General features: G+C 40.5%; 93 protein-coding genes, 3 tRNA genes, 3 rRNA genes and 2 pseudogenes (1 of these 101 running past the window's edge). 45 read left to right on the forward strand and 56 right to left on the reverse strand.

Annotation, left to right across the window (positions count from 1 at the left end):
• The 4 genes from dnaA to gyrB are packed head-to-tail and all read left to right on the forward strand — an operon-like array spanning position 1 to position 6,042.
• On the forward strand, positions 1–1,395 hold the full coding sequence (gene dnaA, locus MNY66_RS00005) for a chromosomal replication initiator protein DnaA (protein ID WP_047254779.1): 1,395 nt from the start codon (positions 1–3) through the stop codon (positions 1,393–1,395).
• A 5-nt stretch (positions 1,396–1,400) separates the two neighbouring features.
• A complete protein-coding gene (dnaN, locus tag MNY66_RS00010) occupies positions 1,401–2,501 on the forward strand; it encodes a DNA polymerase III subunit beta (RefSeq protein WP_053907264.1) in 1,101 nt (366 codons plus the stop codon).
• A gap of 12 nt (positions 2,502–2,513) precedes the next feature.
• The gene (gene recF / locus MNY66_RS00015) at positions 2,514–3,608 is read left to right on the forward strand and encodes a DNA replication/repair protein RecF (RefSeq protein ID WP_047254781.1); all 1,095 of its coding nucleotides are present in this window, start codon (positions 2,514–2,516) and stop codon (positions 3,606–3,608) included.
• Between the two features lie 19 nt (positions 3,609–3,627).
• Entirely contained in the window at positions 3,628–6,042 is a 2,415-nt protein-coding gene (gyrB, locus tag MNY66_RS00020) for a DNA topoisomerase (ATP-hydrolyzing) subunit B (RefSeq protein WP_047254782.1), read from the forward strand.
• Between the two features lie 110 nt (positions 6,043–6,152).
• Here gyrB and MNY66_RS00025 read toward each other — a convergent pair whose 3' ends face one another.
• From MNY66_RS00025 to ykgO, 5 genes are all read right to left on the reverse strand, one after another.
• On the reverse strand, positions 6,153–7,409 hold the full coding sequence (locus tag MNY66_RS00025) for an MFS transporter (RefSeq protein ID WP_241501190.1): 1,257 nt from the start codon (positions 7,407–7,409) through the stop codon (positions 6,153–6,155).
• A gap of 22 nt (positions 7,410–7,431) precedes the next feature.
• Complete coding sequence (locus MNY66_RS00030; protein WP_241501191.1) at positions 7,432–10,566, reverse strand: beta-galactosidase; 3,135 nt, start codon at positions 10,564–10,566, stop codon at positions 7,432–7,434.
• 174 nt (positions 10,567–10,740) lie between these two features.
• Positions 10,741–11,844, reverse strand: a complete 1,104-nt coding sequence (locus MNY66_RS00035; protein WP_047254785.1) for a LacI family DNA-binding transcriptional regulator — start codon at positions 11,842–11,844, stop codon at positions 10,741–10,743.
• 150 nt (positions 11,845–11,994) lie between these two features.
• A complete protein-coding gene (asd, locus tag MNY66_RS00040) occupies positions 11,995–13,101 on the reverse strand; it encodes an aspartate-semialdehyde dehydrogenase (RefSeq protein WP_241501192.1) in 1,107 nt (368 codons plus the stop codon).
• Between the two features lie 476 nt (positions 13,102–13,577).
• Positions 13,578–13,718 carry a type B 50S ribosomal protein L36 gene (gene ykgO, locus MNY66_RS00045; protein ID WP_047254787.1) on the reverse strand — a complete coding sequence of 47 codons (141 nt, stop codon included), beginning with the start codon at positions 13,716–13,718 and terminating at the stop codon, positions 13,578–13,580.
• 582 nt (positions 13,719–14,300) lie between these two features.
• Here ykgO and nagK point away from each other — a divergent pair.
• The 5 genes from nagK to MNY66_RS00070 all read left to right on the forward strand — a co-directional run bounded on the left by nagK (position 14,301) and on the right by MNY66_RS00070 (position 24,170).
• On the forward strand, positions 14,301–15,212 hold the full coding sequence (gene nagK / locus MNY66_RS00050; RefSeq protein WP_047254788.1) for an N-acetylglucosamine kinase: 912 nt from the start codon (positions 14,301–14,303) through the stop codon (positions 15,210–15,212).
• 336 nt (positions 15,213–15,548) lie between these two features.
• On the forward strand, positions 15,549–16,199 hold the full coding sequence (locus MNY66_RS00055) for an OB-fold-containig protein (protein ID WP_047254855.1): 651 nt from the start codon (positions 15,549–15,551) through the stop codon (positions 16,197–16,199).
• A gap of 127 nt (positions 16,200–16,326) precedes the next feature.
• Positions 16,327–18,531 carry a hypothetical protein gene (locus MNY66_RS00060; RefSeq protein ID WP_241501193.1) on the forward strand — a complete coding sequence of 735 codons (2,205 nt, stop codon included), beginning with the start codon at positions 16,327–16,329 and terminating at the stop codon, positions 18,529–18,531.
• A 97-nt stretch (positions 18,532–18,628) separates the two neighbouring features.
• Positions 18,629–23,569, forward strand: a complete 4,941-nt coding sequence (locus tag MNY66_RS00065; protein ID WP_241501194.1) for a DNA repair ATPase — start codon at positions 18,629–18,631, stop codon at positions 23,567–23,569.
• A 10-nt stretch (positions 23,570–23,579) separates the two neighbouring features.
• A complete protein-coding gene (locus MNY66_RS00070; RefSeq protein WP_241501195.1) occupies positions 23,580–24,170 on the forward strand; it encodes a rhomboid family intramembrane serine protease in 591 nt (196 codons plus the stop codon).
• Between the two features lie 114 nt (positions 24,171–24,284).
• On the opposite strand, the gene MNY66_RS00075 is transcribed toward MNY66_RS00070, so the two are convergent.
• The 19 genes from MNY66_RS00075 to asnC form a co-directional block, all read right to left on the reverse strand.
• On the reverse strand, positions 24,285–24,941 hold the full coding sequence (locus tag MNY66_RS00075) for a DUF799 domain-containing protein (RefSeq protein ID WP_047254858.1): 657 nt from the start codon (positions 24,939–24,941) through the stop codon (positions 24,285–24,287).
• The gene (locus MNY66_RS00080; RefSeq protein WP_047254872.1) at positions 24,938–25,297 is read right to left on the reverse strand and encodes a DUF4810 domain-containing protein; all 360 of its coding nucleotides are present in this window, start codon (positions 25,295–25,297) and stop codon (positions 24,938–24,940) included. Before MNY66_RS00080 ends, MNY66_RS00075 begins: the two co-directional genes overlap by 4 nt.
• A gap of 14 nt (positions 25,298–25,311) precedes the next feature.
• Complete coding sequence (locus tag MNY66_RS00085; protein ID WP_047254859.1) at positions 25,312–25,980, reverse strand: CsgG/HfaB family protein; 669 nt, start codon at positions 25,978–25,980, stop codon at positions 25,312–25,314.
• Positions 25,981–26,561: 581 nt separating this feature from the next.
• Positions 26,562–26,825 carry a YjbD family protein gene (locus MNY66_RS00090; protein ID WP_047254860.1) on the reverse strand — a complete coding sequence of 88 codons (264 nt, stop codon included), beginning with the start codon at positions 26,823–26,825 and terminating at the stop codon, positions 26,562–26,564.
• A gap of 390 nt (positions 26,826–27,215) precedes the next feature.
• Positions 27,216–29,048 (reverse strand): glutamine--fructose-6-phosphate transaminase (isomerizing), encoded by a 1,833-nt coding sequence (gene glmS / locus MNY66_RS00095; protein ID WP_047254861.1) that lies wholly within the window; start codon positions 29,046–29,048, stop codon positions 27,216–27,218.
• 171 nt (positions 29,049–29,219) lie between these two features.
• Complete coding sequence (glmU, locus tag MNY66_RS00100; protein WP_047254862.1) at positions 29,220–30,593, reverse strand: bifunctional UDP-N-acetylglucosamine diphosphorylase/glucosamine-1-phosphate N-acetyltransferase GlmU; 1,374 nt, start codon at positions 30,591–30,593, stop codon at positions 29,220–29,222.
• Between the two features lie 127 nt (positions 30,594–30,720).
• Positions 30,721–31,146 (reverse strand): F0F1 ATP synthase subunit epsilon, encoded by a 426-nt coding sequence (locus tag MNY66_RS00105; RefSeq protein ID WP_047254863.1) that lies wholly within the window; start codon positions 31,144–31,146, stop codon positions 30,721–30,723.
• Positions 31,147–31,167: 21 nt separating this feature from the next.
• The gene (atpD, locus tag MNY66_RS00110; RefSeq protein WP_047254864.1) at positions 31,168–32,550 is read right to left on the reverse strand and encodes a F0F1 ATP synthase subunit beta; all 1,383 of its coding nucleotides are present in this window, start codon (positions 32,548–32,550) and stop codon (positions 31,168–31,170) included.
• Positions 32,551–32,584: 34 nt separating this feature from the next.
• Positions 32,585–33,448 (reverse strand): F0F1 ATP synthase subunit gamma, encoded by an 864-nt coding sequence (atpG, locus tag MNY66_RS00115; protein WP_047254865.1) that lies wholly within the window; start codon positions 33,446–33,448, stop codon positions 32,585–32,587.
• 55 nt (positions 33,449–33,503) lie between these two features.
• Positions 33,504–35,045, reverse strand: coding sequence for a F0F1 ATP synthase subunit alpha (gene atpA, locus MNY66_RS00120; RefSeq protein WP_047254866.1), 1,542 nt, complete (start codon positions 35,043–35,045; stop codon positions 33,504–33,506).
• Positions 35,046–35,059: 14 nt separating this feature from the next.
• Positions 35,060–35,593, reverse strand: a complete 534-nt coding sequence (gene atpH / locus MNY66_RS00125) for a F0F1 ATP synthase subunit delta (RefSeq protein ID WP_047254867.1) — start codon at positions 35,591–35,593, stop codon at positions 35,060–35,062.
• Between the two features lie 12 nt (positions 35,594–35,605).
• Positions 35,606–36,076: a F0F1 ATP synthase subunit B gene (gene atpF, locus MNY66_RS00130; RefSeq protein ID WP_047254868.1), complete on the reverse strand. Its 471-nt coding sequence runs from the start codon at positions 36,074–36,076 to the stop codon at positions 35,606–35,608.
• Between the two features lie 58 nt (positions 36,077–36,134).
• The gene (gene atpE / locus MNY66_RS00135) at positions 36,135–36,374 is read right to left on the reverse strand and encodes a F0F1 ATP synthase subunit C (RefSeq protein ID WP_004093904.1); all 240 of its coding nucleotides are present in this window, start codon (positions 36,372–36,374) and stop codon (positions 36,135–36,137) included.
• Positions 36,375–36,431: 57 nt separating this feature from the next.
• On the reverse strand, positions 36,432–37,256 hold the full coding sequence (gene atpB, locus MNY66_RS00140; RefSeq protein WP_047254869.1) for a F0F1 ATP synthase subunit A: 825 nt from the start codon (positions 37,254–37,256) through the stop codon (positions 36,432–36,434).
• A gap of 33 nt (positions 37,257–37,289) precedes the next feature.
• Entirely contained in the window at positions 37,290–37,667 is a 378-nt protein-coding gene (gene atpI, locus MNY66_RS00145; protein ID WP_047254870.1) for a F0F1 ATP synthase subunit I, read from the reverse strand.
• 602 nt (positions 37,668–38,269) lie between these two features.
• Positions 38,270–38,893: a 16S rRNA (guanine(527)-N(7))-methyltransferase RsmG gene (rsmG, locus tag MNY66_RS00150; protein ID WP_241501196.1), complete on the reverse strand. Its 624-nt coding sequence runs from the start codon at positions 38,891–38,893 to the stop codon at positions 38,270–38,272.
• Position 38,894: 1 nt separating this feature from the next.
• On the reverse strand, positions 38,895–40,784 hold the full coding sequence (mnmG, locus tag MNY66_RS00155; RefSeq protein ID WP_241501197.1) for a tRNA uridine-5-carboxymethylaminomethyl(34) synthesis enzyme MnmG: 1,890 nt from the start codon (positions 40,782–40,784) through the stop codon (positions 38,895–38,897).
• 377 nt (positions 40,785–41,161) lie between these two features.
• Positions 41,162–41,602, reverse strand: a complete 441-nt coding sequence (gene mioC / locus MNY66_RS00160; protein WP_241501198.1) for an FMN-binding protein MioC — start codon at positions 41,600–41,602, stop codon at positions 41,162–41,164.
• A 95-nt stretch (positions 41,603–41,697) separates the two neighbouring features.
• Positions 41,698–42,159 (reverse strand): transcriptional regulator AsnC, encoded by a 462-nt coding sequence (gene asnC / locus MNY66_RS00165; protein WP_047255512.1) that lies wholly within the window; start codon positions 42,157–42,159, stop codon positions 41,698–41,700.
• A gap of 161 nt (positions 42,160–42,320) precedes the next feature.
• Here asnC and asnA point away from each other — a divergent pair, with 161 nt between their 5' ends.
• On the forward strand, positions 42,321–43,313 hold the full coding sequence (gene asnA, locus MNY66_RS00170; protein WP_241501199.1) for an aspartate--ammonia ligase: 993 nt from the start codon (positions 42,321–42,323) through the stop codon (positions 43,311–43,313).
• On the opposite strand, the gene viaA is transcribed toward asnA, so the two are convergent.
• Together viaA and ravA are read right to left on the reverse strand one after the other, a co-directional pair.
• On the reverse strand, positions 43,314–44,771 hold the full coding sequence (viaA, locus tag MNY66_RS00175) for an ATPase RavA stimulator ViaA (RefSeq protein ID WP_241501200.1): 1,458 nt from the start codon (positions 44,769–44,771) through the stop codon (positions 43,314–43,316).
• Positions 44,772–44,773: 2 nt separating this feature from the next.
• On the reverse strand, positions 44,774–46,276 hold the full coding sequence (gene ravA / locus MNY66_RS00180; RefSeq protein ID WP_241501201.1) for an ATPase RavA: 1,503 nt from the start codon (positions 46,274–46,276) through the stop codon (positions 44,774–44,776).
• 418 nt (positions 46,277–46,694) lie between these two features.
• On the opposite strand from ravA, the gene rbsD reads away from it, so the two are divergent.
• Genes rbsD through rbsR form a run of 6 tightly spaced genes read left to right on the forward strand, consistent with a single transcriptional unit; the run spans position 46,695 to position 52,507 of the window.
• Positions 46,695–47,114, forward strand: coding sequence for a D-ribose pyranase (gene rbsD, locus MNY66_RS00185; protein WP_047255508.1), 420 nt, complete (start codon positions 46,695–46,697; stop codon positions 47,112–47,114).
• Positions 47,115–47,121: 7 nt separating this feature from the next.
• Positions 47,122–48,636: a ribose ABC transporter ATP-binding protein RbsA gene (rbsA, locus tag MNY66_RS00190; RefSeq protein ID WP_241501202.1), complete on the forward strand. Its 1,515-nt coding sequence runs from the start codon at positions 47,122–47,124 to the stop codon at positions 48,634–48,636.
• Entirely contained in the window at positions 48,633–49,598 is a 966-nt protein-coding gene (gene rbsC, locus MNY66_RS00195) for a ribose ABC transporter permease (RefSeq protein ID WP_047255506.1), read from the forward strand. The genes rbsA and rbsC overlap by 4 nt, the downstream gene beginning before the upstream one ends.
• Positions 49,599–49,623: 25 nt before the next feature.
• A complete protein-coding gene (gene rbsB, locus MNY66_RS00200) occupies positions 49,624–50,511 on the forward strand; it encodes a ribose ABC transporter substrate-binding protein RbsB (RefSeq protein WP_047255505.1) in 888 nt (295 codons plus the stop codon).
• 58 nt (positions 50,512–50,569) lie between these two features.
• Positions 50,570–51,499, forward strand: a complete 930-nt coding sequence (gene rbsK, locus MNY66_RS00205; protein WP_047255504.1) for a ribokinase — start codon at positions 50,570–50,572, stop codon at positions 51,497–51,499.
• 3 nt (positions 51,500–51,502) lie between these two features.
• Entirely contained in the window at positions 51,503–52,507 is a 1,005-nt protein-coding gene (gene rbsR / locus MNY66_RS00210; protein ID WP_241501203.1) for a ribose operon transcriptional repressor RbsR, read from the forward strand.
• Positions 52,508–52,514: 7 nt separating this feature from the next.
• Here the strand turns inward: rbsR and mdtD are convergent, their stop codons facing one another.
• Both mdtD and MNY66_RS00220 read right to left on the reverse strand, forming a co-directional pair.
• The gene (mdtD, locus tag MNY66_RS00215) at positions 52,515–53,921 is read right to left on the reverse strand and encodes a multidrug transporter subunit MdtD (RefSeq protein WP_047255503.1); all 1,407 of its coding nucleotides are present in this window, start codon (positions 53,919–53,921) and stop codon (positions 52,515–52,517) included.
• A 64-nt stretch (positions 53,922–53,985) separates the two neighbouring features.
• Complete coding sequence (locus MNY66_RS00220; RefSeq protein ID WP_047255502.1) at positions 53,986–54,678, reverse strand: FadR/GntR family transcriptional regulator; 693 nt, start codon at positions 54,676–54,678, stop codon at positions 53,986–53,988.
• Positions 54,679–55,234: 556 nt separating this feature from the next.
• Between MNY66_RS00220 and MNY66_RS00225 the strand changes: the two genes are divergently transcribed.
• The 5 genes from MNY66_RS00225 (at position 55,235) to rrf (ending at position 60,526) form a co-directional block, all read left to right on the forward strand.
• Positions 55,235–56,777: ribosomal RNA gene (locus MNY66_RS00225) — 16S ribosomal RNA — on the forward strand.
• 72 nt (positions 56,778–56,849) lie between these two features.
• Positions 56,850–56,926 (forward strand) — tRNA-Ile (locus MNY66_RS00230).
• Between the two features lie 127 nt (positions 56,927–57,053).
• Positions 57,054–57,129, forward strand: a tRNA-Ala gene (locus tag MNY66_RS00235).
• A 199-nt stretch (positions 57,130–57,328) separates the two neighbouring features.
• Positions 57,329–60,236, forward strand: a 23S ribosomal RNA gene (locus MNY66_RS00240).
• A gap of 174 nt (positions 60,237–60,410) precedes the next feature.
• A 5S ribosomal RNA gene (gene rrf, locus MNY66_RS00245) occupies positions 60,411–60,526 on the forward strand.
• Together the 16S, 23S and 5S rRNA genes with 2 tRNA genes alongside form the textbook arrangement of a ribosomal RNA operon.
• Before the next feature lie 540 nt (positions 60,527–61,066).
• Here rrf and MNY66_RS17980 read toward each other — a convergent pair.
• The 5 genes and pseudogenes from MNY66_RS17980 to acs form a co-directional block, all read right to left on the reverse strand.
• Positions 61,067–61,875 (reverse strand): annotated as a pseudogene (locus MNY66_RS17980) (IS982 family transposase); the annotation flags it as partial.
• Positions 61,876–61,883: 8 nt separating this feature from the next.
• Positions 61,884–63,524 (reverse strand): phosphoethanolamine transferase, encoded by a 1,641-nt coding sequence (locus MNY66_RS00250; protein WP_241501204.1) that lies wholly within the window; start codon positions 63,522–63,524, stop codon positions 61,884–61,886.
• Between the two features lie 248 nt (positions 63,525–63,772).
• Positions 63,773–65,422, reverse strand: a complete 1,650-nt coding sequence (locus tag MNY66_RS00255; protein ID WP_047257379.1) for a cation acetate symporter — start codon at positions 65,420–65,422, stop codon at positions 63,773–63,775.
• Positions 65,419–65,730, reverse strand: coding sequence for a DUF485 domain-containing protein (locus tag MNY66_RS00260; RefSeq protein WP_047257380.1), 312 nt, complete (start codon positions 65,728–65,730; stop codon positions 65,419–65,421). The genes MNY66_RS00255 and MNY66_RS00260 overlap by 4 nt, the downstream gene beginning before the upstream one ends.
• Positions 65,731–65,853: 123 nt before the next feature.
• A complete protein-coding gene (gene acs, locus MNY66_RS00265) occupies positions 65,854–67,809 on the reverse strand; it encodes an acetate--CoA ligase (RefSeq protein ID WP_047257381.1) in 1,956 nt (651 codons plus the stop codon).
• 436 nt (positions 67,810–68,245) lie between these two features.
• Here acs and sodA point away from each other — a divergent pair, with 436 nt between their 5' ends.
• Both sodA and yiiM read left to right on the forward strand, forming a co-directional pair.
• The gene (sodA, locus tag MNY66_RS00270) at positions 68,246–68,866 is read left to right on the forward strand and encodes a superoxide dismutase [Mn] (protein WP_047257382.1); all 621 of its coding nucleotides are present in this window, start codon (positions 68,246–68,248) and stop codon (positions 68,864–68,866) included.
• Between the two features lie 202 nt (positions 68,867–69,068).
• On the forward strand, positions 69,069–69,746 hold the full coding sequence (yiiM, locus tag MNY66_RS00275) for a 6-hydroxyaminopurine reductase (protein WP_047257383.1): 678 nt from the start codon (positions 69,069–69,071) through the stop codon (positions 69,744–69,746).
• Positions 69,747–70,080: 334 nt separating this feature from the next.
• Here the strand turns inward: yiiM and trpS are convergent, their stop codons facing one another.
• The 11 genes from trpS to pilM form a co-directional block, all read right to left on the reverse strand.
• Complete coding sequence (trpS, locus tag MNY66_RS00280) at positions 70,081–71,109, reverse strand: tryptophan--tRNA ligase (protein WP_047257384.1); 1,029 nt, start codon at positions 71,107–71,109, stop codon at positions 70,081–70,083.
• An 11-nt stretch (positions 71,110–71,120) separates the two neighbouring features.
• Positions 71,121–71,816: a phosphoglycolate phosphatase gene (locus MNY66_RS00285; protein ID WP_047257385.1), complete on the reverse strand. Its 696-nt coding sequence runs from the start codon at positions 71,814–71,816 to the stop codon at positions 71,121–71,123.
• Complete coding sequence (rpe, locus tag MNY66_RS00290; RefSeq protein WP_047257386.1) at positions 71,813–72,487, reverse strand: ribulose-phosphate 3-epimerase; 675 nt, start codon at positions 72,485–72,487, stop codon at positions 71,813–71,815. Before rpe ends, MNY66_RS00285 begins: the two co-directional genes overlap by 4 nt.
• Positions 72,488–72,548: 61 nt before the next feature.
• The gene (gene dam, locus MNY66_RS00295; RefSeq protein ID WP_047257387.1) at positions 72,549–73,403 is read right to left on the reverse strand and encodes an adenine-specific DNA-methyltransferase; all 855 of its coding nucleotides are present in this window, start codon (positions 73,401–73,403) and stop codon (positions 72,549–72,551) included.
• 84 nt (positions 73,404–73,487) lie between these two features.
• Positions 73,488–74,390 (reverse strand): SPOR domain-containing protein, encoded by a 903-nt coding sequence (locus MNY66_RS00300; RefSeq protein WP_241501205.1) that lies wholly within the window; start codon positions 74,388–74,390, stop codon positions 73,488–73,490.
• Between the two features lie 363 nt (positions 74,391–74,753).
• Positions 74,754–75,842: a 3-dehydroquinate synthase gene (aroB, locus tag MNY66_RS00305; RefSeq protein ID WP_241501206.1), complete on the reverse strand. Its 1,089-nt coding sequence runs from the start codon at positions 75,840–75,842 to the stop codon at positions 74,754–74,756.
• A 49-nt stretch (positions 75,843–75,891) separates the two neighbouring features.
• A complete protein-coding gene (aroK, locus tag MNY66_RS00310; protein WP_047257389.1) occupies positions 75,892–76,413 on the reverse strand; it encodes a shikimate kinase AroK in 522 nt (173 codons plus the stop codon).
• Positions 76,414–76,927: 514 nt separating this feature from the next.
• Positions 76,928–77,983, reverse strand: coding sequence for a hypothetical protein (locus MNY66_RS00315; RefSeq protein WP_047257390.1), 1,056 nt, complete (start codon positions 77,981–77,983; stop codon positions 76,928–76,930).
• Entirely contained in the window at positions 77,967–78,362 is a 396-nt protein-coding gene (locus tag MNY66_RS00320) for a hypothetical protein (protein WP_156171083.1), read from the reverse strand. Before MNY66_RS00320 ends, MNY66_RS00315 begins: the two co-directional genes overlap by 17 nt.
• 133 nt (positions 78,363–78,495) lie before the next feature.
• Positions 78,496–79,047 carry a PilN domain-containing protein gene (locus MNY66_RS00325; protein WP_047257392.1) on the reverse strand — a complete coding sequence of 184 codons (552 nt, stop codon included), beginning with the start codon at positions 79,045–79,047 and terminating at the stop codon, positions 78,496–78,498.
• Complete coding sequence (gene pilM, locus MNY66_RS00330; RefSeq protein ID WP_241501207.1) at positions 79,047–79,880, reverse strand: pilus assembly protein PilM; 834 nt, start codon at positions 79,878–79,880, stop codon at positions 79,047–79,049. Before pilM ends, MNY66_RS00325 begins: the two co-directional genes overlap by 1 nt.
• 117 nt (positions 79,881–79,997) lie before the next feature.
• Between pilM and mrcA the strand changes: the two genes are divergently transcribed.
• Positions 79,998–82,547, forward strand: a complete 2,550-nt coding sequence (mrcA, locus tag MNY66_RS00335) for a peptidoglycan glycosyltransferase/peptidoglycan DD-transpeptidase MrcA (protein ID WP_241501208.1) — start codon at positions 79,998–80,000, stop codon at positions 82,545–82,547.
• Between the two features lie 58 nt (positions 82,548–82,605).
• Here the strand turns inward: mrcA and nudE are convergent, their stop codons facing one another.
• Positions 82,606–83,157, reverse strand: coding sequence for an ADP compounds hydrolase NudE (gene nudE, locus MNY66_RS00340; RefSeq protein ID WP_047257395.1), 552 nt, complete (start codon positions 83,155–83,157; stop codon positions 82,606–82,608).
• Positions 83,158–83,470: 313 nt separating this feature from the next.
• On the opposite strand from nudE, the gene MNY66_RS00345 reads away from it, so the two are divergent.
• The 4 genes from MNY66_RS00345 (at position 83,471) to pckA (ending at position 88,795) form a co-directional block, all read left to right on the forward strand.
• Entirely contained in the window at positions 83,471–85,597 is a 2,127-nt protein-coding gene (locus tag MNY66_RS00345; protein WP_047257396.1) for an IgaA/UmoB family intracellular growth attenuator, read from the forward strand.
• Between the two features lie 60 nt (positions 85,598–85,657).
• Positions 85,658–86,071 carry a ribosome-associated heat shock protein Hsp15 gene (hslR, locus tag MNY66_RS00350; RefSeq protein WP_047257397.1) on the forward strand — a complete coding sequence of 138 codons (414 nt, stop codon included), beginning with the start codon at positions 85,658–85,660 and terminating at the stop codon, positions 86,069–86,071.
• A gap of 27 nt (positions 86,072–86,098) precedes the next feature.
• A complete protein-coding gene (gene hslO, locus MNY66_RS00355; protein WP_047257398.1) occupies positions 86,099–86,971 on the forward strand; it encodes an Hsp33 family molecular chaperone HslO in 873 nt (290 codons plus the stop codon).
• A 204-nt stretch (positions 86,972–87,175) separates the two neighbouring features.
• Complete coding sequence (pckA, locus tag MNY66_RS00360) at positions 87,176–88,795, forward strand: phosphoenolpyruvate carboxykinase (ATP) (protein WP_241501209.1); 1,620 nt, start codon at positions 87,176–87,178, stop codon at positions 88,793–88,795.
• A 79-nt stretch (positions 88,796–88,874) separates the two neighbouring features.
• On the opposite strand, the gene MNY66_RS00365 is transcribed toward pckA, so the two are convergent.
• Both MNY66_RS00365 and MNY66_RS00370 read right to left on the reverse strand, forming a co-directional pair.
• The gene (locus MNY66_RS00365) at positions 88,875–89,573 is read right to left on the reverse strand and encodes a pirin family protein (RefSeq protein ID WP_047257400.1); all 699 of its coding nucleotides are present in this window, start codon (positions 89,571–89,573) and stop codon (positions 88,875–88,877) included.
• Positions 89,574–90,047: 474 nt separating this feature from the next.
• On the reverse strand, positions 90,048–91,259 hold the full coding sequence (locus MNY66_RS00370; protein WP_241501210.1) for a BaiN/RdsA family NAD(P)/FAD-dependent oxidoreductase: 1,212 nt from the start codon (positions 91,257–91,259) through the stop codon (positions 90,048–90,050).
• A gap of 292 nt (positions 91,260–91,551) precedes the next feature.
• Here MNY66_RS00370 and pitA point away from each other — a divergent pair, with 292 nt between their 5' ends.
• On the forward strand, positions 91,552–93,039 hold the full coding sequence (pitA, locus tag MNY66_RS00375) for an inorganic phosphate transporter PitA (RefSeq protein ID WP_047257402.1): 1,488 nt from the start codon (positions 91,552–91,554) through the stop codon (positions 93,037–93,039).
• 106 nt (positions 93,040–93,145) lie between these two features.
• Here pitA and uspB read toward each other — a convergent pair whose 3' ends face one another.
• Entirely contained in the window at positions 93,146–93,481 is a 336-nt protein-coding gene (gene uspB, locus MNY66_RS00380) for a universal stress protein UspB (protein ID WP_241501211.1), read from the reverse strand.
• A 526-nt stretch (positions 93,482–94,007) separates the two neighbouring features.
• On the opposite strand from uspB, the gene uspA reads away from it, so the two are divergent.
• Together uspA and gdhA are read left to right on the forward strand one after the other, a co-directional pair.
• On the forward strand, positions 94,008–94,442 hold the full coding sequence (gene uspA / locus MNY66_RS00385; protein ID WP_047257404.1) for a universal stress protein UspA: 435 nt from the start codon (positions 94,008–94,010) through the stop codon (positions 94,440–94,442).
• Positions 94,443–94,706: 264 nt separating this feature from the next.
• Positions 94,707–96,047 (forward strand): NADP-specific glutamate dehydrogenase, encoded by a 1,341-nt coding sequence (gene gdhA, locus MNY66_RS00390; protein ID WP_047257405.1) that lies wholly within the window; start codon positions 94,707–94,709, stop codon positions 96,045–96,047.
• Between the two features lie 119 nt (positions 96,048–96,166).
• On the opposite strand, the gene rsmJ is transcribed toward gdhA, so the two are convergent.
• Both rsmJ and prlC read right to left on the reverse strand, forming a co-directional pair.
• A complete protein-coding gene (rsmJ, locus tag MNY66_RS00395) occupies positions 96,167–96,928 on the reverse strand; it encodes a 16S rRNA (guanine(1516)-N(2))-methyltransferase RsmJ (protein ID WP_241501212.1) in 762 nt (253 codons plus the stop codon).
• Entirely contained in the window at positions 96,921–98,963 is a 2,043-nt protein-coding gene (prlC, locus tag MNY66_RS00400) for an oligopeptidase A (RefSeq protein WP_241501213.1), read from the reverse strand. Before prlC ends, rsmJ begins: the two co-directional genes overlap by 8 nt.
• Before the next feature lie 311 nt (positions 98,964–99,274).
• On the opposite strand from prlC, the gene MNY66_RS00405 reads away from it, so the two are divergent.
• The 8 genes and pseudogenes from MNY66_RS00405 to MNY66_RS00440 all read left to right on the forward strand — a co-directional run bounded on the left by MNY66_RS00405 (position 99,275) and on the right by MNY66_RS00440 (position 103,895).
• A tRNA-Sec gene (locus tag MNY66_RS00405) sits at positions 99,275–99,369 on the forward strand.
• 367 nt (positions 99,370–99,736) lie between these two features.
• A pseudogene (locus MNY66_RS00410) lies at positions 99,737–99,940 on the forward strand (hypothetical protein); the annotation flags it as partial.
• 115 nt (positions 99,941–100,055) lie between these two features.
• Entirely contained in the window at positions 100,056–100,379 is a 324-nt protein-coding gene (locus tag MNY66_RS00415) for a PAAR domain-containing protein (RefSeq protein ID WP_241501214.1), read from the forward strand.
• A 6-nt stretch (positions 100,380–100,385) separates the two neighbouring features.
• Positions 100,386–100,886, forward strand: coding sequence for a DUF4123 domain-containing protein (locus tag MNY66_RS00420; protein WP_241501215.1), 501 nt, complete (start codon positions 100,386–100,388; stop codon positions 100,884–100,886).
• Entirely contained in the window at positions 100,876–101,214 is a 339-nt protein-coding gene (locus MNY66_RS00425; RefSeq protein ID WP_241501216.1) for a hypothetical protein, read from the forward strand. The genes MNY66_RS00420 and MNY66_RS00425 overlap by 11 nt, the downstream gene beginning before the upstream one ends.
• Position 101,215: 1 nt before the next feature.
• Positions 101,216–101,974, forward strand: a complete 759-nt coding sequence (locus MNY66_RS00430; RefSeq protein ID WP_241501217.1) for a Tox-REase-5 domain-containing protein — start codon at positions 101,216–101,218, stop codon at positions 101,972–101,974.
• A gap of 14 nt (positions 101,975–101,988) precedes the next feature.
• A complete protein-coding gene (locus MNY66_RS00435) occupies positions 101,989–102,663 on the forward strand; it encodes an Imm52 family immunity protein (protein ID WP_241501218.1) in 675 nt (224 codons plus the stop codon).
• A 335-nt stretch (positions 102,664–102,998) separates the two neighbouring features.
• Entirely contained in the window at positions 102,999–103,895 is an 897-nt protein-coding gene (locus MNY66_RS00440; RefSeq protein ID WP_241501219.1) for a LysR family transcriptional regulator, read from the forward strand.
• 51 nt (positions 103,896–103,946) lie between these two features.
• On the opposite strand, the gene MNY66_RS00445 is transcribed toward MNY66_RS00440, so the two are convergent.
• The 5 genes from MNY66_RS00445 to yajD all read right to left on the reverse strand — a co-directional run bounded on the left by MNY66_RS00445 (position 103,947) and on the right by yajD (position 108,684).
• The gene (locus tag MNY66_RS00445) at positions 103,947–104,936 is read right to left on the reverse strand and encodes an aldo/keto reductase (RefSeq protein ID WP_241501220.1); all 990 of its coding nucleotides are present in this window, start codon (positions 104,934–104,936) and stop codon (positions 103,947–103,949) included.
• A 38-nt stretch (positions 104,937–104,974) separates the two neighbouring features.
• Positions 104,975–105,826, reverse strand: coding sequence for an aldo/keto reductase (locus MNY66_RS00450; protein WP_241501221.1), 852 nt, complete (start codon positions 105,824–105,826; stop codon positions 104,975–104,977).
• Between the two features lie 489 nt (positions 105,827–106,315).
• Positions 106,316–107,476, reverse strand: a complete 1,161-nt coding sequence (locus MNY66_RS00455) for an IS30 family transposase (protein WP_241501222.1) — start codon at positions 107,474–107,476, stop codon at positions 106,316–106,318.
• Positions 107,477–107,650: 174 nt separating this feature from the next.
• Positions 107,651–108,013, reverse strand: coding sequence for a YibL family ribosome-associated protein (locus tag MNY66_RS00460; protein ID WP_241501223.1), 363 nt, complete (start codon positions 108,011–108,013; stop codon positions 107,651–107,653).
• A 323-nt stretch (positions 108,014–108,336) separates the two neighbouring features.
• Positions 108,337–108,684: an HNH nuclease YajD gene (gene yajD / locus MNY66_RS00465; protein ID WP_053907327.1), complete on the reverse strand. Its 348-nt coding sequence runs from the start codon at positions 108,682–108,684 to the stop codon at positions 108,337–108,339.
• Positions 108,685–109,226: 542 nt separating this feature from the next.
• Between yajD and MNY66_RS00470 the strand changes: the two genes are divergently transcribed.
• Together MNY66_RS00470 and MNY66_RS00475 are read left to right on the forward strand one after the other, a co-directional pair.
• Positions 109,227–109,715 (forward strand): cold-shock protein, encoded by a 489-nt coding sequence (locus tag MNY66_RS00470; protein ID WP_047257419.1) that lies wholly within the window; start codon positions 109,227–109,229, stop codon positions 109,713–109,715.
• A gap of 331 nt (positions 109,716–110,046) precedes the next feature.
• Entirely contained in the window at positions 110,047–110,586 is a 540-nt protein-coding gene (locus tag MNY66_RS00475) for a DUF2058 domain-containing protein (RefSeq protein WP_047257420.1), read from the forward strand.
• A gap of 24 nt (positions 110,587–110,610) precedes the next feature.
• Here MNY66_RS00475 and MNY66_RS00480 read toward each other — a convergent pair whose 3' ends face one another.
• A complete protein-coding gene (locus MNY66_RS00480; protein WP_047257421.1) occupies positions 110,611–111,309 on the reverse strand; it encodes an RluA family pseudouridine synthase in 699 nt (232 codons plus the stop codon).
• A 1,540-nt stretch (positions 111,310–112,849) separates the two neighbouring features.
• Here MNY66_RS00480 and MNY66_RS00485 point away from each other — a divergent pair.
• The 4 genes from MNY66_RS00485 to MNY66_RS00500 all read left to right on the forward strand — a co-directional run.
• The gene (locus MNY66_RS00485; RefSeq protein WP_047257422.1) at positions 112,850–113,116 is read left to right on the forward strand and encodes a helix-turn-helix domain-containing protein; all 267 of its coding nucleotides are present in this window, start codon (positions 112,850–112,852) and stop codon (positions 113,114–113,116) included.
• 66 nt (positions 113,117–113,182) lie between these two features.
• A complete protein-coding gene (locus tag MNY66_RS00490; protein ID WP_052956435.1) occupies positions 113,183–113,749 on the forward strand; it encodes a fimbrial protein in 567 nt (188 codons plus the stop codon).
• 87 nt (positions 113,750–113,836) lie between these two features.
• The gene (locus MNY66_RS00495; RefSeq protein WP_241501224.1) at positions 113,837–114,520 is read left to right on the forward strand and encodes a fimbrial biogenesis chaperone; all 684 of its coding nucleotides are present in this window, start codon (positions 113,837–113,839) and stop codon (positions 114,518–114,520) included.
• Between the two features lie 21 nt (positions 114,521–114,541).
• Positions 114,542–115,343, forward strand: partial view of a fimbria/pilus outer membrane usher protein gene (locus MNY66_RS00500; RefSeq protein WP_241501225.1) — the start only. Its footprint extends 1,676 nt past the window's final position; the window shows 802 of its 2,478 coding nt (coding positions 1–802); its start codon is at positions 114,542–114,544; its stop codon lies off the right edge, out of view.

Genomic DNA, 115,343 nt, shown 5'->3' on the forward strand with positions numbered 1-115,343 from the left:
GTGTCACTTTCGCTTTGGCAGCAATGTCTTGCCCGATTGCAGGATGAATTACCTGCCACAGAATTTAGTATGTGGATACGCCCCCTTCAGGCTGAACTGAACGACAACACGTTGGCGTTATATGCGCCTAACCGTTTTGTTCTTGACTGGGTAAGAGATAAATACATTAACAATATCAATGAATTGTTGAATGATTTTTGTGGTTCAGATGCACCGGTCTTACATTTTGAAGTCGGCAATAAGCCGATGCAAAGAGTCGCGACGAGCAATAGCGTTCGTGGCACCAGTGTACCATCATATACGACCTCGTCTCCTACCCCGCCGGTCAGACCCAGCTGGGATAATTCAACCAAAGTGCAGCCCGATGTCTCTTATCGTTCTAATGTGAACCCTAAGCATACATTTGATAACTTTGTTGAAGGTAAATCCAACCAACTTGCCCGTGCCGCGGCAAGACAAGTGGCAGAGAATCCTGGTGGCGCCTATAACCCACTGTTTTTATACGGTGGTACAGGGCTAGGTAAAACGCATCTTTTGCATGCTGTCGGTAATAGCATCATGCAACATAAAGAGAATGCGCGCGTTGTTTATATGCACTCTGAACGATTTGTTCAAGATATGGTCAAGGCATTGCAAAATAATGCGATAGAAGAATTCAAACGCTACTATCGTTCTGTTGATGCACTGCTGATTGATGATATCCAATTTTTTGCCAATAAAGAGCGTTCACAAGAAGAATTTTTCCATACTTTTAATGCGCTTCTGGAAGGCAATCAACAAATTATTTTAACCTCAGATCGCTACCCAAAAGAAATTAATGGCGTAGAAGATAGACTAAAATCTCGTTTTGGTTGGGGATTAACGGTCGCGATTGAGCCACCTGAGCTTGAAACGCGTGTCGCTATCCTAATGAAAAAGGCTGATGAAAATAAAATTCAGCTACCGGGCGAAGTGGCCTTCTTTATTGCTAAACGTCTGCGTTCCAATGTACGAGAGCTAGAAGGTGCATTAAACCGCGTGATCGCTAATGCAAATTTTACCGGGCGAGCAATTACAATTGATTTTGTTCGTGAGGCATTGCGTGACCTTTTAGCGTTGCAGGAAAAATTAGTTACTATTGATAATATTCAGAAAACTGTCGCTGAATACTACAAAATTAAAGTGGCGGATCTCCTTTCTAAACGTCGTTCCCGTTCTGTCGCACGACCAAGACAAATGGCAATGGCTCTAGCAAAAGAGCTGACTAACCACAGTTTACCCGAGATCGGAGATGCCTTTGGTGGCCGTGACCATACCACGGTATTACATGCCTGTCGTAAAATTGAACAATTACGCGAAGAAAGCCATGACATCAAAGAAGATTTTTCTAACTTAATCAGAACATTATCATCTTAAGTATTATGAAATTTATCATCGAACGTGAGCAGTTATTAAAACCGTTACAGCAAGTCAGCGGCCCTTTAGGGGGACGTCCTACGCTGCCTATTTTGGGCAATCTGCTGTTACAGGTAAACCAAGGTTCTCTGTTATTAACCGGAACCGATCTCGAAATGGAGATGATGGCACGAGTGCCTTTAACTCAAGAACACCAACAGGGCGCAACCACCGTACCTGCTCGTAAATTCTTTGATATTTGGCGCGGATTGCCTGATGGCGCTGAAATTAGCGTAGAACTTGACGAAGATCGCCTGCTTGTGCGTTCTGGTCGTAGCCGATTTTCACTGTCGACACTTCCTGCCGCTGATTTTCCCAATTTAGATGACTGGCAAAGTGAAGTAGAATTCTCACTGCCTCAATCTACGTTGAAACGACTGATTGAAGCCACGCAATTTTCTATGGCGCATCAAGATGTACGTTATTATCTCAACGGTATGTTGTTTGAAACCGAAGGACAAATTTTACGTACAGTATCAACAGATGGGCATCGTCTAGCCGTTTGTTCGATGGAAGTCGGCCAAGAATTGCCAGCACATTCAGTGATCGTTCCTCGTAAAGGCGTGATTGAGTTAATGCGTTTGCTCGACGGCGGTGATACCCCACTGCAATTGCAAATTGGCAGCAATAATATTCGGGCACATGTTGGTGATTTTATTTTCACCTCTAAACTGGTCGATGGTCGTTTTCCGGATTACCGCCGTGTGCTACCTAAAAATCCAGATAAAACATTAGAAGCACGCTGCGATATACTGAAACAAGCTTTTTCGCGAGCGGCTATTTTATCTAATGAAAAATTCCGCGGCGTTAGACTGTATTTCAGTGAAAATCAGCTGAAAATTACTGCTAACAATCCGGAGCAAGAAGAAGCTGAAGAAATAGTCGATGTTCACTATCAAGGTGGAGAAATGGAGATTGGCTTCAATGTCAGCTATATCTTGGATGTTCTCAATACCTTAAAATGTGAGGAAGTTACGTTATTCCTGACAGACGCCGTATCCAGTGTGCAAATCGAAGATTCAGCCAGTCGTTCGGCTGTTTATGTCGTTATGCCAATGCGTCTGTAATACTGACAATTTATGATCCTTTCGCGTCTACTTATCCGCGATTTTCGTAATATAGAAAATGCGGATCTCTCACTGGCCAGTGGTTTCAATTTTCTAATTGGGCCCAATGGCAGTGGGAAAACCAGTATTTTGGAAGCCATTTATACCTTAGGCCACGGACGGGCGTTTCGTAGTATTCAGGCAGGCCGAGTGATTCGCCATGAGCAGCAGCAATTTATTCTGCATGGGCGTCTTAGCCATATGACCGACGAACGCGGTGAACTCGCATTAGGTCTGAGTAAAGACCGCAATGGTGACAATAAAGTCAGAATTGACGGTACTGACGGGCATAAGATAGCAGAACTGGCAAAATTATTGCCGATGCAACTTATTACTCCCGAAGGCTTTACATTATTAAATGGCGGTCCAAAATATCGCCGAGCCTTTATTGATTGGGGATGTTTTCATAATAATTCCCTGTTTTTTTCTGTCTGGTCGGATTTAAAACGACTTCTTAGACAGCGTAATGCCGCATTGCGGCAAGTTAGCCATTATGGGCAAATGCGGCATTGGGATAAAGAAATCGCCCCTTTAGCGCATCAAATTAGTCAATGGCGCACAGACTATACCGCAGGAATTGCGGAAGATATTGAAAATACGTGTAAACAATTTTTGCCTGAATTTTCACTCTCTGTCTCGTTCCAGCGAGGATGGGACAAAGAAACCGATTATTCAGAGTTGTTAGAGCGCCAGTTTGAGCGTGATAAAGCGCTAACCTATACAGCCACAGGACCCCATAAGGCAGATCTACGTATCCGTGCGAACGGAACTCCTGTCGAAGATATGTTATCCCGTGGTCAGTTAAAATTGCTGATGTGTGCATTACGGTTAGCGCAGGGTGAATATTTCACCCGACAGAGCGGACAACGATGTCTGTATCTGCTGGATGATTTTGCCTCGGAACTTGATGCAGGCCGCCGCCAGTTATTGGCAGCTCGCCTCAAAGCTACGCAAGCTCAGGTGTTTGTCAGTGCGATAACCCCCGAGCAAGTTAAAGACATGATTGATGGAAACAGCAAGATGTTTAGCGTAGAACATGGCAAAATAGAGGTTCAACCACAGGATTAGAAATGAGCGGGAAACGTTGATGTCGAATACATATGACTCCTCAAGTATCAAGGTATTAAAAGGGCTGGATGCGGTGCGTAAGCGCCCGGGCATGTATATCGGTGATACAGACGATGGTACAGGCTTACACCACATGGTCTTCGAGGTTGTTGACAACGCTATCGACGAAGCCCTCGCAGGTCATTGTGATGATATTATCGTCACAATCCATGCAGATAACTCAGTCTCAGTTCAGGATGATGGACGTGGTATTCCTACCGGAATACATGAAGAAGAAGGGGTTTCGGCGGCGCAAGTTATCATGACCGTCCTGCATGCGGGAGGCAAATTCGATGATAACTCCTATAAAGTCTCCGGCGGTTTGCACGGTGTAGGGGTATCTGTTGTTAACGCCTTGTCTGAAAAACTGGAACTGGTTATCCGTCGTGATGGTAAAGTCCATGAACAAACTTATCGTCATGGTGAGCCACAAAGTCCATTAGCCGTCGTCGGTGAAACTGATTTGACCGGGACCATGGTTCGTTTCTGGCCAAGCCATGAAACCTTCAAAGGCATTACCGAATACCAATATGATATTCTCGCTAAACGACTGCGTGAACTGTCATTCCTGAATTCAGGCGTATCCATTCGATTAATCGATGAACGTGATAATCGCCAAGATCATTTCCATTATGAAGGTGGTATTAAGGCCTTCGTCGAATATTTAAGTCGCCATAAAACGCCTATCCATCCAAATGTTTTCTATTTTTCTACAGAAAAAGACGGCATTGGCGTTGAAGTCGCTATGCAGTGGAACGACGGTTTCCAAGAAAACGTCTATTGTTTCACCAATAATATTCCACAACGCGATGGCGGAACCCACTTAGCGGGTTTCCGTGCTTCAATGACCCGTACCATGAATGCTTACATGGAAAAAGAGGGTTATCAGAAAAAATCCAAAGTCAGTGCAACCGGTGATGATGCCCGTGAAGGTCTGATTGCGGTTATTTCTGTTAAAGTACCCGATCCTAAATTCTCCTCACAAACCAAAGAAAAACTGGTGTCATCTGAGGTTAAGACCGCGGTCGAAACCCAAATGAATGAGAGATTAGTTGAGTATCTATTGGAAAATCCATCAGATGCTAAAATTGTCGTCGGAAAAATTATCGACGCAGCTCGTGCGCGTGAAGCCGCACGTAAAGCGCGTGAAATGACCCGCCGTAAAGGGGCTTTAGATTTAGCGGGTCTGCCAGGCAAATTAGCTGATTGCCAAGAACGTGACCCTGCATTCTCTGAGCTGTATTTAGTGGAAGGGGACTCTGCGGGCGGCTCGGCAAAACAAGGCCGTAACCGTAAAAATCAGGCTATTTTACCGCTGAAAGGTAAAATTCTGAATGTCGAAAAAGCGCGTTTCGACAAAATGCTGTCATCTCAAGAAGTCGCAACACTAATTACCGCATTAGGTTGTGGTATTGGCCGCGATGAATATAATCCAGATAAACTGCGTTATCACAGCATAATTATCATGACGGATGCTGATGTCGATGGTTCACATATTCGTACCTTGCTGCTGACATTCTTCTATCGTCAAATGCCAGAAATCGTCGAACGTGGCCATGTCTATATCGCTCAACCGCCTCTTTATAAAGTGAAAAAAGGCAAGCAAGAGCAATATATTAAAGATGATGATGCCATGGACGCTTATCTAATTTCTATCGCCTTAGATGGCGCAGCTCTGCATTTAAGTGCCGATGCTCCACCAATGAAAGGTGAAGAATTAGAAAAACTGGTAGTTGAATATAACGCGGCACAGAAAATTATTCGTCGCTTAGAACGCATCTATCCTAAAGCCCTGCTGCATAGCCTAGTTTATCAAACTACGCTGGTGGAAGATGATCTGAAATCACCAGAAAAAGTCGAGCAATGGGCGCAATCTCTCGTTAAACGTTTAAGCGATAACGAAGAGTTTAGCAGTACCTATAGCTATACCATTAATGAAAACCGTGAACGTCAAATGTTTGAACCGACGATCCGCATTCGTACTCATGGTATTGATACTGACTATAATCTGGACTTTAACTTCGTGCATGGCAGTGAATACCGTCGGATTACGCATCTAGGTGATTTAATCGCCGATCTAATTGAAGATGGCGCTTATATTGAACGTGGTGAACGTCGTCAAAACGTCAGTAATTTTGAAGATGCTCTAGCCTGGTTAAGCAAAGAATCACGTCGTGGTTTAGCGGTACAGCGCTATAAAGGGTTGGGTGAAATGAACCCGGATCAACTGTGGGAAACCACAATGAACCCAGAGACTCGCCGAATGATGCAAGTCACGGTTAAAGATGCTATCGCTACCGATCAGCTATTTACGACATTAATGGGTGACGCGGTTGAACCTCGTCGTGCATTTATCGAAGAGAATGCGCTGAAAGCGGCGAATATCGATATCTAATCTGTTGCTAATCGCCGTAAATATAATAACCCCGTCAGTTTTACTGGCGGGGTTATTTTTTATAGCAACTGTATGGTGAGATGATTGTATGGCGAGATGATAGCCGTAATTTAAGTCGTTTTACCTGATGCTTGCCCACGAAGTTCCGCTGCTTTAGCCGGAGAAACCAACGTAAAATAAGAGATCACAGTAAAAGCTAACACAATACAGCCAAGGATCAGGTAAGTGCCTTGAAAACCAACTTTTTCATATAATTGGCCGGTAAAAATAGACATAAACATAATCGCCAATTGTTTAAAAAAGCAGAAGCACACTAAATAGATAGTGGCAGAAAATCTAACTTCAAATACGGTAGTTATATATTTAAAGCAACCCACAATTAAAAATGGTACTTCAAACATATGCAGGGTTTTCAAAATCACCACTTCAACGGCCGAGGTAGCAAATGAAGAGCCTAAAATACGAACGGCCATAATCATACCAGCAATTAATAGCCCGTTCTTCGCACCAATACGATTGATAATTACCGGTGCAAAAAACATAATCGTGGCATTTAATAGCTCGCCTAATGTGGTCACATAACCGAAGACCCGTATTCCTTGATGCGGCGAATCAAAAAAACCGACAAAGAAATTAGCAAATTGCTGATCAAATACATCGTAGGTACAAGAAACCCCAACCACGAATAAACTTAAAAACCACAGGTTACGATCTTTAAATAACAAGAAAATCGTTTTTAAGGTAAAAGGTTTCTTATTTGCCCCCAGCTCGTTAGCCACTAATGAGCTATTATCAGCCTCAGGCTTCGCAAAGAATAACAATATTGCCAGTAAAATTGCGCATACCGAGCCCATCCAAAAAACAAACTGGTCATTGATAGTCATCATAATGCCAGCAATAGAGGCACAAATCGCCCAGCCAATGCAGCCAAATAAACGCGCACGACCAAATTCAAAATGGCTTCTACGGCTAACTTTCTCAATATACGCCTCAATGACTGGCGCACCGCCGTTATGGATAAAACCGAGGTAAATTCCGCCAACTATCGAAGCTAAATAAATATTAAATTGCAGTAATGGCCCAAACACAAAAATAAAGAATGGGCCAAACAACACCAACATCACTGTAATAATCCACAGAAGATGTTTTTTAAGTCCTAATTTATCCGATAACACCCCAAATACAGGCTGGAATACTAAAGAGAACAATGAAATACAGGCAAAAATGATCCCGGTTTCTCCCTTGGTGATATGGTTAACATCTGCTAACCAAATCGGGAAAAATGGAAAGTAAGCCCCCAAAATAAAAAAGTAGAAAAAGAAAAAGCTACCAAATAACCAAAAGTTCCTATTTTTCCAGTAATACATAGCTAGAGTCCTTTTAGTTAGCCTATTGGCATGCTTGGCGCTGCCACGTTATCTGATATTGATAGTGATTACCCACCAGCAAATATTCAGGACGAACGCTCGGGCTCCAGGAATCATCCCCACCAATTCCCATGTGCCAGCCATCTATATTGACCCAACATCCCGGCTCTTTATGCAATAAATGGCGATGCGATGTTTCCATCAATTGTTGCTGGCTATATTGGCTCACACCGAAATGGAATTGACCGCTAAATTGATGCTCTGCTAACTGTAATTGGCGTGTATCACAACGCAACCCGTTTTCCGATGGAAAAATATAACCGGTATACAGATCATCTAATGGCAATGTCCAAGCGCTAAATAATGCACCACTTTTACGATCGGGATAGTTTTCAAACGGGCCTCGGCCGAGCCAAGATACTGATTCTGGCACGCGATTAATGCAGCAACTTAAACCAATTCTTGCTGGCTCCGCATAACCTGCCGCAATATCAACACTGACGTCGATGGACATTTGATTATCGTGAGTTAAACGGTAATTTTTACGGCTGATAAACAAACAAGGCTCTGACTTCTGGAGTGGAGATTGAGATAAATAACGATGGATGGTGCGAACTAAAACGCCATCACTCAAATGTTCAACGCTAAAATAATCCAATACAGTAGAAAGTTGATAATGCCCCGCTCGCTTCCAACGTTCTACCCACGCATTAGGATCAATTCTATCTACTTCGCTGACACCAATATCGTTATCCAACGGAGCACGGGTAAAATTATCTCTTAACGGCGATAATAATCCCGCCTGATCCTGCTGCCACCATTGAGTTAATTCTCCGCTCGTTGAGTTAAATACCCAGCGAGAATCGCCTATAGTGATATTCACTTCCTCATCCTGCGTACCGATTTCAGCCTTAATCGGCAATTTTGGCGCAGTTATATCGCTCGGTTGAATATCTATTTTTGAAAGTAACGGCCATTGCTGCCACGCCGTTTTTAACTTTGGCTCGGACCAAGCTGTCGCTTGTGGTTGAATAACTTCGACGGTTAGCCACAGTTCACCGTGCCCCGTGATTTCTGGCTGAGCATCAATAATTAACGTTTGTTGGCTTTGAGGGGCAATATTAAGAATTTCTTCTCCTGAACAAAGTGTCTGGCCATTCCATTCTAAACGCCAAATAAGTAATTCGTTATCGGTATGGCGGAACAAGAAATCGCTCGTTACTTTGATGGTCAGGGGATGTTTATTGACTAATTCAAAAGTAAAAAACTGTTGGGCGTGTTTAGCTTCAAATAATGACGGATGCGGTGTTCTATCCGGAAAAACTAATCCATTAAGACAAAACTGGCGATCATTCGGCGTATCATTAAAGTCACCTCCATAAGCGTAATAATGCTGTTCATCGTCTTGTTTGGTCAACGCTTGATCAACCCAATCCCAAACGAAGCCACCTTGTAAACGAGGATACTGACGAAAAGCCGCCCAGTATTCAGCAAACCCACCTAAACTATTCCCCATGGCATGGGCATATTCACATAAAATTAAAGGTCGTGATTCATTCGGTAGGCTGATCCACTTTTTAATCGACCATTTAGGCACTTGTGGGAATGGCTGATCCTGATCGACACGAGAATACATTGGACAAATAATATCGGTAGCCGCGGTATTGGCACCGCCCCCTTCATACTGTACGGGGCGGCTTGGGTCACATTTTTTCACCCATTGATACATCGCATCGTGATTATTACCATAGCCAGATTCATTCCCCAGAGACCAAATAATAATAGATGCGTGATTACGATGGTTCAGTACTAAGCGTGTCATTCTGGCCATCATGGCATTTAGCCACACCGGGTCATTAGACAACCGGCTCATTGGCGTCATACCATGAGTTTCAATATTGGCTTCATCGACAACGTACAAACCATAACGGTCACAAAGTTTATACCACAGGGCATTATTCGGATAATGAGAGCATCGAACCGCATTGAAATTATGCTGTTTCATCAACAGAATATCTTTCAACATGGTGACTTCATCCATCACTTGTCCATTCTCAGGATGATGTTCATGTCGATTAGTTCCACGGATTAATAATGGCTGACCATTAACGGTTAATAACCCATTTTCAATCGCAACTCGACGTAAACCCACATCACAGCCTTCAAACTCAATAGCCTGACCCTGCTCATCTAATAGGGTTAGCACTAAGCGATAAAGATGCGGAGTTTCTGCACTCCAAAGCAACGGAGAGTTAACCGGCAGTGTTAAGCTGACTCTGTCGTTATAACAACCTCTTTCATCGATAATTTCACTGCCTAAAAATGATTGCTGTGAAGCCACTCGCGTATCTTGCCACCACAACTCCGCCCGAACTTGTAAAGAATCCAATAATACGACTTCACAACTTACCTCAGCAGTAACAACCACTTCACCGGCAGTAAGAGCTTCATTTAATACAGTTTGCACTCGATAATCAGAAATATACTGTGCAGTTTTGTGCTGTAAGCTCACATCACGGAAAATACCGCTCATGCGCCACATATCCTGATCTTCCAGATACGTTCCATCACACCAACGCAATACCATGACCGCCAAGCGATTTTCGCCCACTTGTAGATATTCCGTTAAATCGAATTCCGCAGGTAACCGACTGTCTTGCGAATATCCCACCCACATTCCATTACACCAAAGATAAAACGCAGAATTCACCCCATCAAAAACAATATGCTGATATCCATGCTGTAACTCATGCTCAGACAGACTAAATGTGAGCGAATAACAACCCGTGGGATTTTCGGCAGGAACATACGGAGGGTTTACCGGAATAGGATAAGTCACATTAGTATAAATCGGATTATCATAGCCACTTAATTGCCAGTTAGATGGAACAGAAATATCATCAGCTTGCGCTAAATCATGATGAACCCATTCACTAGGTACCGATTCAGGATGACTGAAATAACTGAATTTCCATTGACCATTCAGGCTTTTGACCTTATTGCTCGGATGATCCTCACGCGCAGATGCTAAATCACACCAACTATGCAGAGCCGTGTGTGCAGGCCGTCGATTAAATTCGATGACGGCCGGATTCTCCCAATCACGACGAGCAAGGACTTGGACTAAATCTAAATTTTTATGATGTTGTTGTGACATAACCGTCATCTCCGCTAATAGCTAATGTTATACGCTCACATAACTAATTAAACTGACAGATGGCGAGAATTTGTAAAGTAGAGGATCAGAAAATGAAGGGGTGGCTCACAGTTTATACAATAAATAATGCAATTAAAGTGACTGTAAATCGCCTATTATCACAAAAAAGATGGTCTATAATTCCGACAACTGCTCTGCGATCTGACGTAATTGTTGCGCTAATTGGGATTTATTAGCTTTGTCTTCGGGTAAATGTTTACCCGTGGTTTGTCGAATAATCAACTCGGTCGATAAAATTGTTTGATGAATATTACGGATAAGCGCTCCCGTTGTATCCTGCCGCCGAGATAAGTGTTCTATTATCACTTCCGTCGCTTTACAACCTAATAATTCGAAATCTTGCCGAATGGTAGTTAAAGGGGGATAAAAATAGGCGCTATCATCAGTATCATCATAGCCAATCACCGATATTTGATGAGGAATATCAATTCCCGCCTCGTGTAAAGCCCGCAAAACCCCTAATGCCATCTCGTCATTAGCGACCAAAATTGCGCTCGGTCTATTCTGATAAGCCAGAATTTCGCAGCCTAAACGATAACCCGATGCCGCACTCCAATCACCTTCAAGTAAACAAAAAGGCTGAATATTCTCACTGCTTAAGACCTCCATCCACCCTTTAAGCCGCAATTGTGCGGAGATAGAGGATGTTGGCCCTTGGATAAGAGCAATGCGTTGATGCCCTAACTCAAGCAAATAACGAGCCCCTTTTTTTGCTCCTTCAGTAGAATTGGTCATTATCGATAACAATGGAATTTCAGGATCAATATCGAGAAAAGCAATCGGCGTTTCACCGTATAGCGAGTCAATTTCCATCGCTTGGGATTGATTTAATGGAATATTAATTACAATGCCATCGACTCGCTGCGACAGTAATTCGTTAATTGCTTTTCTTACGTCTAAAAAATCAAGCGTTTGAGCCATTGAGATAACTACGCTATATCCCAGCTTATCCGCATGTTTCTTAACCGCAGAGGCGATTTTAGAGGGTGCATGAAGCGCGAGATCTATTGTCGCAAGCCCTAAAGTATAGGTTTGTTTACCGGCTAACTGTTGGGCGACGCGATTGGGAATGTAATTCAGTGTTTCCATGGCAGAGAACACTTTCTGGCGAGTTTTTTCAGCCACCGAGGCAGAATTATTGATCACACGAGAAACAGTTTGATAAGAGACCCCAGCTAATGCGGCCACATCATTCAACGTTGTCAATTTCTGCGACATCTTCATTCTCCAATTTGATAAATCAGCGAGTTATTATTTACTCTTTATGACCCACTTGTTATCCCTCTAAATGGGTAAATTAATTCCGATAAAAAATGGCTCCCAATCATGGCAGCCATTTTATGCAATGTACAATTTAAAGACTAAAAATTATAGCAGGATATTAAGCATACGGCGCAGTGGCTCCGCGGCTCCCCACAATAATTGGTCACCCACCGTAAAGGCAGACAGATAATCTGGCCCCATATTGAGTTTACGTAAACGACCCACCGGTGTAGCTAAAGTTCCAGTAACGGCAGCTGGAGTCAGTTCACGCATACTTATTTCGCGCTCATTAGGAACAACTTTAACCCAGTCATTATGAGCGGCTAAAAGCTGTTCAATTTCGTGTAGAGGAATATCTTTTTTCAATTTCAGCGTAAATGCTTGGCTATGGCAGCGTAACGCACCAACACGAACACACAAACCATCGATAGGGACAATATTGCTGCCAGTATTTAATATTTTATTGGTTTCTGCCTGGCCTTTCCACTCTTCGCGGCTTTGTCCATTATCGAGGCGTTTATCAATCCAAGGAATTAAACTCCCCGCTAAAGGCACACCGAACTCATCACAAGGCATCGCACCATTACGAGTAAAATCAGTAACTTTCTTTTCAATCTCTAAAATAGCTGAAGCTGGATTCTGCAACTCTTTAGCTACCTGAGCATGCAATGCGCCCATTTGAATTAACAGTTCACGCATATTGCGTGCACCCGCGCCAGATGCAGCTTGATAGGTAGCAACCGATGCCCATTCAACTAAGTTATTAGTAAATAAACCGCCTAAAGACATCAGCATCAGGCTAACGGTACAGTTACCGCCAACAAATGTTTTGATCCCTTGATTCAATCCCGCATCAATATGCTGACGGTTAACAGGATCAAGAATGATGGTGGCATCATCTTGCATACGCAGCGCAGATGCCGCATCAATCCAATATCCATTCCACCCGCTTTGGCGCAATTTAGGGTATACCAAATTCGTATAATCGCCACCTTGGCAGCTGATAATAATATCGAGTGCTTTCAACGCATCAATATCATTAGCATCCTGCAAGGTTCCACGATGACCGCCATAAGTGGGCGCTTCTTCGCCCTGCTGAGAGGTAGTAAAAAATACCGGATGAATAGCGTTAAAATCACCTTCTTCGACCATACGCTGCATTAATACGGAGCCAACCATGCCACGCCAGCCGATAAAACCTACATTTTTCATTATATTATACCCTGTCCGAACATTGCTTATCGATATTAAACTCATCATGTTTTATCCCTAAATCCCATGACAAGAGTGCCCTGAATTTGTCATTTTCTACCATACTGAGGCCATCTAGTTCAAAGTTCCAAATAACACTCCGTGATAAAAAATAAAATTTCTCTTTATGCTCAAAATACCTTGAGTTGTCGCCGAATTATCCCACTCTAAACCACAAATTACAGCAACATCCCGGGAACGTGAAGTACAGAGAGTTCATTTAAGCTGACAAAATATTAATCAGAGTGCAAGCAAATTTAATCACTATCAGCGCTAAGATTAGTAATAACGCTAATAATGCAGAGGAAATAGAGATTGCAGCAACATATTACTGCAATCTTGATTACATTGTTTTAATCCAACAGGTTAATAACATAAGAATTTAATAACATAGCTAACCATGTCGCGAGCTTAGGATGAATAATAAATAACAAAAATTAAGATTTATTTTTCCCCCCTTGCACCGCTTTAAAGCGAGGATTAGTTTTGCAGATAACATAAACACGTCCTCGACGACGAACAACCTGACAATCTGGATGACGGGTTTTAGCGCTTTTTAATGATGTTAATACCTTCATAATTGACCTGTTTTTATTTCCTATAAATGGAGTTGCCATGATAATGTATGTTATAACATAACAGTGAAATATAGGGAATATCTATACAGGCAATATCACGACATAAAAACAGGCGATTTAAATGATCGGAGATAACAACGTCTACATTTACCCAACGAAGAGGATAAGTATTGAGCGATATAGTTTATATATATCAATAAACTATATCGCTCTCAGATTAATGTTAACTATTCTTATCCTATCGAGATTAGATCTAATGAAAATATCCCACATAATTTTTACGGTACCCAGCACTGTTAAAACAAAACGCTAAAAACGTTAATATAATAATCATGTAACTTTTATCGATTAAATAGCAGACATATATTTACAGGCGGAAAAAAATTAATAAATGTAACCATAAATAAAAATATATTATTTAAAATAAATAGTAATTCGATTTAAAAAACATATCTATAGATGCTCAAAAGTTCAGCGAACTATGTCATAATAAATTAATGGCTGTCAGGTGCTGGTGTTTGAATAAATCTAACCCAACGATACCTGACAATGTATCCCAGGTAACTAAAAGAAGAGATTGTTATGTATTATGGTTTCGATATGGGTGGCACCAAAATAGAACTTGCTGTTTTTGACAACGACCTGAATCAAATCTGGCAAAAACGCCTACCTACGCCAAAAGAAGACTATCAATTACTATTAAATATCTTCAAAACACTCACTGATGAAGCTGATGCCCTATTTAATTGTCAGGGTAAAATTGGCGTAGGTGTGCCTGGGATAGTCAATCACCAACAAGGAACCGTATTTACTACTAATGTTCCTGCTGCTCAATATAAACCATTAATTAAAGACTTAACCGAAAAACTGGGTCGCCCAGTAAAAGTTGAAAATGATGCTAATTGCTTCGCGTTATCCGAAGCTTGGGATAAAGAGTTTATTCAATATCCTACCGTATTAGGTTTAATTCTTGGTACTGGTGTGGGTGGCGGCTTTGTCATTAATGGTAAGGTATTATCCGGTAAAAATGGCATTGCCGGTGAAATCGGTCATATGAATCTCACCTTAGAAGCGAATAAAATATTAGGTGATCGAGTACCACAAATTGTCTGTGGTTGTGGAAAAACAGGCTGTTTTGAAACCTATTTATCTGGCCCAGGTTTTGAACGCCTCTATTTTTCATATACCGGAGAAAATGTATCTGCGGTTGATATCATCCAGCGTTATCATCAAGGTGAGCAAGACGCCATTTTGCATGTTGAACGCTATATGAATGTGCTCGCCATGTATCTAGGTAATATCGTAACCATTTTTGATCCCGATTTATTAGTTATTGGCGGTGGATTATCTCAATTCGATGAAATTTATCGCTTATTACCTGAAATATTACCTCGGCATTTATACAGCATCGCTGAATTACCGGCTATCGAAAAAGCTCGGCATGGAGATTCTGGCGGCTCCCGTGGTGCTGCTTTTCTTCAATTAGGCGGATAACACAAACCGACGCAGAATGTTACTAAACATCCTGCGTCGGTTAAATTTTTATGTTCTTCTATTACCATTAATTTCCGGCCTTAATCCAATAAATATTATCTCTAACTAATTTATATATTTATTCTTTTCGCTATTTAACTCTCATTAATTGTATTTAATTTAAATAATTGACTTAAATAACTAGTTTTAATAAATAACAATGTATCATTTATAATAAAAACAATAGAATATATTAGTATTTAGAGATTAGTCTGATAAAACACTATCCCTAAATAGTAATATAATTTAAAGTCTAATCATCTTAAAAATTTAATGTATCTACTCGAGAGAGAGTCCATGGCTTTATTTTTGCAAAATTGTTTAACCTTCCCTAGCATTATATTTAGCGGACTACTCATTATTGTCATTTTTTATTGGCTATGTGCCGCTGTTGGCCTTCTCGATATTGATCTTTTCCACCTTGATGCAGCAGATTATTCTATCGATGCTAGCCACGGAATTGATACCACAGGGTTTGCAGGCTGGTTGACTAAACTCGGGTTGGCAGGGATCCCCGCTACCATTATTTTAACCTTGTTTACTTTATTTGGCTGGTTGCTCAGTTATTTCAGTGTTCATTGGTTTATTCGTCATATTGATATTATCTTTTTACGTTATTTAGTCGGTTTCGTCGTTTTATTGATTACTGCATTTATTTCCCTTCAGTTAACCGCTATTTGTCTCAAACCTATTCGGAATAAATTAATCAAAAATACCCATCATAAAAGTGTTAATGACTTAATGGGGAAAATAGCGATTGTTCGCTCAGGGCAAGTTAATGAAAGCCGTGGAGAAGCCATAATGGAAGACGGTGGGGCAGGATTAATCTTACAAATAAGGGCATCATCCTCCGACAATATTCAACGTGGCACACGAGTAGTTATTATTAGCTATGATCCAGTAACCCATAGTTATCAAGTCGTCACCGAAGCGGAATTTTCACACTAATTATCCCGCCATACTACAGCAGATTACTCTATTGGCAGTATGGTTTTATATGCAGCTGTTCAGTTTATTAATTTAGCTTTACCCCAAAGACAATGCCTATTGCTACTGACCTCATGGAGAAACAACTATGGAACTGGCTAATTTAATGCCATTTTTTACGATTATCGGGGTGATTATACTGGTGATCATCGGCTTTTTTGCCTTATTCAAAGCTTTTTATATTAAAGTCCCTCAAGGGACCGCGTTAATTGTGAACGATATGTCATCGCAGCCTAAAGTTCATTTCACCGGCGCACTAGTTTACCCAATAATTTACAAAAAAGAATTCATGCGGATCTCTTTGCTAACCTTAGAAGTCGATCGCCGTGGTAAAGACGGATTAATTTGCCATGATAATCTGCGGGCGGATATTACTGTCGCATTTTATCTACGAGTTAATGAAACCACCGAAGATGTCTTAAAAGTAGCAAAAGCTATCGGCGTTGAACGAGCCTCAGACCATCAAGCTGTCAGCACCTTATTTAGCGCAAAATTTTCAGAAGCGCTGAAAACCGTCGGTAAGCAATTCGAATTATCCAAGTTATTTGAAGATCGGCAAAATTTCCGCGACCGCATTGTCGATGTGATTGGTAAAGATTTAAATGGTTATGCGCTCGAGGATGTGGCGATTGACTATTTAGAACAAACGCCTAAATCTGCACTCGATCCAAACAATATTTTTGACTCTGAGGGTATTCGAAAAATCACCGAAATTACGGCGATTCATAATATTGAAACCAACCAGAAAGAACGCGACCAAGAACTAGCTATTCAGAAGAAAAACGTTGAAACCCGCGAAGCTAGCTTAGCATTAGAGCGCCAACAAGCAGATGCAGAAGCTCGTCAAAAACGTGAAATTGATAATATTCGTTCCCGTGAACAAGCAGAAACACTGCGAGTTCAAGAGGAAGAGCGCTTAAAATCAGAACAAGCACGCATTCAGACTCAGCAAGAAATTGAAATCCGTGAAGAAAATAGAATGCGTGAAGTAGAAGTTGCCCAGCAAAATAGAACTCGCGCAGTCACGATTGAGGAAGAACGCGTCACCCGTGCCCGTGAGCTCGAAATTGTCGCCCGTGAACGCGAAGTTGAATTGCAGCGGATAGAAAAAGAAAAAGCGTTAGAAGAAGAACGTAAAAATATTGCCAGTGTGATCCGCGAACGTGTAGTCGTAGAAAAAACAGTCGCCCAAGAAGAAGAACGGATTAAAGAAGTACGCGAAGTGTCGGAAGCCGATAGATTACGCCAAGTCACAGTAATTAATGCGCAAGCAGAAGCTGAAGAATCAATGGTTCGCCAAGTTAAAAAAGCCGAAGCTGATGAAGCCAGTGCTAAACATAAAGCCCAAGAAATCAGTACCATGGCACAAGCTGAATTAGAGGCCTCTGCCAAACAGGCTGAATCCAAAAAACGCCTCGCTGAAGGGATTGAAGCAGAACATGCCGCCTTAGGATTAGCCGAAGCACGGGTACGCCAAGCGACAGCCGAAGCTGAAGAAAAAGAAGGCCTAGTACAAGCCAATATTACCGCCGAGACACTGCTGGCCGAAGCTCGCGGTTTAAAAGAAAAAGGCATGACCGAAGCCCAAGTTCAAGAAGCCAAAGCAGCAGCAGAGCAAAAACAAGGATTTGCTGAAGCCAAAGTGCTGGAAGAAAAGCTGTCAGCCCAAGCACGAGGCGAAGAACAACAGGCCAATGCTAAAGAAAAATTAGGTTTGGCAGATGCTAAAATCATGGAAGAAAAATTGGCCGCGCAAGCACGTGGTGAAGGTCAATTAGGCGCCGCACAAGCGGAGGTTATTCGCCAACGTCTGAAAGCCGAAGCTGATGGTTTAACCGATAAATTCAAATCAATGGATCATCTTAGCGATACTGCTCGCGCGCATGAAGAATTCCGTATGCGCCTTGAAAAAGAATTTGAGCAATCAATGGCTTCAATTGCTGCCAATAAAGAAATCGCGCGAGAACAAGCGGATGTACTCGCAGCTGCACTGGCAAAAACTAACATCGATATCGTCGGCGGCGACGGTAGCTTCTTTAATACTTTCTCAAAAGCTCTCAGCTTGGGCAAAGCGGTTGATGGATTTATGGATAAAAGCAGTTATGCCAAAGAAGGCGTTGAAAAACTGCTCAATTATAAAAAAGACAGTCAATCTGTCGATATTGCCGCTTTACTGCAAAATCCTGAAGTTCAAGAGTTAGTTACCCAATTTATGGCGGCCAATAACGCCAAAAATACGCTACCTAAGCCGGTCCAACCTAATAAGCCAGAGAAATCTAGCGACGATATTTAGTGGCTCTTTTTTGCCATTCTCACTATCTCCGGCAGAAGCAGAAATAGCCTGCCGGAGAGATTCGGGTATACATTAAGCCAAGGAAATGTATCGCATCATGTCAGACAAACAGCAAACAGAACATCAACAGGAATTGCTCGATAGCGCTGTAGCAGAAGGCGGAGCCTATGAAATACTGCGTAAGCGCCTGACTGACCAAGGACAACAACTAAGCCAGCGAGCAATCGAACTAAATGATCTCCGTCTGGAAGAATTTGGCCACAGTCAAATGGATATCATTGGCCGTATTCGTATTCGCAGTGAGAATAATTGCCAAGCAAGAGATATTGTCAGAGTCGGTGAATGGTTACTGTTTGGCTATAATGTTTTTCTCGGCCTAAAAAAAGAAACTCAAGTTGAAGATGTATTTTCCCTGTATCGCTTAGTCGAACAACAAGGGGAATTTGATGTTGAATCCGTACCGCTAGAAGAAACCTTTTTAAATATTCCCAGCTTTGTACAGGATTTTACCGAGCTATATACCTATTATAAAAATACTCAATTATTACAACTCGTTGAACGTGATGGAAAATTATTAGCCAGTTTTCAAATTGGTGAACGTCTCACCGATGTACGCGTTTTTCGTTGGTCAATTTCTAGCGATAAAAAAACGATTAGCTATTTAGATAATCGTGGTGAACGTGATATTGCCCTGCCCCCCGCCTATGATTTTGAATGGTATAAAACTACGCGAGAAAATACCGTTAATGGTCGCTATCCACATATCAATATTCTCGATACGGTATTTGTTGAAACAATTGGCGGTGACCTCACAATTAAATGTGAAAATAATACCGAAGATGGGTTAGGTATTTATCGTGAAGCGGTACTCGACAAAAATCAGTCTCTTGATGATGCCCAAATAGAATATGCACAAACAGGCACTCTGATTTTACTGAAAATTCTACCATACCGCGAAGATAACTGGCGTTACCTCGTGTATAACATCATAACCCAATCGGTACAGCGAATAGACGCAATTGGTCAGGCCTGCGTTCAACTACCAGAAGATCACGGTATTATTTTTCCCGGCGGTTATTATTTGCAAAGTGGCGAATACAAAACCTTCGAGCAGCCGATGGAAGGTATGCGCTTTCGGCGTACTCGCCGTTCCCCCAATGGGGAAGACGTTTTATATGTGTTTTATTCACCCAATCAAGGACGTATCGCACTCTTCAATTATAATTTAATTGAGCGAAAGCTAAATATTCCACTACTCGGTCACGGCTATGCCATGTTGGAAGATGGCAAAATGGTGCTGTTCGAAGGACAAAGTGAAGAACCAACCCGTGTACACCCAATGCAAGTATGGCAAACGCCATTCTATTCAGATGAATACGCTGATCAACAACCGCCACGAAACAGTTTTTTAGGCCGAATCGGCAATGCAGATTTAGTGCGCGGTATTTCTGATGTCCTGCATATCGCCAAAGAAATTGAAGGCCAACAAATTTCAGCGGCGCGTTATGAGCAACTCAGCCAACAGCCTCGACGTTTAATCGATATTTACTGTTGGCTTAACGATGCCCAAAGCTTAAATCTTGGGGAATTACTCAAAGATATCGCGCAAACCAGTGAACGGGTTCTGGATGAATACGAAAAAGTTGAAAGTATTCGTCGTCAATCGACCAAAGCCATTAATCAAGCCACGAGTCGCCAAAAATCGCTGCTCACCTTAATGGTCCCGGACAGTTGGTCAGATATTCAGCAATTTGTCGATGGTTTAAATCAACTTAATGCGCAACGGGGGCATTTAATCTCCTTGAGAGAGCTCCGCTATATGGATCTCTCTCAGTTAGAAAGCATGGAGCAAGAAATCGCTGTTACTCAACAGCTTATCTCTCAAGCTACAGCCGATTTTTTAGCCAGTGAAAAAGCCTTACAGCCACTGATCAAGCAATTACAGCTTCTTGAAGAACAAACACAAAAAGCCACAAATAGTGCTCAGCTCGAAATACCAATGTCTGGTATTGAACAAATGTCAGCGGATCTCGATATGCTGTCTAATTTAATGGCCTCACTCAAATTTGAAGATGCCACACAACAAACGCAAATTATCGAAGCTATTTCTGAAATTTACGCCAAATTAAACCAAACGCGAGCACGCCTACAACAAAAACGTAAACAACAAGGCGCGGTTGAATCTGTTGCTCAATTTGCTGCGCAATTTAGACTATTTAGCCAAGGGATCACTAATGCGTTAGCGCTCGCTTCCACCCCTGAACATTGTGATGATCAGCTATCACGCTTACTCATTCAGCTCGAAGAACTGGAAAGTCAATTTAGTGCGCATGATGAGTTTTTAGACGATATTCTAGCAAAGCGTGAAGAACTACTCGAAACCTTTGAATCTCACAAACAAACGCTATTAGATGAGCGCCAAAGAAAATCACAGAATCTACAAACTGCCGCAGACAGATTACTTGAAAGCCTCTTACGCCGGACATCTCGCTTACAGTCATTAGATGAGCTTAATGCATTCTTTGCCTCTGATCCTCTAAGTTTAAAAACTCGAGAGATCATCGAAAAATTACGCGAGCTAAAAGATAACGTAAAAGCTGATGATATTGATGCGCGCCTTAAATCTGCGCGCGATCAGGCGATTCGTAGTCTGCGAGATAAAACTGATATTTTTGAAGATAACGGTAATATTATTCGCCTTGGGCCTCGCCATAGATTTAGCGTAAATACCCAACAGCCAGACCTGACTATTTTGCCTAAAGATAATCAGTTATGGCTTTATTTAACCGGAACTGATTATCAAGAACTGATTATTAACCCCGAACTAGAAAAATTGCAGCCTTATTGGAGCGTGTCGTTAGAATCAGAATCAGCAACGGTATATCGTGCTGAATACCTTGCCTATTCAATTATTTATGCCGCCAGCAAACGGCAAGATGGTTTAAGCATTGAACAACTCACTGCTGAACTAACCCAGCCAGAAAAATTGGCTAAAACCGTACGCGATTTTGCTGCGCCTCGATATAAAGAAGGTTACGAAAAAGGCATTCACGATCACGATGCTATCGCGATTCTGAAACAATTAATCCCTGTGGGCGAAAATGCAGATTTACTGCGCTTTAACCCAACAGCACGGGCCATTGCGGCCTTATTTTGGCAACAAAAACAGCATGAAGAACAGCCAGCATTGTGGCCAGAGCGAGCCAGAACCTCAATCAATATTCGACAATTATTCCATAACGATGAAGCTTTAAATGATTTACAGGCCGAAATTGAGGCAGATATTAGCTTGTTCTTAGAGCAGCATCCCATTCCTGGTGCAAACCATCAACAAACGGAAGCCGCAGAGTATTTAAGTTTGGCATTAGCACGTACGCCAATAGAATTCAGTTACAGTAAATATGCTCGCGAATTAGTCGAATCGCTGCAAATAGAACTTGAAAAAGCCCATATGTGGATTGATTTCAATCGCTCACAACAAAACTTAACTCAACGCCATGCACAGCGCTGGGGATTAATTCAAAATTGGTTACAAGGATTATGTTCTCGGGCTGAATATTCCCATCTGGCACCTTATATTCCGGGCGCAATTGCGGTGCTCATGTTAGAAAAAACAGCAACCGCCCGTTATAGTGAAGTAGACCTCTATTTTAAAGTTTCAGGCCTGCTTGGGGAACATCCCCTTATCGACAATACTACGCTGCATCTAAGTCTGGATAATTATTTCAGCCGTATGCGAGAACAACGCAAACAATTTATACCGGCCTTCCGCCAATACCAAGAGCTACGCCAACAGGTACTCACCACAGAGCGGCAGCGTATTAGACTGCATGAGTTTAAAGCTCAGCCATTAAGTTCTTTTGTACGCAATAAGCTGATAAATGATGTTTATCTGCCCATTATCGGCGACAATATGGCCAAACAGATTGGTGCTCTCGGCGAAACTAAGCGTACCGATTTGATGGGGTTATTATTAATGATCTCGCCCCCTGGCTACGGAAAAACCACTTTAATGGAATATGTCGCCGATCGGCTAGGGTTGATATTTATGAAAATAAATGCGCCCGCGTTAGGGCATGATGTTCTTTCGCTCGACCCAGAACAAGCGCCAAATGCAACGGCCAAACAAGAACTAGAAAAACTCAATTTAGCCTTAGAAATGGGTAATAATGTGATGTTGTATATCGATGATATTCAACACACTCACCCAGAATTTCTGCAAAAATTTATTTCATTATGTGATGGTACACGACGTATTGAGGGGGTTTGGAAAGGTCAAACCAAAACCTACGATCTGCGTGGCAAAAAATTCTGTGTGGTAATGGCAGGTAACCCATATACCGAATCTGGCGAACTCTTCAAAATCCCAGATATGTTAGCCAACCGCGCCGATATCTACAATTTAGGCGAAGTACTTGGCGGTATGGATGAAGCCTTTGCATTGAGCTATATTGAAAACGGTTTAACCTCGAATGCGATTCTGGCACCATTAGCTTTACGCGATATGAATGATTTGTATCTCTTTGTTGATAAAGCCATGGGTAAATCAGTTTCTACCAACTCACTAAGTTATCCATATTCAGATGCTGAAATCAGTGAAATTGTAGCCGTCATTCAACGAATTGCCAGCCTGCGTGATGTCGTATTAAAAGTTAATCAACAATATATTGCCAGCGCCGCACAGTCTGATAAATACCGAACAGAACCACCGTTCAAATTACAAGGCAGCTACCGTAATATGAATAAACTGAGTGAAAAAATATCCTCAGTGATGGATAGCAACGAGCTTAACCGTTTATTAGATGATCATTATCTCGGGGAAGCCCAATTATTGACGACAGGAGCAGAAGAAAATCTGCTTAAATTAGCTGAAATCCGCGGTACACTCAGCGAAAAAGACGCTTTACGCTGGGCTCAAATTAAACGTGACTTTATGCGCAATAAAAATTTAGGCGGCGATAATAGCGATGTTGGTAACCGAATGGTTGCGCAATTAGCGGATTTAGTCGAAAGCGTTCAATCATTAAAAATAAATTAGAGTGAGATAAATGAAACTAAACTCAATAAAGATATGGCTAAAACAGCGACTGTTATTTTTATTGGGTTTAGCGCTACTATTAGTCTTATTACAGCTGATAAATAGTCTCACTGCCGGAGGGTTGCTCTATTTTGGGCTTGTTCCGCGCTCAAGCCATGGATTGATTGGTATTTTTTGTGCTCCATTTATTCACGGCAGTTGGGGGCATCTCTTCAGCAATTTACCACCGTTACTTATTATGAGCGGTTTATTGCTGTATCAATCGATTAAGCAATTTATTTACGCCTCGCTGTTTATCATTATTATGGGCGGCTTACTGGTTTGGTTGTTTGGTAGCTCGGCTATTCATATCGGAGCAAGTGGATGGATCTTCGGGCTATGGGCACTACTTCTGACGCAAGGCGTGCTGCGCCGTAATAAAACCGATATTATTATTGCCGTGATAGTTTTAATTTATTTCGGTGGTATGGCGAGCGGTCTACTGCCCGGGCAGCAATATATATCGACTAGTTCGCACTTATCAGGCGCAATCGCCGGCGTTTTGTATGGCTGGATATTACGCAAAAAAGCAATCGGCAGAAAAAACACTAACGCCGCATAAAAAAACTGAGCCATTGAATTACATTATGGATATATTAAGATCACATCATTAATATTCTGGCTCAGTTTTCAATCGCTAATAATAACGCACTAATTAAGAGTTAATTAAACCTTTTTACTGTGCATCTTTACCATATTTAGGTGAACGCGGCCCGTATAGAATGCCATTTGGGTGACCAGCAAATAATAAGCGTCCACTGGTAATTCCAGCTATTTGATGGCTTTTATCCGTAATGCTATCACTAATTTGGGTTACTACTGCTGACACTAACATGCCAATAATGCCACCAGCAGATGAATTATTTTCAGTATTCGATGCTGTAGCACCTCCACTCCATAAAATATCACCACTGTGCGCATCAACAAGCTTAGCGCCCACCGTTACACGCGTATCGCTCATAATAATTTGATACGAAGTACCGTATTGTTTTACATTTAAATAAAGTACGGCATCAGCGCCAAATATTTGATTTAACTTTTCTAAACTGACCGAGTTAATATCTTGAGCAGAGGTTAAGCCATTTTGTTTAAACGTTTCCTCTACCACGGCGACAGGAAAAACATAATAACCAGATTCCGCTAACGGCAATGTCACTTGTGACATAAAACCATAGCTAGCCATCACTTCTGGCGTTTCATTCTGCGGCAATAGCACCAAAATACTTTTAGGTTTACTCTGTTTAAATGCAGAATAATCATATTGTTTTGGTTGGGCACACCCAGTCAACAGTAATACAGTTAGCATACTGCATAAGACAAAAAACGATTTCATTTTTTTATTCCTTTATTGTTACTTAAAAGAAAATCCATGTATTTCGTTGATTCTGGGTAAAGTGATTTCTCCAAATTAAACTCTGAATAAGCCAAATCAATTTGACCAACATTGACATACAATAAGCCCAAATGTGCATGTAATCCGGGAGCGACTGCCACATTTTGAGCCTTTGCTTGCTCAATATTTTTCTGTAATACAATAATCTGTTCTTGCGGTGAAGATTCTGTTTGCTGGTAGTATTGATAAATAGAATTCTGATAACCATCCCAATGATAAAGCGGCTTAGGTGATTGAACACAACCGCTTAATAAGATAGCTAAAAGAATTAAACTAACCTTTATTGTTTTATGCATTAAAATATCCATTTTTATTTAGTGGGTTTCCAAGCCCCTGATTCAATGCCATCAACAAGATTATTAACGGCTTCGCGAATAGCCAAATCTAATACTTTTCCATTTAATGTAGAGTCATAACTTGCGGTTCCACCGAAACCGATAATCTCACGGTTAGACAGCTCATATTCTCCAGCACCTTGTGAGGAATAAACCACTTCTGACGTATTTACATTCACAATATTTAAATTAACTTTAGCGTAAGCAATTTGTTTTTTACCGCGACCTAAAATACCAAATAATTGATGGTCACCGACTTCTTTACGGCCAAATTCAGTCACATCACCAGTCACAACATAAGAGGCACCTTTTAATTGCTGTGCTTGGCCTTTAATTTTAGCTTCTTGCTGTAACTCATTCATATTAGTACGATCTAATACGTTGAAACGTCCAGTTTGCTGTAAATGAGTCACTAGGATAGTTTTAGATTGATTACCTAAGCGATCAACACCATCAGAAAAGACACCATTCATAAAGCTTGAGCGATTATCAAATTTACCAACTGATATCGGACTACGCTCACCCTGATATTGAGTTTTATATGAATTAACCTTAGCCACTTCTAATGAACGAGATGATTCAGTAGCACAACCATTAAGCAAAATTGGCATAACTATAGCCGTAATAATAGCTATTTTTTTCATCGAAAATACCTTTGAATTTATAAGATTATTTATAACTAAAGAAAGCGCATTTTAAAGCGATATCAAAAAATAAATAGTATTTATTTTATCAAAATGCAAAATAAAACCGACAAGATAAAACCCTATTTTTATATTTAAATCTAAATTAAACTAAACGACCAAGATGATATCTGACATACCACAAATAAAAATAACATATGAAATGAAATAACTAAAAAAACAACTTATTAATAAAAACTCATACGACAAATAGGATAATCTAATAATAAGAATATTTAAGCCACATTGAAGTTAAATATAAACAATAATTAATAAATAATTAATTAAATAATAAATTTAATTAACTCTATTATTTTGAATATAACTTGAGCTACATATAGATATCTAGAATCATTATTTACTTGGACGCCTACAATATTCATTTAAAAAATAACTCAATTTTTCACCCGATTTCTCGATAACGAGCAAAAAGAAGCCGAGACAAATCGTCCCAGCAATTTTCTACATCAGCAATAAGTTAGAAAAATATTTACCACTTATCTATTTTTACTACCTGCTATGCTAGATCACCACCTAGAATATTAGCGAAATCCACGGCTATGATTTTTTGCTGACCAGTTAAAAGTCTCGTCGCTTGGTGATAATTTATCTTTTCTTTTCTGTGCTTTTATTTTATTAGCAGCCTGTTCGATTTCTTTAGAGATCTCACTGATTATCTGATCTTTGGCTTTATTTAGCTCCGCATTGGTTAACTCTCGGCCAAGTTTTTTACGTTCTTGACCTAAGCGTGTTTTGACTCGCATTTGCTGCGCTGCGGTCATATCTTTCAGTGTTAATTTTTTCATTTAGTCCCCTATCGTAGCGTTAAGATGATGAGCCATCAGCCTAAGATTGGCTGATACCAAGGCCATAGACTTGTTTCCTAATGACGATGAGTTGCTACAAACTGATTATAAATGGGCTAAATAAAACCATTTATAATACGATTGTAAGTTATTAACAGACTATTTAATAACATAAAGGAGTATAAAAAGTCTGTTTAATTAATCATATTAGTGAAATAACAGCAAAAATAATATGAACGGGCTAGACGATAACCCTCTAAATTTTGACATGAAAATTCGATTGATGGAGATAATAAATTGATAGGGATAAGAAATAAAAAACCCAGCCACTGAATTTCAGCGCTGGGTCTATACTTTCTAAACCAAATAATGATCCTCTATAACGGTGAATTATTCCACCGTAACAGATTTAGCTAAATTACGCGGTTGATCGACATCAGTGCCTTTAATCAAAGCCACATGGTACGACAACAGCTGTAACGGTACGGTATAGAAAATAGGTGCGATTAGCTCTTCAACATGCGGTAATGGAACGATTTTCATATTATCGCAATCAACAAAGCCGGCATCTTGATCGGCAAACACATACAATAAGCCGCCGCGTGCGCGTACCTCTTCAATATTGGATTTGAGTTTTTCCAATAATTCATTGTTTGGCGCAACAATAATGACCGGCATATCAGCATCAATAAGTGCTAATGGTCCGTGTTTTAACTCCCCAGCCGCATAAGCTTCAGCGTGAATATAAGAAATTTCTTTCAGCTTTAATGCGCCTTCGACGGCAATAGGGTATTGATCGCCACGGCCTAAGAATAAGGCATGATGCTTATCAGAAAAATCCTCCGCTAACGCTTCAATCACTTTATCTTGCGATAACATACTCTCAATACGTGCAGGTAATGCATGTAATGCATTGGCAATATTTTGCTCTATCTCCGGAGCTGCGCCTTTTAAGCGCCCCATATATGCCACCAGCATTAATAATACCGTCAATTGTGTGGTAAATGCTTTAGTTGATGCGACACCAATTTCAACCCCAGCTTTAGTCATCAATGCAAAGTCAGATTCACGCACTAATGACGAGCCAGCAACATTACAAATCACTAATGAGGAGAGATAACCTAACTCTTTAGATAAGCGTAATGCGGCTAAGGTATCAGCCGTTTCGCCAGATTGAGATAAGGTAATCATCAAGCTGCCTTTACGTGGCGCTGGTTTGCGATAACGATATTCTGAAGCAATTTCAACATCACAAGGAATACCCGCTAAAGATTCAAACCAATAACGAGCCACCATGCCGGCATTATATGAAGTTCCGCAAGCCACAATTTGAATATGCTCAACTTGCGATAAAATATCATTCGCTTTTGGGCCTAGTTCACTTAAATCAATTTGATTATTCTGACCAAAACGTCCTGCTAAAGTATTTTTGATAGCTAATGGCTGCTCATAAATTTCTTTTTGCATATAATGACGATAAAGGCCTTTATCACCAGCATCATACTGCACACTAGATTCAATTTGTTCGCGCTCTACTGGATTGCCAGATTTATCATAAATATGTACTGAGCGACGAGTTACTTCAGCAATATCACCTTCTTCAAGATAAATAAACCGACGAGTAACAGGCAATAGCGCTAACTGATCTGAAGCCAGGAAGTTTTCTCCCATACCCAGACCAATCACTAACGGGCTACCAGAGCGAGCAGCAACTAATAATTCAGGCGCCCGGCTATCCATAATTACCGTGCCATATGCACCGCGTAATTGAGGGATAACCCGTTGAACAACCTCTAATAAGCTACCGCCTTTTTGTTGTTCTTGATGCACTAAATGGGCAATTACTTCAGTATCTGTTTCAGAGCTAAAAACATAGCCTTGTGCTTGTAATTGTTGTTTTAGTTCTTGATAGTTTTCAATAATACCGTTGTGAACAACCGCAATATAGCCCGAAGTATGCGGATGCGCATTGCGTTCGCTAGGAACACCATGTGTTGCCCAACGAGTATGTGCTATACCCGTGCCGCCAACAACAGCTTGTTTTTCAGCTTCTTCTGCCAACATTTGGACTTTACCCACTTCACGCAGACGCGTGAGATGGCATTCACTATCAACCACTGCCAAACCGGCAGAATCATAACCACGGTATTCTAAACGACGAAGCCCTTCGATCAGAATTTCAGCGATATCACGCTGCGCTACTGCACCAACAATTCCACACATCTTGTTTATTCCTAATTTAAGAGCTTAGCTCTTATATCGTGTCGCTGCCTGATTGCTATTCGGCTATTTGCCGTTCCCCGAGTCTTGTAGAGAGTGGGGTTTATTATTGATCTATTTTGCTACCACAACATTGGAACAATAAGGGGACAGTATCCCCTCAAATTTTAAGGTCTATTTTTTATTTTTTACTGGGCGATCCCAGTGCTTAATATGCATTTGTTTTACGCGGCTAACCACTAAGCCAGCTTCGGTTACATCACGAGTCACGGTAGTACCCGCGCCGATAGTCACGCCATCAGCAATCGAGACTGGGGCAACTAGTTGGGTATCAGAGCCGACAAAAACATCATTACCAATAATCGTTTTAAATTTATTGGCGCCATCATAATTACAAGTGATGGTTCCCGCACCGATATTTACATCGCTACCGATATCCGCGTCACCAAGATAGGTTAGATGGCCAGCTTTAGAACCTTCGCCTAATTTGACGTTTTTCAATTCAACAAAATTACCGACATGGGCTTTTTTAGCTAATTTAGCTCCCGGACGCAAACGAGCAAACGGTCCAACCGTACATTCGGTCGATAATTCGGAATTTTCAATTACCGTATATGGGCTGATCACTGAATTATCGCCAATAGTACAGTTTTTCAAAACACAGCCGGTTTGGATATGAACGTTATTGCCTAAAGTAACATTGCCTTCAATAATCACATTGGTATCAATAATAACATCGCGACCATGAGCCAACGTTCCTCGCAGATCGAAACGCGCAGGATCGATTAACATAACTCCTGCCAGCAGTAACTTTTCAGCTTGTTCTTGCTGGTAGATACGCTCTAATGCGGCTAGTTGTAACCGATTATTTACGCCTTCCATCTCACTGAGGTGACTCGGCTGAACGGTCTCAATTTTGTTACCTTCTTGGTGTGCTAAGGCGATAATGTCGGTAATATAATATTCACCTTGCGCATTATCATTATTTAATTGCGCTAACCAACGTTTAAAATCTTTACCACTAGCGACCATAATACCGGTATTAATTTCGGTAATTTTACGTTGCTCTTCGGTGGCATCTTTCTGTTCGATAATACCAACAACTTGACCATTTTCGCGTACGATACGCCCATAACCGGTCGGATTATCTAAAATCACAGTTAATAAGCCAATACCACCTTCAGGTTTAACCTGAATCAATCGTTCGAGAGTACTTTTTGCAATTAACGGAACATCACCATATAACATGATAATATCTTCATTATCATCAAAATGAGGAGCCGCTTGCTGCATTGCATGACCCGTACCGAGCTGTTCTGCCTGTAAAACCCAATTGAAATCTTGTTCACCGAGTTTTTCTTTCAGTAAATCACCGCCATGTCCATAAACTAAATGGATATTTGAGGCGCCGAGTGATTTAGCTGTATCAACCACATGCTGAACCATTGGTTTTCCCGCGAGTAAATGCAGTACTTTCGGTAAGTTAGAATACATCCGAGTACCTTTACCCGCAGCAAGAATAACAACACTTTTTCTTTGCACAGTCATAATAATCCTGAAACTCCAACGAGAAGATGAAAGTAAACCTATTTCTGCTATAAATTACTACATATTTCGTACAAATAAAAAAGCCAGTTAGTTTTTAGACTAACTGGCTTTCATCATGCTGCTTTTATTACATCAGCTTTCTTGTTAATTCAATAACACGAAGTTTAGCAATAGCTTTCGCTAATTCTGCTGATGCCTGAGCATAGTCCACATCGCCGTGAGCTTTACTAATATGCTCTTCCGCTCTACGTTTAGATTCCAGCGCACGCGCTTCATCTAAATCTTTACCACGGATAGCGGTATCAGCCAGTACGATAACTATATCAGGTTGAACTTCTAAAATACCGCCAGAGAGGTAAATTAGCTCTTCATCGCCAGATTCTTTAGTAATGCGTACCATGCCCGGTTTTATGGCAGTCAATAATGGGGTGTGTTGAGGATAAATTCCTAACTCACCTTCACTACCGGTCACCTGTACTTTTTGAATAGCGCCTTCAAACATCTTTTTTTCAGCACTAACCACAGTCAGATGGAGTTTTGCTTCTGCTACCATATCAACCTCTCTTCAGCCGTATTAAAGCTTCTTAGCTTTTTCTACTGCTTCTTCGATGGTACCAACCATGTAGAACGCTTGTTCTGGCAGGTGGTCATAGTCACCGTTCAGAATACCTTTAAAGCCACGAATAGTGTCTTTCAGGGAGACGAACTTACCTGGTGAACCGGTGAATACTTCTGCAACGAAGAATGGCTGAGACAGGAAGCGCTGGATCTTACGAGCACGCGCAACAACTAGCTTATCTTCTTCAGATAATTCATCCATACCCAGGATAGCAATGATGTCTTTCAGTTCTTGGTAACGTTGCAGAATAGACTGCACGCTACGAGCAACATCATAGTGCTCTTGACCAACGATGAGTGGGTCAAGCTGACGGCTGGTGGAATCCAGTGGGTCAACCGCAGGGTAAATACCCAGAGATGCGATTTGACGGCTCAAAACCACAGTTGCATCTAAGTGAGCAAAGGTCGTTGCTGGTGACGGGTCAGTCAAGTCATCCGCAGGGACGTAAACGGCCTGTACGGAAGTGATAGAGCCGGTCTTGGTCGAAGTGATACGTTCTTGCAGAACACCCATCTCTTCCGCCAGCGTTGGCTGATAACCTACCGCTGAAGGCATACGACCCAACAGTGCAGATACTTCTGTCCCTGCTAAGGTATAACGATAAATATTATCTACGAATAACAGTACGTCACGACCTTCGTCACGGAATTTCTCTGCCATAGTCAGACCAGTCAGAGCAACACGCAGACGGTTTCCTGGTGGCTCATTCATCTGGCCATAAACCAATGAAACTTTGTCCAGAACGTTTGAGTCTGTCATTTCATGGTAGAAATCGTTACCTTCACGAGTACGTTCACCAACACCCGCGAATACAGAATAACCTGAGTGCTCAATCGCGATATTACGAATAAGCTCCATCATGTTAACTGTTTTACCGACACCCGCACCACCGAACAGACCCACTTTACCCCCTTTAGCGAATGGGCAAATCAGGTCCATAACTTTGATACCTGTTTCTAGAAGTTCTGTTGAGTTAGCCAGATCTTCATAGCTTGGTGCTGCGCGGTGAATTGACCAGCGTTCTTCTTCGCCGATATCACCTTTCATGTCGATAGGGTCACCCAGCACGTTCATGATACGGCCAAGCGTTTTAACACCGACAGGAACTTCGATCGGATGATCTGTATTTTTAACTTCTAAACCGCGGCTTAAACCATCTGATGTACCCATTGCGATACAACGAACAACACCACCGCCTAATTGTTGCTGAACTTCCAGCACCAATTTTTCTTTACCGTTAAGAACCTCAAGAGCATCGTACACTTTTGGTACGGCATCCTGAGGGAATTCGACGTCCACAACGGCGCCGATTACCTGGATAATCTTTCCAGTAGCCATCTTGAATCCTCTACGTAATTCGTAAACCTAGCTGTTAAACCGCAGCTGCGCCCGAAACGATTTCGGTAAGCTCTTGAGTAATGCTGGCCTGACGAGCTTTGTTGTAAACCAACTGCAACTCTTTGATCAGGTTTCCACCATTATCGGTAGCTGCTTTCATTGCTACCATTCGAGCGGCCTGCTCACTAGCCAGGTTTTCAACGACGCCCTGATAAACCTGCGACTCGATATAACGACGGAGCAGGGTATCCAGCAACGCCTTAGGATCGGGTTCATAGATATAATCCCAGGACTTTTTCTTCAAGCTTTCATCATCACCCGGAGGTAATGGCAACACCTGAAAAATTGTCGGAACCTGAGACATAGTATTGACGAATTTATTCGCCACTACATACAGTTTATCTAAACGACCTTCATCGTATGCTTGCAGCATAGTATTGACTGGACCAATCAATTCAGACAGTGATGGAGTATCCCCCATGCCTGTCACTTGAGAGACAACATTGCCTCCCACAGCACCAAAGAAAGATACTGCTTTTGAACCGATTAACGTCAGATCAACCTGAACGCCTTTTTCAGACCATTCTTTCATTTCTGTAAGCAGTTTTTTGAACAAGTTAATGTTCAAACCGCCACACAAACCACGGTCGGTAGAAACAACCAGGTACCCGACACGTTTAACTTCACGCTCTTCAAGGTATGGATGTTTATATTCCAGATTACCTAACGCAAGGTGACCAATCACACTGCGCATAGTCTCTGCATAAGGACGGCTGGCCGCCATGCGCTCCTGCGTTTTACGCATTTTGGACGCAGCGACCATCTCCATCGCTTTAGTGATCTTCTGCGTGTTTTGCACGCTGCCGATCTTGGAACGTATCTCTTTTGCGCCGGCCATTTCTGCTTCTCCTCATTAACCAGACGGCCCATAATTACCATCGGGCCGAATAGTATTACCAGGACTGGGTTGCTTTAAATGACTCGAGCATGTTTTTCAACTTGCCTTCGATATCATCGTTATAGTTACCCGCCGGGCCAATTTCATTCATAAGGTCAGCATGTTCACGCGACGCGTAAGCAACCAGTGCTTCTTCGAAGGCACCAATTTTAGCTATCTCAATGTCTTCCAGATAGCCACGTTCGGCTGCATACAGAGACAACGCCTGTTGTGCAACTGACATCGGAGCATACTGTTTCTGTTTCAGTAATTCAGTTACTTTCTGACCATGATTCAACTGCTTACGAGTTGCTTCATCCAGGTCTGAAGCGAATTGGGAGAAAGCTGCCAATTCACGATACTGAGCCAGTGCGGTACGGATACCACCAGACAGTTTTTTGATAATCTTAGTCTGAGCAGCACCACCAACACGCGAAACAGAAATCCCTGGGTTAACCGCTGGACGAATACCAGAGTTAAACAGGTTAGATTCTAAGAAAATCTGACCATCAGTGATTGAAATTACGTTTGTAGGTACGAATGCAGAAACGTCACCCGCTTGGGTTTCAATGATAGGTAGCGCGGTTAAAGAACCGGTTTTACCTTTCACTTCGCCCTTAGTGAAGTTTTCAACGTACTCAGCATTTACACGAGCAGCACGCTCCAGTAAACGGGAGTGGAGATAGAAAACATCACCAGGATAAGCTTCACGTCCAGGTGGACGACGTAGCAACAGTGAAATCTGGCGATAAGCAACTGCTTGTTTTGATAAATCATCATAAACAATCAGTGCGTCTTCACCGCGGTCACGGAAATATTCGCCCATCGCGCAACCAGAATATGGTGCAAGGTATTGTAATGCTGCTGATTCAGAAGCAGTTGCAACAACAACGATGGTGTTTTCCAGTGCGCCGTATTCTTCGAGTTTACGAACTACGTTAGCAATAGTTGATGCTTTTTGACCGATAGCAACATAAACACATTTAATACCAGAATCACGTTGATTGATGATTGCATCGATAGCCAGTGCAGTTTTACCTGTCTGACGGTCACCGATAACCAGCTCACGCTGACCACGGCCAATTGGAATCATCGCATCGACAGATTTGTAACCCGTTTGTACAGGTTGGTCAACGGATTGACGGTCGATAACACCTGGGGCAATCATTTCTACAGGAGAGAAACCATCGTGCTCAACAGGGCCTTTACCATCAATTGGCTCGCCCAGTGTATTAACTACACGGCCAAGCAAACCACGACCTACTGGAACTTCAAGAATACGACCAGTACATTTAACTTTCATGCCTTCTGCTAAGTCGGCATATGGTCCCATAACAACGGCACCAACGGAGTCGCGCTCCAAGTTCAGTGCAATTGCATAGCGATTGCCAGGCAGTGCGATCATCTCACCCTGCATGACTTCAGCTAAACCATGAATACGAATAATACCGTCACTGACGGATACAATCGTACCTTCGTTGTGAGCTTCACTCACAACATCGAACTGAGCAATACGCTGTTTGATCAGTTCGCTGATTTCGGTGGAATTCAGTTGCATATGATCCAGTCCCCTTAAGACTGCAAGACGTCGGATAAACGCTCTAAGCGACCGCGGATACTCCCGTCAATAACGAGATCTCCCGCACGAATGATCACTCCAGCGATTATGGACTTATCAATTTTGCAATTCAGCTTAACTTTGCGTGACAGACGTTTTTCCATCGCTGCAGATATGTTAGCCAACTGCTGTTCATTTAGTTCGGTAGCAGAAATAACATCAACATCAACCGTTGACTCCAGAGCTGCGCGTAGTTGCGTAAATTGCAATAGCACTTCTGGTAGCGTCGTTAAACGCCCATTATCGGCCATAATACGAATCAAATTTTGAACATGCTCGTCAATTTCATCACCACAAACGGCAATAAAAGTTTTAGCTAATGATTCCGGTGCAATAGAACCAGAAAGCAGCTCACCAACCTGTTCATTGCGCGTCACCTCAGAGGTGAAGGCCAGCATATTCTGCCATTTTTCAACAGACTGGTTTTCTACAGCAAAGTCAAAAGCTGCTTTGGCGTAGGGGCGAGCTACAGTAACGATTTCAGACATGCCCCTCCCTCCTTACAGTTCAGCGACTAGTTTATCAACGATGTCGCTGTTAGCAGCTTCATCCACGGAACGTTCGATGATCTTCTCGGCACCCGCAATAGCAAGCATAGCAACCTGTTTACGTAACTCTTCTCGTGCACGTTTGCGTTCGGCATTAATTTCAGCCTGTGCTTGTGCGACGATTTTATTACGTTCTGCTTCAGCTTCGGCTTTCGCGTCTTCAATCATCTGGTTGCGTTGTTTATTCGCTTGTTCGATGATGATTTGCGCTTCAGCTTTTGCTTGTTTCAGTTGGTCGGTCGCATCGCTTTGCGCCAGTTCCAGGTTCTTTTTAGCACGCTCTGCAGAAGATAAACCATCAGCAATTTCTTTCTGACGTTTTTCTATGGCCGCCATAATCGGTGGCCATACATACTTCATACAGAACAAAACAAACAGGACAAACGCGATAGCCTGGCCGAGGATTGTTGCATTAAGATTCACAGACAATACCTCTTATTAATTAATAAGTTAATGTTCTCAGAGTGTTCTGTAACGTTTCTTAGGCAACAGCGAACATGACATACAAGCCCAGACCTACAGCAATCATCGGAATGGCGTCGACAAGACCCATAACGATAAAGAACTGTGTACGTAACAGAGGAATTAAATCAGGCTGACGAGCCGCGCCTTCTAAGAATTTACCTCCGAGGATGCCGATTCCGATTGCAGCACCAATCGCCGCTAATCCCATCATTACAGCGGCAGCCATGTACAGCAGGTCCATACTCAGGTTTTCCATGACAGTCTCCAGTTTGTTTCAGTTAATACAATTATTGATAGAAAGTTAAATTTTAAATTAATGTTCTTCAGATGCCATCGAAAGATATACAACGGTCAGAACCATAAAAATAAAGGCTTGTAATGTAATAATCAGTATGTGGAAAATAGCCCAAGGCAGGCTTAAAATCCACTGTGACCACCACGGTAGTAATGCAGCAATAAGAATAAAGATCAGTTCACCTGCATACATGTTACCAAACAGTCGAAGACCGAGTGAAACAGGTTTTGACAGCAAGCTAACGCCTTCTAAAATCAAGTTAATAGGAATAAATACCGGATGATTAAAAGGTTGAAGAGTCAATTCTTTCGTAAATCCGCCAATTCCTTTCATCTTGATGCTATAGAAGATAATCAAGATAAACACACCAATCGCCATCGACATTGTAATGCTAACGTCTGCTGTTGGAACAACACGCAGGGCTGGCAAGCCTAAATAATGCTCTCCAATGTACGGAATGAAATCGATAGGGAGTAAATCCAGACAGTTCATTAAAAACACCCAAATGAACACAGTCAGAGCCAGAGGGGCAATAACTTTGCTCTTGCCGTGATACATATCACGAACGGTGTTATCAACAAAACCAATGATCATTTCTATTGCGGTCTGTAACTTACCGGGTACGCCACTGGTCGCCTTGACAGCAATCCTTCTAAATAGCCAAAGGAATAACATCCCAAGAACTACTGAGAAAAAAAGCGAGTCAATATTCAACGTCCAGAACGTCGGATCACTACCAGCTTGGGGATCGACCAACTTAAAGGTACGTAGGTCCAACTGAAGGTTATTCAGGTGGTTGCCTATGTAATCCTTGGTAGTCAACACTTCTCCTGATGCAGACATGATGCCTCTTACCCTTTTGTAGTTTAAAAATACTTACCGTTTAATAACGGCCGGTGCAACAATCTGAACAATCAGCACCGCTAAATAGGTCAAACCCAGTGGTGTAAATGCCGCTTTAAACACGCCCAACGCAATAACCAGAACTGCAATTGTTGTGACAACTTTTAGCCCTGCTCCTAAAGCGAAATACCAGGCGATGCGGACAGGTTCATCCTCTTCTTTTGCTTTCTGTAAACGAGTTAACAGCATAAATACGATATTTGGTAGCCAGCATGCTAAACCGCCTGCAAAAGCTGAGGCACCCCATTCTATACTATTTGCACAGAAAGCCCCACTGAGGATAACAAAAGTTATTAGCTGAAAGCTTAAATGCTTGCAGTCTAATTTGCGGTTGTAAAGAATTACAGGCATAACTTTTGCTTTCTCCGAGGGATTCCCAGCTTCAGAAACGCTAAGTGTTGTATAAAACTGCCTTTGCTTTAGTGTGTCAAGAGACAAAAACGAGCAAATTATACGGGCAGCCGAAATGAATTCAATCAATAAGTAGCGAAAAGGTGAATAATTATTTAATTTTTTAGAGTCAGCGCAGAAATAGTCACAGATAAGGTGAAATATTTGTTAAATCTCTTACTTTATCTTAAATTTCAAACTGTGATGAAAATCACATAACTAAATTTATATAAAAAAAACGCAATTTAGAACACGCAAAACAAATCAAATAACTACTTATAAATCACCTAATTAACTTAACGTAAATAAAAAATAGAACTTAAACAAAATTTATACGACTAACTAATAATTATCCAAAATAACTGAATCGTTTTAATTAATTAGTTTTAATCGGATTTATCCCCATAACCTTTAATTACCAATGATTACACTTAAGGTTAATTCAATGTAATTGTCAGGTGAAAAACGATTTGTTTAAAACTGTAATTTACGAAAAGAGCAGTAACATTGTAAATATTACTGCCATAGCTCAAAAAGATAAATTTTATTGATAGTAAACAACTTTATTTAATATCGATAATCACCAGATGCCGTTGTTCATCAAGTTCAGGGACTTTAAGTTCCATTACACGATTAATCGGATAATTATCAGGTAATAAAGCGATTTCATCTTCAGGTATAGCACCTTTCAATGCATAGAAGCGACCGTTAGTCTGTGGCAAATGAGCACACCAATGCAGCATGTCCGTTAGCGAAGCAAAAGCACGGCTAATCACCCCATCAAATTTAATTTCAGGCTGATATTCTTCTACACGTGACTGTATAGGCTCTATATTGTTCAACCCCAGCTCATGCTGTACTTGACGAAGAAAACGCACCCGTTTTCCTAGGCTGTCGAGTAACACAAAGTGTGACTCGGGGCGAATGATAGCCAAAGGAACTCCCGGTAATCCAGGCCCGGTACCAACATCAATAAAACGTTCACCATCAAGATGTTCGTTCACCACAATGCTGTCCAAAATATGACGGATTATCATTTGCTCAGGCGCTCTAACTGAGGTCAAATTATATGCCTTATTCCATTTATGTAGCATTTCAACATAACTGATCAGCTGCTGTTTTTGTGGCTCTGTAAGCTCTATTCCAGCCTGAATTAATAGTTTATTTAATTGAGGGAGTAAGCCCATCTTACGCGCTCCTACGCAGAATGCCCTGCTTCTTCAACCAGACCAGCAGAATTGAGATAGCCGCTGGAGTAATACCTGAAATACGCGACGCTTGACCAATGGATGTCGGTTTATGATCATTTAGCTTCGCGATCACTTCATTGGATAATCCTTTAACCTGTTTATAGTCTAAATCAACGGGTAATAAAGTATTTTCATTACGTGACTGACGTTCAATTTCTTCGAGCTGACGCGCAATGTAACCTTCGTATTTTACTTGGATTTCAACTTGCTCTGCGGCTTGTGGATCTTTCAATGCTGGTGAAAAACGATCAATCGATGTCAGCAAGGTATAATTCATTTCAGGGCGGCGTAGCAGATCTTCGCCGTTAGCTTCTTTCGATAATGGTACAGCTAAAATTTCGTTCACTTCATCATGACTGCCAGATTTAGGATTAACCCAAATATCACGCAGACGCTGACGCTCTTTTTCAATCAGCTCTAATTTGCGACTGAAATGTTCCCAACGAACATCATCCACCAAACCTAATTCACGACCTTTTTCGGTTAAACGTAAATCGGCGTTGTCTTCACGGAGCATTAAGCGGTATTCAGCACGAGAGGTAAACATGCGGTACGGTTCTTTAGTTCCTAAAGTGCAGAGATCGTCAACTAATACGCCCATATATGCTTGATCACGGCGAGGGAACCAACCTTCTTGGTCAAAGGCTGACTGCGCTGCATTAAGTCCCGCTAATAGCCCCTGAGATGCCGCTTCTTCGTATCCTGTTGTTCCGTTAATTTGACCAGCAAAGAATAATCCGTGAATAAATTTACTTTCTAGCGTTTGTTTTAAGTCTCTTGGATCAAAGAAATCGTATTCAATGGCATATCCAGGACGAATGATCCGCGCATTTTCCATACCTTTCATCGAATGTACGATCTGCATTTGTACATCAAATGGCAAGCTAGTAGAAATCCCATTTGGATAAATTTCGTTGCTAGTTAATCCTTCAGGCTCAAGGAAGATCTGATGGGAGTCTCTATCTGCAAAACGCATGACTTTATCTTCGATCGATGGGCAATAACGTGGGCCGATCCCTTCGATGATCCCCGCATACATTGGGCTACGATCCAAATTATTGCGGATCACTTCATGTGTTTTTTCATTGGTATAGGTGATATAGCAAGGAAGCTGTTCTGGATGTTGATCTCTATTGCCTAAAAATGAAAATACCGGCGTAGGATTATCGCCTAGTTGTATACCTAATTGGCTAAAATCAATGGTTCTTGCATCAATACGCGGTGGTGTACCTGTTTTTAAGCGATTAACTCGTAATGGTAATGCACGCAAACGTTGTGAAAGTGAGATAGATGGGGGATCACCAGCTCTACCACCGCTGTAATTTTCTAATCCAATATGGATTTTACCATCAAGAAAAGTACCGACGGTTAATACAACGGCTTTAGCTTTAAATTTCAATCCCATACGTGTAACAGCACCTGTTACGCGATCGTTTTCCACAATTAGATCTTCAACGGGCTGCTGAAAAATCATTAAATTTGGTTGATTTTCTAAAGCTGTTCTCACTGCTTGACGATATAAAACTCTATCAGCTTGTGCTCGGGTCGCTCTTACTGCGGGGCCTTTGCTGGCGTTTAATGTCCGAAATTGAATACCTGCTTGGTCGGTAGCTATTGCCATTAAGCCGCCCAAGGCATCAATTTCCTTAACCAGATGTCCCTTTCCGATCCCACCAATGGCTGGGTTACAAGACATCTGACCCAAAGTATCAATGTTGTGAGTCAGCAATAGGGTTTGACGCCCCATACGTGCAGCTGCCATCGCTGCTTCAGTGCCGGCATGACCGCCACCGATCACGATGACGTCAAATTGTTCTGGATAAAACATGTGTGAACCTTAAACGTTAGAATGCAACGTTGTGCATTTCGGGAGGAGAATAGTACTCAAGTTTTGCTGATACACCAAGTCGGTTTGATCCGCCCTTAGTATTTATAAGATCTTTTTATTTAAAGATCTCTTTATTAGATCTATTATTAGGATCGCGATCATCTGTGGATAAGTGAAAAATCGATAGAAAGATCATATCAGTGTAAAGGATCATATACTGTGTATGACCGGTGATCCTATTGCGTATAAGCTGGGATCAAAACGGCTAGTTATCCACAGGCACTGAATGACCCTAAAGTTATACCTTGGATAACTACCGGTTGTTACCGTGTTCATACGTTATTTATCCACAGCTGACTGCTGCTTATTTAACCGATTTATAGATCGTTTGCCCAAATTTTAACCCATTCGCCCGCAGGATCTTCCGGGATTTCGTATTTTTGGACGTCAATTTCTAAACGATCCCCAATTCTTTTCGCACCTTTTTGCTGTAAAAGTGTATCCAGAGTACGGATCGCACCACAAAAAGTATCGTATTCTGAGCTGCCAATACCCACAGCACCAAAACTAACCTTTTCTAGATTGATCTGTTGATCGTTAATCTGTTTAGCAAGCGGTTGAATGTTATCAGGTAGCTCACCAGCACCGTGGGTTGAACAGACGATAATCCAGATCCCTTCTAACGGTAGCTCTTCTAGTTCAGGACCATGCAAAACCTCGGTTTCAAAGCCGCGTGCAATTAGTTCTTCTTCTATATGTTCTGCAACATATTCAGCACTGCCCATCGTGCTGCCACTTATTAAAGTCACTTTTGTCATATTTTGGCATGTCCCAGACTTTTGAAAGAGCGCTATTGTACGCTGTGAATGAGCTGGGATCTACCTGTGGATAATGTGGTTATAACATTTTTTTTCTACGGGGTAATCGTCCGCATGATAGGGTTCTGTAAGGAGATCAGCGTTTCTGTTGATTGGATCTCATCGATGGTTTGTATTTTGTTGATAAGTACATCTTGCAGGGCATCAATTGATCGACACATCACCTTAATAAAAATACTGTATTGCCCAGTGGTGTAGTAAACCTCAACCACCTCTTCTAGCGCATCTAATTTATTGACCGCGGTATGATAATCTTTCGCGCTTTTCAAAATAATGCCGATGAAGCAGCACACATCGAAACCCAGATGCTTAGCGCTAATATCAATTCGCGTACCTGTAATAATGCCTGCTTGTTTCATTTTTTCGACGCGTACGTGAATTGTTCCTGGGCTTACTGCAAATTTTTTGGCTAATTCAGCATAGGGAATACGAGCATTTGCCATTAATTCATGAAGTATTCCTTTATCGAGATTATCGATTTGATAAATTTCGGCCATAAAAACTCTCCATTTTTATTGAATGTTTAATTTTAACTGCTTTTTTTTGAATAATATAAAAGTCTTTTGGTTTTTTTGATATTAGATATTGAATTTATACCCTGTTTTGTTGCTTAATCAATACATCGAGAACGAGAATAAAACAAATTATGGGGTCAATCATGGAAAAATCATTCATCGAACATCAACAACAAATTAGCTTTGTAAAATCGTACTTTTCAAGTTTATTAGAAAAAGAATTGGGCTTAATTGAAGTTCAAGGTCCAATTTTAAGCCGCTTAGGTGATGGTACTCAGGATAACCTTTCTGGCCATGAAAAAGCGGTTCAAGTAAAAGTAAAATCAATTCCGGAAGCAACGTTTGAAGTTGTGCATTCGCTGGCTAAATGGAAACGTAAAACGTTAGGTCGTTATGATTTCCAACCAGGTCAGGGTTTATACACTCATATGAAAGCGCTGCGTCCTGACGAGGATCGCTTAACCCCAATTCATTCTGTCTATGTTGATCAGTGGGATTGGGAAAAAGTGATGGCAGATGAGGAGCGTTCTCTTCCTTATCTGAAACAGACAGTCGGTAAAATCTATCAGGCAATAAAAGAAACAGAACAAGCTGTCAGCAAAGAGTTTGGTCTGGCACCGTTCCTGCCAGATCAAATTCACTTTGTTCATAGTGAAGAACTCTTACAACGTTTCCCTGATTTAGATGCTAAAGGCCGCGAGCGTGCAATAGCCAAAGAGTTAGGTGCAGTATTCCTTATTGGTATTGGTGCACAGCTGTCTGATGGTCAGTATCATGATGTGCGTGCGCCAGACTACGATGACTGGACGACTCAAAACGATGATGGTTTTGTTGGTTTAAACGGCGATATCATTGTTTGGAACCCTGTATTAGAAGACGCATTTGAAATTTCATCAATGGGTATTCGTGTTAACCCAGAAACGCTGAAACGTCAGTTAGCATTAAGTGGAGAAGAAAAACGCCTTGAATTGGAATGGCATCAATCACTGCTTAACGGGGAAATGCCACAATCAATCGGTGGGGGAATTGGTCAATCACGTTTAGTGATGCTATTACTGCAACGGCCTCACATTGGTCAGGTTCAATGCAGCGTATGGTCACCAGAAATCCGTAAATCTGTCAGTGATATGCTGTAATTAATGACGGAATCGGCGTAGCAGTCTGCTTTTTAGCCCGGTATCGAAACGCCAGATATGATCGAATATCTTCATGATGCCGGGTTTCCCATAATTTGATACCGATACCGCATGGAAGCGGTGTTTCTTATGTTGTTGTCTCTCTTTGACTTGTTTAATTAATTCTTCCGGTAATCGTTGAGCTACAAAATCAGAGATAACTACAGCATCAGCATCCTGCCATAATTGTCCATCCATTTTATCAATCGTAGATTTAAGGCAAGCGGCCAGGTCTGTCCCTCCTTTAAATGTTTGATTAAGAAACCGAATACATTGTTCAAGCCCATCAGCAGCGAGTAAATCGTAATGTATAATTTCGGTTGAAAATAGCATGATATGGCAAGCTCGATTATCAGCTAAGGCGATTTTCATTAATGCGAGGCAAAAAGCTTTGGCACAGCGTTCATTAAATCCCCCCATCGACCCAGAGGTATCAATACAAACGATAAAAGGGCCTCGTGGTTGTTGTTCATTATTATGATGAACGATCGGGCGTAAAACTTGGCGTTGCTGCCAACTTTCCCCTTGTAGACGATAGGTCAATAGACGTTTTTCCACCAGCTTGCGATAAAATTCAAATTCTAATTCATCGATACCCAGCATCGCCAGTTCAGCTGGCAATAGACGTAATATGTCATCACTTTGACCAATACCACTGACTTGCTCTGGTTGTGTCTCTGGGACATTTTCGAATACGGTTATTTCTTCAAATATCGGGCTTTCTTCAGGTAATATTTTAGCTGATTGACTTCGACCTAATAGCTGCGCTAATTTTTCAAGTTCAGGTTGCTGCTGTAAAAATTCACTATAACGCATTAATAATTGGTCATTATAAGTAGAAGATATATTAATCCCTTTGCTTAAATCCCATAGCCGACCGGCTGATTGCTCGTTTTCAGCGAAAACTTCTTCTAAATTGCCACTTAATGCCAAGCGATATTGTAACTCCGCCAATAATTGCTGTTGTTCTTGCTCCAGCAACTCGGTATGCAACGTCGTAACTTGTAAGATTAAACTTACTCGCCATTTCTGAATAATTAGTGCTTGACGCGCCGCAGGATTAGCGGATGCGCTAGCAAGTAACTTTTTAGCTTCTGTATAAAAAGGAGAATCAAGTTGCTGTAACTTTTCGATAATTGTGGGTAATCGTTGCTGAAACTCTGCTGTTGATTGACCAATAATACTCTGATAAAGATTAAATTCCTCGGCTAACAGTGGAGGAACCAATGTCTCTTGTAATTTTTGCTTTAAATCCTTTTTCCAGCTAGACAGATCTTTTAATAGCGCTGTTTTGATCCGCGGATGTTTTTCAAAAAATGCAGCTAGCTGGGGGGTTGCGAGCAGTGTAATAACGATCTCTTCAATTAATTGACTTTCATTAACGGAAAGTAATAGATCTAATGTCGCGAGGCTTAACATAATCAGCCTATAATCTGTGAGCGTAACTGGATTAATTTATCCGTTACTTTGATGAAACTACTTTCTATTTCTGCCAGCCAACTATCTTCGATAAATAAGCAAGGTTGTTGCTGCTCAAATTGATACCGCTGTGATTGAATTTCATGCTGAATATCATTTAGTTTTGATAGCCATTCTTTATTATCATCAGCTTTAGTCTCTATAGTTTTATCTTGAATATACAGTGTCGATATTTGGCGACTGATATCTAATAATTGCAGTTGATTTTGACTATTAATCTCAGCTGCAATCTCTTGTTTAAAGCCAATTCCATTTAAATGTGCTGAGAGTGTATTCCCTTTATTTAAAAAGTTTTCTAGGGATTTTTTGTCACAGGTAATAAAAGTAACTTTTATTTCATGTAGATGCAGTGGAGTATGCAGAAAGAGGGTCAATCGTTCTTCATTAATATGATCGGGCAGCGAATAAATGGCTTTTCGACCAAACATACTGTTATTTTTTATGACTCTAAACGCTTGTTGCTGTTGCTTATCCTGCGTTGAGGCGACCCACTGATGATAAAGTTGCTCAATACTGCGGGTAATTTTACGCTGATGCCAACCTTCTTCCTGTAATAAGGTTAAAATAAGTGTCGGGAATAACTTCATTGATTGATGGTCATGCCATAAGCAATCTTTCAATAAAATAATATCTAACGGTGAGACAGCCGTTCGGCCATTAAAGAATGCACTGGCTTGTAAAAGATAAATAGCCTTTTTCCATCGTCTATCTGACACATAGACTGTTTTTTCACCGGCGCTAATTTGTTGGCGTAATTGATAAATAATTTCAAAACAATGATCGGGCAGCGTAATTTGCGGTATGGCTAATTGCCACGCATGATATTCTTCATCTGTTATTTTCAAATGCTCAGGAACTAACTTATCTTCTTTTAATGGCTTATTAGTAAGCAGTGCCCGGAAACTTTGTTTTTCTTGAACTTTATCCAGCCAAATACGAATGAGCATACGGTCATATAACGCTTCGAGGCTATTATCTGCATCTGGTAATTCATTGGATGCAGTAACCAATAAACGCATTGGAATACTGGCTTCGGTATGACCATTTCTAAATTTTCTTTCGTTAATCGCGGTTAGCAAGGTATTAAGAATTGCGGGACCTGCTTTCCAGATTTCATCTAAAAATACCACTTCAGCATCGGGTAAATAGCCTTCAACCAGTCTTTCATAACGGCCTTCATCTTTTAATGCCTGAATAGACAAGGGGCCAAATATTTCTTCGGGCGTAGAGAAACGAGTCATTAAATATTCGAACGCTTTCGCATTACTGAACGCTAATTTCATCCTACGAGCAATTAAACTTTTAGCTATCCCTGGAGGGCCGAGTAAAAAAACACTTTCTCCGCTAAGGGCGGCAAGTAAACATAAGCGGATCGCTTGCTGGCGTTCATATAAGCCACTTTCTAAATAGTTACTCAGTTGGGCAATACGTTCTGCTAACTGCATCTCCGTTCCTTATCAATTTACTGCTCTTATTATTAACAGAAAATATATCAATAAAATTAAATGGTTATTAATAGTATTCCCCCCTGTTATCTCAGACAACAATAGAATACCAACTAATCATGCTTTGTAAGATGTTCTGCTATAAAAGCTACTAACGTTATTGTCATTTCAATTATTTTTATTTTTAGCGATGAATATCCTTATGTGCAATCTATTTCGTTATTTTCTTTGATATCACTCAGTAAAATAACAGAAACGATTCAGCTTTAACTTATTCAATAAGTTAGTTTTTCTCTCTCTATTTACGCGAACGAAACGTTTCGATAGCGATCACAAATATGAAATAAGTTAGTTGAGTTGTTTACGTTTTATCCTACTATCAAAGAAAGCGAAACGTTTCGCTCACTGAGGATAGGAAATGAAAAAGGGTATTTTATTAAATGCGGAGATATCCGCCGTAATTGCGCATATGGGTCATACAGATCACATTACTATCGCCGATGCGGGATTACCTATTCCTCATGGGTCACAACGTATTGATGTCGCCATTACTCACGGACTCCCAGGATTTATGCCGGTATTTTCTGCGATAACTGATGAACTGTATGTTGAAAAAGCAATACTGGCAGAAGAGATAACGCAATTAAATCCTGATGTTGAGCATGCAATCTTAGCGAGATTAAAGGCGTTAGAAATTCAGCAAAATAATAAAATTGAAATTATTTATTGCAGTCATCAAGCCTTAAAACAGATGACCAAAGAGAGTAAAGCGATTGTAAGAACCGGCGAATGTACTCCGTACGCCAATATTATTCTCTGCTCCGGCGTAACCTTCTGAGGTGAATATGCAGCCTTTATTAGCGCTTACAGGCATTGATAAGTCTTTTCCCGGCGTTAAAGCGTTATCCGGCGCCACATTAAATGTTTATCCCGGCCGAGTTATGGCGCTGGTGGGTGAAAATGGTGCCGGTAAATCAACAATGATGAAAGTGCTTACTGGTATTTATCCTAAAGATGCGGGAACTATCACTTATTTAGGCCACGAAGTGGCTTTTCAAGGACCGAAAAGTTCACAAGAAGCGGGTATCGGTATTATTCATCAAGAATTGAATTTAATTCCCGAGCTTACTATTGCAGAAAATATTTTTCTCGGTCGTGAGTTCGTGCGCAGTTTTGGACTGATTGATTGGAAAAAGATGTTTAGCCAAGCTGACAGCCTACTTCAGCGACTTAACCTGCGTTATGACAGCCACAGTTTAATTAGCGATCTCTCTATTGGTGAACAACAGATGGTTGAAATTGCTAAGGTTCTTAGTTTTGAATCCAAAGTTATTATTATGGATGAACCTACCGACGCATTAACCGATACCGAAACAGCCTCATTATTTAAAGTGATTAACGAGCTGAAATCTCAAGGATGCGGAATTGTTTATATTTCTCATCGATTAAAAGAGATTTTTGAGATTTGTGATGATGTGACGGTGTTCCGTGATGGGCAATTTATTGCCGAGAAATCAGTTAGCGAACTGCAAGAAGAGACGCTGATAGAGATGATGGTTGGACGTAAATTAGAAGATCAATATCCACGGATTAACGTACCTGTTGGTAAGCTGCGATTACAAGTTACTGACATCTCTGGCCCTGGTGTAACTCATGCCAGTTTTGAGCTTAAAAGCGGTGAAATCCTAGGAATTTCAGGATTGATGGGCGCTGGGCGCAGTGAATTAATGAAAATTATTTATGGCGCAGCCAAGAAAACGACCGGGGAAATCAAGCTGAATGGTAAAAGTTTAAGTTTAGGGACTCCTCAGGATGGGCTTAATAATGGCATCGTATATATTTCTGAAGATCGAAAACGTGATGGCTTAGTGCTAGGAATGTCGGTTAAAGAGAATATGTCATTGACAGCATTACGTTATTTTAGTCGCTCTGGGGGAACATTAAACCACAAGGAAGAGCAGCAAACCGTGGGTGATTTTATCCGTTTATTTAATATTAAAACGCCATCGATGGATCAGACAATCGGTAATCTTTCCGGTGGGAACCAACAAAAGGTGGCGATTGCTCGAGGATTAATGACACGTCCTAAGGTGCTGATTTTAGATGAGCCTACTCGTGGTGTAGATGTTGGTGCGAAAAAAGAAATTTATCAGCTGATTAATCAATTCAAACAAGAAGGGCTGAGTATTATTCTCGTGTCTTCTGAAATGCCAGAGGTTATGGGAATGAGTGATCGAATTTTGGTTATGCATGAAGGCCATATCAGTGGTGAGTTTGATGCAAAACAGGCCACTCAGGAAGCGTTAATGGCTGCCGCGGTGGGTAAAAAATACGGCTCAGTTCAGGAGTTATCATTATGAGTTCAAATAGCGGGACAGCCTCTAAACGTTGGTTTACAAAAGAATGGCTGATGGAACAAAAATCATTAATCGCTTTATGCGTATTAATTGCTGTGGTTTCGTCTCTGAGCCCTAACTTTTTTACTGTGAATAACTTGTTTAATATTCTCCAGCAAACGTCAGTCAACGCTATTATGGCGGTGGGTATGACGTTAGTGATTTTAACTTCAGGGATTGATTTATCTGTTGGTTCTTTGCTGGCTCTAACCGGTGCTGTGGCCGCTTCAATGGTCGATGCTGATGTTAATGCGCTGGTGGCGGTTGCTGGTGCCTTGGCATTAGGGGCGGGAATTGGTGCCTGTACTGGGATTATTGTTGCTAAAGGTAAAGTGCAGGCATTTATCGCCACGTTAGTGATGATGCTGTTATTGCGTGGGGTAACGCGTGTCTATACGGATGGTAGCCCGATAAATACCGGGTTTAGTGATAATGCCGATTTGTTTGGTTGGTTTGGAATTGGACGTCCTTTGGGTATTCCGACCCCGGTATGGATCATGCTGCTGGTGTTTATTGCCGCATGGTATTTACTGCACCATACTCGTTTAGGTCGTTATATTTACGCATTGGGGGGCAATGAATCTGCGACTCGATTATCCGGTATTAATGTCGACCGAATTAAAATTATCGTTTATGCCCTGTGCGGTTTATTAGCGGCGCTGGCCAGTATTATAGAAGTGGCTCGTTTATCCTCTGCACAACCTATGGCGGGTAATGGCTACGAGTTAGATGCTATTGCCGCCGTAGTTCTCGGCGGGACGAGTTTAGCCGGAGGTAAAGGGCGAATCGTCGGAACATTAATTGGTGCGCTGATCCTCGGATTTTTAAATAATGGGCTCAACCTATTAGGCATCTCTTCCAACTATCAAATGATCGTAAAAGCTGTTGTTATTTTGCTGGCTGTACTTGTTGATAATAAAAAATAACCTTTACCCCTACAGGAATACCCTAATGAAACTTAATAAATTTGCTACTTTATTCTCAGCCGTTGTATTAAGCGCGACAATCAGCGCGAATGCGCTGGCTAAAGATAACATCGCGTTGGTTATTTCAACCTTAAATAATCCATTTTTTGTCACCATGAAAGATAGTGCTCAAAAAGAAGCCGATAAACTGGGATATGAGCTAATTGTCCTTGATTCGCAAGATAATCCAGCTAAAGAGCTGGCTAACGTGCAGGATTTAACTGTGCGTGGTACCAAATTAATGTTGATTAACCCGACTGATTCTGACGCAGTAGGAAATTCTATTTTAATGGCCAATAAAGCCAATATTCCCGTGATCACTTTAGATAGAGCTGCGAATAAAGGTACGGTGGTGAGCCATGTGGCCTCTGATAACCGTATGGGGGGAGAAATGGCCGCTGATTTTATTGCTAGCCAAGTAGGTGAAAATGCCAAGGTTATTCAATTAGAAGGAATTTCAGGAACCTCTGCCGCCCGTGAACGTGGTGAAGGTTTTAATACTGGAGCAAAAGCGCATAAATTTAATATTCTGGCTAGCCAACCCGCTGATTTTGATAGAACTAAAGGCTTAAATGTTATGCAAAACTTGCTGACCGCACATCCTGATGTACAAGCGGTATTTGCTCAGAATGATGAAATGGCTCTGGGCGCGATGCGTGCTATCCAAACATCAGGCAATAACCCAGTTTTAGTGGTTGGTTTTGACGGAACAACTGACGGCATTAAAGTGGTCAAAAGTGGAAAAATGGGCGCAACTATCGCGCAACGTCCAGACCAAATTGGTATTGTAGGTATTCAGATTGCAGACAAAGTACTGAAAGGCGAAAAAGTGGCAGCAACGGTGCCTGTAGAATTAGAACTGATCGTTAAATAAGCTCGCTTAAACTAGACCGCCATTATTTGATGGCGGTCGTACTCAAGGAATAAATGTTATGACAACAGCTAAGCTGGTGGTGTTAGGTAGCATTAATGCTGATCATATTTTAAATATTGATCAGTTCCCTCAACCGGGAGAAACGGTCACAGGGCATCATTATCAGCTCGCTTTCGGCGGTAAGGGGGCAAACCAGGCGGTTGCTGCTGGGCGCAGTGGAGCAAACACCTTATTTATTGCTTGTGTTGGGCAAGATAGTACTGGCGAAAATATCATTAACCAGTTAAAAACAGATAATATTTGTGTTGATTGTATTGATAGTATCAACAGTGAAACTACCGGAATCGCTTTAATTTTCGTCAATCAGCAGGGGGAAAATGTAATAGGCATTAATGCCGGAGCGAATGCACATTTAACTCCAGATAGATTGATGAAATATCAGCATCATATACAACAAAGTTCGGCGTTATTAATGCAATTAGAATCCCCGTTAGAGACAGTTCAGCGGGCTGCTGAAATCGCCAAGCAACATCAAACTCAAATTATTTTAAATCCAGCCCCGGCTCGCGCCTTGCCAGATAGATTACTGGCTTTAATTGATGTCATCACGCCAAATGAAACAGAAGCTGAATTATTGACCGGAATCGCGGTTAACGATCAACAAGGGGCAGCTAAAGCGGCAGCGGCTCTGCATCAAAAAGGAATTGAAAAAGTAATTATTACCTTAGGTGCTCGAGGGGTTTGGTTTAGTCAGCAAGGGCATGAAGGTAAAATTATTGCCGGGTTTAAGGTCAATGCTGTCGATACGATTGCTGCGGGGGATACTTTTAATGGCGCTTATGTGACGGCCATATTAGAAGGTAAATCTGATGAGCAAGCGATTCGTTTTGCCCATGCGGCGGCGGCTATAGCTGTTACGCGCCGGGGTGCTCAACCATCTGTACCTTGGCGTAATGAGATAGATCAGTTTTTATCTGAACAGGATTAATCTGTGGCAACTATGAAAGATGTGGCGCGTGTTGCAGGAGTGTCGACTTCAACCGTTTCACATGTGATCAATAAAAATCGATTTGTCAGCGAAAGTATTATTAAGCGGGTTAATGAAGCTATCGATGCATTAAATTATGCACCTTCCGCGTTAGCTCGTAGCTTAAAAATGAATCGTACCAATACGCTCGGCATGCTACTGACAGCTAGTAATAACCCTTTTTATGCTGAGGTCGTACGAGGTGTAGAACGTAGTTGCTATGAGCGCGGTTATAGTTTAATTCTGTGTAATACAGAAGGGGATTTAAACCGAATGGATCATAGTTTAGAAACCTTATTACAAAAGCGTGTTGATGGCTTGTTAATGATGTGCTCTGAAGTCCAAGGACCTTCACCTGAAATATTAAAGCGATATCCCGCGGTACCAACAGTGATGATGGATTGGTCGCCATACGGTTCTGAGGGCGATATTATTCAGGATAATTCATTGCTTGGTGGAGAGATAGCAACGCGTTATTTAATTGAATCGGGTTTTACTCGTATTGCCTGTATTGCTGGACCACAAGATAAATCACCGGCTCAATACCGATTGCAAGGATTTAAACAAGCGATGAGACAGGCTTCATTAGTGGTGCCTGAAGATTATATTGTGGTCAGTGATTTTGAATTTTCTGGGGGATTTGATGCCATGAATCAATTACTGGATCTTGCTTCGCCACCACAGGCTATTTTTGCTGGTAATGATGCGATGGCGGTAGGTGCATATCAGGCTGCATTTCAGCGCGGTATTTCTATTCCAGATGATATCTCTATTATTGGCTACGATGATATCGATTTAGCATCTTATATGATCCCCCCATTAACTACTATTCATCAAACTAAAGATGAATTAGGTAAATTAGCGGTAGAAAAATTATTGTATCGTTTAGATAACCCAGACAGTGAATCAACTATTTCAGTACTGACGCCCAAATTGATTGAGCGTCAGTCAGTGAAGCGCGATAATTAATTTATTATTAACTGGCTTTAGTCTTAGCTGTTTTGCTTTTAATAAGATTTTGTCCATCTTCTTTATGTAATAGTAAGAAGACAAATGAAGAAAATAGGGTGATCACGCCAACAGTAATAAAGGTATAGTGAAAATCGCTGACCGTATTGCTTTCCGGTTGAGCTTCAAAATAACCTAAGATTGAAGCACTTACGGCAATACCGAAACTAATCGCCAGTTGCTGAGTGACAGCTAACATGCTGTTACCTGAACTGGCGTTATTGTCGGTTAAGTCAGCCAAAGCAATGGTATTCATGGCGGTAAATTGTGTTGACATTACACATCCCAATAAGAACATAGGGATCACAAGCATATAAATAGACATACCCGGTGACTGTAATGAGAATTGAGCTATCATCAAACCAATAATTAAGGTAATCGTAAATAAGGTATTTCGATAGCCAAAACGTGTAAGAATGCCTGTTACTGTAGATTTAGCTAAAATAGACCCAATCGCCATAGGCGCCATAATCATTCCAGCAATGACGGCTTCATAACCAAATCCTACTTGCAGCATTAAAGGTATAAGAAACGGAATACAGCCAGTACCTAAGCGAGTGGCAATATTACCGCTAATACCAATAGTGAATGTCCGCGTTTTAAATAGATTTAACGGGATAATAGGATTTTTAGCCCGACGAGCATGGAATATATAGAGTAGAAGAAGAAATAATCCTCCTAAAATAACTGTATAAGGAATATATCGAGGTAAAGCTCTATTCCCGAACAGGTCAAGACTCACAGATAACATCACTAGCCCAAAGCCAAATAAAATAAAACCTAATAAATCAAACGAGCGTTTCGGCATTTTAAAATCGGGCATATATTTTAGGGCATAAAGAATACCCAAAATACCAATCGGGATATTAATAATAAAAATCCAATGCCAAGTTGCATAGGTAACTAAGATCCCCCCGAGTAATGGACCTAATATTGGCCCAACTAATCCAGGCATAGTGACAAAGTTAAGAATAGGTAATAACTCACTACGTGGATAGGCCCTCAATAATGCTAAGCGTGCAACGGGCATCATCATCGCTCCGCCAATACCTTGAATCACTCGCGATGTGACTAAAAAGGATAATGAGGGCGATAAAGCACATAATAAGGAACCAAAAGAAAATAAAGATACCGCCAGTAAAAATACGCGCCGAGTCCCAAACCGATCTGCAAACCATCCACTCACCGGGATTAGTAATGCGACAGTTAACGTATAGCTAATAACTGCAGATTGCATGGCTAAGGGGGAATGATCTAAACTTTTTGCGATATCAGGTAATGCGGTATTAAGAATAGTCGCATCTAATGATTGCATGAAAAAAGCCATGGCGGCAATCCAAGGCAAACCGGACATGTTTTGAGCTGATTTTAACATTGAATAACCTGTACATATAAGTGATGCGATAAAAGTAACGTTCGCTGATATTTTCTTTCTATCTTTAATTACGTGCGGTTGTTAGTAAATCATGGCAAATAGTAAACGCTTTCTGTGCTTCACCAGCAACGATAGCATTAACTAATTGTTGGTGTGTATCTACTTCTATAACTTCATCTTTAGTTATAGCATCGAAGTAATTTTGATAGGCCGAACGGAATAAGCTGGCGAAAGAAATTAAAAATGGATTACCGCATGAATGATAAATAGCTTGATGAAACTGATAATCAACTTCAATCCAGCGTTGACGTTCAAACTCTTTATCTAGCTGCGCCATTTCCATGGCGAAAAGTTGTAACGTATGTTTTTGCTGTTCTGTGGCATGTAATGCGGCCAAGAAACAAGCCTGTGGCTCAATAGCTAGTCGTACAAAATGAAAATGTTGGATAACATGATTCAAATTATCGCCACTCATCCACCATTTCAGCAGGTCTTGATCTAGATAATTCCAGTTTGCCGAGGGCATAATTCGCGTGCCAATACGTGGACGTGGTAATAGCATACCTTTCGCCGCTAACATTTTGATTGCTTCCCGTATGGCTGTTCGGCTAGCTTGAAATTGCTCGGACAGTTCTAATTCCCCAGGAAGAATACTTTCAGGAGGATAATCACCAAAAAGAATTTTTTTACCTAATTGCTCTGCAATTAAATAAGATAGGTTTTTTTCTGAGGCGATTTTCTGTTCGGTAAATTGCATATTGACTCTCTACTATTACTTTTGACCTTTATCTTACGTTAGATCTTACTTTAGGCACGAGGCTAATACTGCTGAAATAAACTAATTATTACCCAATTAGCTGCATTTTAATTCATTTTGTTGAAAAAAAACGCGAACGATAAATTAATTCAAAAAAACAGTTGCCAGAAAAATCTCATCCCCTATAATGCGCTCCGTTGTCACGACAAACCGGCCGAACGGTTGAGTTTGAAAGTTCCAAAGCGCAGTAAGCGCCTTGAAAAACAGCGGGATGATGGAGGTGATGGTCGAAGTAGTTCGGAAAGAAAGTTGAAAATAAATGCTTGACTTCCTGAATGAAAAGAGTAATATACGCCACCTCGCAACAAGAACCTTAACGAGTTACCTTAAGCCTTGTTGCAACGCTCTTTAACAATTTATCAGACAATCTGTGTGGGCACTCACAAGACACTATCGAAATAAAAAATATTTTTGATTTTAAGTCTTAAAGAGTGACTAACACGTTAATTCATATATGAATAAATGAAGTCAGTTTAATTCTTTGAGCATCAAACTTTAATTGAAGAGTTTGATCATGGCTCAGATTGAACGCTGGCGGCAGGCCTAACACATGCAAGTCGAGCGGTAACAGGAAGAAGCTTGCTTCTTTGCTGACGAGCGGCGGACGGGTGAGTAATGTATGGGGATCTGCCTGACAGAGGGGGATAACTACTGGAAACGGTAGCTAATACCGCATAATCTCTAAGGAGCAAAGCAGGGGACCTTCGGGCCTTGCGCTGTCGGATGAACCCATATGGGATTAGCTAGTAGGTGAGGTAATGGCTCACCTAGGCGACGATCTCTAGCTGGTCTGAGAGGATGATCAGCCACACTGGGACTGAGACACGGCCCAGACTCCTACGGGAGGCAGCAGTGGGGAATATTGCACAATGGGCGCAAGCCTGATGCAGCCATGCCGCGTGTATGAAGAAGGCCTTAGGGTTGTAAAGTACTTTCAGTCGGGAGGAAGGCGTTGATATTAATACTATCAGCGATTGACGTTACCGACAGAAGAAGCACCGGCTAACTCCGTGCCAGCAGCCGCGGTAATACGGGGGGTGCAAGCGTTAATCGGAATTACTGGGCGTAAAGCGCACGCAGGCGGTTGATTAAGTTAGATGTGAAATCCCCGGGCTTAACCTGGGAATGGCATCTAAAACTGGTCAGCTAGAGTCTTGTAGAGGGGGGTAGAATTCCATGTGTAGCGGTGAAATGCGTAGAGATGTGGAGGAATACCGGTGGCGAAGGCGGCCCCCTGGACAAAGACTGACGCTCAGGTGCGAAAGCGTGGGGAGCAAACAGGATTAGATACCCTGGTAGTCCACGCTGTAAACGATGTCGATTTGGAGGTTGTTCCCTTGAGGAGTGGCTTCCGGAGCTAACGCGTTAAATCGACCGCCTGGGGAGTACGGCCGCAAGGTTAAAACTCAAATGAATTGACGGGGGCCCGCACAAGCGGTGGAGCATGTGGTTTAATTCGATGCAACGCGAAGAACCTTACCTACTCTTGACATCCAGAGAATTTAGCAGAGATGCTTTAGTGCCTTCGGGAACTCTGAGACAGGTGCTGCATGGCTGTCGTCAGCTCGTGTTGTGAAATGTTGGGTTAAGTCCCGCAACGAGCGCAACCCTTATCCTTTGTTGCCAGCACGTAATGGTGGGAACTCAAGGGAGACTGCCGGTGATAAACCGGAGGAAGGTGGGGATGACGTCAAGTCATCATGGCCCTTACGAGTAGGGCTACACACGTGCTACAATGGCGCATACAAAGAGAAGCGAACTCGCGAGAGCCAGCGGAACTCATAAAGTGCGTCGTAGTCCGGATTGGAGTCTGCAACTCGACTCCATGAAGTCGGAATCGCTAGTAATCGTAGATCAGAATGCTACGGTGAATACGTTCCCGGGCCTTGTACACACCGCCCGTCACACCATGGGAGTGGGTTGCAAAAGAAGTAGGTAGCTTAACCTTCGGGGGGGCGCTTACCACTTTGTGATTCATGACTGGGGTGAAGTCGTAACAAGGTAACCGTAGGGGAACCTGCGGTTGGATCACCTCCTTACCTAAATTCGAAGTTGAATGTGAAGTGCTCACACAGATTGTCTGATAGAAAAGTAGAGCAAATGGTATCAATAGGCTTGTAGCTCAGGTGGTTAGAGCGCACCCCTGATAAGGGTGAGGTCGGTGGTTCAAGTCCACTCAGGCCTACCAAAATCGAATAATGCGGTGTTGAGTTCGTTGGTTTACATTGTAAACACAATGAGGATTCGCTGACTGAGTTCGATTTAGCTTTTTATAACGATTAATAACCGTTATTAGGTACTGTTATACTTGTTATGGGGCTATAGCTCAGCTGGGAGAGCGCCTGCCTTGCACGCAGGAGGTCAGCGGTTCGATCCCGCTTAGCTCCACCATAACAATTGCTCGTTAAATAATGATTAAGCTGACTTATTGAGTCGGCTTAACAATTATGCTCTTTAATAATCTGGAACAAGCTGAAAATTGAAAACAACGGTATTCTTTGTCGAAAGAATACCAGAGTCTCTCAAAATACTCAGACCCCAAGGTTTTATCGCTGTGCTTGCAGTGATAAAAGACACCTTCGGGTTGTGAGGTTAAGCGAATAAGCGTACACGGTGGATGCCTAGGCAGTCAGAGGCGATGAAGGACGTGCTAATCTGCGAAAAGCGTCGGTGAGCTGATATGAAGCGTTATTAGCCGACGATGTCCGAATGGGGAAACCCGGTGCACTTTGGTGCATCATCATTTAGTGAATACATAGCTAAATGAAGCGAACCGAGGGAACTGAAACATCTCAGTACCTCGAGGAAAAGAAATCAACCGAGATTCCCCTAGTAGCGGCGAGCGAACGGGGAGCAGCCCAGAACCAACATCAACGCTAGCATTAAGAGAACAGTCTGGAAAGTCTGGCAGTAAAGGGTGATAGCCCCGTATCTGAAAATGTTAGTGTTGTGAGTTCGACGAGTAGGGCGGGACACGTGTTATCCTGTCTGAATATGGGGGGACCATCCTCCAAGGCTAAATACTCCTGACTGACCGATAGTGAACCAGTACCGTGAGGGAAAGGCGAAAAGAACCCCGGCGAGGGGAGTGAAATAGAACCTGAAACCGTGTACGTACAAGCAGTGGGAGCCTTGATTTATCAGGGTGACTGCGTACCTTTTGTATAATGGGTCAGCGACTTATATTCTGTAGCAAGGTTAACCGAATAGGGGAGCCGTAGGGAAACCGAGTCTTAACTGGGCGAATGAGTTGCAGGGTATAGACCCGAAACCCGGTGATCTAGCCATGGGCAGGTTGAAGGTTGGGTAACACTAACTGGAGGACCGAACCGACTAATGTTGAAAAATTAGCGGATGACTTGTGGCTGGGGGTGAAAGGCCAATCAAACCGGGAGATAGCTGGTTCTCCCCGAAAGCTATTTAGGTAGCGCCTCGTGAATTCATCTTCGGGGGTAGAGCACTGTTTCGACTAGGGGGTCATCCCGACTTACCAACTCGATGCAAACTACGAATACCGAAGAATGTTATCACGGGAGACACACGGCGGGTGCTAACGTTCGTCGTGAAGAGGGAAACAACCCAGACCGCCAGCTAAGGTCCCAAAGTCATAGTTAAGTGGGAAACGAAGTGGAAAGGCTCAGACAGCCAGGATGTTGGCTTAGAAGCAGCCATCATTTAAAGAAAGCGTAATAGCTCACTGGTCGAGTCGGTCTGCGCGGAAGATGTAACGGGGCTAAACTATGCACCGAAGCTGCGGCAGCGATATTTAAATATTGTTGGGTAGGGGAGCGTTCTGTAAGCCTGCGAAGGTGTGCTGTGAGGCATGCTGGAGGTATCAGAAGTGCGAATGCTGACATAAGTAACGATAATGCGGGTGAAAAACCCGCACGCCGGAAGACCAAGGGTTCCTGTCCAACGTTAATCGGGGCAGGGTGAGTCGACCCCTAAGGCGAGGCTGAAAAGCGTAGTCGATGGGCAACGGGTTAATATTCCCGTACTGGTGATAATTGCGATGGGGGGACGGAGAAGGCTAAGTTAGCTGGGCGACGGTTGTCCCGGTTTAAGGATGTAGGTGGGTGAATTAGGCAAATCCGGTTCACTATACACTGAGGTCTGATGACGAGTCACTACGGTGATGAAGTAACTGATGCCATGCTTCCAGGAAAAGCCTCTAAGCTCTAGATTATCATTAATCGTACCCCAAACCGACACAGGTGGTCAGGTAGAGAATACTAAGGCGCTTGAGAGAACTCGGGTGAAGGAACTAGGCAAAATGGTGCCGTAACTTCGGGAGAAGGCACGCTGGCGCTAGGTGAAGTGATTTACTCACGGAGCTGAAGCCAGTCGCAGATACCAGCTGGCTGCAACTGTTTATTAAAAACACAGCACTGTGCAAACACGAAAGTGGACGTATACGGTGTGACGCCTGCCCGGTGCTGGAAGGTTAATTGATGGGGTTAGCGTAAGCGAAGCTCTTGATCGAAGCCCCAGTAAACGGCGGCCGTAACTATAACGGTCCTAAGGTAGCGAAATTCCTTGTCGGGTAAGTTCCGACCTGCACGAATGGCGTAATGATGGCCAGGCTGTCTCCACCCGAGACTCAGTGAAATTGAACTCGCTGTGAAGATGCAGTGTACCCGCGGCAAGACGGAAAGACCCCGTGAACCTTTACTATAGCTTGACACTGAACATTGAGCCTTGATGTGTAGGATAGGTGGGAGGCTTTGAAGTGTGGACGCCAGTCTGCATGGAGCCAACCTTGAAATACCACCCTTTAATGTTTGATGTTCTAACGTAGACCCATTATCTGGGTTGCGGACAGTGTCTGGTGGGTAGTTTGACTGGGGCGGTCTCCTCCCAAAGAGTAACGGAGGAGCACGAAGGTTAGCTAATCACGGTCGGACATCGTGAGGTTAGTGCAATGGCATAAGCTAGCTTGACTGCGAGAGTGACGGCTCGAGCAGGTACGAAAGTAGGTCATAGTGATCCGGTGGTTCTGAATGGAAGGGCCATCGCTCAACGGATAAAAGGTACTCCGGGGATAACAGGCTGATACCGCCCAAGAGTTCATATCGACGGCGGTGTTTGGCACCTCGATGTCGGCTCATCACATCCTGGGGCTGAAGTAGGTCCCAAGGGTACGGCTGTTCGCCGTTTAAAGTGGTACGCGAGCTGGGTTTAGAACGTCGTGAGACAGTTCGGTCCCTATCTGCCGTGGGCGTTGGAAGATTGAAAGGGGCTGCTCCTAGTACGAGAGGACCGGAGTGGACGCACCACTGGTGTTCGGGTTGTCATGCCAATGGCATTGCCCGGTAGCTAAGTGCGGAAGAGATAACCGCTGAAAGCATCTAAGCGGGAAACTTGCCTTGAGATGAGTCTTCCCTGACTCCTTGAGAGTCCTGAAGGAACGTTTAAGACTAAGACGTTGATAGGCTGGGTGTGTAAGCGGTGCGAGCCGTTGAGCTAACCAGTACTAATGAACCGAGAGGCTTAACCTTACAACACCGAAGGTGTTTTAGAGAGACACTGAATGATTTAGCGATTTATTTTGGTGAATAACGAAATAATGAGATAAATCAGGAAAGAATATTGTTTAAAATGACAGCTTGTTCAAGATTAAAGTTAATGTGATGGAAGCCGGAAGGTGACATCATGTTGACAGACAGAATATGTCTGGCGGCGATAGCGCGGTGGTCCCACCTGACCCCATGCCGAACTCAGAAGTGAAACGCCGTAGCGCCGATGGTAGTGTGGGGTCTCCCCATGTGAGAGTAGGGAACTGCCAGACTTTAATAAAGACGAAGAAGCCACCCAATAGGGTGGCTTTTTTGCGTCTATTATTTCTGTGCTAAAGTTCTGTATGTAACATTATTTTCTTATATGCTTTAATTAATTATCTGATGATTATAAGTGGATTTATTTATATTCGGTCTATATTCAGTCAGATTTACATCAGGCTTGTAGAAAGTTATTCCTTACTCCCCCTGTATTCATATAAGTAAAAACTGAGCACAAAGATCCTTTTAAAAAACAGCTTTCCTTGATAGTGAAAAATCATGCCACTTAATACAATTGATTGAAATTTCTGATAAAAAGCCATATTGTACTCGGTTATGTGGCATATGTTTTTTAGGTTTTTAAATGTTCTGCTTATATGAAAAATGAGTTTTTAACAAAATGTGGAATTATATTTCGCAAAAATTTAGTTAATATCTGTGAATATTAGAAGTTAGATATTGAGCAATACTGATAATTGACAATATAGGGTAAGAGCGAGGTTGTGGGATGCTACTATCTATTAAATAAAATTAACTAACCTGAACTCGGTTTAAGCCATAACTCGAAGTCCTATTTTTAGGTATTTGATTGCTTCAGTGATGGCTTATTTGGTTTCAGACAATAAGCGACTAAACTACCCAGTAAATTCAGTATAAAACAGTGTAAACTTCTATGACTCGAATGCTCAATTTGAATAATATTTTTTAACGGGTTATTAATTGTTCCAATAAGAAATCGTTTAGTTAACATCGCTCTATCCCAAGCTGCTAACAGTTTTGGCTTCATGTTTTTACGATGTCCTGTGATCAACGTTATCCCGTCCATTTCTAAATCTTCCGCTAAGGCTTGGGCAATGTAACCTTTATCGGCATAAAGTTTATTTAAACGTCGTTTTTATAAGCCTCGAACTGGCGTTCTATCATCAATATTTGCGGGCGTTAGCTTAGCCGCGACAATTTCACCCAGAAGATTCACGATTAAATGTAATTTATCCGTAAAACCAACCCATCGAACCTTTTCCTCTCGCTGTCCGTATCGTTAAAAACTTTATGACTAGATATCCGCAAGTTATGGCATACTTTTAGATTCGTTGAATCAATAAATTCGATACCTGTTGGCTGACCTTTAACATGAGTAAAAAAGGAACTTAATGGCACTAAAACGGTTGGCATGACGTCAAGAAAACGGGGGGAGCTCAATAAGGTTGGAAACTTTTTTTGTGGTATATCGCAATGAATCCAAAGTAAAATGATTAAAATTACGCTGATGAGATAAATGTAAATGAAAGGCGATGATAATAGTGATTATCTCACTCGTACTCATGCGACCTTGACGTAAAAACTGGTGTTCACCACTTTTGCGGATGCTTATTTTGGTGATTGGGCGTTAAGGATTACATTTTTCTCTGAGGGTAATTTTTGGTAATCCAAAATATTTTTATTGCCATCTAATACTCTGATGGGTGTATTACCGTTAAAACACGTTCTTAATGCTGAATAACATGTTTGCTTATGTTCTTTATGAATAATACCGAGCCAGTCACTAATAAGAAAATAATTATTAGCGGTACTAACTGGATGATCGATATTGCCTATTTTTCTTTTTTGTTGATTTATTTTATCACTGTACCAGATTAATAAGGGAATTTGATAAGCTTCTTTTTTAGTTTTATTAACACCATGGTGATATCTAATATCGCCATTATTATCTATGCGCTGTAAGGCATGGTCAGAAAAATATAAAATAGATGCTTTCTGTTGATCGACTTTATTGATGATGTTACCGATAATACTATCAGTATAAGCGATTGAGCTGTCATAACAGTTATCATCTTGATTATCACCATAATGTTGTAATCTCTTCTCAGGAAAGCGATTACATGCCGGCTCATGGCTGCCATATAAGTGAAGAACAATCAGCTTTTTACCTTTCTCTTGTAGCGCATTATCCAGATAAGGGAGTAAGTCTTCATCATAAGTGATGGTATTTTGCCAACGGCTATTTTGTGATTTATGGGCGATAGCTGAGATTAAACTGGTGCTTTTTCCTGCTTTACCTTGGTTACTAAACCAAAAGGTTTTAAAGCCAGCATGGTTAGCTAAGCTGATGATATTATCCGCATAGTAGCTTTTATCATTCAGTTGTTCATATTGTATATTAGACAATGAGATTGGAACTGATAGTAAGGTGACTGGTGCAGGAGAGATCGCTTGTGTGAATAATAAGATATTATTTTTTTGATTAACCAGATTTGGTGTATTAGGGTGTTGATAACCATATATTTGCATATGATCACGACGAGAAGATTCACCAATAATTAGAATATAAGTCTCTATATCAGTATCATTTTTTTGATATTTATAATTGATATTAATATTAGCTATTTTTTTTATTTGTCGTACATCATGGAGTGATCTTACCATCGCTGAGGCATTATAAAATGGTGTACCCATAAAAAAGTGTTCAGTAGCAATTAGATTATTTTTTTGATCTTTACCCATAGCATAATAATCAATAAAAATTAAAGGTAAAAAACCAATAAGAAGAATCAGACCATATTTACCTTGTTGGTTGCTGGTATAAAATGATAACCATCTTACTGATAAGTAATAAATTAAGCTCATACAAATAAAAAATAAAATATAATATTTATTATATGAGAGCATACCCGCAGCTTCGCTGCTATTGGTATTAATTACAGTTTCGGCAATCGTTGAAGAAAAACCAATATCATGCTCTTTATAGAAGAAAAAAGAGGTTGAAAGATTTAATGCCCACAGTAACGCGGCGAAGACTGTATATATTTTTCCTATTTTAAATTTATAAAACCAAGCTGATGATATAACAAGTAATAGCCCTGATATTGTCATTTTTATTTTATATTCAATAGCTAAGTCACCAGAAAGAAACACTGGTAATATTGTGATAATAGACAATACTAGAAAAATATATATTTTAGGCATATATGATGATGGTAATTCCTTTGAACAAGATTGTGAGTAAAACATTAACTAATTTTTATTACAATGCTTTTGGACTCGGAAAAACTCTGAAAGTATAAAATCATTAATAGAAAAAACCAATAAGTAATATTTAGATAATATTATCAATTAGTTATGTTTTTTTCGTGGAGTGTAAAGTTAAGCAGGTTTTATTGGAGATTTATTTTTATGGGCAATGAAGCGCATTTATGCGCTTCATTGTTCCCGCTAAATTAAATTTCAGTAACAGGAGCCTGTTGTTGAAATGAGGTATATTAGTGAGATTTTCCTTGCTCTGCGCCTAAACCAATCTGAGAACGTATAAATTGCTCTCTAAATTTCTCTTTTTCTGCTTTTCCTTGCGACGAATTATCGGTTATTGAGAATAGCCAAGAAGCGAAAAATGCCACAATCATTGAAAATAAAGCTGGATATTCATAGGGATAGATCGGTTTTTCGTGATGAAGTATACCGACCCAAATTGTTGGTCCAAGGATCATCAATATTACCGCTGTACTTAATCCTAACCAGCCCCCAGCCAGAGCTCCTCGAGTTGTTAGCCCTTTCCAATACATTGAAAGCAATATAATTGGAAAGTTACAACTGGCTGCGATAGAGAAAGCTAAGCCAACCATAAAGGCAATATTTTGCTTTTCAAATAAAACTCCTAGCCCGATAGCGACAATACCGAGGATCACTACGGTAATTTTAGAGACTCTGAGTTCGTCTTTTTCGTTGGCCCTGCCTTCTTTTATCGCCATGGCATATAAATCATGCGAGACCGCAGATGCACCTGCAAGAGTTAATCCAGCGACGACGGCGAGAATTGTTGCGAAGGCGACTGCAGAAATAAAACCGAGGAATAAATTACCGCCAACCGCATCAGCAAGGTGAACTGCCGCCATATTGGTGCCGCCGATTAATGCGCCTGCTGCATCTTTAAATTGGGGATTAGAACTGACGAGAACAATAGCGCCAAAGCCAATAATAAAGGTCAGAATGTAGAAGTAACCAATAAATCCAGTCGCATAGAATACGCTTTTTCGAGCTTCTTTAGCATTACTGACAGTGAAGAAACGCATAATAATATGTGGTAGCCCCGCAGTACCAAACATTAATGCCAGCCCAAGAGACAGCGCAGAGATAGGGTCGGAAACCAATCCGCCTGGACTCATAATTGATTGGCCATTTTTATGTATTTCAACGGCTTGCTTAAATAAAGTATTAAAGTTGAAATCGGCATATTTCATGACCATGATCGCCATGAAGGTTGCTCCGGCTAGCAATAATATCGCTTTGATTATTTGTACCCATGTGGTGGCTAGCATCCCCCCGAAGAGTACATACATGACCATTAATATACCGACGATAATTACGGCGACGAGATAATCTAAGCCGAATAACAGTTCAATTAGTTTTCCGGCTCCAACCATTTGAGCAATCAGATAAAGCGCAACGACAACTAATGAGCCGACAGCGGAAAGAATACGAATAGGGCGTTGTTTTAAACGGTAGGAAGCAACATCGGCAAAAGTATAACGTCCCAGATTGCGTAGACGTTCTGCAATCAGAAATAAAATAATTGGCCAGCCAATCAAAAAACCGATTGAGTAGATTAAGCCATCATATCCAGAGGTATATACCAGGGCTGAAATTCCCAAGAATGATGCGGCAGACATAAAATCACCAGCAATAGCCATACCATTTTGAAATCCGGTTATTTTACCCCCTGCAGTATAATAATCGGTACGTGAACGGGTTCTTTTTGATGCCCAATAGGTAATATAAAGTGTGAACCCGACAAAGATCATAAACATAATGATCGCTTGAATATTAACGGGTTGACGCTCAACATCACCTGTTAGTGCTTCTGCATTCACCATTACTGGTGTCAATGCCAGCAGTATCAGAAGGAGTTTTGTCATTTTTTTACCTCGCTAAGAATTTCACTCGTGAGGCGGTCGTATTCACCATTAGCCCGAATAACATATAGTCCGGTTAAAATAAATGAAATTACGATTAGCCCAACGCCAACGGGAATACCACGGGTAATATATGAACCTGCTGATATGGGTGTCCCTAGCCAACTAGGATCAAAGGCAATAAGAAAGATAAAACTGACATACAGCACTAATGTGATGAGGGATAGTGACCATGAAAAACGACTGCGTTTTTTGACCAATTCTTTGAAGCGAGGGTTATTTTCTATCTCTTGATAAACAGTATCATTCATCAGAGTTTCTCCTCTGTTATTTTTTATCGGTGAGGTTGTATAGGCCACTTTTCAGTAGCCTATAGTGTATTATTGATAATAAATAGTGGAATATGTGTACTCGGTGGTATCTATGGCATGGCGTTATGGCATGTTCATGGACTGTTTTTCTTCTAATAATTTTTCAACCACACTTGGATCGGCTAATGTCGATGTATCCCCAAGATTGCTGGTATCGCCGGTCGCAATTTTACGCAAGATGCGGCGCATAATTTTACCGGAGCGGGTTTTAGGCAGTGAATCTGTCCAGTGAAGAATATCTGGCGTTGCGATTGGGCCAATTTCTTTGCGTACCCACTGGCGAACATCAGCATAGAGCTCAGGGGAGGGTTCTTCGCCATGATTTAAAGTGACGTAGGCATAAATAGCTTGTCCTTTAATATTATGAGGAATACCTACAACCGCTGCTTCTGCAATTTTAGGGTGAGAGACCAAAGCAGATTCAATTTCTGCGGTACCTAATCGATGCCCTGAGATATTCAGTACATCATCAACTCGGCCGGTAATCCAATAATAGCCTTCATCATCGCGACGGGCGCCATCCCCACTGAAATACATACCTTTAAAAGTTGAAAAATAGGTTTGTTCGAAACGATCGTGATCACCATAAAGTGTTCGAGCTTGACCGGGCCAAGAATCAACAATGACTAAGTTTCCTTCTTGTGCGCCTTCAATAATTTCGCCCATATTATCCACGAGTGCTGGACGTACGCCAAAAAATGGCAGCGTCGCAGAGCCGGGTTTTAAGGCGATAGCACCGGGTAATGGGGTTATCATAAAGCCACCGGTTTCTGTCTGCCACCATGTATCTACTATTGGGCAGCGACTATTACCGATTTTTTTATAGAACCATTCCCATGCTTCAGGATTGATTGGTTCCCCTACGGAGCCTAATATCCGTAGAGAGTTTCTGTCTGTGCCTTCGATTGCTTTATCACCTTCTGCCATTAATGCGCGGATGGCGGTTGGAGCGGTATATAGGATATTCACTTGATGTTTATCCACAATTTGGCTCATGCGATTAACAGCAGGATAATTAGGGACACCTTCAAACATTAGCGTTTTAGCGCCGTTCGATAACGGTCCGTAGAGCAGATAGCTATGGCCGGTAACCCAGCCGACATCGGCGGTACACCAGTAGACCTCATCATCATGATAATCAAAGGTATATTTAAAGGTTAGCGAGGCATAAACTAAATATCCTCCCGTCGTGTGTAATACGCCTTTAGGTTTCCCTGTTGAGCCTGAAGTATAGAGAATAAATAGGGGATCTTCGGCATTCATTTCTTCCGCCGGACAGTCATTGCTGGCATTTTGCATCAGTTCATGCCACCACAAGTCGCGCCCATTAACCCAATTTTTTTGGTTACCGGTGCGACGATAAACGATGACATTTGAAATTGTGGTGATTTGAGGATTGAGTAAGGCATCGTCGACATTTTTTTTCAATGGAATACTTCTACCAGCACGAAGACCTTCATCGGCAGTAATCACTAATTTTGCTTTACAATCAATGATTCGGCCCGAAACTGCTTCAGGAGAAAACCCGGCAAAAATAACGGTATGAATCGCTCCGATACGAGCACAAGCTAACATAGCTACTGCTGCTTCTGGCACCATTGGCATATAGATAGCAACTACATCGCCTTTTTGAATACCGCACTGTTTTAATACATTGGCAAAGCGACATACCTCAGTATGAAGTTCACGATAGGTAATATTTTTAGAGTGAGAAGGGTCATCGCCTTCCCAAATGATGGCGGTATGATCGCCTCGTTGACTCAAATGACGATCAAGACAGTTAGCGCTTAAATTTAAAGTACCATCTTCGAACCAGCGGATATTAATATGGCCGGGATCAAAAGAGGTATTTTTTACCCGAGTGTAGGGCTTAATCCAATCAATAATTTTTCCTTTTTCTCCCCAGAACGCGTCGGGATCTTGCAGGGATAATTGATATTCGTCATGGTACTGTTGTTCGGTTATCAGGGCGTTATTGATAATGTCAGCTGAGATCGGATGCTTAGTTATTTTTGTCATATTTTTATCTCCTTTCGGATGTTAATAGTATGTCAAAAAATAGTTAACTAAAGCTGTAATTAAGAATTTGTTTTTATTTTGAGCGGAAGATCACGTATTAAATGTACCGATATTCTCAGATTAAACATTTAGTGCGCAATAACGGGGTGGTGTATAACGCTATTAATTTTAAATTAATTAGCTTACTTTTTAGGTTTGTGTGGATTATTTATATATGTATCACTGAATTAGACCGTAAATTTAGTTGACTTATAAACCCACAATACCATTATGGATATGATAATGATTTTCATTAATGTTAAAATCACTATAATGACAATTGACTCACAGAATATAAAAATTTACTAAGATGTAAATTGATATATTCAAAACATTTGGATTGATGTTCGTTTTCAATTTGGAATATCAAGGGTTATAAGTTACTGGAGACAATTATATGAGCTATACATTACCTGCTTTACCTTACGCTTACGATGCGCTGGAACCCCATTTTGATAAGCAAACAATGGAAATCCATCATACTAAACATCATCAAACCTATGTAAATAATACGAATACGGCATTAGAATCATTACCTGAACTTGCGGGTATGGACATTGATGAGTTAGTTAAAAATCTGGATAAAGTTCCTGCAGATAAGCGTACTTTTTTACGCAATAATGCGGGTGGGCACTCAAATCACAGTTTTTTCTGGAAAGGCTTGAAATTAGGCACTGAATTGAAGGGTGCATTAAAACAAGCTATTGAACGTGATTTTGGCAGTGTTGATGAATTTAAAGCTAAATTTGAAGCCGCAGCAGCCACCCGTTTTGGTTCAGGTTGGGCATGGTTAGTATTGAATGATGCCGGTAAATTAGCCATTGTTTCTACCGCGAATCAAGATAGCCCATTAATGGGTGAGGCTATTTCTGGCGTATCAGGTTATCCGATCATCGGTTTAGATGTTTGGGAGCACGCCTATTATCTGAAATATCAAAATCGTCGTCCTGACTATATTAAAGCCTTCTGGTCAGTAGTTAACTGGGATGAAGCAGCTAAACGCTTTGATGCCAAATAATTAGCCCGATTAATTATAAATATTTTTGCATGGCTGAGCTTTTTAGCCATGCATTTTTAATTAATAAATTAACGTTCTACTCTATAATCCAGTCTAAAAATCCCATTATATCCTAAACTTAATTAACCTCGTTGTTATCTTCGATGCCTTTCTTTATGCTCTCATTCTCAACGTTATTTTGATGTCGTTTGGAGACTAATTAATGGAGTATCATCCTCAAGTCTTTATCGGAAAAGTTCAACCTACAGGGCATTGCGGTAACAGTGGAATAGATAAACATCAAGTCGGGGGATTACTGCAATTATTACCTCTGGGTCTTGCGGGAGATGAGCAAGCTGAAAAAAAATTTCATGGGGGACCCGATAGAGCGCTTTGCCAATATCCGGCCGAACATTATCATTATTGGAGCCAATGCTACCCTGAGTTAATTGATTTATTTATCGCGCCTGCATTTGGTGAAAATCTATCTACAACTGGTATGAATGAAGAGAATGTCTTTATTGGGGATATTTATCGCTGGGGAGACGGGATGATCCAAGTGACTCAACCACGTTCACCCTGTTATAAACTGAATCGAATGACCGGATTAGAAAATTTCTCATTAACCTTACAAAATAGCGGTCGTTGTGGATGGTTATATCGCGTTATAAAAGGTGGTTCTGTTAGCGAAAATGCTTCATTACAGCTGCTGAGTCGTAATAGTGATGTTTCAGTCAAAGAGGCTATCGCCATTGCTTTTCATCTGCCTTTCGATATGAGTCTGTATCGGCGGTTACTTTCTGCGAGTGGATTATCCGCTAGTTGGAGTTATACCATGCAGAAGCGTATTGAAGATAAGCGCATTGAAGATTTTAATCGTCGCTTATTCGGCCACGATTAAGGATGAAATAATCTCTAACACGATTTGACGATCAGGCTATTTTACTAAGATCAGCCATTAAAATATCATGATCGCCCGTGATCAAGTGGTGTTTGTGGAACCATTTTAATCAGGCAAGAATGTTATTAGAAATCAGTTGATGAAGAATTGATTAATGTGGAATAATTTATTCGCCACAGCTTATTAGTTTTTAACCATAGATCATTTAGTTCTTAACCATAGAGCATGAGCGCGGATAAAAAATAATAAAATAAAAACAGGCCACTCTAATAGGAGTCGCCTGTTAGCGTTTAACTCAAAATATCTTACGGCTGATAATATTAAGTCAGAAAAATTATGGGCGTTTTACGAAACCGATAACATCATAGACTTTGTCTAGTGTTTTCTGAGCTTGTTGTGCGGCTTTATCTGCGCCGTCAGCCATAATTTTATTCAATAGTGCTTCATCGTTACGGAAATGATGATAGCGCTCTTGTAAGCTTGTTAGCATTTCTGCCACGGCATCAGCAACAGCACCTTTAAGATGGCCATACATTTGACCCGCAAATTCAGTTTCTAATTGCTCGATGGTTTTATTGGTAATACCCGCCAGAATATCCAGCAGATTAGATACACCTGGTTTATTTTCTAAATCATAACGTACACAAGGTGGCTCTTCTGAATCGGTCACTGCACGTTTGATTTTTTTCGCTGCAGATTTAGGGTCTTCTAATAATGTAATCACGTTATTACGATTATCATCAGATTTAGACATTTTTTTGTTGGGATCTTGTAGTGCCATAACGCGAGCACCGCCTTTAGGAATAAAAGGCTCTGGCACGGTAAATACCTCACCATAAATAGCATTAAAACGCTGAGCAATATCACGGCTCAATTCTAAATGCTGTTTTTGGTCGATACCTACTGGGACTTGATTGGTTTGATAAATCAGGATATCTGCTGCCATCAGGACAGGATAATCGAATAATCCCGCATTGATATTCTCAGAATGGCGAGATGATTTATCTTTAAATTGAGTCATACGGCTCAATTCACCAAAATAAGTGTAGCAGTTTAATGCCCAGCCTAATTGAGCATGCTGTGGGACATGTGACTGAACAAAAATAGTACTTTTATTTGGGTCGATGCCACAGGCCAGATAAAGTGCAAGAGTATCTAAAGTCCGTTGACGCAGTTGCGTTGGGTCTTGGCGCACAGTAATTGCATGTTGGTCAACAATACAGTAGATACAGTCGTAATCATCTTGCATCTGTGCCCACTGACGTAACGCTCCCATATAGTTACCAATAGTTAATTCACCAGAAGGCTGAGCACCGCTGAATACGATAGGTTTCTGGGCTGGTTTTGCAGTGGGATCACTCATTTTATATGTCCTTAATTTTTAGAAGATGATAAACCAATCGTAGCAATCAGGTCTGAAAAGTGCGTTAAAACGCAGTCAGGCTCACTGAGTGCGATTGATTCACCATAGTTATAACCATAGGTCATCCCCACACAGGGACAGCCAGCAGCTTGTGCTGCAAGAATATCATTACGGGAATCACCAACAAAAAGCAATTCTTCTTTGCGTAACCCAAAAGTACCCATGGTCAGATATAACGGTGCAGGATGAGGTTTTTTTTGTTTGACATCGTCGCCGCCCAAGACTAATGAAAAATAGCTATCTATAGCCAATTTTTTGAGTAATGGAGCAATGAATACGGTTGGTTTATTGGTCACGATGGCTAATGGTACTGGATGTTTGGCGAGCTCAGCTAAGGTTTCTTTTACCTTAGGGAACAGTTTGCTACCGGTTGTCACTGAAACAGCATAATATTTATCAAAACTATCACGCGTTGCTTGTTGCAGCTCCGGTGTAATTTCTGCCCCTGCCCATTTAAGCGCTCGTTCCACCATAATATCTGCGCCATTACCAACCCAGATAGAAACGCGTTCTTTACCTGCCGCCGGGTAACCTTGTTCAACTAGCGCTTTATCTAATGCTTCAGATAAGCCTCCGGCACTATCGACTAGAGTACCGTCAAGATCGAAAGCTATTGCTTTGATATTTTTTAATATGTTATCTGTCATCGTGACACCTTCTGTAGTTCTTTACGCATATCATCAATGACGGTTTTATAGTCAGGCTGACCAAAGATAGCTGAGCCTGCAACAAAAGTATCTGCTCCAGCTTGAGCAACTTCGGCAATATTTTCTACTTTAATCCCGCCATCAACTTGAAGACGAATATTATACCCACTCTCATCGATCAGTTTACGGACTTGACGCAACTTATGCAGCGTTTGAGGTATAAACGATTGACCGCCAAAACCTGGATTGACTGACATTAACAGGATCATATCGAGTTTATCCATGACATACTCAAGGCAACTTAGTGGTGTGGCTGGATTGAGAACCAAACCTGCAGTGCAACCGTGCTCTTTGATCAGCTGTAATGTACGGTCAATATGTTCGCTGGCTTCAGCATGAAAGCTAATATGACTCGCCCCCGCTTTAGCAAAATCAGGAACAATACGATCAACCGGTTTAACCATCAAATGGACATCGATTGGCGCGGTAATTCCGTAATCCCGTAGCGCCTTACAAATTGGAGCACCGAAAGTTAGATTAGGGACGTAATGATTATCCATAACATCAAAATGGACAGTATCAGCACCGGCTGCCAGTACTTTAGCTGTATCTTCGCCTAATCTTGCAAAGTCAGCAGATAAAATAGATGGGGCAATCAGAAAATCTTTCATTATCGTCTCCAATTATTATTCGGCTACTCATTACCCTATTAATTACTCGGCGATGAGGTCGTTATTTATCGAGCAGCTCTATTTTCGTTTTATACCGATGGTTACTTTTATACAAAGCAAGTAACTCATTGACTTTATTGCGATTTAATATATTGCTGCTAATCGTTCGGCGGACCTTAACAATATGCAGTTTCGCTTGATGATACCACTCTCGCGTTGCGGGGGTATCATGGTTTGAAATCAGAACTGGAATTTTGCGGTCTGATGACAAGTAATAGGCTAACTGAGCTAAGTTCTGCTGTTCAAGAGCACTGAAGCTGTTGGTATGATAAGCGGTAAAATTCGCAGTTTCAGATAATGGTGCATACGGTGGATCACAATAGATAACCGAGCCAGATTGTGCTGAAAGCAGTGTATCGCGATAATTTTGTGTTACAAAAATCGCATTTTGTGACTTTTCCGCAAACCACAATAATTCATCTTCTGGAAAATAAGGTTTTTTATAACGACCAAAAGGGACGTTAAATTCACCTCGCGAATTATATCGACATAGACCGTTATAGCAGTGGCGGTTTAGATACAGAAAAAGTACGCTACGACGTATAGGGTCTTGAGATAGATTAAATTCAGAACGCATTAAATAATATTGTTCTGAAGTATTAAATTCAGGCGTAAAGACAGCTCGAACTTGTTCGATAAAATCGTCTGTACGGAATTTTACTGTGTTGTATAGATTGATCAGGTCACTGTTAATATCAGCCAGAATATAGGAATCATAGCTGGTATTCAAAAATACAGAGCCTGCACCAACAAAGGGTTCAATCAGGCAATCACCCTCAGGAAGATGTTGTTTTATATCATCAACCAGAGGGTATTTACCGCCTGCCCATTTTAAGAAAGCGCGTCTTTTTTTCATGCCGTCAAATAGTTACGAACGTTTAGAGTAAATACTGAGTACTCTGTCAGGACAGCATAGTAGTGCGCCCACGTTAAAAGATGATTATTTTTTCTGATCTTGTTGGACTTGTTTCATATTTCTTACCCACGGTTTTTTGGCTTGAACCGCGCTTGGTAAAGTAGCGATAGCCCTTTTCGCTTCATTAACCGAACGGTAGTTACCATGGATGAGAACATACCAAGTTTGTCCATTTCGAACAGTTTTATAAACGGTGTAGTCAGTCAGTTTATTTTGTTTTGCAAACGCATTTAAGGTATCCGAGCGGCTCGCGCTACTCAGCTGTAACGTATAATTAGTTACTGGGGCAGCCATTAGCTTCCCACCTTGACCACCGTTGATACTGCTGGTGGCTTGTTTTGTTGGCGCTACGGGTTTTTTCTCAGTAATTGTTTGTGATTTAGCTTCTGTTTTGGTTGGTTTTACCGGTTGCGTTGTTTTTGGTGTTACAGCAGGAGTGACCGGTTGTACTACTTGGGGTGGCAATGTTTGTTGTTGATTTACAACAGGTAAATTTTGGCCTTGATGTAAAGCGTCAGCCACATCACCTGGAATTTCAACGCGTTCGCCCAGATCTTGCCGCTGAGATGGCAATTGATTCTGAGTCGGCGTACCACTAATTGGCGGCATAGTGACTTCTTGAGGCTGTCCATGCATCGCATTATTGGCTAGTGATGAAGAGGACGATAAGTCAATATTTCGTTCAGTCGTAGTATTTGCCTGTTGTTTTTCATGCTCAGTCGGCGCTTTTAGCGCAGAGCTAATTGCAATAATGAGCAATAGCAATACCAGTACACCGACCCCAATCATAATATGTTGGCGTGAAACCGTTAATTTAGGTTTTTGTCTACTGGCAGGCTGGCGAGGACGCCCAGTCGGCCGGTCTGAAGTATCAGGCCGCAAGTCATTTTGTCCTTGTGACTGATTTTCTGGTTTTAACTCGTCCATTTCGCCCCCCACAATTTTCACCTATAAATCTATAAAAAAGAAAGATTGATTATATACCCGGATATCTCAAGTTGCAGAGGCGTTCACTATGTTAACTATCTGGATCACATAATTTTATGCATATCATGATAGCGTTACTAGACGCTTTACCGCAGCCTCAAATTATTTGGCTATAGCCTGTATTTAGCTTACTTTCACCCGCTAAAAATAGGGGGGATGTAAGGATAATACAGATAAATAATAATACGAGCGTATAATTTAACGATTTTAAGCCATATTCGCTAGAGGGATTTAAAAACATTGCTATTTATCGATGTTTTTTTCTGGCTGTAAGTAAAAATACGGTTTATATCAGTTAATTAATTATGGAAGGCACATTTTGATCGCCTGTAGAACGATATCTGCGCCAATATCTGCACGTAATTCAGAATCGCCAATTTTGGTCGGTAAAATGAGATGCAACTTTCCACCCATGACCTTTTTATCTCGCATCATATGAGGAAGATAATCGTCAGGAGTCATTTCTGTAGGGCCACAGACGGGCAAATTAGCGCGTTGTAGCAGTGTGATAATTCGTTGAGTATCGCCCTCACTAAATGAGCCCGCAAGCTCGGCGGCTCTGGCTGCCATCACCATGCCTGCGGAAACAGCTTCCCCGTGTAACCAAACCCCATAACCCATTTCGGCCTCGATGGCGTGACCAAAAGTATGTCCTAGATTGAGCAGAGCTCGTAATCCACGGGTTTCTTTTTCATCAGAAGCAACGACTTGCGCTTTTAGTTCACAACAACGGCGAATACAGTAGGCCATTGCTTGGTTATCCAGAATCACCAACTCATTAATGTGATTTTCTAGCCAGCTAAAAAATTCACCATCAAGAATAATGCCGTATTTAATTACTTCTGCAAGACCTGATGATAGCTCTCGTTTTGGTAATGTTTTTAGGCAATCGAGATCAATAATCACTGATGTGGGCTGATAAAATGCCCCAATCATGTTTTTACCTAAAGGATGATTGACTGCGGTTTTTCCTCCAACAGAAGAGTCTACCTGTGAAAGCAGTGTTGTAGGAACTTGAATAAATGGAACGCCACGCTGGTAGCTTGCAGCAGCAAAACCGGTTAAATCACCGATCACACCACCCCCTAATGCAATGAGGGTGGTATCACGCCCGTGATGTTTTTCGAGCAATGCAGTAAAAACATCGTTCATGATCAACAATGATTTATACTTTTCGCCGTCGGGTAAAACAACAGAATCAACCTTTACACCCTGGTTCTCTAATGTGCGTTTAACACTTTCGAGATACAGCGGTGCGAGGGTTTCATTTGTGACAATCATAACTCGCTGCCCAGATTTTAGAGGCAGGAAAGCATCTGTTTGTGAAAATAATCCAGATGCAATGGTGATTGGGTAGCTACGTTCACCCAAAGTCACAGTTACTTTTTCCATGTCGCGTTTACCTTTTGCTCATTGCTACTAAAATAAACAATCTGCAGGACTAGTTTTTTTCCAGCATATCAATAATTTGATTTGCCACTACTTTTGCGCTTTGTTCATCGGTATGAATAGTGATATCAGCGACTTCTTCGTACAGTGGATTACGTTCTTCGGCCAGTTTTTCTAACACTTCACGGGCTGGCTCATCCACTTGTAAAAGAGGGCGTTTTTTATCACGTTGAGTACGAGCTAATTGTTTTTCAATCGTGGTTTCTAAATAGACAACGACACCACGGGCTGACAGACGATTACGGGTTTCTTTCGATTTCACCGAACCGCCACCGGTTGCTAAAACGATGCCTTGTTTTTCAGTGAGCTCGTTAATGACTTTTTCTTCACGTTCGCGGAAGCCTTCTTCACCTTCCAAGTCAAATACCCAGCCTACATCTGCACCAGTACGTCGCTCGATTTCGTGATCGGAGTCGAAGAATTCCATATTGAGCTGTTGCGCCAGCTGGCGACCAATAGTGCTTTTGCCGGCACCCATAGGTCCAACTAGAAAGATATTGCGTTTCTCTGCCATGTTTTTGGTATTACTAAGATTATTCGTTAATGATAACCCGCCCCGCCAATAAAATTAGCGGCGGGACCTAAACTGAAACCTCATGAGTGATAAAGTGAGCTCAGATGATAAAATTATCTCAGTACATCAGCCTATATTGCAACCATATAAATAAGTCAGTTTAACAATAAAGTGACAATCCTTTGTTGACAGGTCTGATTTTTACTTTTATTGAGGGGGGTACACAAGAAATCGTGTATTTCCCATCAATATTGTACGTAAAATTGTACGTAAAAATCAGTGCGTCAGTTTATTTTCAAACTAATTATTTTAACCTCTATTTATTAAATAGCGGTTTGTTTGTTTTTTCAGCCGATGTTAGTCAAAACACTCAATGGGTAACCTTGTATGATAAATCTGTCCCAGCGTCAAATTTATCCGGTCAGGTTTACGAAAGAAATAAAACATAACCCTAGAAATTGAAGGCTTTTTTGATATCAACCTATTGAATTATAACAATTAAAAAAATATTAGATTAAATATCAATCAAATGGGGCGTAATAAATATCACCAACTCTCTACGGCTCACTTGTTCATCAGTATTTATGAAAAGCTTACCCAGTAGCGGAATATCAGCAAGAAATGGAACTGAAAGTTTTGTTTCTTCTTGTTTTTGTTGAAAAATACCACCAAGAATTAAGGTTTCACCATGTTTAATTGTGACTGAAGTATTTATTTCTTGTTTGTTAATCGATAAATGTTTATTTTCACCGAACGTTAAAGCCGCGCTAGGTGAGTTATGGCTAATCTTGAGTAACAACGAAATTTGACCATTGCGTTGTATGGACGGAGTAACTTCCATACCCAGCACGGCATCTTTAAATTGAACGGTACTATTATTTTTTTCATCTTGAGACGTAACATAAGGAATTTCGGTGCCTTGTTTAATGCTGGCTGGTTTATTATGAGATGCCATTAGTCTCGGGCTAGCGATAATAGTGAGGAGCTTTTTCTGTTCTAGAGCATTTAATTTTACTGACAGAAAACTATTTTTAATTTTAAGTAAATTTAGCGCTAAGCTACCGGTGTTGCTTTGATATTGTGTATATTTGTCGGCGATATTGCTGGCACTACCTTCTCCAGACATTCCCCAGTTTAATCCCAACTCTTGTAAGGCTTCTCGTCCACTACTAATAATATGGGCGGTTATTTGGACTTGCTGGTTGGGGACATCAGCTTCCTTTAGCCAGTTGATAATTAGCGGTAAGTTGTCGGTATTTTCTTGTAAAATAAGGCTATTAGTAAAGCTGTCGACGGTTATTTTTGCTTGTTTTGATAAGATAGGCGGTTGATAGTTTTTGAGAACGTTGGCAATTTTTGTTGCGTCAATGGTGAGTAACTTAATAATTTTCCGACTGGTCGGTGTCTCTATTGGGATAGGCGGATCAAGGCTTTTTGTCACTGAGATTAGCGGCTGTTGATCTTGAAATTCAGGAGCATGAAAGGGATCTTTTAGCGAGGGCTGTACAGCTAAGGCTGTCAGCGGTATTAACGTTAATAATAGCGTTAGTAGATTACTGTTCCGATGCATTATTTTTTTCATCCTTAAATAACGTCAGTGTGAATAAGCCGAATAATTCTCCCTTTTTTGGTTGTAATAGTAATTTATCTAAAATCAGTGTAGGTAGTGCTTGTACCACTAGTTCGAGGAAGTTAATTATTTGGAAGTAATCACCTGAAACCTCAAGGTAATATTGATTTTCTGCCGTTGATATTGGGCGCCAATGATTGATTGTGACGCCTGATTTATCTAATGGTATTTTTAATAGATACATTAATTCAATCGCCTTTATTGGCTGCGTTTGTAGGCGGCGTTTAAGTTGTTCATTTTGCGAATTAAATTGTTGGGTGGTTGGTAGCTGATGGATAGCATCAGCATCTCGTTGCAGTAAAAATTTTTTCTGTTGCATCTCAATATGTAGCCGGTTGATGGTTTCCCGGTGGCTGTGCCAAAAGAACAAATAATATCCGATAGAAATAAACACTATAAATATCATTATAATTATGTTCAGTTGCCATGCTGGCCGATACCAAAGAGAGAGATTATTGAATATCTGCATTTTCGATATCCTGCCAATAGGCTTTTAATGAAAGTTGATTGATAGCTAAGGTAGAGCGCTTCATTTGATGCGGATAGAGATGAGTTAATAATCGAGAGTGTTGAAAGTCAGTGATTAACGTCATTATCTCATTGAGTAAATAGCTGTTTATATTTAATTCAAGTTGGTTATCTTGATGCGATAGTTTATCTAGCCAGCTATTAGGGGGTAATAGTTGAGGTAAGCTTTTAAGTAACTCTAAATGTTGTTGGATCTTCAGTCGTTGCTGTTGTTGTGAGGTAGATAATAATTGTAATTGGTCATAATGGCGCTGTTGTTGTTGAAGCGCTTTAAGCTGATTATGCTGATTTTTCTGGGTATTATTTATCTCGGTAACTTGGTGATTCAGCAAATTTATCGCTAATCGCTGCTGTTTTTCAGCGAATATAATTATGATTAGCAAACTCGATATTAGCCATCCAACCGTAAGAAGATATTTTTTTCTACGTAACTTTAGATGCCGAGTTCTCCAAGGTAATAAATTGATTTTTAGCATTATTTATCCTCAGGTCGCAAAGTTAGCCCCGCTGCGATAACAAAATCACCCAATTGGTGAGGGAGCTTAGTCGCCAACTGATAAAATGCTTGATGCAGTTGCCAGTGCTGCGAAGCAGCAGGTTCGCATTTATCGCCGATGCATTTATCGCCGATATAGTATATTGGCAGTGTATTTGTCGAAGAATCGGTAGGGAGTTGGTCAATTAGCTGACTAAATGTCGGTACTTCTGCGGTGACTGCGTAGTTATAACAGCCCGGTTGACGAGTGGGGCCTGCCCATAGCCATTCATTATCTCGATAATAGATTAACCAGCTATCATCGGGTATACCGGCATATTGCGCTGCATAACGTAATGCATTGGGGGCGATATCAATTGTGGTGAGATCAAAACCACAAATTTTTAATAGATCGGACCAAAAAATAATATCTGATTTACGTGCTCCACTAAGGTAGACGTTCTGCGCTATAATTTGGTAATCAAAAATAAGCTCATCTGCATTCATTGGGAATTGTTTTTTGGTCTGTGATTGTATATACCAGCTGAATTCAGGTTCTTTGGTTGAAATATGTTCTGATAATACAAACTGATGTTTTATTGTACGTAATAACGGGAAAGCTAAGCGTACATCGCAAGATTTCGGTAATTTCTGACGCCATTTAGTCAAAATATTTTGTAGTATTATCGGTGTTATCTCATTGAATATTGTGGCAGGAAGATCCTGCTGCCAACACTCACATAAATACCATCTATCGCGTTGTTTTTTTGCCGCAACTAGCTGAATTTTATTTAATGATAGGTCAATGCCAATGCGCCATTTTTGTAAATACATAGATAATTTCCATATTATCGATTTATAAATTAGGTTTTCTATTGCTTTGTATAAGCTTTATACTACGCGCCGGCTATATCTAATCCCCTCCAATATGTTGAGCATGGAAATTATCAGGTGAAGTTCGTAAAATATCTTTTTATTATTGTCATTTGTTGCATTGTTTTGGGAGCCGCTTCTGTATTTGGCATGTACAAATATGTCGAAGCTGAGTTACCTGATGTTGCAGCAATGAAAGACATCCGCTTACAAACGCCGATGCAGATTTTCAGTGCAGAGGGTGAGTTAATTGCTCAGTATGGTGAGAAACGCCGTATTCCATTAGCATTAAACGAAATTCCACCGTTAATGGTACATGCCTTTATCGCGACAGAAGATAGTCGTTTTTACGAGCATCATGGTATTGATCCTATTGGTATTTTCCGCGCAGTTTCTGTGATGGCAACTTCAGGGCATGCTTCTCAAGGGGCGAGTACAATCACTCAACAGCTGGCGAGAAACTTTTATTTAAGTCCTGAAAAAACTTTGATGCGTAAAGCAAAAGAAGCATTTTTGGCAATAAGAATCGAGCAGATTTTTACCAAAGATGAAATCATGGAGCTGTATCTGAATAAAATATATCTCGGCAATCGTGCTTATGGCGTGGGTGCTGCGGCGTATGTCTATTTTGGTAAATCGGTCAATGAATTGACCTTGAGCGAAATTGCGATGATTGCCGGATTACCCAAAGCGCCATCGACATTTAATCCGCTGTATTCACATGAGCGTGCGGTGAATCGACGTAATGTCGTATTGAATCGTATGCTGGAAGAAAAATATATTGACCAAGCTCAATATGAACAAGCCAAAAGTGAAGATATTGAAGCGTCATATCACGCACCAAAAATAGATTTTTCAGCCCCTTATCTATCTGAAATGGCACGTCAGGCATTGTATGAAAAATACGGTGAGGATGCATATACTGATGGCTATAAAGTCTATACCACCGTAGTTCGAAAAGATCAGCTTTCTGCCACTGATGCTGTGCGTAATAATTTAATTGAATACGATATCCGTCACGGTTACCGGGGGCCTACTGCGGTGCTATGGGCCGCACAAGAACCGGCATGGGATGCGGAAAAAATTACTAGCGTATTAAAAAAATCACCGGTGTATGGGCCATTAATGCCTGCAGTGGTGATGAGTGCCGATGCGAATCAAGCTCAGGTTATGTTAGCGGATGGATCAACAGAACAAATATCGCTTGCGGGAGTTCGCTGGGCTCGTAAATTTATTTCTGATCATCAACAGGGGCCAACACCGCGTTCGGTCGATTCTGTTGTAAAAGCGGGTGAGCAGGTTTGGGTTCGTCAAGTTAAGGACAGCTGGTGGTTGGCGCAAGTTCCTGATGTTAACGGTGCGTTGATTGCATTAAATCCACATGATGGGGCGATTATTGCTCTCGTGGGTGGGTTTGATTTTAATATGAGTGAGTTTAATCGTGTCACTCAATCATTACGCCAAGTTGGTTCTAATATAAAACCGTTCTTGTATACCGCGGCGATGGATAAAGGATTAACGCTGGCTTCATTATTAAATGATGTGCCGATTAGTCGTTGGGATGCAGGCGCTGGTTCGGATTGGCGACCAAAGAATTCACCACCACGCTATGATGGGCCAATCCGTTTACGTCAAGGTTTAGGGCAGTCAAAAAACGTGGTTATGGTTCGAGCAATGCGCGCGATGGGCGTTGATTATGCTGCCGATTACTTAACTCGCTTTGGGTTTCCGCGTGAAAATATTGTACGTACTGAAGCACTCGCGCTTGGCGCACCTTCATTTACACCGATGCAAATGGCACGTGGGTTCGCTGTCATGTCAAACGGCGGTTATTTAGTTGATCCTTATTTTATTAGCAAAATAGAGAATAGTCAGAATGAGATTATTTTTGAAGCTAAGCCGAAAATTGCTTGCCCTGAATGTACTGATATTCCGGTAATTTATGGTGAAACAGAAAAATCAATTGATAACAATATTGTTGCAGATGAATCGGTTGAAGATGTAGCTCAGTCTGATAAACCAGTGATTGTTGTTGAACCACAAGCTGAGCTAGATATCGCCTCACTGGATGATGAAGATAATAAAGAACAGCAATATGCGCCTCATGTCATCAGTACACCATTAGCGTTTTTAATTCGTGATGCCATGATGACCAATATTTATGGTGAACCTGGCTGGTCAGGTACTGGTTGGCGAGCCGCGCGTGATCTGAATAACCGTCGAGATATTGGTGGGAAAACCGGAACAACTAACAGTTCAAAAGATGCGTGGTTCTCTGGATATGGGCCGGGGATCGTAGCGACGACTTGGATTGGTTTCGATGATAACAAACGCTCATTAGGCCGTACAGCTGCCAGTGGTGGTGAAGCGGGTGCAAAGAGCGCACAACCGATTTGGGATGACTTTATGAAGGTTGTTCTAGAAGGCGTGCCGCAAACTATGATGGCGCCACCGAAAGGTATTATCTCAGTAACTATTGATCGTAAAACGGGTAAGCTGGCAACCGGAAGCTCTTCGAGTACTCGTAAAGAGTATTTTATTGAAGGTACCGAGCCAAAAGACTATGCGATTGAAGAGGTTGGTACTTCAATTTTTGAAGATAATGGTGAGAGCCAAGAGTTATTTTAGAATGGACTGACCGCCAGTTATGGGGGTCAGTTTATGCGCTATTATTGTAAATTAGCGGTCATTTTTGGCCGCTAAGATAGCGCTCAGTATAGAATAATGCGCTGATATTGCGGGCTTCATTAAAATCAGGATGATCGAGCAGTTCCATCATCCGTTCAAGTGGCCAACGAACCTGTTGCAGTGGTTCAGGTTCATCACCTTCTAATTTTTCACTATACAATTCTTGGGCTATTAAAATATTCATTTTGCTGGAAAAATAAGACGGGGACATGGTTAATTTAGCCATTTGCTCCATTTTATGTGCTCCAAAGCCAATCTCTTCTTTCAATTCTCGTTCTGCAGCCTCAAGTGGCGTTTCTCCGGGGTCGATAGCACCTTTAGGAAAGCCTAGTTCATAGTTTTCAATGCCGACCGCATATTCTCGAATTAGGATCAGATGGTTATCAATAATGGGTACAATGAGTACAGCTTCGCGCTTGGCGGGCGTCATTCGCTCATAAACTCGTTTTTCGCCATTACTGAATTCAAGATCAACCGACTGAATACTGAATAGATTTGAACGGGCGATATGTCTAATATTCAAAATCTTAGGTTTTTTGAGTTCTATCATAATTATCCCTGAATCGTTGGGCAAAATCCGCGAGTAATATTAGCAGAATAAATTCATCGTGAGTGAATGAGGTGTCGATTGAGTTTAATTGACTATGATTGATAATCAAAACAATTGATAAGGATTAATTGCCAGCTAAAAGCTGCTAGTATAGTACACAGATAGGTGAAATTTTTAAGATGTTAATAATGGAAATCATTATGTAACTTATTGTTAATAAAATTAAAATTATATAAAGAATAGGAATTGACTTATTTAGGGTGGATATAGTGATTGCTATGCTGCCCATTGAAGTTTTTTAGCTGGGGATAAAATGATCAACTACCTCATTATCTTGACTATTATTATAATCAGTCTCTGTATAATGGCTTTCTTACTGTTTTTTAAAGGGAGGCGGCATCATGGTATCTACAGTATTCCCTCACAAGCAACACCTTCATTTCGTAAGATAGCTGATTCAGAATATCATGTGGTAAATCAATATTTACAAGATCATCAACCGATTAACAAACATGATAAATCGAAAATTACGGTCTCTTATCAAGAACCTATTAGTATTGTTAGAAAGCATGCGGTTATTACCACGGTATGTAATTCGGTAACTCGGTTTAATCTGCATAATGATAAACATCATACTTGGCGCTATTTTATTGATACTGTTGAAGTTCATCTTCCTTATCAACTTGAACCTTACCTGCAACAGCAAAATGTTATGGAGGTGGTGGATACCAACCACTTACCTTTAATTATTTCGGTTAATAACGTCTCGATAAAAGATTTAATGCGAGAATTACCCGTATCGTTGCCTGCCACCATGGCGTTACCTGAACCGGCAGCGATTCAAGAAGGCGGGCAGCAAACGATTAAAGTGGTGAAAATCCGCAAAGAAACCCCAGAAGAGTACCGCTTACATCAATCTTCAGGATGGATAGGTGCGGGATTACTCTGTGTCAGTTTTTTATTTTGTTTTTTTGCGTTGACAGCGATCCCTATATTGTCACATTGGCTGATGATCGGGGCAGAATTACTGTTTATCGTCAGTATCTTCTGTTTATTTCATCTACGGTTAACGCCGAGAAAATATCAAGACGTACAGTGCATTATAGGAAAGCCTAAGCGTTGGGAATTGTTTGGTGAGTTTAATGAGAAACAGGCGCCAAATATCTCGTTAGGCAGTGTCGATCTTATTTATCCACCGCATTGGGCACCTTATATTCATTATGAATTAAACCAAGCTACCAATATTGATATGTATCCTAATGGGCAGGTATTGCGCCAAGGCCAATATTTATCGTTGAATGAAGAAGAGCGCTATTTTCCGTATAGAAAATACGGAAAAAATATGTTGATCATGATAGGGAGTATGTTGGTTTTAATGCTTATGCTGGTTTATAGCCCGATAAACTTGCCGTTAAAATTAGGACTCACGTGGTTATCCGGAACTGACACTATTGAGGTAAGTAATTTTACTGAGCTAGAAACCTTGCCGCTAAAAGTCGGCGATTCATTAAGCGCAAAAGGTGTTGGTATGTGTTATATGCCACCGAATTTAGCAGCGGCGGGAGAAGCTCAATTTTCTCCGTTTGATTGCTCGGGGATTTATTGGAATAACTTAAATTCTTTACCGATGCCTGAATCTACGGTGGTCGATACGGCAGCAAGCTTATTAGCTGAGATACAGCGGCAATTGCATCCTATCAATGACGAAGATCGAAATGTTAATCCTCAGTTGCATGAAGAAATTCTGAAATCAGGAATGAATATTCTGGATGATTTTTCAGAAATTATTTTAAAAACTAATCAATTGTGCCCACAGAATAATGACTGCCAAAAATTAAAAAATGCACTGACCAACCTGACTAGTAAAGGCGATTGGTTATCGTTAGTTTCTGAAGCTAAACAAGGTAAGTTGAAAAATTCGAATGTAATTTTACGTACTGGAAGTGCTGAGACCTTGGAAAAGCTGATCGAAGCCACCACATATAAATACATCAGGCAAGAAGTTGAGAAAGCGTCAGTTAGATTAAACAGTCCACCTCCCGGGGGGGTATTGTTGATCAGCGACGAGGGAAAACCGCTGGTGGATTTTATCTCGTCAAATAACATGAATGAAATGACGCCGTTACAACGCTGGCATGAGTTACAGCGGTTATCTGATATTTTAATGCATACGCCGTTTGAAACCCAAGGCATCATTACACACTTGTCATTAGATGCAAATGGAACTCGCCATATTATCCTGCACAGTGAGCCAGATACCACTACATTGACGCGCTATATGGGAAGTACATTGCTATTTTTAATTTTAATTGGCAGTGCACTACTGAATGGTTTTTTAGTCATTAATCGAATCAGACTTAACAAGAAGCGATTACGTAATATTCAACAATATTATGATAATTGTTTTAATGCAGCCTATCCTCCCATCCGTTGGCGTTAATAGCGCGGGTTATGATAGTCTCTGCCTTGCCTGATAAGTGATTTTGAGTCGGGGAGTCTCATGAAAACTCAGTTAAATATTGAATCTGTCCGTTTAGATAAATGGCTGTGGGCCGCGCGTTTTTATAAAACGCGTTCATTGGCTAGAGATATGATTGATGGCGGTAAAGTTCATTATAATGGACAGAGAACCAAGCCGGGAAAACTGGTTGAATGTCATGCGCTGATAAAGCTGCGCCAAGGCAATGATGAGCGTGTTATTGAAGTATTATCAGTCAGTGGTCAGCGCAGAAGTGCGCCAGAAGCACAGCAACTGTACCGAGAAACTGAAGAGAGTATTAATCAGCGCGAAAAAATGGCTATAGCGCGAAAAATGAATGTGTTAACCATGCCTCATCCCGAACGCCGTCCGGATAAAAAAGAGCGCCGCACACTGATTAAAATCAAACACAAAAATTCCAATGAGTCATCTTGAAGGATGGCTGTAGCAAAGAGAGATATTATGGCTAAACATGATCAACTCCACCGTTTTATTTTTGCAGGACATTCCGTTCGCGGGGAAGTTGTCTCGGCAAGTGAAACCTTTCATCAAATTTTAGAAAATCATGATTATCCGCAGGCTGTAAAAAAGTTGCTGGGCGAATTATTAGTCGCGACAAGCTTATTAACCGCTACGCTGAAGTTTGATGGTGATATCACCGTTCAGATTCAAGGTGATGGTCCGGTAAAATTAGCGGTAATTAATGGTAATAACCAACAGCAGATGCGCGGTGTGGCGCGTATCGATGGCCCTGTGGTTGAAGGCAGCTCGTTGAAACAAATGATGGGTAATGGCTATATGGTTATTACTATCACACCGACTAAAGGTGAACGATATCAAGGGGTTGTTGCTCTTGATGGTGATACGGTTGCTGATTGTATTGACAATTATTTTCGTCAATCTGAGCAACTGCCTACGCGTTTATTTATTCGTTCTTGTGAAGTCGATGGACAACCTGCTGTCGGTGGGATGTTATTGCAAGTTTTACCGGCTGCCGATGATGAAAGTCATGAGATGTTCGATCATCTGGTACAATTGACGGCAACGATTAAAGGCGAAGAGTTGTGTACTCTGGATGTTCAAGAAGTACTGCATCGTTTATATCATGAAGAAGATGTCACACTGTATGATCCTCAGCCGATAGAATTTAGCTGTACTTGTTCGCGCGAACGTTGTGAAAGTACTTTAGTTTCTTTACCGGATGAAGATGTTAATCAAATTTTGCAAGAAGATGGCAAAATTGATATCGAGTGTGAATTTTGTGGTAGTCACTATATATTTTTAGAATCCGATGTTAAAGGATTAAAACGAGATATAAATCAGCAACTTCACTGATACGATTAAGCAAGTTATTTTTGTGAACAAGGCGCTATTTAGCGCCTTTTTTTAATGGTTTATATCATGATTTTCGTGCTCTGAGTCCCAGAATGGATTAAAAAAAATTATATATTTTCAATTCTTTGATAATTATCGCTGTTAATTAGTCGTAAAGATTTATGATCGTCGGCAGTTTAGTTATGAAAATCCAGGAGCAATATGATGAGCGCGAAAAGCATTACCCCTAAGGATCTGGAAAAGTATGGCATTCATGGTGTAACAGAGGTTGTTTATAACCCTAGTTATGAAGTTTTGTTTGCAGAAGAAACAAAACCAACATTAGAAGGTTATGAGCGCGGTACTGTGACAACTCTGGGCGCTGTTGCTGTTGATACCGGTATTTTTACCGGTCGTTCGCCAAAAGATAAATATATCGTTCGTGATGATATTACGCGTGATACTGTTTGGTGGGCTGATCAGGGGAAAGGCAAAAACGATAATAAGCCCATGACTCAAGAAGTCTGGACTGCGTTGAAACATCTGGTAACCGAACAACTGTCCGATAAACATTTATTTGTAGTTGATGCATTTTGTGGTGCAAATGCGGATAGCCGACTTAAAGTTAGATTTATAACAGAAGTTGCGTGGCAAGCTCACTTTGTCAAAAATATGTTTGTTCGTCCTACGGACGAAGAGTTAGTTAATTTTGAACCTGATTTTGTCGTTATGAACGGTGCAAAATGTACTAATCCGAATTGGAAAGAGCAGGGCTTGAATTCTGAAAATTTTGTGGCATTCAATTTAACTGAAGGCATACAACTGATTGGTGGCTCTTGGTACGGTGGTGAAATGAAAAAAGGTATGTTCTCAATGATGAACTACCTGCTGCCACTAAAAGGCATCGCATCAATGCATTGTTCTGCTAACGTCGGTGAGAAAGACGATGTAGCCATTTTCTTTGGTTTATCAGGAACCGGTAAAACAACACTTTCAACCGATCCAAAACGTAAGTTAATCGGTGACGATGAACACGGTTGGGATGATGATGGAGTGTTTAACTTTGAAGGTGGATGCTACGCAAAAACTATCCATCTTTCCCAAGAAGCAGAGCCAGATATCTACAATGCTATTCGTCGCGATGCATTATTAGAAAACGTGACTGTATTAGCCGATGGAACCGTTGATTTTGATGATGGGTCTAAAACTGAAAATACACGCGTATCTTATCCAATCTATCATATTGAAAACATCGTTAAACCAATCTCTAAAGCCGGTCATGCGACTAAAGTTATTTTCTTAACGGCTGATGCTTTTGGAGTATTACCTCCGGTTTCTTGTTTAACCCCTGAACAAACTCAATATCATTTCTTATCTGGTTTTACTGCCAAACTGGCTGGTACTGAGCGCGGTGTAACAGAGCCAACGCCAACTTTCTCTGCATGTTTCGGCGCTGCATTTTTATCCTTACATCCAACTCAATATGCTGAAGTATTAGTTAAACGTATGGAAGCTGCTGGCGCGAAAGCGTATTTAGTCAATACCGGCTGGAATGGTACGGGTAAACGTATTTCAATTAAAGATACCCGAGCGATTATTGATGCCATCTTAAACGGTGAGATTGAAAAATCAGACACTATTACGCTGCCTATTTTTGATTTAGCCATTCCGACATCACTGCCGGGCGTAGATCCTCGTATTCTTGATCCGCGTGATACCTATGCAAATAAAGATGAGTGGGAAGAAAAGGCCAAAGATTTAGCCGATCGTTTCACTAAAAACTTCGATAAATATACCGATACCCCGGCGGGACAAGCATTAATTAAAGCCGGCCCAAAATTGTAAAATTAGGTTATTTCTAATTTAGTGATACGGTAGGTCATCAGGCACTGTGAATCTACAGTGCCTTTTTAGTGGCGATTGATTAGTTAGGCGGAAGGTCGAACAGTAGAATCTCACTATGATTATCTAACGCGCTGATTTCTAGTAGATCTTCTTGGCTAATAGCTAAGCCATCGCCACTCTCAATAATATATTGATTGATTGTTACTCTTCCCTTAACGGCTTGTATCCAGACTGAACGATTTTCTGCTATCGTATAATTATGTGTTTTATCTGCACTAAGTTCCCAGCGCCACAGTCGCATATCCTGAAATACGCGTAATGAGCCTTCTACTGCATCAGGGGATAACACCAGCTGTTTTCCATTAATCGAGTTAAAACGACGCTGCTCATAACGAGGCTGAAGGTCATTTTTAGCAGGTAGAATCCATATTTGATATAAATGTAATGGTTGATCATCGTGTGGATTATATTCTGAATGGCGGATCCCGGTGCCTGCGCTCATAATTTGAAATTCACCGGCAACAATTTGTTCTTTATTACCCATGCTATCTTGATGCTCAACCGTACCAGATAATACATAGGTTAGGATTTCCATATTTTTATGCGGGTGACTACCAAACCCTTTTCCTGCGGCGATGATATCTTCATTAATGACTCTAAGCGCAGAAAATCCCATAAAATTTTCATCATAGTAATCTGCAAAAGAGAAAGTATGCCAGCTATCTAACCAGCCGCGATTGGCATGGCCACGTTCATTTGCTTTACGTAGATAAATCATCGTTAACCTCTCTTATTTTGCTTAAGAGGAGTGTATCCGATAGCGAGAAATAGAGAAGTAGGAGCAATTGACGGTAAGATCCAAAAAATTTGAATGAGATGATTAAGTAAAAAGCAAAAAAAAAGCCAGCACGGAGGCTGGCTAAACTAAACACTGGAAGCAATGTGAGCAATGTCGTACTTCCTTTAATTCAGCTATCGAATCGCAGAAAGTGGAATGATGATAATAGTTCTCACTATCATCTGTAAAGGTTTTTTTATAAATAGAATTGAATAAATAATCAAAATAATTGTAACTTATTGAACGCTATAGTTAAAAAGAGAAATTTTTATCAAAATATCTTTTTTAATCAGTAGATTAAGAATATAAAGCGTAAGGTTATTAATCGGTTATTTATTAATTATTGCATTAAAAATAGCCGAATATTGTCCGGCTATTTTATTATTTTTATTTAGATAATGGGTTTGGTGCGGATTATGCAGAAGTTGCCTTTGATGGAGTGGCTAATGCTTGAGCGCATGCCCATGCTGAGCTCCATGCCCATTGAAAATTATATCCTCCGAGCCAGCCAGTGACATCGACGACTTCACCGATAAAATATAATCCTGCTGTTTTTAACGATTCCATTGTTTTCGAGGAGAGTTCTCGGGTATCAACACCACCGAGTGTAACTTCCGCTGTGCGATAGCCCTCGGTACCATTAGGTTGTACCTGCCAGTGGTGTAGTGTTTCACAGAGTGTCTGCTGCTGCGCTGGATTTAATTGTTTAAGTGTACCCTCTGGAATTTGCTTAAGCGTTTGCAATATTTCAATAAAACGTTTTGGTAATAATTTAGATAAAGTGTTTTTTACGCTCTGATTGGGATGCTCTTGGCGCTCACGGACAAGAAAGTTATCGAGAGCGATTTCTGGAAGTAAGTTAATACTTACATACTCTCCTGGCTGCCAATAACTCGATATTTGTAAAATCGCTGGACCAGATAGCCCGCGGTGAGTAAACAGAATATTCTCTTTAAACAGAGTTCCATTCGCTGCTGTGACGGTTGCAGGCACTGAAATTCCCGATAGCACTTGTAATTGATCAAGTAGATTCTTATGTAAGGTAAATGGAACGAGCCCTGCACGAGTGGGCAAAATAGAGTGGCCGAACTGTTCAGCTAATCGGTAGCCAAAAGGGGTAGCGCCTAAACCAGGCATTGATAAACCGCCCGTTGCTACCACAAGTGAGTGACTGCTTACTTTTTTATTGTTCACTGTAACAATGAATTGCTCGTTTTGTTTTTCGACGTGAGTTATTTCACTTCTTAACTGTATTGTAACGCCATTTTTAGTGCATTCGCTGCTGAGCATATCCGCGATATCTTGCGCGCTATTATCACAGAATAGTTGGCCTAAAGTTTTTTCATGGTATGGGATGGCATATTTATTAACTAATTCGATAAAATCCCATTGCGTATAGCGAGCAAGTGCTGACTTACAAAAATGAGGATTATGCGATAGATAAGCTGCGGGCTCGATGTACATATTAGTAAAATTACAGCGGCCACCTCCGGACATCAAAATTTTTCGACCTATTTTTTTACCATTATCTAAAATCAGTGTTTTTAGCCCTTGCTTGCCGGCTTGAGCGCCACAAAACAAGCCCGCAGCGCCGGCTCCTAAAATGACGACATCGTATTTTTCCACGTTATTTTCTCTATAATCAGATGAAAAGTATTCAGGAGCTATTATAATTGAGTAAACTCGCCAAAAAAACGAATGGCTCTAAATCACCTGAAGAACTATTTTCATCAATTTTACGCTAAAAATTAATAAATTTTTTATTTAGTTTAATCTGTTGAAATATAAGGAATAGTTGCTATGTATGATAATTAGAGTGAGTAGTTAAATCAAAAAAAGGGTAGATTTTGCTTCCACCGCTAGCGTTTGTCACTGATAATGCGCCGCGTTCATGTCCAACCAAAATGGCTTAACGTCTATGTTACATCTGTTTACTGGCCTGGATTTATATACCGGTCTATTTTTAGTACTGGCACTTGTTTTTGTGCTTGCTTATGAAGCTATTAATGGCTTTCATGATACCGCAAATGCGGTAGCTACAGTTATTTATACCCGAGCTATGCGCGCGCAATTTGCCGTTGTTATGGCGGGTGTGTTTAACTTCTTCGGCGTATTGCTGGGGGGGCTGAGTGTTGCTTATGCAATTGTTCATCTCTTACCCACCGATCTGCTACTCAACGTGAGTTCTGCTCACGGGCTTGCGATGGTGTTCTCACTATTGCTGGCTGCTATTATTTGGAATTTAGGAACTTGGTATTTCGGCTTGCCGGCATCCAGTTCACATACGCTGATTGGTGCGATTATCGGGGTTGGCTTAGTCAATGCGGTAGTGACTGATTCATCAATCGTTGATGCGTTGAATATTCCAAAAATGGTCAGCATTTTCCTCTCTCTGATTTTATCTCCGGCAATTGGTTTTGTGATTGCAGGGATTATGATCTTCGTTTTACGGCGCTACTGGAGTGGCTCTAAGAAACGTCGACGTATTCACCTGACTCCGGCAGAACGAGAGAAAAAAGATGGTAAGAAAAAACCACCTTTCTGGACACGTACAGCCTTAATTTTATCGGCTATCGGCGTTAGCTTCTCTCACGGAGCAAACGATGGGCAGAAAGGGATTGGTCTTATCATGTTAGTTTTGATTGGTGTCGCTCCGGCTGGGTTCATGGTAAACATGAATGCAAGTGGATATGACATTGCCAAAACTTATGATGCTGTTGTCCATTTGCAACAATACTATGAGACACATCAACCTGCGTTAGACCATGCGATAGAAAATACTCCGCCAGTGTCTGCTGAGTTTGATACGGAAGAAAAATTCCATTGCGATAGCTCACGTACTGTGGCTGTGTTAAATCAAACTGAAAAAATGCTGGAAGGTGTCCAGAACTACAGTGAATTAGTTCCGGAACAACGTACTAAGATGCGCCGTCTATTGATGTGTATTTCTGATACATCAAATGCTGTGGCTAAATTGCCAGAAACGTCTGCTGAAGACGCTCGTTTCTTAAAAACATTGAGCAAAGATTTATTACATACTGTTGAATATGCGCCGTTATGGATAATCATTGCTGTCGCTTTAGCATTGTCTATCGGTACAATGTTTGGTTGGAAACGTGTTGCTGTCACTATCGGTGAAAAAATCGGTAAGAAAGGTATGACCTATGCTCAGGGGGTTTCTGCGCAGGTAACCGCAGCGGTTTCTATTGGTGTGGCAAGTTACACCGGTATGCCAGTGTCTACCACTCAAGTATTGTCATCTGCGGTTGCAGGAACAATGGTTGTTGATGGTGGCGGTGTTCAGAGTAAAACGATAAAAAGTATTTTGTTAGCTTGGCTATTAACGCTTCCGGTCTCAATTTTATTGTCCGGTGGTCTTTATTGGTTAGCATTACAATTTATTTAAGTTTCGTCTTATCACTTTGAAAATAGTGATGATCGGTTTCGGTCATCACTATTTTTTTGTCATTTTTTTAGTATATCGATGATTTATCTTCATAGATTATCTATCTTTAAGCCGTGATAAACTCATAAATCTGGCTTACCAGTATAAAAATACTCAATCGGCTCATTAGTATGAATTGTTTGCGAATTCGTTCACAGCGTAGCACTACATCTGGATGATGGTGATCATAATACAGGCGATGATTAATATAACTGACTAATCTTAATTGCTTGGTTAGCGGACCTGTTAGTGTAAAAAATCCATTTCCATTAACCGAATGATAAAGCAGCGGGTCAAATTGGCGCAGAATAAACAGCAGCGCACGAACCGATGAAAAATACCGCAGCATATTGATAAGCAATAGGATAAGTAGTGCCCAAAACAGGATGTTTGAACTGAACATGATATCCTCCGTAAACCCTTACGATCTCTGAGATTCAATCAATTAAACCACGCTATTATTTTTAACCACGCTAGGATGAATGATTGCTGATATTATGAGCAAGATATTATATCTCTCTGCTCAATTTGAACAGCGAATTGCACGATAATTGGTCTGGTTTAAAATTGAGCCTGAGTATTTAGTTAGTGTTTACTTACAAATGTAATTTAGTAGTGTTTCCGCAATCGTTAAGCGGTTACATACCAATCATATAAAGAGTCGATAGACCGTGGAATTTATTCGCGTATTTATGCTGATGAAGAAAAATAATCAATATTCTGATTTTTATACTAAAATTATGTCAGGAAGAGAAAATTTAAGGTATGTTATTTAGGGTAAGGAAGATTGTATTGATATAACGCTAATCTGTGATCAATACGACACTCTATTATGATAATTAACAGGTATAGTATTCATTAGATACAGGATGTGGGGTATAAATATTCCTCTTCATCTAGATAATCAGCATTCGGAAGGAGTTTACTTTATGGCTTACAAACATATTCTCGTCGCGGTCGATTTATCACCAGAAAGCCAAGTTTTGCTGGATAAAGCCGTCTCTATGGCAAAACCGTACGGGGCCAAAGTATCCATGATCCATGTTGATGTGAATTATTCAGATTTGTATACCGGTTTGATTGATGTCAACTTGGGCGATATGCAGCAACGTATCACCGATGAAACTCGTAATGCGTTAAAAAATCTTTCAGAAAATGCGGATTATGAAATTCAAGAAACGTTGAGTGGCAGTGGTGATTTAGGCCAGGTTTTGGTTGATGCGATTAAAAAATATAATATGGACTTAGTCGTGTGTGGCCATCATCAAGATTTTTGGAGTAAATTGATGTCATCAGCACGCCAACTTATTAATACAGTTCATGTGGATATGCTGATTGTGCCATTAAAAGACGACGAAGAATAATTCAGTTTAACGTATTTGCAAAATTATTCGCTAAAAGTGCCTGCTTATGCAGGCATTTTTTTTGCTTAAAATATACTTTCTTGAGCTTGAGATAGAATGGTTAAGAATTTTTTTTTGTCATTTTGTAAAAAAACTTCTTGAAGTATGAATACAAATCGGTGATATATTCAATAGGCAAACCAATATTAACCTCACATTTCCCAACAATAATGATAAAGAGAAAGTGAGACACATCACATCAGTAATTTAAAAAAGGAAGTCAATATGACCCCGGCTCTATCCTTATCGACATTTTTAGAATCAGTACAAAAACGTGATCCTCAGCAGCCTGAATTTTTACAAGCGGTGCGAGAAGTTTATTCCTCTCTATGGCCTTTTTTAGAAAGAAATCCTAAATATCGCGAACAGGCGCTATTAGAACGCATGGTTGAACCTGAACGTGTGATTCAATTTCGAGTTTGTTGGGTTGATGACCATGGAAAAGTACAGGTTAACCGCGCATGGCGGGTGCAGTTCAGTTCTGCGATTGGGCCGTTTAAAGGTGGGATGCGTTTTCATCCTTCGGTCAATTTATCGATTCTAAAATTTTTAGGATTTGAGCAAACGCTGAAAAATGCATTAACGACTTTGCCGATGGGCGGCGCTAAAGGGGGATCAGATTTTGACCCTAAAGGTAAAAGCCACGGTGAAGTCATGCGTTTTTGCCAAGCATTAATGACCGAGCTTTATCGCCATTTAGGCGCTGATACTGATGTTCCTGCGGGGGATATTGGTGTCGGAGGCCGTGAAGTCGGCTTTATGGCGGGGATGATGAAAAAACTCTCCAATAATACATCTTGCGTTTTCACGGGGAAAGGGTTGTCTTTTGGTGGTAGCTTAATCCGTCCTGAAGCGACAGGATATGGTCTGATTTATTTTACTGATGCGATGTTAAAACGCCATGGATTAGGTTTTGACGGCATGCGTGTTGCCGTTTCTGGTTCGGGTAATGTGGCTCAGTATGCTATCGAGAAAAGCATGGCACTAGGTGCAAAAGTGGTGACTGCATCAGATTCTAACGGCACAGTGGTTGATGATGAAGGCTTTACTGCAGAAAAATTAGCGCGCTTAGAAGAGATCAAAAATAATTATGGCCGTATTGCTGATTACGCCAAAGAATTTGGCCTCAAATATCTTGAAGGCCAGCAACCTTGGTGCGTGCCTGTTGATATCGCCTTGCCTTGTGCAACGCAAAATGAATTAGATTTAGACGCTGCTGAGCTACTGATAAAAAATGGTGTTAAAGCTGTAGCTGAAGGTGCAAATATGCCAACCACTATTCCAGCGACTGAACGTTTTATTGAGGCGGGCGTATTGTTTGCTCCGGGTAAAGCGGCAAATGCTGGCGGTGTTGCGACGTCTGGTCTTGAAATGGCGCAGAATGCAGCGCGCTTAAGCTGGAGATCGGAAGAAGTGGATGCGCGTTTACATCATATTATGCTCGATATTCATACCCATTGTGTCGAATACGGTGGCGAGTCTAAGCAGACTAACTATGTACAGGGCGCGAATATTGCGGGCTTTGTTAAAGTGGCTGATGCGATGTTAGGCCAAGGTGTTCTATAGCGTTAACGTGTCTTTAGATTGAAAATACCGGCGAAAGGGCAAGATAAAATAGATTATAGCTCAATAGGTTAAAAATGATTTATTGAGTAATTTATTTTACAACAAGCCCTTCGCTGTCATTATTTAATGCATGGATAGATATCAAAACGATGACTTTTGGTGGTAATTGCTGCCTCTGCTGCTTTGCCGTTTAATGGCTCTGCATAATCTGGACGTTTAACGACGACACGGCGTTTTGCGAGATTGATCGCAGGCTCAAGTAATGCATCCGCATCATTATCGGCACCAACAAGCGATTGAAAGACGCGCATTTCTTTTTTTACCAGCGCACTTTTTTGTCGATGTGGATACATTGGGTCGAGATACACTACGTCAGGCGCGGGAGTTATTTCTAACAGCGCATCGATACTCGACGCATGTATCAGTGTCATGCGTTGCTTTAACCAGCCACCAATTTCTGCATCGGCATAACCGCGTTGTAAGCCATCATCGAGAAGTGCGGCGACTACAGGATGACGCTCAAGCATTCTCACTTCGCAGCCCAAAGCCGCTAATACAAAGGCATCTCGGCCTAATCCCGCAGTTGCATCTACGACGCTGGGAATAAAACCTTTCTTGATACCTACTGCTTTGGCGACAGCCTCACCGCGTCCACCGCCAAATTTTCGGCGATGCGACATCGCTCCAGAGACAAAATCGACAAAAATCCCACCAAGTTTTGGCTCATCCATTTTGCGGAGTTGTAAATTTTCAGTGGTTAAAACCAATGCCATCAATGCGTTGGGGTCATGGATTAGCTGCCATTTTTCAGCTAAAGCGGATAAGGTGCCGTGATCGGCACCCTCTTCACAGATCAACTGGATCTTGATTGGATCAGCCATTAATACCGTAACTCTTCAACATGGCATCTAACTCAGGTTTACGGCCGCGGAAGCGTTCAAACAGCACCATCGGTTCTTCTGAGCCTCCACGGCTAAGGATATTATCTAAGAATGACTGCCCAGTTTGGCGATTAAAAATGCCTTCTTCAGCGAAACGAGAATAGGCATCAGCGGCCAATACATCTGCCCATAAATAGCTATAGTAACCGGCAGAATAACCGCCAGCAAAAATATGGCTGAAGGCATGTGGGAAGCGGCTCCATTCTGGTGATGGAACTACAGAGACTGCACGTTTAACCGCTTGCAGTGTTGACATTACTTGCCCGCCTTTGCTTGGGTCAAACTCAGCATGTAAGCGGAAATCAAACAGACCAAATTCCAGTTGTCTCAATACAAACATGGCAGATTGATAGTTTTTTGCCGCTAACATGCTATCGAGCATTTCTTGCGGTAAAGGCTCACCCGTTTCATAATGGCCGGAGATAAACTCTAGCGCTTCAGGCTCCCAGCACCAGTTTTCCATAAACTGGCTAGGTAATTCTACAGCATCCCATGGTACCCCATTGATACCCGCGACATCCGCGACATCGATTTGAGTCAGCATATGATGCAAACCGTGGCCGAACTCATGGAATAACGTGGTAACTTCATTATGAGTAAACAGCGCAGGTTTATCGCCGAGAGGTTTATTAAAGTTGCAAGTGAGGTAAGCGACAGGATTTTGCAGCGTACCATCTTGATGGCGCATTCTGCCCGCACAGTCATCCATCCATGCGCCGCCGCGTTTATTCTCGCGTGCATATAAATCGAGATAGAAACTACCGCGCAAAATATTGCTTTCATCATATAGCTCAAAGAAACGTACATCAGGATGCCAGGTCTCGACATCTTTACGCTCTTTCGCGGTTAATCCATAGATGCGGTGAACCACTTCAAACAGCCCTTCAATCACTCGCTGCTCTGGGAAATAGGGACGCAGTTGTTCATCACTTAATGAAAATTTATGCTGCTTCTGTTTTTCGCTATAGTATGCAATATCCCAAGATTCGAGTTTTTCTACTCCATAATGGGTTTTAGCGAACTCGGTTAGCTCAGCAACTTCTTGCTCGCCTTGCGTATGTGCACGTTTCGCCAGATCATTCAAAAAGTCCAGCACTTGCTCTGGTGATTGAGCCATCTTAGTGGCTAGAGATTTTTCAGCGTAATTAGTAAATCCGAGCAATTGAGCTAGTTCATGACGTAAAGCTAACAGTTCATCCATAATTTCACTGTTATCCCATTTACCGGCATTAGGCCCTTGATCTGACGCTCGGGTGCTGTATGCATAGCTCATTTCACGACGCAATTCGCTATTATCTGCATAGGTCATAACAGGTAAATAACTTGGCATATCTAAGGTTAATAAATAGCCTTCTTCGCCTTTTGCTGCCGCCATTTCTTTCGCTGCGGCAATTGCACTTTCTGGCATACCTGCAAGTTCTTGCTCATCTTTGACCAATTTTGACCAGCCCATGGTGGCATCCAGTACATTGTTGCCATACTTAGAGCTTAGTTCAGAGAGGCGAGCGACTATCTCACCATAACGCTGTTGCTTCTCTACTGGCAGACCGATACCTGACAGTTCAAAATCGCGCAGAGTATTTTCTATCGATTTTTTCTGTGGTTGTGTTAAATGAGCAAATGAATCACTTTCTTTCAATGATTTATAGGCTTGATAAAGATCTTCATTTTGACCTAACCATGTACTGAATTCAGACAGTAATGGCAGGCTTTTCTCGTATTCAGCACGTAGTTCGGCACTATTTTTAACCGAATGGAGATGACCGACAGGTGACCATACGCGAGACAGTTTATCGCTGGCTTCTTCTAGTGGCTGGCATAGATTATCCCAAGTATATTGATCATTCTTAGACAGAATATTTTCAACCGTTTGACGATAGTCGGCTAAAACTTGCTCTACCGCGGGAACGACATGTTGCGGCTCAATCGCAGAAAAAAGAGGGAGAATGGCGTTGCTTAATAATGGGTTTGTCATATAAACATCCTGTGATTGATGGCTATACCGCCTTCAGGCCATATAGACGAATTCATTTTATTGATATTTCATACTAGACAATGGGTACTTTGATTACTTATCGCTATCGCCCTGACAATAGCAAAAGATAGCCCCGAATTGTAAGCATCATAAAACTATAATGGGGGCATAAAATATGACTTCAATGTCAGCATACTGTATTTTTGCCACGTCTATTTCGTTATTAATGGCATTAATTGGCGTGATAAGGGTTCAGAAGCGTAATTAATCAAGGTATAATCATACCCGTATTATCCTCCAATTTCTGAAAAGGAAGATCATCGTCCCTGGTGGGGCGGCTGGACTTCAAATCCAGTTGGGGCCGCCAGCGGTCCCGGGCAGGTTCGACTCCTGTGATCTTCCGCCACTCAAGTTCAATACAACTCCACAAAACTCAACTAATCCCTTATAACCAGCGATTAAGCCATTTTCAATTCAACGGACATCAACTCAGCTCAACCGCAATCAATGTATTGTGCACAACTAAATCAGGATACTTTTCTGAAGGAATTTCTTTCGTACTCAACTGACAATAGCCCATTATTTACAGTATGAAGCCTTTCTAAGTTGCAATAACGCATATACACGATGACATCCTCTTTCATCTTTTTCCGAGTGAAATGTACGATTTTTTAGTCGCCAATCGTATTTCAAACTACCAAAAAATGTTCAATAACGGTGTTATCTCAACTTGCTTCTGCATCAACCTGCTTGCCCTAATATCATAACTTGTCTTAATTAAAGGCGGATTATCGGGGCGAAATGCAAAAGGTAAGCGAGTACGTACTCGCTCGGTGAATGGTATTGATGGCGACATCAAATTGAATAAGGCGCTGTGGGTGATGACACAAAAAAGGCCGAGCATGTTTCTGGAAGATAATACATTTAGTCGCATAAATAAGTGGAAGTTTGATTTAATCATTGAAAATTTGACTTAAGTGTAAAATAATCGTTCCTCAGTTATGGATGAGGATAGATTATGGCAATAGGATATTTTTTACGGGTTGGTGATAGAACCACTGTGGAGGACAAATATTAACGGGAGACAATACCATGCAATGGTACGGTGTTGCTGGTGCTCGTGAAGGCGATATGGTCAGTTGTGGCAAACATTCTGGTCCCTTTTATATTATCGGTGGCTGTAATAGTGTTTGGGATGAAGGGCGAAAAGTAGCGGGTACGCTTGAAAGTATGAGCTCATGTCCTTGCCATGCACGATTTATTAACTCAATTCAGGACTGCTATAGCGATGAAAGTGGGTCAGCCTCCCCAGAAACAGCTTCAACTATCCCTCCCGTGATAACCAATAAAATCTGTATTAGTTGTTTAATGAAAGCAACTGAATCAGGCCAAATGCTTGTTGTTCGAGAAGGATAATGATAAATGCATAATCCGCATCCTATTTTTAACTATTTTGAACGTTATCCTGATGCAAAGCATTATTGTTTGACCTGTGGTTTACAATATGAACGTTACTTTGATCAAGAACTTCAGAGTCGTTATGGAACCGTAAGTTCACTCTTTAAACAACGTCCAGATTCGGAAATTGCATGGGCAGGTCCGTGGTTAATTGACGTGTCCAAACGAAGTGATTTACTTGCAGATTTAATTCAATTAGAAACTGAATCGCCGGCACTATCATGGCTAGTCAGTGACTCATCAATTGAGAAATTGGCGACTCACTTCTCTGAACGACTTAATGTGAGTTTGCCTGATGGTCAAACCACTTTATTTCGCTTTTATGATCCTCGCGTAACCCACAATATGCCTCAAGTTCTAACAACCGAACAATTCAATGAAATAACCACGCCGCTCATTGCATGGTATTACCGTTTTGAAGGACGATTTTATGCATTACAAGGAGGCGGTTTAAATGCAGTTTAGCGAAGAACAATTAAAGAAAATTCAAAATATTGAACAGAGTGATTATGTAACTCAAGTGAGTGCTGATTTTTATAAACGCCATTTAGATAAACTACAGAACCTCGAAACATTGAATAAGCGCTTAGAAGACGCATTTCAATATATTCTCTTCCTCGGTTTCACTCAAGAACCGTTAATTCGGTCATTTTTATTTTACGAGGCTTGTTGCCCCGGCTTTCATTTAAAACCCGAAATTAGAAATATGCTTGAGGAAAAAAATCGCGTGCCAGAGCAGCAGTATCAAGATTTTTTACGGATAGCCATGAAATTTATTGAATGGAGAACTTAGCATGCCAATTCCATTAATAGTTGCAGGTGCAGGATTAATGACTCTGGGCGGTCTAGCCGCAGTGACACAAGAAGCCTCAAAAATCGGTTTTCCCTCATCGTCAGGCAGTGGCGATGATGAATGGGGAGAGACAAGTTACGGTGATAGAATTCGTGAGTATGAAAGTATTGCCATTGGTGGAATTGATGACGAAGATTCTGATGATAAGCGTAGAGGCAGCCAAGGAGCAGCAGCAGGCGCTGTGGCAGGTTCATCAGCAGGTGTAGCCGCAATTGAAGCGAGTAAAGGGTGTAAGGATTGCCCTGCTATTCCGTACATTATTCCTCATGAAAGTAATATAACGAATACACGCTCACCAAGTGCTTATGAGTATCAGGCTAGAATATGTAACACACAAATAAGAACCGTTGATACCCCAGCAGGTCAGATTAAATATATTGAAGAATGGAAATGCACTATTCCAGTACCCACGAGAACAAAAAATAATGTTATTTTTGATGGCTGGGAGCCCAGTGAATGTAACTTTATTGAAACTAAAGATAATTATAATAATTTCTTTGATAAAGATGGTGAAGTTAAAGCTTTTTGGGAAAAGGGTGGAAATGTTGCTAAGCAAGCTTTCGACCAGAATTGGCTCTGTCAATATCCATTCAAAGGGCAATCATATATTGACTGGCATTTCTCACAAGAAAATATGTATAAATTTTGCTCAAGAATTTTTGATTCTTATCCTCAAGTACGAACCCATTTAACGCCATAAAAGGTTATCTTGAAATGAAATTAAAATTAGATGTTGATATTAAACTGGGTGATGAACTAACAAGTGAGAAGCTCACCGACATTTTTCATACCATGATAGGTTTTGTAGAAAATGTTACGTTACTTAATAATAGTAAATGGTTTTTTTCTGGGGATAGCTTAGAAGATTCAATGAAAAAAACAGCATTTGAGAATAGTAAACCATCTTTTATTTTAAAAAATAAAGAGAATATAGAAATTATCGAGTCTATATGGGCAGAAGGTAACTCTTTAACAATACAACATGCTGCAATTAGTAACCAATACATATTAAGATTTAATATTAGAGAGGTTAACAGCTTAAGTATTTCAAATACATTAAAATCACTACATAGGATTTTATCTATTTTTAATGTTATATGTTTCAAATTAGATACAAATAATTATGCATATAATCAAAAACAAGTTTTCCCTGACAGATTACCCGTTGGTTGGATGCTTTATCTCAATAAAAAAATAACCCAACAACAAGTACCAATGGCAGCAGAGCTTATTGATATTGAAAATAAGAAAAATAGCGGTACATTAATTATTAGTACTGACCATGTGTTTAATGGTTCAGATAAAGACGATATTAAAAAAGCTAATGAAATCGAAATACAGCTCACTGCGTTAGGGCTCCTTCCCTTAATACGTGAAATATATAGTTAAAGCGAAGCAAAGATTATTAAGCTAACGCTTAGGATCCGTATTTCAATATATTCTTTTTCTCGATTTCACTCAAGAATTATTAATTCGGTCATTTTTATTTTACGAGGCTTGCTGCCCTGGCTTTCATTTCAAGCCAGAAATAATAAATCGTAATTTAAGTGAGCAATTCATACCAAACTTAAAGAGAAGTCATGATAATTTTTTGATGGAAGGGTTATACCTTAGTATTAAACTTGCACTTTTACACTTAATTTAGCTTAACGATGAACGATTGCATTTATGAATAAATCTTATTAAGTTAGTTTGTGATGTGTATTACTTATGGAAAATAAAGGATGCTTAAGGATAATTTTAATGAGCTACACATTTTTTTGGCGGTTGCTAGGGCAAAAAGTTTTACTAAAGCTGCGGCTAAACTGGGTGTTTCTCAATCTGCGCTGAGCCATGCGGTCAAAGCGTTGGAAGAACGTTTAAATACGCGACTCTTAACGCGAACCACACGCAGTGTTGCTGCAACTGAAATAGGTGAAAAGATTATTGCCTGTCTTGAACCTCGTTTAGCTGAGCTTGATCATGAATTAAAGTCGATTATTCAGCTTAATGGCGCAGCATCTGGCAATATTCGTCTTTCAACGGGAGAGCATGCTGCCCGCAGTCTTCTTTGGCCTAAACTTAAACCTTTTCTTCGTGCATATCCGGATATTAATGTCGAGCTGGTGGTTGATATTGTTGATATTGTTGATGGGGGTTTTGATGCCGGTGTACGATTGGGCGAAAGTGTTGATAAAGATATGGTTGCAGTAAGAATTGGCCCTGATATGCGATTAGCGATTGTTGGTTCGCCGAGTTATTTTGAATCTCAGGGGATACCGCAAACGCCTCATGATTTACAACATCATCGCTGCATCAATATGCGCCTTCCAACTGCGGGAGGATTGTATCATTGGGAGTTTGAAAAAGAGGGTAAATCGTTACGTGTGAGAGTGGAAGGGCAGTTAACCTTTAATTTATTATCGGAGCGAATAGATGCGGCTCTGTCTGGGTTTGGCATTGCTTGTGTTCCTGAAGATACCATCCAAGAGGCGGTAAAATCAGGAGAATTGATCCAAACGTTAAGTGATTGGTGCCCTATATTTTCAGGCTATTACCTTTATTACCCGAGTCGAAAACAGCATCCTCCAGCGTTTGCATTATTAATTGATGCACTGCGCTACCGTGAAAGTGAGAAATAAAGGTGGGTAGCGTGAGGTAAATGCATTGATGACTACCAACCTAAGCGATATTTAGCGATTAATCAGCGCTTGTAACGCCGCGGGATAACGTTCCCCGACAATCTTCACTGTTTCCAGCGCATGAGCAATTTTTTGCAAATCGTTATCAGTGAGTGTGACATCGACGGCATTTAAATTTTCTTCTAAACGGTGCAGTTTAGTGGTGCCCGGAATAGGGACAATCCACGGTTTTTGCGCCAATAACCAAGCCAGAGCGATTTGTGCTGAAGTCACGCCTTTTTGGCTAGCTAGATCTGCCAACAAAGTGACTAGCTGTTCATTTGCTTCTAAAGCCTCAGCGTTGAAACGAGGGACTTTGCTACGAAAATCATCGTCGTTGAATGTGGTATTGGCATTAATTGCACCCGTTAAGAATCCTTTACCTAATGGGCTGAAGGGAACAAATCCAATACCTAACTCTTCGAGCACAGGTAATATTTCGTCTTCAGGCTCACGCCACCAAAGAGAATATTCGCTTTGCAATGCGGTGACAGGCTGAATAGCATTCGCTCTGCGAATAGTTTGAGCACTGGCTTCAGAGAGGCCAAAGTGTTTTACCTTACCTTCTGAAATTAAATCTTTTATTGTACCGGCAACATCTTCAATCGGTACATCAGGGTCAACGCGGTGTTGATACAGTAGGTCGATAACGTCTGTTTTAAGCCGACGCAATGAACCTTCGACAGCTTCACGAATATGCTCTGGACGGCTATTTAAAAGCTGTTGTTTGTTTTCATTACTGCAATTAAAACCAAATTTTGTCGCAATAACCACTCTATCTCGAAAGGGTTTTAGTGCTTCACCTACCACTTCCTCATTTAAGAATGGTCCATAAACTTCCGCGGTATCAAAAAAAGTGACCCCACGTTCTACTGCGGCACGAAGTAATTCAATGGCTTGATGCTTATCTGTAGCTGGACCATAACCATGACTTAATCCCATACAGCCTAAGCCAAGCGCAGAAACCTCAAGATTTGAATTACCGAGAAAACGTTTTTTCATTATTTATGTCCTGATAGTTAATTAGATTATTGATGCGGCTAAACATCTAGCTTGCGGCCAGCGAGCCATTCGACCATTGCTGGGTCGCGGTGTGAGAAAAATGCACTTGTTGCAGTATCGATTGCCGTGATTTTTGTCATTTCATCATTAGTCAGGGTGAAATCGAGGATGTTTATATTTTCTGCCATTCTGGTTCTACGAACCGATTTAGCCAGTGATACAATCCCACGTTGGAGTAGCCAACGCAGAACAACTTGCCCAACACTCTTACTGTATTTTTTACCGATAACCGTTAATTGTGGATGCTGGAATAATCCATTTTTACCTTCAGCAAAAGGCGCCCAAGCTTCTGGCTGAATACTTTTACTCTGCATCCATGGCACGGCATGTAATTGCTGATTGAACGGGTTAACTTCGATTTGGTTAACCGCCGGAATGACTTTATTAAACGCAATAAGGTCAGCGACTCTGTCTGGATGAAAATTGCTGATACCAATCGCCTGAATTTTTCCAGCTTGATACAGTTCCTCCATTGCGCGCCATGCACCGTGGACATCACCATAAGGCTGATGGATAAGGTAAAGATCAATATAATCTAGTTGTAGGCGATTTAATGAACGTTCAAATTGTGCTTTCGCGCCTTCATAGCTGGCATCTTGTAGCCATAATTTGGTGGAAATAAATAAATTTTTTCGGGCTATTCCACTTTGTTTAAGCGCATTTCCGACTTGAGTTTCATTTTGATAGGATGCGGCGGTATCAATTAAGCGATAGCCTATTTCTAGTGCGTCAATAACAGCATGTTCACATTCGTCAGGCTGTGTCATCTGAAAAACACCGAAGCCTAACAACGGCATTTCAATCCCATTGTTTAATTTGATAGTTTGCATAATGAGCCCTTTTATCCTTGTTGGAATAGAGCATAGCGTAGATTTATTGATTAGATTAGAGGCTATAATTTTCTAAGGTTTATGAGAAAAATTCATAAATAATAGATCCTGCTTATAATAAGAATCAATAACAGCAGGTTTTTTGCTTAATAACATAATATGAAAATAATCTGTTTTCTGAAGATTAAATATTTTGCTGTAAGCGGATATTTTTACAAGATTGACATATTAAGTTGAATCGATTTTTGAGTTTTAAGGATCGTGTATTGCATGATATTGATGGAATAAGGGCGAAAGCCGCTGCTGAAAAAATTAAATAAGCATTTGATATCTAGAGTAAAAAATACCGTTAGTTAAAAGCAGCGAAAAGGATAAGAGTGAATATATGCAGCGCTGAAAGAGTTACTGAAAACAGGAAAGTAAATAAATAGTAGAATCACTATTTTTAATTTTGGCTAAATTGTCAAAGCCCGCTTTGTGGCTGTGAGTTCAACCGATGGATGCAACACACTGGTTAAATCGTTTTGCAGGTGATTCATAGTCTAGCGTTTTTCTCGGTCTTTCGTTGAGTTGTCTGGCGACACTATTTAATCTTTGCTGGCTATGAACGGATAAATCAGTACCTTTTGGGAAATATTGCCTAAGTAATCTGTTCGTATTTTCATTTGAGCCACGTTGCCAAGGAGATTGAGGATCGCAGAAATAGACCTGAATGTCGGTAGCAACAGTAAATACCGTATGATTAGTCATTTCAACTCCTCTGTCCCAAGTTAATGTTTTATACAGTTCTGCGGGTAATTTTTGGGCCTGTTTAATGAGGGCTGATATTACAGTTATTGTTTTATTATCACTGATTTTAGCTAGCATAACATAACGTGAATGGCGTTCTACTAAAGTGACAATATAAGAATTTTTAGAGCCTTGTATTAGATCCCCTTCCCAGTGACCGGGGACAGCTCTGTCCGCAACAGTTGGCGGTCTTTCGCTTATGGGAACTGCATTCGGAATTGAGCCTAATCCTTTTCCTTTAAGTGATGTGGTTCTAGATTTTCGTACAGTTCTTCTGCTTCTAAGATATTGCTGTAGCTCTTTTTTTAACGCTCCCCGAGTTTGTATAAAAAGTGTTTTATAAATCGTTTCGTGAGATACATGCATCTCCTGAGCATCTGGGTAATTGCGTTTCAGCCAGCCAGCGATTTGCTCAGGCGACCTGCCTTGATGCATTTTTTCTGCGATTATTTTACACAATGTGGCGTTTTTACTTAATTTACAAGCTTTGGGTCTCAAGGCATTATCCCATGCTGTTTTATCCGCTTTTACTGCACGGTAGTTGGTTAATCCGCCATGCCTGCGGATCTCACGACTGACAGTTGAAGGGGCTCTTGATATCTTTTTAGCTATCTCCCTGATACTGCACTTTTCTGCTAATCCTCTCGATATTTCTTCTCTTTCATCAAGCGAAAGCGATAATCTGTGGCGTTTACGGACGGGAGGACGGAATCCACCTGTTTGATAAATAGTGGGCATAATAGAAGAATGGTATCTATCAAACATTCTGGCGATCTCATGTAAAGAATCACCTTGCTTATATCTGTCCCAAATGATCGCTTTCTGTTCAGGTGTATAGTAAATACGTTTTCTTGGTTTCATAACAATGCCCTCCTTATTTAAGGATAGCGTTGCATTGATTAATTGAACTCACAGCTAGAAGCGGACGTAGTAATTATTGGCCGCTAATTGCTTACTAACGGTTCATAATAACAAATAGTATATTAAGAACTTTCCAGCATTAGCGGGTCGTTACAAGTTGAGTTGATTTTTTAACTAAAAATCAGTCTTAGAAAAACCGGTCATATCATCCAGTCCCATTTCGCGGCCTAATGCCGTTAGTGGATGGACAATTATCAGACTTCGCACGGCTTTCTTCAGCTTGCCAATATCAGCTTGTTCTTTCTTAGTGATGGGGCGTTTGAATGGCATATCGACTAACTTTTGCGCTTCTTTGCTTAGTTTCTGATGACGTACTGCTTTCAAACGAGCGATTTCAATTTCCAGCGTCGCTTTTTCTTTCTCAAGCTCTGCGTACTTTTCCGTTTCGTTCGTCAGTTGCATACTCGCCATCTTGTGACGAGTAAGGTCTAAACGGTCGTTAAGAAGTTTAATTTGTGCTTTTTCGATTTCTTTCATTATTAATTAACCGTGAATAAATTGCTTGTCGGCAAGTATACACCATTCTGCGTAAGAGGGCGAAAAGGGATTCTGGTTGTTAAACTCAGTATCAAAATACTTTTATTGGGTAATTTGTCTATTACCACTCTAAAATTAATCTAGCAGGCATTAATCGAGGTATTACTATTTATCCAATTAAATAAGTTTATTTAATATCAATACTATTCCTTATTAAATACGACTTCCTGAGATTTTTTAATACAATAAATTTGCTGCATTATTTTTAGAAAGACCTGTTTATAAAAATTGCAGCGAATTTATTAAAGTATATAGCGCTTATATTATTTCTTTTTATTCAGCATTGATTTTAAGTCGGCAAAGGGATTATAGGTGGCTTCGCCAACATCTTTTTGTGCGTCTTCCCCTGCGATAACATTTGTGCCGTACTGGTCAGCTTCAGTATATTTGGAGTGTTCATGATCATGGCAAAATAAACACAGTAGTTCCCAATTGCTACCATCTTCAGGATTATTGGTATGATCATGATCAATATGATGAACGGTTAACTCACGTAGGTTTGAATAAACAAATTCCCGTGTACAGCGTCCGCATATCCATGGGTAGATTTTTAGCGCTTTTTCACGGTAGCCGCTTTCCAGACGAGAATAGTTTTTGGGGATCAGAGCCATTGCTAATATTACCTGTTATAAAAAGTTAATTTTACGATAGTGCCCCCAATATACCTCATAATGCCGCAGAAGGAGAAATGTAACAGAAGAGGAATATTCATATTTAATCGTGAGTTTTCGATACGTTTGATGAGTGATTTATGGATTGAGAAATATTAGTATAATTGGCTGATAATGTTCTTTATAAGTATATATTTATAATTGAGATACTTATCCTGTATTGAGCAACTCGTAGCTGCCTTTTTTAACATATACTGCTTTATGATTTTTATCGTAAGATCAACAAGTTATTATTTCTTATGGCTGATTCATAAAATGCTATTTCCTACGATTTTTCCTAAGCCGTTCTTTAGCGCTCATGGCTCATACTAAAATACGTTTTAAACGTTGATTAAGAAATCTCATTCGATAACTTCATTGAATATTATTATCGAACCGAATGTCGCTTCTATCATTCCAACCTAAACCAAAGGCGTAGTCTGTACGGGCATTGTGCTTTATACTGCGGGCTGCAAAAACTGAGTAGATAACAATAGGCGGTAATGGCGATGAATGGAACAATCACAACGTGGTTTGACGATAAAGGTTTTGGATTTATCAAAGATGAAAACGGTGATAACCGTTATTTTCATGTGATTAAGGTCGCCAATCCAGATCTAATAAAGAAAGATGCTGCGGTGACTTTTGAACCGACGACGAATACTAAAGGGTTATCAGCTTATGCGGTAAAAGTGATACCGGAAAGTAAATATATCTATATTGCGGGCGAGCGCCTTAAAATTACTTCGATTAAATCATTTTTGGTTTACAGTGAAGAAGTCCCTGCTGATACTCACATTGATAAAGAAAATACGGTGTTATCTATTGGGCTATTAATGAACAGTATTCGACCGAAATCAGAGACTAAACCTGATGCAATGCGTACACTGAAAAAACTGGCGATCACCACCTTCCAAGGAACGACGTTAACTTTCACCGAAGATGAGATTGATGTGGATGCCATGATGAAGCAACTGCAAAATCTGAAGTAATTTAGATTCGCTGGGTATTATTTATCAGTTGTATATTGGTATAACTTACCAACATGGATACGCGTTTGTATGGTTCTATGCTAGATTCTGGTGGTTATTATCTGCGCTGCGATAAAATACAGGGGGGATAAACCATGGTAAATAGATTCACTGCTAGCGATGTACATTATCGTTGAGCTTGGTATCCCAATGTTGAGATCGGAGCATATGATTGTCCACTAATATATCTCTTCAAACTCAAGCGACAGCGTGTTCAGGCTCTATCACTGGGTACAAGCTTACAAATTACCAGTATCATCCTAAAAATTATTCAATGGGTTTAAAGACGAAGATGACAAAACTCACCTTACAAGAGCAAATGTTGAAAGCTGGATTAGTGTCTAGCAAAAAAATGGCTAAGGTTCAAAGAACAGCTAAAAAATCTCGCGTTCAAGCACGTAATGCCAGAGAAGCGGTAGAAGCTAACAAAAAAGAACAACTTGAACGTGATAAGCAGCTAAATGAACAACAAAAACAAGCAGTTTTATCGAAAGAGTCTAAAGCACAGGTGAAACAGCTGATTGAAATGAATAGAATCGAAATTGCCAAAGGTGATATCGGTTTTAATTTCACGGATGATAATTTAATCAAAAAAGTTACGGTGGATAAGATAACCCAAGCTCAGTTGATTAGCGGTCGCCTTGCTATCGCTCGTTTGGTCATCGATAACAGTGATGTAAATGAATACGCGATTATTCCTGCAAGTGTCGCTGATAAAATAGCTCAGCGAGATGCGAACAGCATCGTATTAAATAATGCGCTGAGTCAGGAAGAGCAAGATGAAGATGATCCATACGCAGATTTTAAAGTGCCAGATGATTTGATGTGGTAATTGGCATTTTAACCATGTTAGCCCTTAGAATGGGCTAGCATTACGGGCGTTGATCCATTCTTTATTAATGGGATGTACAAAGTGTAATTCACTGGCGTGCAGCATAAGGCGCGGTGTTTTTTCAGTCCCTGCTAGTAAACGACCTCCATACAGATCACATCCTAGAATAGGATGACCTACATGTTGGCAGTGGATACGGAGCTGATGTGTACGCCCGGTTTCAGGGGTTAGCTGTACTCGTGTTAATGGCACTAATTTGCCACTCTGCGATTCATGATAAAAGCGCTCAATGACTTGATAGCCAGAACGAGCTGGTTTGCCGTTGATTGAGCAAATTGACATGAGTGGGAATAGTGCTGGGTCTTTACCAATCGGTGCGTTTATTATCCCTTCATCATCCTCTAGATGCCCGCACAGTAGCGCATGGTATACTTTAGTGACCGTGCGCTGACTAAATTGTTGGCAGAGAGCTGCATTTATCGCTTTATTGCGAGCAATCACCATTAATCCGGATGTTCCAAAATCTAACCGGTGTACAAGAGTGCAACCGGGGAAGAGTTGAACCAGTCGATAATGTACCGAATCCATATTTTGCGGATTTTTTCCAGATAGGCTGAGTAGACCCGAAGGTTTATTGATGAGTACTAAATAATCATCCTGATACAAAATTTCAATATTGTCATGGCAGGGTGGGGCAATAAAAGTATCGATAATCTTAGACATCAGGCTATCCGTATCAGAAGTAGACATCGATGATACTCAATTTTACGCCGGCTGGCGAATCTGATGATTAATTGAATTACGGTAGGATTAATAAATATCTTCGAATTATTTTTAATCTTTTAAAAGAAGGATATCTGTGAGTGATAAGTATTCTATTTAATGATTAAAACTATCAAGCAGATCCTTGATCGATGATTACTCTATTCTCTATTCCATACGCCTTAATATTGCTCGCTCTATGCTTATTATTCTGACTATTGTGAGTAACTAAAATAGACTACCGCTTTAGAGAGTTTCCTTAATTTTCTTTTTTATTCATTTCGGGATAATCTATCGTTGCAGTTATGTAGTTGGTGATCATGTAATAACTGACAATATAATCAATTATTGCGTGATGAGACTAATCAAAATTCTGGTTCCACTATTTTTTATATTTTTGAAAATGTTTCATAGGATCTGTTATTCTAATTTTTGCCTCAACGACTCATACTTTGTTTTATCTGATCATAGCGTAAATATTGATGGTATTTTAAACGGGTGAAGTAACCCCCTGAGCAGATTGGAATATTACTCCGGAAAAATATGCCGAATAGTATACTATCCGCAATGTTTATAGTGGCGAATGCTGAATACGTGGCAAAGAGTTGCCTAGGAGTCTTATATTTAGAGCGGGTAAATTTCAAGATATTATTTTAAATTTTAATACGTTATATTTTTTGTTCATATATCTCAAAATCATCTTAAAATCTTATATTAAAGTTATATAATGATTCGTAAGTTCCCCAAGGGAATATAAAAATGAAGAATTAATTAATAATGATAGTCATGTATTTTATACTAACATTATTTTTAAAATAATAAGATATATCATCTAAAGTAAAATATAAGTAAATCACTTTTAATTAAATACTATAAAATAGCAATACTGAAATATAACGATAAATTTTAATAATAACCCCATGTGAAAATGTAAAGTTTTTGATGAAAATCAAATGCATCTCAATCCCTTTTCCAAAAATTAGCTTATATACGTTGAATTCATATCAAAAAAGTTCATCAATAAAGAAACATTTAAAAAATAATGTAGTACAAATTTTAGATAGCCATAGGTCCGGGTCGTCATATTTAGATGATCCCATAGGGATTGTCGTAATATAGCATATGTAACAAGGCATAATATATATTAACAGGGTTTATGGAGACATTATTAAGCAGTAATAAAGATATGTATAGAAATACAATATGAATTGTTACATAACAAAAAACATATTTAAATTCAAAATCAAACTGTTAGGAATAATCTTAATATCAGAACTAACACATGACAAAATGTAACTTTTTATAATTTATTGTATTGACAATAACTGATTATTAGAAAAGATTTCTTTGATATATATAATCCTCCCATAATAATCACTCCTAAAAAGAGTAATTATCAGAATTACGATTGTTGTATATAATAAATAATTTACTTATATTGCATCGAGCGATTAATGATAATGAATTTAATTAAAAAATTCTCTATTTAAGGTTACTGGACATGATTTATGAAGATAATCAATTAAGTGAATTAGCCGGTATTTTCTTTAAGAATTTACGAAAAAAAAATCGCATATCCGAGAAAGAATTAGCGGCATTGTTGAAAGTTAGTCAGCAACAGGTATCTAGATATGAGAATGGAAAAACCCAATTAACAATAGTAAAAATAAACCAATACTTAACTGTGTTTGGACTTAGCTGGGGTGATTTTCTCGAAGGGTTAAATAAAGAAAAAGATGTAATTTATTCAAATACAAATTTACATTAAAAAATAAAATATAATATTTAAAATATTTTGTTTCAAATGTATAAATATAACCAACAATAGGAAAAAATGAATATGAACAAAAAATTAATTGCTCTAAGCATTGCGATCTCATCTATTTGTGGTTCTGCATTTGCAGAAGATGAGGTTGTCACTCCACCCCTAGCTGCGCAAACAGTTAATGGTGGTAAAATTACATTTAATGGTGAAGTGACATCAGGTGCATGTGCGATTTCAGGTACTGATACTGATAAAATTGTATCCTTGGATACCGTTCGTGCAGCAAGTTTCACTGCAGCAGACCAACTTGGAAATGCAAAAAAATCTTTTGATATTAGTCTGGTTGATTGTGATACATCTATTCGCAAATCAGTGCAGATTACATTCAATGGACAAACAGTAAATGGAAAGCCTAATCTATTAGAAAACACTGCAGGTGCGGGCTCAGCGCAAAATGTTGCTTTACAATTATTTGGACCAAATGGTAGTCCATTAGATGTTGGCCAATTAAGTTCTGAGGTTAACTTAATTGACAGCACAACTATCCCATTATCTGTAGATTATAAATCAACAGCTGCCTCAGTTACTGCAGGTAAAGTTCAATCTGTTGCAAACTTCCAGTTAACTTATAATTAATATATTTAATAATTAACGTATTAAGTAAAATGATTGGTCTTAAATCTAACTTAATGACCAATCATTTATTTTCGGATGGATAACATTATGTTTAGATATCTTTTATTATCTTTTGCTTCTATTTTATACTGCGCTCAATCATTTGCAGGAGGAGTTTCTCTTGGTGCAACTAGATTAATTTATCCTACAGATAAAGATCAACTAACATTAAAAATATATAACACAGATGAGACAGGAAATTACCTTGTCCAATCATGGATATCTGATGAAAAAAATAATAAAATATCGGATTTTATTATTACCCCTCCATTATTTGTAATAAAATCAAATACTGACAATATATTAAAAGTTGTTTATACCGGAGATAAAGATAATCTCCCAAAAGAAAAAGAAAAACTATATTACTTTAACTCAAAAGTTATTCCATCACTAAGTGAAGATGAACAAAAAATAGATAATGTACTGCTTATATCAACAACAACGAAAATAAAACTATTTATTCGGCCTGATTCAATAAAAGAGAATCCATTAACATCATATAAAAAAATAAAATGTAGCTATGAAAAAGGGCAATTAAAAATTGACAATCCTACACCTTTTTATATGAATTTAGTTTCAATTAAATCTAATGGAAATGAAATATCAAAACTAGAAACAATAGCACCTAGAGAGTTTGTTTATCTGACCTCTAATATAAATAATAAAAATATAACATTTAGTGTTATAAATGATTACGGCGTACAAATTAAAGATATTCAATGTAATTTTTAGTTTTATCTTTGGGAGTTTTTTATGCGAATAGCAAATGGTCTATTTTTAGCCAGTTTATGTTTAAATATACAAATTTCATATTCGCAAGATTATTTCAACCCTATGTTTTTAGGTAAAGATGTTGCATCGATTGATGACTTAGCCTACATAACTTCGGGAAATGTTTTATCGCCAGGGAATTATTACTTAGCTCTTTACGTTGGTGAATCTTTAATTAAAAATATTAATATTAACTTTCAAAATTCTAATGAAGAAGAAAAAGTTGAAGCCTGCTTTACAAAAGAAATCATTGATTTAATTCCTTTTAATGAAACGGCAAAAAAAGAATTTAATTTCACTCATTCAAAGCCTAATGAATGTATAGATATAAAAAAATATATTAAGAATTTTAGTTATGACGTGGAATTATCAAAGTTAATTATTAATTTATCTATTCCTCAAATATACTTAGATTCAGTTAATTCAACGTTAGCTAAAGAAAAAGACTGGGATGATGGCATTCCTTTTTTTTTGATGAATTATAACTTTAATGGCTCATATTCTAAAAATAAAAATACGGACGACTATTCATCTTATTATTTAAGTTTAAACAATAAATTTAACTTAAATGCCTGGAGATTAAACTCTAATATTTATTTTAATGAAAATAAAATAGGCTCCGTCTCAAATAAAGATGTAGCTATAAATAATATTTATTTGTCAAGAAATATCAATGCAATAAAAAGTAATTTAGTGATAGGTCAAAACACCTTAGGCTCCAGTTTATTTGACTCAAACCCTTATATTGGTGTGACATTAGCGACATCAACAGAAATGTTACCTG

Source organism: Moellerella wisconsensis, assembly GCF_022592395.1.
GTDB classification, from domain to species: Bacteria; Pseudomonadota; Gammaproteobacteria; order Enterobacterales; family Enterobacteriaceae; genus Moellerella; species Moellerella wisconsensis.

Excerpts from the sequence above, each read along its gene's own strand:
- dnaN (WP_053907264.1), top strand. The coding sequence starts at position 1,401 with ATGAAATTTATCATCGAACGTGAGCAGTTATTAAAACCGTTACAGCAA.
- recF (WP_047254781.1), top strand. The coding sequence starts at position 2,514 with ATGATCCTTTCGCGTCTACTTATCCGCGATTTTCGTAATATAGAAAAT.
- gyrB (WP_047254782.1), top strand. The coding sequence starts at position 3,628 with ATGTCGAATACATATGACTCCTCAAGTATCAAGGTATTAAAAGGGCTG.
- MNY66_RS00025 (WP_241501190.1), bottom strand. The coding sequence starts at position 7,409 with ATGTATTACTGGAAAAATAGGAACTTTTGGTTATTTGGTAGCTTTTTC.
- MNY66_RS00030 (WP_241501191.1), bottom strand. The coding sequence starts at position 10,566 with ATGTCACAACAACATCATAAAAATTTAGATTTAGTCCAAGTCCTTGCT.
- MNY66_RS00035 (WP_047254785.1), bottom strand. The coding sequence starts at position 11,844 with ATGTCGCAGAAATTGACAACGTTGAATGATGTGGCCGCATTAGCTGGG.
- asd (WP_241501192.1), bottom strand. The coding sequence starts at position 13,101 with ATGAAAAATGTAGGTTTTATCGGCTGGCGTGGCATGGTTGGCTCCGTA.
- ykgO (WP_047254787.1), bottom strand. The coding sequence starts at position 13,718 with ATGAAGGTATTAACATCATTAAAAAGCGCTAAAACCCGTCATCCAGAT.
- nagK (WP_047254788.1), top strand. The coding sequence starts at position 14,301 with ATGTATTATGGTTTCGATATGGGTGGCACCAAAATAGAACTTGCTGTT.
- MNY66_RS00055 (WP_047254855.1), top strand. The coding sequence starts at position 15,549 with ATGGCTTTATTTTTGCAAAATTGTTTAACCTTCCCTAGCATTATATTT.
- MNY66_RS00060 (WP_241501193.1), top strand. The coding sequence starts at position 16,327 with ATGGAACTGGCTAATTTAATGCCATTTTTTACGATTATCGGGGTGATT.
- MNY66_RS00065 (WP_241501194.1), top strand. The coding sequence starts at position 18,629 with ATGTCAGACAAACAGCAAACAGAACATCAACAGGAATTGCTCGATAGC.
- MNY66_RS00070 (WP_241501195.1), top strand. The coding sequence starts at position 23,580 with ATGAAACTAAACTCAATAAAGATATGGCTAAAACAGCGACTGTTATTT.
- MNY66_RS00075 (WP_047254858.1), bottom strand. The coding sequence starts at position 24,941 with ATGAAATCGTTTTTTGTCTTATGCAGTATGCTAACTGTATTACTGTTG.
- MNY66_RS00080 (WP_047254872.1), bottom strand. The coding sequence starts at position 25,297 with ATGCATAAAACAATAAAGGTTAGTTTAATTCTTTTAGCTATCTTATTA.
- MNY66_RS00085 (WP_047254859.1), bottom strand. The coding sequence starts at position 25,980 with ATGAAAAAAATAGCTATTATTACGGCTATAGTTATGCCAATTTTGCTT.
- MNY66_RS00090 (WP_047254860.1), bottom strand. The coding sequence starts at position 26,825 with ATGAAAAAATTAACACTGAAAGATATGACCGCAGCGCAGCAAATGCGA.
- glmS (WP_047254861.1), bottom strand. The coding sequence starts at position 29,048 with ATGTGTGGAATTGTTGGTGCAGTAGCGCAGCGTGATATCGCTGAAATT.
- glmU (WP_047254862.1), bottom strand. The coding sequence starts at position 30,593 with ATGACTGTGCAAAGAAAAAGTGTTGTTATTCTTGCTGCGGGTAAAGGT.
- MNY66_RS00105 (WP_047254863.1), bottom strand. The coding sequence starts at position 31,146 with ATGGTAGCAGAAGCAAAACTCCATCTGACTGTGGTTAGTGCTGAAAAA.
- atpD (WP_047254864.1), bottom strand. The coding sequence starts at position 32,550 with ATGGCTACTGGAAAGATTATCCAGGTAATCGGCGCCGTTGTGGACGTC.
- atpG (WP_047254865.1), bottom strand. The coding sequence starts at position 33,448 with ATGGCCGGCGCAAAAGAGATACGTTCCAAGATCGGCAGCGTGCAAAAC.
- atpA (WP_047254866.1), bottom strand. The coding sequence starts at position 35,045 with ATGCAACTGAATTCCACCGAAATCAGCGAACTGATCAAACAGCGTATT.
- atpH (WP_047254867.1), bottom strand. The coding sequence starts at position 35,593 with ATGTCTGAAATCGTTACTGTAGCTCGCCCCTACGCCAAAGCAGCTTTT.
- atpE (WP_004093904.1), bottom strand. The coding sequence starts at position 36,374 with ATGGAAAACCTGAGTATGGACCTGCTGTACATGGCTGCCGCTGTAATG.
- atpB (WP_047254869.1), bottom strand. The coding sequence starts at position 37,256 with ATGTCTGCATCAGGAGAAGTGTTGACTACCAAGGATTACATAGGCAAC.
- atpI (WP_047254870.1), bottom strand. The coding sequence starts at position 37,667 with ATGCCTGTAATTCTTTACAACCGCAAATTAGACTGCAAGCATTTAAGC.
- rsmG (WP_241501196.1), bottom strand. The coding sequence starts at position 38,893 with ATGGGCTTACTCCCTCAATTAAATAAACTATTAATTCAGGCTGGAATA.
- mnmG (WP_241501197.1), bottom strand. The coding sequence starts at position 40,784 with ATGTTTTATCCAGAACAATTTGACGTCATCGTGATCGGTGGCGGTCAT.
- mioC (WP_241501198.1), bottom strand. The coding sequence starts at position 41,602 with ATGACAAAAGTGACTTTAATAAGTGGCAGCACGATGGGCAGTGCTGAA.
- asnC (WP_047255512.1), bottom strand. The coding sequence starts at position 42,159 with ATGGCCGAAATTTATCAAATCGATAATCTCGATAAAGGAATACTTCAT.
- asnA (WP_241501199.1), top strand. The coding sequence starts at position 42,321 with ATGGAAAAATCATTCATCGAACATCAACAACAAATTAGCTTTGTAAAA.
- viaA (WP_241501200.1), bottom strand. The coding sequence starts at position 44,771 with ATGTTAAGCCTCGCGACATTAGATCTATTACTTTCCGTTAATGAAAGT.
- ravA (WP_241501201.1), bottom strand. The coding sequence starts at position 46,276 with ATGCAGTTAGCAGAACGTATTGCCCAACTGAGTAACTATTTAGAAAGT.
- rbsD (WP_047255508.1), top strand. The coding sequence starts at position 46,695 with ATGAAAAAGGGTATTTTATTAAATGCGGAGATATCCGCCGTAATTGCG.
- rbsA (WP_241501202.1), top strand. The coding sequence starts at position 47,122 with ATGCAGCCTTTATTAGCGCTTACAGGCATTGATAAGTCTTTTCCCGGC.
- rbsC (WP_047255506.1), top strand. The coding sequence starts at position 48,633 with ATGAGTTCAAATAGCGGGACAGCCTCTAAACGTTGGTTTACAAAAGAA.
- rbsB (WP_047255505.1), top strand. The coding sequence starts at position 49,624 with ATGAAACTTAATAAATTTGCTACTTTATTCTCAGCCGTTGTATTAAGC.
- rbsK (WP_047255504.1), top strand. The coding sequence starts at position 50,570 with ATGACAACAGCTAAGCTGGTGGTGTTAGGTAGCATTAATGCTGATCAT.
- mdtD (WP_047255503.1), bottom strand. The coding sequence starts at position 53,921 with ATGTTAAAATCAGCTCAAAACATGTCCGGTTTGCCTTGGATTGCCGCC.
- MNY66_RS00220 (WP_047255502.1), bottom strand. The coding sequence starts at position 54,678 with ATGCAATTTACCGAACAGAAAATCGCCTCAGAAAAAAACCTATCTTAT.
- MNY66_RS00250 (WP_241501204.1), bottom strand. The coding sequence starts at position 63,524 with ATGTTTTACTCACAATCTTGTTCAAAGGAATTACCATCATCATATATG.
- MNY66_RS00255 (WP_047257379.1), bottom strand. The coding sequence starts at position 65,422 with ATGACAAAACTCCTTCTGATACTGCTGGCATTGACACCAGTAATGGTG.
- MNY66_RS00260 (WP_047257380.1), bottom strand. The coding sequence starts at position 65,730 with ATGAATGATACTGTTTATCAAGAGATAGAAAATAACCCTCGCTTCAAA.
- acs (WP_047257381.1), bottom strand. The coding sequence starts at position 67,809 with ATGACAAAAATAACTAAGCATCCGATCTCAGCTGACATTATCAATAAC.
- sodA (WP_047257382.1), top strand. The coding sequence starts at position 68,246 with ATGAGCTATACATTACCTGCTTTACCTTACGCTTACGATGCGCTGGAA.
- yiiM (WP_047257383.1), top strand. The coding sequence starts at position 69,069 with ATGGAGTATCATCCTCAAGTCTTTATCGGAAAAGTTCAACCTACAGGG.
- trpS (WP_047257384.1), bottom strand. The coding sequence starts at position 71,109 with ATGAGTGATCCCACTGCAAAACCAGCCCAGAAACCTATCGTATTCAGC.
- MNY66_RS00285 (WP_047257385.1), bottom strand. The coding sequence starts at position 71,816 with ATGACAGATAACATATTAAAAAATATCAAAGCAATAGCTTTCGATCTT.
- rpe (WP_047257386.1), bottom strand. The coding sequence starts at position 72,487 with ATGAAAGATTTTCTGATTGCCCCATCTATTTTATCTGCTGACTTTGCA.
- dam (WP_047257387.1), bottom strand. The coding sequence starts at position 73,403 with ATGAAAAAAAGACGCGCTTTCTTAAAATGGGCAGGCGGTAAATACCCT.
- MNY66_RS00300 (WP_241501205.1), bottom strand. The coding sequence starts at position 74,390 with ATGGACGAGTTAAAACCAGAAAATCAGTCACAAGGACAAAATGACTTG.
- aroB (WP_241501206.1), bottom strand. The coding sequence starts at position 75,842 with ATGGAAAAAGTAACTGTGACTTTGGGTGAACGTAGCTACCCAATCACC.
- aroK (WP_047257389.1), bottom strand. The coding sequence starts at position 76,413 with ATGGCAGAGAAACGCAATATCTTTCTAGTTGGACCTATGGGTGCCGGC.
- MNY66_RS00315 (WP_047257390.1), bottom strand. The coding sequence starts at position 77,983 with ATGCATCGGAACAGTAATCTACTAACGCTATTATTAACGTTAATACCG.
- MNY66_RS00320 (WP_156171083.1), bottom strand. The coding sequence starts at position 78,362 with ATGCAACAGAAAAAATTTTTACTGCAACGAGATGCTGATGCTATCCAT.
- MNY66_RS00325 (WP_047257392.1), bottom strand. The coding sequence starts at position 79,047 with ATGCTAAAAATCAATTTATTACCTTGGAGAACTCGGCATCTAAAGTTA.
- pilM (WP_241501207.1), bottom strand. The coding sequence starts at position 79,880 with ATGTATTTACAAAAATGGCGCATTGGCATTGACCTATCATTAAATAAA.
- nudE (WP_047257395.1), bottom strand. The coding sequence starts at position 83,157 with ATGATAGAACTCAAAAAACCTAAGATTTTGAATATTAGACATATCGCC.
- MNY66_RS00345 (WP_047257396.1), top strand. The coding sequence starts at position 83,471 with ATGATCAACTACCTCATTATCTTGACTATTATTATAATCAGTCTCTGT.
- hslR (WP_047257397.1), top strand. The coding sequence starts at position 85,658 with ATGAAAACTCAGTTAAATATTGAATCTGTCCGTTTAGATAAATGGCTG.
- hslO (WP_047257398.1), top strand. The coding sequence starts at position 86,099 with ATGGCTAAACATGATCAACTCCACCGTTTTATTTTTGCAGGACATTCC.
- pckA (WP_241501209.1), top strand. The coding sequence starts at position 87,176 with ATGAGCGCGAAAAGCATTACCCCTAAGGATCTGGAAAAGTATGGCATT.
- MNY66_RS00365 (WP_047257400.1), bottom strand. The coding sequence starts at position 89,573 with ATGATTTATCTACGTAAAGCAAATGAACGTGGCCATGCCAATCGCGGC.
- pitA (WP_047257402.1), top strand. The coding sequence starts at position 91,552 with ATGTTACATCTGTTTACTGGCCTGGATTTATATACCGGTCTATTTTTA.
- uspB (WP_241501211.1), bottom strand. The coding sequence starts at position 93,481 with ATGTTCAGTTCAAACATCCTGTTTTGGGCACTACTTATCCTATTGCTT.
- uspA (WP_047257404.1), top strand. The coding sequence starts at position 94,008 with ATGGCTTACAAACATATTCTCGTCGCGGTCGATTTATCACCAGAAAGC.
- gdhA (WP_047257405.1), top strand. The coding sequence starts at position 94,707 with ATGACCCCGGCTCTATCCTTATCGACATTTTTAGAATCAGTACAAAAA.
- rsmJ (WP_241501212.1), bottom strand. The coding sequence starts at position 96,928 with ATGGCTGATCCAATCAAGATCCAGTTGATCTGTGAAGAGGGTGCCGAT.
- prlC (WP_241501213.1), bottom strand. The coding sequence starts at position 98,963 with ATGACAAACCCATTATTAAGCAACGCCATTCTCCCTCTTTTTTCTGCG.
- MNY66_RS00415 (WP_241501214.1), top strand. The coding sequence starts at position 100,056 with ATGCAATGGTACGGTGTTGCTGGTGCTCGTGAAGGCGATATGGTCAGT.
- MNY66_RS00420 (WP_241501215.1), top strand. The coding sequence starts at position 100,386 with ATGCATAATCCGCATCCTATTTTTAACTATTTTGAACGTTATCCTGAT.
- MNY66_RS00425 (WP_241501216.1), top strand. The coding sequence starts at position 100,876 with ATGCAGTTTAGCGAAGAACAATTAAAGAAAATTCAAAATATTGAACAG.
- MNY66_RS00430 (WP_241501217.1), top strand. The coding sequence starts at position 101,216 with ATGCCAATTCCATTAATAGTTGCAGGTGCAGGATTAATGACTCTGGGC.
- MNY66_RS00435 (WP_241501218.1), top strand. The coding sequence starts at position 101,989 with ATGAAATTAAAATTAGATGTTGATATTAAACTGGGTGATGAACTAACA.
- MNY66_RS00440 (WP_241501219.1), top strand. The coding sequence starts at position 102,999 with ATGCTTAAGGATAATTTTAATGAGCTACACATTTTTTTGGCGGTTGCT.
- MNY66_RS00445 (WP_241501220.1), bottom strand. The coding sequence starts at position 104,936 with ATGAAAAAACGTTTTCTCGGTAATTCAAATCTTGAGGTTTCTGCGCTT.
- MNY66_RS00450 (WP_241501221.1), bottom strand. The coding sequence starts at position 105,826 with ATGCAAACTATCAAATTAAACAATGGGATTGAAATGCCGTTGTTAGGC.
- MNY66_RS00455 (WP_241501222.1), bottom strand. The coding sequence starts at position 107,476 with ATGAAACCAAGAAAACGTATTTACTATACACCTGAACAGAAAGCGATC.
- MNY66_RS00460 (WP_241501223.1), bottom strand. The coding sequence starts at position 108,013 with ATGAAAGAAATCGAAAAAGCACAAATTAAACTTCTTAACGACCGTTTA.
- yajD (WP_053907327.1), bottom strand. The coding sequence starts at position 108,684 with ATGGCTCTGATCCCCAAAAACTATTCTCGTCTGGAAAGCGGCTACCGT.
- MNY66_RS00470 (WP_047257419.1), top strand. The coding sequence starts at position 109,227 with ATGGCGATGAATGGAACAATCACAACGTGGTTTGACGATAAAGGTTTT.
- MNY66_RS00475 (WP_047257420.1), top strand. The coding sequence starts at position 110,047 with ATGACAAAACTCACCTTACAAGAGCAAATGTTGAAAGCTGGATTAGTG.
- MNY66_RS00480 (WP_047257421.1), bottom strand. The coding sequence starts at position 111,309 with ATGTCTAAGATTATCGATACTTTTATTGCCCCACCCTGCCATGACAAT.
- MNY66_RS00485 (WP_047257422.1), top strand. The coding sequence starts at position 112,850 with ATGATTTATGAAGATAATCAATTAAGTGAATTAGCCGGTATTTTCTTT.
- MNY66_RS00490 (WP_052956435.1), top strand. The coding sequence starts at position 113,183 with ATGAATATGAACAAAAAATTAATTGCTCTAAGCATTGCGATCTCATCT.
- MNY66_RS00495 (WP_241501224.1), top strand. The coding sequence starts at position 113,837 with ATGTTTAGATATCTTTTATTATCTTTTGCTTCTATTTTATACTGCGCT.